Source organism: Alloalcanivorax xenomutans, from assembly GCF_032810065.1.
In the GTDB taxonomy this organism is placed as follows: Bacteria; Pseudomonadota; Gammaproteobacteria; order Pseudomonadales; family Alcanivoracaceae; genus Alloalcanivorax; species Alloalcanivorax xenomutans.
Genome location: NZ_CP136538.1, coordinates 3,705,001 through 3,816,715, shown reverse-complemented (window position 1 = coordinate 3,816,715; position 111,715 = coordinate 3,705,001). Strand labels below are relative to the sequence as shown.

The window sequence follows — 111,715 nt, the reverse complement described above, 5'->3', positions numbered from 1 at the left end:
GGGCAGGCCCTCTGGTAGTCACCACCGAATTTCAAAGTGCCGGCCGAGGCCGGCGCGGGCGCCAGTGGCGGTCACCTTTCGCCGCCAACATCTACCTTTCCGTTCTGTACCGGTTACCGGGTGGTTTCGCTTCCCTGGGCGGACTCAGCCTGGCTGCGGGAGTGGTGGTCAGCCAGGTCCTGGAGCGAGCCTGCCCGGGACTGCCATTGGGTCTGAAGTGGCCCAATGATCTGTTGGTGGAGGGGCGTAAGCTGGGAGGGGTGTTGATCGAGCTGGCCGGTGAAATAGAAACGCAGGTTCAGGTCGTGGTTGGTGTGGGTATTAATGTGGCCATGCTGGATGCGCAGGCCGATAGCATTGATCAGCCCTGGGCCAGTCTGGTGCAGTACGGTGACTTGAAAATGTCCCGTACTGAATTGGCGGAGTCGCTGTCCAGTGCCCTGCTGAATATGCTGGACACCTTTGTTGCTCGGGGGTTTGCCGCCTTCGTGCCAGCCTATCAGGAACTGGACCTGGTACGGGACAAGGCGGTGACGGTGATCACTGCTGGCAAGTCGCAAACGGGGATCGCCCGGGGGGTCGCTGAGGATGGGGCTCTGTGCGTGGAGATCGAGGGCGAGCGCCATTATTTGCATGGCGGCGAAGTTAGTTTGAGACTGCAATGAAATTGTTTATCGATGTGGGGAATACGGCCCTGAAATGGCGCCGCCGCGGCGGCGATAATATCGAGCAGGGCGGTGGAACCCATCGGCGGGATTGGCAAACGGCTCTGCGTGAACCCCTGGCTTCGTCTCAGCCCTTTGAGTCCGTCTGGATAGCCTCGGTGGCGGGAGCGGAAGCGGATGCAAGGATTGGTGCGCTGATCAGCGAAGCCACCGGGTTGGCGGCGGAGTTCTATTATTCCGTTCGGAATGACTTTGGTGTCCACAACTGCTACCCCGAGGCCCGGCGCCTGGGCGTGGACCGCTGGGTTGCCTTGATCGAATGCCATCGGCGCCACGGGGCCGGTATCGTCGTGGATTGTGGCAGCGCCCTGACCATCGATGCCGTGGATGAGAATGGCGCGTTTCTCGGCGGCTATATCGTGCCGGGGTTGGGCATGCTCCGTACCGCCTTATTGCGCGATACCGCGGATGTGCATGTCGGCCCGGGTCAGGCCGGGCTGGGGTTGGGGCAGTCCACTGGTGAATGTGTCCATAACGGTCTGTTGCGTATGTCTGTGGCCTTTGTCACGGATGTAGTGGTTGAACTGCGTGAACGGCTTTCCGATACTTGCCCGGTACTGGTAACGGGCGGGGATGCCCGGGAATTGAGCGCCTCCTTCCCATTCGATTTCGACCTGCAGCCGGATCTGGTGTTGGATGGACTGGAACGGGTGGCTGCTCGACAAAAATAACCTGGGGGGAGCGCGCTGTGCGCTGGGTATTTTATACGCTGTTGGTGGCCAACCTGGTTTATCTGGGCTGGCATCTGACTGCCGATCGATTGGAAAGAACGCCCCTGACTTCGAGTTCGCAGCCCGCCGCAAAGGGGGCGGAGGCCGGTTCCGCGTCTTCTTTGGCGCTGCTCAGCGAGCAGCCTCAGCCCGGCAAGGCTGCCCTGGCGGCACCTTCCTCTTCTCAGACTGCTTCATGTACCGTTGTTGGTCCCTGGTCGGACAGCGATGAGGCTCGCCGGGCCAGAATACAATTGAGGGCGGCCGGTTTGGCTGGGCGAATCGAGCCTGTCCGGGTGGAGAAGGATCGTCTGAACTGGGTTTACCTCCCTCCCTTTGAATCTCGCCAGCGCGCGCTGGAGGCGCTCAACGAATTGCAGGCTCTGGGTGTGGACAGCTTTATCGTCAAAGAGGGCGATTATGCCAACGCTATTTCCCTGGGGTACTTCTCCAGTGCGGAGTCCGCGGAAGGGTTGCGCACAAAAATGCGAAATGCCGGCTATCCGGTCTTTGTGCGTGAGACCGCTCGTGAGGTGACCGAGTATTGGATTTATTTGCCCCCGTCGGAAGATGGCGGACCCGCTTTGGCCGATTTCCTGGTCGGAAATCCGCAGGCGGGCCGCAGCCAGAGCCAGTGTCCTGGTAATGCCCGGTGGGAGGGGTGACCAGGCAGTCATGATGTTCTTGGCCGGAGCGGCGAGAAGCGATTGCAGACCCCTCGGGGTTTCTATAGAATGCGCAGCCTTTGAAGCAAGGCTCGCTTCATGCTGGCGTAGCTCAGTTGGTAGAGCAGCTGATTTGTAATCAGCCGGTCGGGGGTTCGACTCCTCTCGCCAGCTCCAGCTTTTCTGTTGCGCCAGGAGCTTGAAAGCCCCTGAAAACATGTTGACAAGGGGCTGAGCCGTAAAGAGAATGTAGGCCCTTTTCTGGAGGGGTTCCCGAGTGGCCAAAGGGATCAGACTGTAAATCTGACGCGAAAGCTTCGGAGGTTCGAATCCTCCCCCCTCCACCAGATAATGAGAGTGATCAGGCGTGGAAAGGCTTGATGGCTCGTAAAGGTTCCTTCGGCGCTTGGCCGGGGGAGGGTTCGGACCGACAAGAGGTTCGACATGTCCGCTCCGCGGACTGAACAGCACTTGTGCTGGCCCGAAGGGCGGAGTAATTCTCCCCCCTCCACCAGATATTCGCCAGCAAGCTGGCGGGCAGACAGAAGGTTTGCGGGCATAGTTCAGTGGTAGAACCTCAGCCTTCCAAGCTGATGATGCGGGTTCGATTCCCGCTGCCCGCTCCAGGCTGCGGGAATTCGCAGGCCAAGAAAGAGGTCTGCGAAATAAAGGTTACGCTCATGTAGCTCAGTAGGTAGAGCACACCCTTGGTAAGGGTGAGGTCACCGGTTCAAATCCGGTCATGAGCTCCAGAATCCGGGCCCGGGTACCACCTGGGTCCGGCTTTATGTGTCTTGGTGGTGCCAAGATGGTCCGCGGAAGGTGCGGTCCGACAGGGTTTTATCTGGGCAGAGGCGCCGTTCAGACGGAAATGCACAGCCAAGTTGAGAGGTAGAGAGTCGTGGCAAAGGAAAAGTTTGAACGTAATAAACCGCACGTAAACGTGGGCACGATTGGTCACGTTGACCATGGTAAGACGACGCTGACGGCCGCTTTGACGCGGGTGTGCTTCGAGGTGTGGGGCTCCGGTTCGGCGAGCGCCTTCGATCAGATCGATAACGCCCCGGAAGAGCGTGAGCGTGGTATTACGATCGCGACCTCCCACGTGGAGTACGACTCTCCGACCCGTCACTACGCGCACGTTGACTGCCCGGGTCACGCCGACTACGTGAAGAACATGATCACCGGTGCGGCGCAGATGGATGGCGCGATTCTGGTGGTATCCGCCGCTGACGGCCCGATGCCGCAAACCCGGGAGCACATTCTGCTGTCCCGCCAGGTTGGCGTGCCGTACATCGTCGTGTTCCTGAACAAAGCGGACATGGTGGACGATGAAGAGCTGCTGGAACTGGTTGAAATGGAAGTGCGTGAGCTGCTGAGCGACTACGACTTCCCGGGCGACGACACCCCGATCATCAAGGGTTCCGCTCTGAAGGCGCTGGAAGGCGATACCAGCGAGATTGGCATGCCGGCGGTGCAGAAGCTGGTGGAAACGCTGGACGAGTACATTCCGGAGCCGGAGCGTGCGGTTGATCAGCCGTTCCTGATGCCGATCGAGGACGTGTTCTCCATCTCCGGTCGCGGTACCGTGGTCACCGGTCGTGTGGAGCGTGGCATCATCAAGGTGGGTGAAGAGATCGAGATTGTGGGTATCAAGGATACCACCAAGACCACCTGTACTGGTGTTGAGATGTTCCGCAAGCTGCTGGACGAAGGCCGCGCGGGTGAGAACGTGGGCGTGCTGCTGCGCGGCACCAAGCGTGACGAAGTGGAGCGTGGTCAGGTTCTGGCGAAGCCGGGCTCGATCACCCCGCACACCAAGTTCGTTGCCGAGGTGTACGTGCTGAGTAAGGACGAAGGTGGTCGTCACACCCCGTTCTTCAACGGCTACCGTCCGCAGTTCTACTTCCGTACCACCGACGTTACCGGTGCCTGTACGCTGCCGGAAGGCACCGAGATGGTGATGCCGGGTGACAACGTGCAGATGGACGTTGAGCTGATCGCGCCGATCGCCATGGAAGACGGCCTGCGCTTCGCGATTCGTGAAGGTGGTCGTACTGTTGGCGCCGGCGTGGTGGCCAAGATCGTAGAGTAAGACAATTCAAGGCCGGGGCTTCGGCTCCGGCCTGTTTTGTTTCTGATTAGTGAGTTACAGGCCAGTAGTTCAATTGGTAGAGCACCGGTCTCCAAAACCGGCTGTTGGGGGTTCGAGTCCCTCCTGGCCTGCCAATTTTCCCAGAGCTGCCGTCAGGCGGCGGGGTGCATCGGCAGATGAACGAGAAAGTTGAAGGGCAATCTGGGTCCTCCGCTCTAGAGGTCATCAAGTGGCTCGTCGTTGCCGCTCTGGTGGCCGCTGCTGTTTTTGGTAACAGCTATTTCTCAGACGTGTCTCCTCTGTATCGGGCCCTTGGCGTAGTGGCGGTCGCCCTGGTCGCGGCCTTTGTGGCTTTGCAGACCGAGCAGGGCAAGTCCTTCAATCAATTGCGTAAGGACTCCATGGTGGAGCTGCGCAAGGTGGTGTGGCCCACCCGTCAGGAAACGCTGCAGACCACGCTGATCGTTCTGGTCTTCGTGGTGATCGTGGCGCTGCTGTTGTTCGTGCTCGACTGGGCGCTCAACGGCCTGATCTCGACGCTCATCGGCTAAGGGGTACACATGGCTAAGCGCTGGTACGTGGTACACGCCTATTCCGGCTTTGAAAAGCACGTCAAACGGGCCCTGGAAGAGCGCATCAAGTTGCGTTCCATGGAGGAGCTGTTTGGCGAGATTCTCGTGCCTACCGAAGAGGTGGTCGAGATTCGTGGCGGTCAGAAACGTAAGTCCGAGCGGAAATTTTTCCCAGGCTATGTGCTGGTGCAAATGGAGATGTGCGACGACTCCTGGCACCTGGTGAAGGAAACACCGAAGGTCATGGGCTTCATCGGCGAAGACCCGAAGAATCCCGGGCGTGTTTCGCCGATCACTCAGAAAGAAGCGGATGCCATCCTGCGCCGCATGGATGACGCGGTCGAAAAGCCGAAGCCCAAAACGCTGTTCGAACCCGGCGAAGTGGTGCGGGTTATCGATGGACCGTTTGCCGACTTCAATGGCGTGGTCGAGGAAGTCAATTACGAGAAGAGCCGGCTGCATGTGGCCGTGCTTATTTTCGGTCGCTCTACCCCGGTGGAGCTGGAATTCGGTCAGGTTGAAAAAACCTGACGCCCGTCCCGGCGATCTTCGCCGGGTTGTCGACAACCTGAGGGGAGCCTGTTTCATGCGGGCGTTCGCACCCAAGGAGTCTCAATACCATGGCTAAGAAAGTACAAGCCTACATCAAGCTGCAGGTGGCAGCGGGTCAGGCTAACCCTTCACCGCCTGTTGGTCCCGCGCTGGGTCAGCATGGCGTGAACATCATGGAGTTCTGTAAGGCGTTCAACGCCCAGACTCAACAGCTGGATGCCGGCGCGCCGGTTCCGGTGGTGATTACGGTTTATAACGACCGTTCTTTCACCTTCACCATGAAGACCCCGCCGGCCGCGTACCTGCTGAAAAAAGCAGCGGGTATCAAGAGCGGTTCCGGTGAGCCCAACACCAAGAAAGTGGGCAAGGTGAACCGTGCGCAACTGGAAGAGATCGCCAAGGCGAAAGAACCGGATCTGACGGCTGCCGATCTGGATGCCGCCGTGCGCACCATTGCGGGCTCTGCCCGTTCCATGGGCCTGGACGTGGAGGACTAAACAATGGCCAAGCTGTCCAAACGCGCCCGCGCCATCCGCGAAAAAATCGAGCCGGGCAAGGCGTACCCGGTGGAAGAGGCGGTAGCTCTGTTGACCGAGCTGTCCGCGGTGAAATTCAAAGAGTCCATTGATGTGGCGGTGAACCTGGGTGTCGACCCGCGTAAATCCGACCAGAACGTCCGTGGCGCTTCTGTTCTGCCTCACGGTACTGGCAAAACCGTCCGTGTGGCGGTGTTCGCTCAAGGTGCCAAAGCCGAGGAAGCGAAAGAAGCCGGCGCCGACGTGGTGGGCTTTGACGACCTGGCCGAGCAGGTTCAGGGCGGTGAGATCAATTTTGATGTGGTGATCGCTTCCCCCGACGCCATGCGTGTGGTCGGCAAGCTGGGTACCATCCTTGGTCCCCGCGGCCTGATGCCGAACCCGAAAGTGGGTACCGTAACCCCGGACGTGGCTCAGGCGGTGAAAAACGCCAAGGGCGGTCAGGTCCGTTACCGTACCGACAAGGGTGGCATCATCCACTGTACCGTTGGTCAGGTTGGTTTTGATGCCAACGCCATCAAGGAAAACGTGGAAGCGCTGATCGCCGACCTGAAGAAGGCCAAGCCGGCTTCCGCCAAGGGCGCGTACTTCAAGAAAGTAACGCTGTCCAGCACCATGGGCCCGGGCCTGGCGATCGATACCGCCTCTCTGGCTATGTAAGGTATATGGGCCGCGCCGATTGATCGGCGCGTCTCACGTTCTTTGATCCCGGCGGCATGCCGTCGGGGCGTCAAAGACCGCAGGTCCGTCCCGCGAGACGCAGTCTGGCTTTATGAGCTCAGGTCTCGGGGAAGGTTAAGGGGTGACCGCCTGCGTAGGCGCGGTAGTTGCAAATCCTGTGTCAAAGCAGGGGCTGGCTTCCGCGATAACGACCGGGTAACCGGTCATGGCAACCGCCGGATCCTCGGTTATGCAGTCCGGGAATCCGGTTTGTTTGTGAATCCAGGAGGTAAATTGTGCCTTTGAATCTGGAGGACAAACGGGCGATTGTGGCTTCGGTGAACGCTGTTGCTTCCGAAGCGCTGTCTGCTGTGGTTGCCGACTATCGTGGTCTTTCCGTGGCTCAGATGACCGAGCTGCGCAAGAAGGCCCGCGAAACCGGCGTGTATCTGAAAGTAGTTCGGAACACGCTGGCCAAGCGTGCTGTTGAAGGTACCGAATACGAGTGCCTCAACGATTCGCTGGTCGGCCCCACTGTCCTGGCGTTTTCCCAAGAAGATCCGGGCGCTGCCGCTCGGCTCATCAAGGACTTCGCCAAGGATCATGACAAGCTCGAAGTGAAAGCGCTGGCTGTCGGCGGTGTGGCGTATGGCGCTCAGGATATTGATGTCCTGGCCAAGCTGCCTACCCGCGACGAGGCCCTTGCTCAGCTTTTGTCCGTCATGCAGGCCCCGGTGGCCAAGTTTGTCCGTACCCTCAACGAGGTGCCCGGCAAATTTGTTCGCACGATGGCAGCCGTGAAGGACAAGAAACAGCAGGAAGCTGCCTGACATTAAGTCTGGTGGCGTAACTACCCGATCCAATCGTGATCGCCCGTACGGTGATTTAGGAGATTGAAAATGGCCGTTTCCAAAGAAGATATCCTCAGCGCAGTTGCTGAAATGAGCGTTATGGACCTCGTTGAACTGATCGAGGCCATGGAAGAGAAGTTTGGCGTAACCGCAGCTGCCGCAGTAGCAGCCGCTCCGGCAGCTGCCGGTGGCGACGCTGGTGGCGCCGCTGAAGAACAGACCGAGTTCGATGTGGTTCTGACCGGTTTCGGCGACAAGAAAGTCGGCGTGATCAAGGCAGTCCGCGAAGTAACTGGTCTGGGTCTGAAAGAAGCGAAAGACATGGTCGAGGGCGCTCCTGCTCCGGTCAAGGAAGGCGTTTCCAAAGACGAAGCCGAAGAGATCAAGAAAAAGATCGAAGAGGCTGGCGGTACCGTCGAGCTCAAGTAAGCGCGGTAACGCAATGTCTTTCCGCGACAACGAGGAAAGGCACCGGCTGGCAGCTTAAGGGCTGCCAGCCTTTTGTCGTTTCTGTACGAACGGTTTCGTGCAGAGATATCACCCTGGGGTGATAGGTGGTCAACAGCCGAGGAACGCAGATGGCATACTCATTCACTGAGAAAAAGCGGATCCGCAAAGATTTCGGCAAGCTTCCCAAGGTCATGGAGGTCCCGTACCTGCTGGCCATACAGCTCGATTCTTACCGCAAATTCCTACAGCAGGATAAAGGCGCCGAGGCGCGCTTGGATGAAGGCTTGGAAGCTGCCTTCCGGTCCGTTTTCCCGATTTCCAGTTACTCGGGCAACGCGGCCTTGGAGTATGCCGGCTATGAGTTCGGCAAACCGGTCTTTGATGTCAAAGAGTGCATCATTCGTGGCACAACCTACGCCGCGCCACTGCGCGTGCGCATCCGGTTGGTGATCTACGACAAAGAGTCCAATGGTGCGATCAAGGACATCCGTGAGCAGCAGGTCTACATGGGCGAGATCCCGCTGATGACCGAGAACGGTACCTTCGTGATCAATGGTACCGAGCGGGTCATCGTGTCCCAGCTGCACCGCTCTCCGGGTGTGTTCTTTGACCACGACAAGGGTAAAACCCACTCTTCCGGCAAGCTGCTGTATTCCGCCCGGGTGATTCCCTACCGTGGTTCCTGGCTGGACTTCGAATTCGATCCGAAGGATCTGGTCTACGTGCGTATCGATCGCCGCCGCAAGCTGCCGGCAACGATTCTGCTGCGTGCGCTGGGCTACACCTCCGATGAAGTTCTGGAGATGTTCTTCGACACCAACGAGATCCTGAGCGAAGGCGATGTCTATCGCATGCGTCTCGTGCCGGAGCGTCTCCGTGGCGAAACCGCCACCTTCGACATCCTTGCCGGTGACGAAGTGGTGGTGGAACGTGGTCGCCGGGTAACCGCGCGCCACATCCGCCAATTGGAGAAAGCCAATATCGAATACCTGGAGATTCCGGCGGAATACCTCCAGGGTCGTTATCTGGCCAAATCCATCATTGATGAGGACACCGGCGAAATTCTGGTCGAGTGTAATACCGAGCTGACCGCCGATGTCCTGGAAAAACTGAGCAAGGCGGGCGTTACCCGCTTTGAAACTCTGTACACCAATGACCTGGACCATGGTCCGTTCATTGCCGATACCCTGCGCGCCGATCCCACCCGCAGCCCGCTTGAGGCGTTGGTGGAAATCTATCGGATGATGCGCCCGGGTGAGCCGCCGACCAAGGAAGCGGCGGAAAATCTGTTCAAGAACCTGTTCTTCACCGACGAACGGTACGACCTCTCCGGCGTGGGTCGGATGAAGTTCAACCGCCGTCTCGGCCGCGAAGTTGAAACCGGTCCGGGCATCCTCTATGACGGCCGCTACTTCAGTACCCGTACCGATGAGGAAGGCAAGCAGTACCATGAGCAGCTTGGCGACGACGTGTCCGATATCGTCGACGTGCTCAAGACGCTGGTGGATATCCGTAACGGTAATGGTGTGGTGGACGATATCGACCACCTCGGCAACCGCCGTGTGCGTTCCGTGGGCGAAATGGCGGAAAACCAGTTCCGTGTTGGCCTGGTGCGGGTAGAACGGGCGGTGAAAGAGCGCCTGAGCCTGGCGGAGTCCGAAGGACTGATGCCGCAGGACTTGATCAACGCCAAGCCGGTAGCCGCGGCGGTGAAGGAGTTCTTCGGCTCCTCCCAGTTGTCGCAGTTCATGGACCAGAACAACCCGCTCTCCGAGGTCACCCACAAGCGCCGGGTGTCCGCGTTGGGCCCGGGTGGTCTGACCCGTGAGCGTGCCGGCTTCGAGGTGCGCGACGTGCACCCGACCCACTACGGCCGAGTATGCCCGATCGAGACCCCTGAAGGTCCGAACATCGGGCTGATCAACTCCCTGGCGAGCTACGCGCGTACCAACGAGTACGGTTTCCTGGAATCTCCGTACCGTAAAGTGATCGACGGCAAGGTGAGCGACGAGATCGAGTACTTGTCCGCCATCGAGGAAGCCGAGTGCGTGATTGCTCAGGTGGATGCCAAGATGAACGATGACGGCAGCTTCGTGGAAGACTTCGTCACCGTGCGTCACCGCTACGAATTCACCGTCATGGAGCGCGACACCATTACCCATATGGATGTCTCGCCGCGCCAGGTGGTGTCCGTGGCCGCGTCCCTGATTCCGTTCCTGGAGCACGATGACGCCAACCGGGCTCTGATGGGGTCCAACATGCAACGCCAGGCGGTGCCGACGCTGCGTGCCGACAAGCCTCTGGTGGGCACCGGCTTCGAGCGTCACGTGGCCCGTGACTCCGGGGTTTGCGTGGTGGCTCAGCGTGGCGGCGTGGTCGACAAGGTGGATGCTTCGCGCATCATCGTCAAAGTCAACGACGATGAAGTGGCTGAAGGTGAAGCCGGTGTGGACATTTACAACCTGACCAAATACACCCGCTCCAACCAGAATACCTGCATCAACCAGCGTCCGCTGGTGAAAGTGGGTGACAAGGTGGCGGCCCGCGACATCATGGCGGACGGTCCGTCCGTGGACATGGGTGAGCTGGCGCTGGGTCAGAACATGCGCGTCGCCTTCATGCCCTGGAATGGCTACAACTTCGAGGATTCCATCCTCATCTCCGAGCGGGTGGTGAAGGAGGACCGTTTTACCTCCATCCACATCCAGGAGCTGACCTGTATTGCCCGTGACACCAAGCTGGGGGCGGAAGAAATTACCGCGGATATTCCCAACGTGGGTGAAGCGGCGCTGGCGAAGCTGGACGAATCCGGCATCGTCTACATTGGTGCGGAAGTGGAAGCCGGCGACATTCTGGTAGGCAAGGTCACGCCGAAGGGCGAGACCCAGCTCACTCCGGAAGAAAAGCTGCTGCGTGCCATCTTCGGTGAGAAAGCGTCCGACGTGAAGGATACCTCTCTGCGGGTTTCCTCCGGCGTCAAGGGCACGGTCATCGATGTGCAGGTGTTTACTCGTGACGGTGTCGAGAAAGACGAGCGCGCCAAGCAGATCGAGCAAGAGGCCCTGGAAAAATTCCGTAAGGACCTGAAAGACGAGTACCGGATCCTCGAGCAGGACATCCTGGACCGTCTGCGTTCCGTGATGACCGGTAAGAAGGTCAACGGCGGCGCCGGCCTCAAGCGTGGTACTCAACTGACCAGCGAAATCCTTGATGAGCTGGATGCGGAGAAGTGGTTTGAACTGCGCCCGGCGGACGAGGACGTGGCCGAACAGCTCGAACGTGCGCACCAGTATCTGGAGCAGCACAAGAAAGAGCAGGACGAGCGCTACAAGGACAAGCAGGCCAAGATCTCCGGCGGTGACGATCTGTCCCACGGTGTTCTGAAAGTGGTCAAGGTTTACCTGGCAATCAAGCGTCGTATCCAGCCCGGTGACAAGATGGCCGGCCGTCACGGTAACAAAGGTGTGATCTCCGTGATCATGCCCGAGGAAGATATGCCGTATGACGATAACGGCGTTCCGGTGGATGTGGTGTTGAACCCGCTGGGTGTACCGTCGCGGATGAACGTGGGTCAGATCCTTGAAACCCACCTTGGCTGGGCCGCCAAAGGTTTGGGCGAGCGTATCGGCGAGATGCTGGACGAGCAGAAGAAAGTCGCTGAAGTGCGTGACTTCCTCGATCAGATCTACAACCGCACCGGCGCCGGCGGCAGCCGCGAAAGCCTGGACGAGTTCTCCGATGATGAAATCATCGAACTGGCCAGCAATCTGCGCGGCGGTGTGCCGATGGCGACCGCGGTATTCGACGGTGCCAAAGAGTACGAAATCAAGGCGCTGTTGGAGTTGGCCAAGCGGGACCGTTCCGGCCAGATCGAGCTGTGGGATGGCCGTACCGGCGAGAAGTTCGACCGCAAGGTGACCGTCGGCTACATGTACATGTTGAAACTGAACCACTTGGTGGACGACAAGATGCACGCGCGTTCCACCGGTTCCTACAGCCTGGTTACCCAGCAGCCGCTGGGTGGTAAGGCGCAGTTCGGTGGTCAGCGTTTCGGTGAGATGGAAGTGTGGGCGCTGGAAGCCTATGGCGCCGCCTACACTCTGCAGGAAATGCTCACCGTGAAATCCGACGATGTGAATGGGCGCACGCGCATCTACAAGAACATCGTCGACGGAGACCACCGGATGGATCCGGGCATGCCGGAATCCTTCAACGTGCTGTTGAAGGAAATCCGCTCCCTCGGTATCAACATCGAGCTGGAAAACGACTGAGGCCGCGGCGCCGCTCTTCCAAGAATGGAGCGGCGCCACTGCCTGACCCGGATTTAGTAGGAAAGAATCGCGAGCGAAAGCTCCATACGGAGGACTGGCCTTGAAAGACTTGCTGAATTTGCTCAAAAGTCAGGGACAAGTCACGGAGTTTGACAAGATCCGCATCGGTCTCGCACCGCCGGATCTGATCCGCTCCTGGTCTTTTGGCGAAGTGAAAAAGCCGGAGACCATTAACTACCGGACCTTTAAGCCGGAGCGTGATGGCCTGTTCTGCGCGCGCATTTTTGGTCCGATCAAGGACTACGAATGCCTGTGCGGTAAGTACAAGCGTCTCAAGCACCGTGGTGTGATCTGTGAGAAGTGTGGCGTTGAAGTCACGCTCTCCAAGGTTCGCCGTGAGCGCATGGGCCATATCGAACTGGCCAGCCCGGTTGCCCACATCTGGTTCCTGAAGTCGCTGCCGTCCCGCATCGGTCTGATGCTGGACATGACCCTGCGCGACATCGAGCGGGTGCTGTACTTCGAATCCTTTGTCGTGACCGAGCCGGGCATGACCACCCTGGAACGTGGCCAGCTGTTGACCGACGAAGAGTACTTCGATGCGCTGGAACAGTTCGGTGATGAGTTCGAAGCGAAGATGGGCGCGGAGGCGGTGCAACAGCTTCTGCAGGACCTGGACCTGCGCGACGAGATCAACACGCTGCGTGAAGAGATCGACTCCACCAACTCCGATACCAAGCTGAAGAAGCTGTCCAAGCGGCTGAAGCTGATGGAGGCCTTCCAGGCTTCCGGTAATGAGCCGGAGTGGATGATCATGACCGTTCTGCCGGTGCTGCCGCCGGATCTGCGTCCGCTGGTACCGCTGGATGGTGGCCGCTTCGCCACTTCCGATCTGAACGATCTGTATCGCCGGGTGATCAACCGGAATAACCGTCTCAAGCGCCTGCTGGACCTGAATGCCCCGGACATCATCGTGCGTAACGAAAAACGCATGCTGCAGGAGTCCGTGGACGCGTTGCTGGATAATGGCCGCCGCGGCCGTGCCATCACCGGTTCCAACAAGCGCCCGCTGAAGTCCCTGGCGGATATGATCAAGGGTAAGCAAGGGCGTTTCCGTCAGAACCTGCTCGGTAAGCGGGTGGACTACTCCGGTCGTTCCGTGATCGTGGTGGGGCCGACCCTGAAGCTGCACGAGTGCGGTCTGCCGAAGAAGATGGCGCTGGAACTGTTCAAGCCGTTCATCTTCTCCAAACTGGAAGGACGCGGCCTGGCCACCACCATCAAGGCGGCCAAGAAGATGGTCGAGCGCGAGACAGCCGAGGTCTGGGATATTCTGGCCGAGGTGATCCGCGAGCACCCGGTGATGTTGAACCGGGCGCCGACGCTGCACCGTCTTGGCATCCAGGCATTCGAGCCGGTGCTGATCGAAGGTAAGGCAATTCAGTTGCACCCGCTGGTGTGTGCCGCCTTCAACGCCGACTTCGACGGTGACCAGATGGCGGTGCACGTGCCGCTGACCCTGGAAGCGCAGCTCGAAGCCCGGGCGCTGATGATGTCCACCAACAACATTCTGTCTCCGGCCAATGGTGAGCCAATCATCGGCCCGACCCAGGACGTGGTGCTGGGTCTGTACTACATCAGCCGCGAGAAGGTGAACGTCAAAGGCGAAGGCCGGGTGTTCGCCGACACCAAGGAAGTGATGCGCGCCCTGGGCACCAAAGAGGTGGATCTGCACGCCCGCATCAAGGTGCGCCTGGAAGATGTGGTCAAGGATCAGGAAGGCAACATTCACCGGGAATGGCGTATCGCGGATACCACTCCGGGCCGCTGTAAAATCTGGGACATCGTGCCGGAAGGCATCGGCTTCGACATGGTCAATCAGAACATGACCAAGAAGGCGATCTCCAAGCTGCTGAACACCTGTTACCGGATCCTGGGTACCAAGGAAACCTGCATCTTTGCTGACCAGATCATGTATCTGGGCTTCCGTGAGGCGACCCTGTCCGGCTCCTCCATTGGTGTGGAAGACATGGTGATTCCGCAGGCCAAGTACGAGCTGATCGGCAAGGCCGAGGAAGAGGTGCGCGAGATCGAGGAGCAATTCGCTTCCGGTCTGGTAACCCGCGGTGAGCGTTATAACAAGGTTGTGGACATCTGGTCCCGTACCAACGACCAGATCGCCAAGGCGATGATGGAGAACCTGAAGACCGAAGTGGTGAAAAACCGCGAAGGCAAGGACGAAGAGCAAGGCTCCTTCAACTCCATCTTCATGATGGCGGATTCCGGGGCGCGGGGTTCCGCCGCCCAGATTCGTCAGTTGGCGGGCATGCGCGGCCTGATGGCCAAGCCGGACGGCTCCATTATCGAAACGCCGATTACCAGTAACTTCCGTGAAGGTCTGAACGTACTGCAGTACTTCATCTCCACTCACGGTGCCCGGAAAGGTCTGGCGGATACCGCATTGAAGACTGCGAACTCCGGTTACCTGACCCGTCGTCTGGTGGACGTGGCCCAGGATCTGGTGATCACCGAGGAAGACTGCGGCACCGAGCAGGGTCTGATCATGACCCCGCTGATCGAGGGTGGTGATGTGGTCGAGCCCCTGCGTGAGCGGGTGCTGGGCCGGGTCGTGGCTCGCGACGTGATGAATCCGCTGAACCAGGACGAAGTGGCCGTGGAAGCCGGCACCCTGCTGGACGAAGTGTGGGTGGACAAGCTGGAAGCCATGGGTGTGGACGAAGTGAAAGTGCGTTCCTCCATTACCTGTGCCACCCGCTGGGGTGTATGTTCCGCCTGTTACGGCCGTGATCTGGCCCGTGGCCATCGGGTCAACGTGGGCGAGGCGGTTGGCGTGATCGCGGCCCAGTCCATTGGTGAGCCGGGTACCCAGCTGACCATGCGGACTTTCCACATTGGTGGCGCGGCAAGCCGGGCCTCCGCGGTGTCCAGCATCCAGATCAAACACGGCGGCAAGGTGCGTTTCCACAACGCCAAGCACGTGACCCACAAAGATGGTCTGGTGATCGTTTCCCGTTCAGCCGAGCTGGCGGTGGCCGATGACCTGGGTCGTGAGCGCGAGCGCTACAAAGTGCCCTACGGTGCTCTGGTTACGGTAAACGAAGGGGATTCCGTGGACGGTGGCCAGGTCGTGGCGACCTGGGATCCGCACACCCACCCGATCATTGCCGAAGTGGCGGGTAAGGTGCAGTTCGGTGATATGGAAGAAGGTATTGCCGTTAACTACCAGACCGATGAGCTGACCGGGCTGACCAACATCGAGGTCATGCCGAGCCAGGATCGTCCGTCCGCGGGTAAGGACCTGCGTCCGGTGGTCCGGGTGGTGGATGGCAAAGGCAAGGCGGTGAGCCTGCCGAATACCGATGCCCCGGCCAACTACTTCCTGCCCGGTGGCGCCTTGTGCGGCCTGAAGAACGGGGCTGATATCTCGGTGGGTGACGTGATCGCGCGGATCCCGCAAGAGTCTTCCAAGACCCGGGATATCACCGGTGGTCTGCCTCGGGTGGCGGATCTGTTCGAGGCCCGTAATCCGAAGGAAGCGGCTATCCTGGCGGAAAAAACCGGTACCGTGTCCTTTGGCAAGGAAACCAAGGGCAAGGTGCGTTTGGTGATCACCCCGGATGATGGTGGCGACACCTACGAGGAACTGATCCCCAAATGGCGTCAGCTCAACGTGTTCGAAGGCGAGCACGTGGAGAAAGGCGAGGTGGTTTCCGACGGCCCGCTGAACCCGCACGACATTCTGCGTCTCAAGGGTGAGGTGGAGCTGGCCCGCTATATCGTCAACGAAGTGCAGGAGGTTTACCGCCTGCAGGGTGTGAAGATCAACGATAAGCATATCGAAACGATCATCCGCCAAATGTTGCGTAAGGTGGAAATCACCGAAGTGGGTGAGTCGACCTTCATCAAGGGTGAGCAAGTGGAATACGCCCGGGTGATGGAAGAGCTGGATCGCCTCAAGGGTGAGGACAAGATGCGGCCTCAGTTCGAGCGTATGCTGCTGGGTATCACCAAGGCTTCCCTGGCCACCGAATCGTTCATTTCCGCGGCCTCCTTCCAGGAGACCACCCGGGTGTTGACCGAAGCGGCGGTAACCGGGAAAGAAGACGATCTCCGTGGTCTCAAGGAGAACGTGGTCGTGGGTCGTCTGATTCCGGCCGGGACCGGCTATGCCTATCACATGGATCGCCGGCGCCAGCGTGCGGATGCTCGCGGCGACGGTCCGACCATGGACGAGGTGGAAGCGGCCCTGTCCGAGGCGCTCAGCTCCTCTGGCCAGGAGTAAAGGGTCAGGAGTAACGGCCCAGGAATTAAGCGCCATCCAGGCCCTCCGGCATCTTGACTTGGTGCCGGGGGGTCCCTAGAATCGCTCGCCCCTATTCTGTAGGTAGGAATCGGGTGGCGAAAATCTGACAATCAAGTCAGTTCGTCACAGAACTGTAAGCGTGGAGCAGTAGTTTCATGGCAACTGTAAACCAGCTGGTGCGCAACCCGCGCAAAAGCAAGGTAGAGAAAAGCGACTCGGTCGCCCTGCAGGGCTGCCCGCAGCGTCGCGGCGTTTGCACCCGGGTGTACACCACTACCCCGAAAAAGCCGAACTCCGCGCTGCGTAAAGTGTGCCGGGTGCGTCTGACCAACGGTTATGAAGTGTCTTCCTATATCCCGGGAGAAGGCCATAACCTGCAGGAGCACTCCGTGGTGCTGATCCGTGGCGGTCGTGTTAAGGACCTGCCTGGTGTGCGCTATCACACCGTGCGTGGCACCCTGGATACCGCCGGTGTTCAGGATCGCAAGCAGCGCCGTTCCAAATACGGTGCCAAGCGGCCGAAGAAGTAAGTCGTAACCCTATTCATACAGCCGGGCGTTGCTCCCGGTAGGATGAGTAAGGCCGGGCCTGGTCCCGGATAACCTGAAGCATTCCCGCCCCGCGGGTAGTAAGAGGAACACATCCGATGCCAAGAAGACGCGTCGTTGCCAAACGTGAGATCCTGCCGGATCCGAAATTTGGAAGCCAGTTGCTGGCCAAGTTCATGAACCACGTAATGGTGGACGGTAAGAAATCCGTCGCCGAGCGTATCGTCTACGGCGCTCTGGATATCGTGACCGAGCGTAAGAGTGGCGAAGCCCTGGAACTGTTCGAGAAAGCCCTGGATAACATTCGTCCGGTGGTTGAGGTGAAGAGCCGTCGTGTTGGTGGCGCCACCTACCAGGTGCCGGTGGAAGTTCGCCCCAGTCGTCGTACCGCCCTGGCCATGCGTTGGCTGGTGGACTCCGCGCGCAAGCGGGGTGAGAAGAGCATGGCCCAGCGCCTCGCCGGTGAGGTGATGGACGCCGCTGAAGGTAAAGGCGCGGCGATGAAGAAGCGGGAAGACGTACACCGCATGGCGGAGGCGAACAAAGCCTTCTCCCACTTCCGCTTCTAAGGCAGAGCGTAGACAGAGTAAACCGGCCTGCGATCAGGCCGGTTTTTGTATTGGATTCAGAGACTCGAGGTTAGCAGCGTGGCACGTAAGACTCCTCTCAACCGCTATCGCAACATCGGTATCTGCGCCCACGTGGACGCAGGTAAAACCACCACCACCGAGCGGATCCTGTTCTATACGGGTGTCAACCACAAGATGGGTGAGACCCACGACGGTGCGTCGACGACTGACTGGATGGAGCAGGAGCAGGAGCGGGGTATTACCATTACCTCGGCCGCGGTGACTGCTTTCTGGCAGGGCATGGACAAGCAGTACGACCAGCATCGTATCAACATCATCGATACTCCCGGGCACGTGGACTTCACCATTGAGGTGGAGCGTTCTCTGCGTGTTCTGGACGGTGCCGTGGTGGTGTTCTGTGGATCTTCAGGCGTGGAGCCTCAGTCCGAGACGGTGTGGCGTCAGGCCAACAAGTACAGCGTTCCGCGTATTGTGTTCGTTAACAAAATGGACCGCGCGGGCGCCAACTTTGACCGTGTTTGCGATCAGATCCGCAATCGTCTGGGCGCCAAGGTTGTGCCGATCCAGTACAACATCGGTACTGAAGACGAGTTCAAGGGTATCGTCGACCTGATCCGGATGAAGGCGATCTTCTGGAATGAAGATGATCTGGGCATGAGCTACGAAGAGCGTGATGTCCCCGAAGAGGTGCTGTCCCGCTGTGAAGAGCTGCGTGAGCAGATGATGGAGGCGGCTGCCGAAGGCTCGGATGAGCTGATGGAGAAGTACCTCGAGAACGGTGAGCTGGATAACGACGATATCAAAGCCGGGCTGCGTGAGCAGGTTCTGGCCAACGAGATCGTGGTGGCGCTGTGTGGTTCCGCCTTCAAGAACAAGGGCGTTCAGGCCATGCTGGATGCGGTTATCGAGTTCCTGCCTGCTCCGGACGAAGTAAAAGCGATCCAGGGCACCTTGGAAGATGGCGAAACCGTTGAGTCCCGCAAGTCGTCCGATGATGAGCCGTTCGCGGCCCTGGCGTTCAAGATCGCCACTGACCCGTTCGTGGGTTCTCTGACCTTTATCCGTGTTTACTCCGGTGTGGTGAATTCCGGTGACAGCGTGATGAACTCCGTGAAGCTGAAGAAAGAGCGGATTGGTCGCCTGTTGCAGATGCACGCCAACAGCCGGGAGGAAATCAAGGAAGTTCGCGCGGGTGATATTGCCGCTTGCGTGGGGCTGAAGGATGTCACCACCGGTGACACCCTGTGTGATCCGAACAAGGTGATCGTGCTGGAGCGGATGGAGTTCCCCGAGCCGGTGATCTCCGTTGCGGTTGAGCCGAAATCCAAGGCGGACCAGGAGAAAATGGGTATCGCATTGGGTCGTCTGGCCCAGGAAGATCCTTCGTTCCGCGTGAAAACGGATGAAGAGACCGGCCAGACCATCATTTCCGGTATGGGTGAGCTGCACCTGGATATCATCGTCGACCGCATGAAGCGCGAGTTCAAGGTGGAAGCGAACGTGGGCGCGCCGCAGGTGGCCTACCGTGAAACCTTCACCAAGCCCGCCGACGTTGAAGGCAAGTTCGTCAAGCAGTCCGGTGGTCGTGGCCAGTACGGCCACGTCAAGGTTAAGTTCGAGCCGATCGACCGGGACGAGGAGTTCCAGTTCGAGGAACAAATCCATGGTGGTGTGGTGCCGAAGGAGTACTTCGGTGCGATCCAGAAGGGTATCGATGAGCAACTGCAGGCTGGTGTGCTCGCCGGTTATCCGATCCTGGGTGTGAAAGCCATTCTGTATGATGGCTCCTATCACGAAGTGGACTCCAACGAGAACGCCTTCCGCATGGCGGGTGGCCTGGCGGTGCGTAATGCCGCCAAGGAAGCCGGTGCGATCCTGCTGGAGCCGATCATGAAAGTGGAGGTGGTCACTCCGGAGGATTACATGGGTGACGTAATGGGCGACTTGAACCGTCGTCGTGGTACCGTCCAGGGCATGGACGACAGTGTTTCCGGCAAGGTGATCCGCGCCGAGGTGCCGCTGTCCGAGATGTTCGGTTACGCTACCGATGTTCGTTCCATGTCCCAGGGGCGCGCCAGCTACTCCATGGAGTTCCTGAAGTACGCCGAGGCTCCGCGCAACATTGCCGAAGACGTGATCAACGGTAAGAAATCTTAAATTTACGGTGAATTTGTAAAGGTATAGAACCGTGGCAAAGGAAAAGTTTGAACGTAATAAACCGCACGTAAACGTGGGCACGATTGGTCACGTTGACCATGGTAAGACGACGCTGACGGCCGCTTTGACGCGGGTGTGCTTCGAGGTGTGGGGCTCCGGTTCGGCGAGCGCCTTCGATCAGATCGATAACGCCCCGGAAGAGCGTGAGCGTGGTATTACGATCGCGACCTCCCACGTGGAGTACGACTCTCCGACCCGTCACTACGCGCACGTTGACTGCCCGGGTCACGCCGACTACGTGAAGAACATGATCACCGGTGCGGCGCAGATGGATGGCGCGATTCTGGTGGTATCCGCCGCTGACGGCCCGATGCCGCAAACCCGGGAGCACATTCTGCTGTCCCGCCAGGTTGGCGTGCCGTACATCGTCGTGTTCCTGAACAAAGCGGACATGGTGGACGATGAAGAGCTGCTGGAACTGGTTGAAATGGAAGTGCGTGAGCTGCTGAGCGACTACGACTTCCCGGGCGACGACACCCCGATCATCAAGGGTTCCGCTCTGAAGGCGCTGGAAGGCGATACCAGCGAGATTGGCATGCCGGCGGTGCAGAAGCTGGTGGAAACGCTGGACGAGTACATTCCGGAGCCGGAGCGTGCGGTTGATCAGCCGTTCCTGATGCCGATCGAGGACGTGTTCTCCATCTCCGGTCGCGGTACCGTGGTCACCGGTCGTGTGGAGCGTGGCATCATCAAGGTGGGTGAAGAGATCGAGATTGTGGGTATCAAGGATACCACCAAGACCACCTGTACTGGTGTTGAGATGTTCCGCAAGCTGCTGGACGAAGGCCGCGCGGGTGAGAACGTGGGCGTGCTGCTGCGCGGCACCAAGCGTGACGAAGTGGAGCGTGGTCAGGTTCTGGCGAAGCCGGGCTCGATCACCCCGCACACCAAGTTCGTTGCCGAGGTGTACGTGCTGAGTAAGGACGAAGGTGGTCGTCACACCCCGTTCTTCAACGGCTACCGTCCGCAGTTCTACTTCCGTACCACCGACGTTACCGGTGCCTGTACGCTGCCGGAAGGCACCGAGATGGTGATGCCGGGTGACAACGTGCAGATGGACGTTGAGCTGATCGCGCCGATCGCCATGGAAGACGGCCTGCGCTTCGCGATTCGTGAAGGTGGTCGTACTGTTGGCGCCGGCGTGGTGGCCAAGATCGTAGAGTAAGATAATTCAAGGCCGGGGCTTGCCCCGGCCTTCTTTTGTCTATATACTCTGCGCCCTCTTTCCAGTGTTAGTACTGGAAAGGGCGCGATCAACCGGGGCATCGTTCCCGGGCTTGTTTTGACACCCACCTCCTTCGGATGAGAAGGATGGGCGGGCTTTTTGCCATCTAAAGTATGGTTCGAAACAGTCTGGAGTTTGTTAGCTATGGCTAACCAGAGAATCCGAATCCGTCTCAAGGCTTTTGATCATCGCCTGATCGATCAGTCCGCCCAGGAGATCGTGGATACGGCAAAACGCACGGGTGCGCAGGTACAGGGTCCGATCCCTCTGCCCACGCGTAAAGAACGGTTTACGGTGCTGGTCTCTCCGCACGTTAACAAAGATGCGCGGGATCAGTACGAGATCCGTACCCACAAGCGGATGGTGGACATCGTGGAGCCCACGGACAAGACCGTGGACGCACTGATGAAGCTGGATCTGGCCGCTGGTGTGGATGTGCAGATCAGCCTGGGATAACTCAGCCTGAGACAACAACGTGCGGCCTGGCCGCAACAGGTTGTGAAGAGGTAGACAATGGCGATTGGTGTAATCGGTCGAAAATGCGGGATGACCCGGGTGTTCACTGAAGACGGTGTCAGTGTTCCGGTGACCGTGATTGAAGTGTCCCCGAATCGGGTGAGCCAGATTAAGACCGAAGAGACAGATGGCTACGAGGCCGTGCAAGTGACGGTTGGCGAGCGCCGCGCAACCCGAGTGACCAAGCCAATGGCGGGTCACTTCGCCAAGGCGGGCGTGGAAGCTGGCCGCACTGTGGGTGAATTCCGCGCTCCGGCGGGCGATTTGCAGGTTGGCGGCGAGCTGACCCTGGAAGTGTTCGAGGCTGGCCAGATCGTGGACGTAACCGGTACCTCCAAGGGTAAAGGTTTCGCCGGTACGGTTAAGCGTTGGAATTTCCGTACTCAGGACGCCACTCACGGTAACTCTCTGTCCCACCGCGCTCCGGGTTCCATCGGTCAGAACCAAACCCCGGGCCGCGTATTCAAGGGCAAGAAAATGGCGGGCCACATGGGTGCCGAGCGTGTGACGGTTCAGAATCTGGAAGTCGTGCGCGTGGACGTGGAAAAGAATCTGTTGCTGGTTAAGGGTGCGGTCCCCGGCGCGGCCGGTGGTGATGTGATCGTGATCCCGGCAGTGAAGGCGAAGGCCTGAAAGAGGAATAGAGGATGAATCTCAATACCGCCTCTGGAGGTACCGTTACTGTGTCTGAAGTCGCCTTCGGCAAGGACTTCAACGAGCCTCTGGTTCATCAGGTTGTGACTGCTTACCTGGCGGGTACCCGTCAAGGTTCCAAAGCGCAGAAAAGCCGCTCTGATGTCAGTGGTGGTGGTCGTAAGCCCTGGCGGCAGAAAGGCACCGGTCGCGCTCGCGCCGGTACCATTCGTAGCCCGCTGTGGCGTGGCGGCGGCAAAACGTTTGCCGCGGTGCCCCGTGACCACTCACAGAAAGTAAACCGCAAAATGTATCGTGGCGCGCTGCGCTGCATTTTGTCCGAGCTGGTTCGCCAGGAGCGCCTGGTTGTGGTGGACGACTTCTCCGTCGACACCCCGAAAACCAAGCAGGTGGCCGCCAAGCTCAAGGATCTGAACCTGAGCAATGTTCTCATCGTGACTGACGATGTGGATGAGAATCTGTATTTGGCGGCTCGTAACCTGCCGAAGGTCGACATTCGCGATGCTAGCGGTGTGGATCCGGTCAGCCTGATCGCCTTTGACAAGGTGTTGGTGACCGTGCCGGCTCTGAAGAAACTTGAGGAGGCGCTGGCATGAACAAAGAGCGCATTTTAAAAGTGCTGCTTGCACCGCACTTTTCCGAAAAGGCCACTGACGCCACCGAGCGCAGCAATGCCTTTGCTTTCAAAGTGGCAAAAGATGCCACCAAGGCGGAAATCAAGGCCGCCGTGGAAGCGCTGTTCGAGGTTAAGGTGCGCAACGTTCGGACTTTGAACGTGAAAGGCAAGCGCAAGTTCTTCGGTCGTGTCGCCGGTAAGCGTAGCGACTGGAAGAAGGCCTACGTGTCCCTTGAACAAGGCCAGGATATCGACTTCCTGGGCGCTGAGTAAGGTAAGGGAGTGAGTAATCATGGCGATTGTTAAGACCAAGCCGACTTCTCCGGGCCGCCGCTTTGTCGTAAAGGTGGTCAATGAGGAGCTGCACAAAGGTGCTCCCTACGCGCCCTTGCTGGAAGCCAAGGCCAAGAACGGCGGCCGTAACAATAACGGCCGTATCACCACCCGTCATAAAGGTGGTGGTCACAAGCAGAAATACCGCGTAGTGGATTTCCGTCGTAATAAAGACGGTGTCCAGGGTGTGGTGGAGCGTCTGGAATACGATCCGAACCGTTCCGCGCACATCGCGCTGGTGAAGTATCTGGATGGCGAGCGTCGTTACATTCTGGCGCCAAAGGATCTGAAGGCGGGCGATCGTGTTCAGTCCGGCGAAGATGCCCCGATCAAGGTGGGCAATACTCTGCCGCTGCGCAACATTCCGCTGGGTTCCACGATTCATAACGTGGAACTGAAGCCCGGTAAAGGTGGTCAGCTGGCTCGCTCCGCGGGTACTTCTGTCCAGCTGCTGGCGAAGGACGGACAGTATGTGACCCTGCGTTTGCGCTCTGGCGAGATGCGTAAGGTGCACGCTGAATGTCGCGCCACCATCGGGCAGGTATCCAACAGTGAGCACAGCCTGCGCTCGCTGGGTAAGGCCGGCGCAACCCGCTGGCGCGGTGTTCGTCCCACCGTTCGCGGTGTGGCCATGAACCCCGTGGATCACCCCCATGGTGGTGGTGAAGGGCGTACGTCCGGTGGCCGTCATCCGGTAACCCCCTGGGGTGTGCCGACCAAGGGCCACAAAACCCGTACCAACAAGCGCACCTCCAAGATGATTGTGCGCGACCGTCGTAAGTAAGGGATAGAGAGAGGTTCAGGCTGTGCCACGTTCACTGAAAAAAGGTCCGTTTCTGGATCACCACCTGTTGAAGAAGGTGGAAGAAGCGGTGGAAGCCGGCTCCCGTAAGCCGATCAAAACCTGGTCCCGTCGCTCCATGATCATCCCGGAGATGGTGGGTTTGACCATCGCGGTACATAACGGCCGTCAGCATGTTCCGGTATTGGTTTCCGAGCACATGGTGGGCCACAAGCTGGGCGAATTCGCCCTGACCCGTAACTTCCGCGGGCATATCGTGGACAAAAAGGCTAAGCGATAAGGTGACAGCCATGGCGACTGAAGTTGCAGCCCGTCTGCGGGGCGCAAGAATTTCGGCTCAGAAAGCCCGCCTGGTGGCCGACCAGATCCGAGGTCTGGAGGTGGAAAAGGCGTTGAATGTTCTCGCCTTTAGCCCCAAGAAGGCGGCCAAGATTGTTAAGAAGGTGCTGGAGTCCGCGATTGCTAACGCGGAAAACAACGACGGCGCCGATGTGGATGAGCTGAAAGTATCCACCATCTACGTGGATGAAGGCATGTCGATGAAGCGTATTCGTCCTCGCGCGAAAGGGCGGGCGGATCGCATTCTCAAGCGTACCTGCCACATCACTGTAAAAGTCTCGGAAGGTCAGGAGTAACCAGATGGGTCAGAAAGTTCATCCGATCGGTATTCGTCTGGGCATCGTCAAGGAGCACAACTCCCTGTGGTATGCGGGTCCCAAGACCTACGCAGACTGCCTGGTAACCGATCTCGAGGTGCGTGAATATCTGTTCAAGCGCCTCAAGAATGCCTCGGTGAGCCGGATTAAAATCGAGCGTCCGTCCGAAAACGTCCGCATCACTATCTCAACGGCTCGTCCGGGGATCGTGATCGGCAAGAAGGGCGAGGACGTTGAGCGCCTGCGTCGCGACGTAGCAGCCAAGATGGGTGTTCCGGTGCACATCAACATCGAGGAAGTGCGTAAGCCTGACGTGGATGCTCGCCTGGTAGCCGATAATATCGCTGGCCAGATCGAACGTCGTGTTATGTTCCGCCGCGCTATGAAGCGAGCGGTGCAGAACGCGCTCAAGGCCGGTGCCGAAGGTATTCGGGTCCAGCTTTCTGGTCGTCTGGGTGGTGCCGAGATTGCTCGTACGGAATGGTACCGTGAAGGTCGCGTGCCGCTGCATACTCTGCGTGCGGACATCGATTACGCCAACGTGCGTGCTGAGACCACCTACGGAACCATCGGTGTGAAGGTCTGGATCTTCCGTGGCGAAGTGCTCGGTGGCATGGAGCAGGTTCAGGAAGAGCAGAAGCAGTCCAAGGGCGCGAAAAAGCGCGGCCGTGGTTAAAAGGTAACGAACGATGTTGCAGCCGAAGCGTACCAAATTCCGGAAAATTCATAAGGGCCGTAACCGTGGCCTGGCACAGCGCGGCAACAAGGTGTCTTTTGGCACCATCGGCCTGCAGGCCACCGGCCGTGGCCGGATCACCGCGCGTCAGATCGAAGCGGCTCGTCGGGCCATGACCCGTCACATCAAACGGGGCGGTAAGATCTGGATTCGGGTCTTCCCCGATAAGCCGATTACCCAGAAACCGCTGGAAGTGCGGATGGGTAAAGGTAAAGGTAGCGTGGAGTACTGGGTAGCCCAGATTCAGCCGGGCCGCATGCTCTACGAAATGGAAGGTGTTTCCGAAGACGTGGCGCGTGAAGCGTTCCGTCTGGCCGCAGCCAAGCTGCCGGTCAGCACCCGTGTCGTGACTCGGACGGTGATGTAAGCCATGAAAGCGAGCGAACTGAAAGAAAAGAGTGTTGAGCAGTTGCGCGAGCAGCACCTTGAGCTGCTGGAACAACAGTTCAAGCTGCGCATGAAGAAAGCATCCGGTCAGCTTTCCCAAACCCATCAGCTTGGGACGGTCCGCCGTGATATTGCACGTGTGAAGACCATTCTGCGGGAAAAACAGGGTAACTAATCATGGCAGAGGCGAAACAGAAACTGCGCCGGACCGTTACCGGTAAAGTGATTTCCAGTAAAGGTGATAAGACCATCACCGTATTGGTTGAGCGCCGGGTACAGCACCCCATTTATGGCAAGATCATCAAGCGTTCTACCAAACTGATGGCTCACGATGAGCAAAACCAGTGTGGCGAAGGCGACCTGGTCACCATCGAAGAATGCCGTCCGCTGTCCAAGCGTAAAAGCTGGATGCTGGTCAGCGTAGTGGAGCAGGCCGTCAAGGCCTGATGAGAGAATGCTGTGGCTGCCTGCACAGGGCAGGAGTTGGAGAGAGTAAGCGATGATTCAGACCGAAACCATGCTCGAAGTCGCCGATAACAGCGGCGCTCGTCGAGTGCAGTGCATCAAGGTGCTGGGTGGCTCCCACCGCCGCTATGCAGGCATTGGTGACATCATCAAGGTCACAGTAAAGGAAGCGATTCCGCGTGGTCGTGTTAAAAAAGGCGACGTGATGAGCGCTGTCGTGGTACGTACCCGTCGTGGTGTACGTCGCCCCGATGGTTCTGTGATTCGTTTTGACGAAAACGCCGCGGTCCTGTTGAACAACAACAAGGCTCCGATCGGCACCCGGATCTTTGGGCCGGTGACCCGTGAACTGCGTAATGACCAGTTCATGAAGATCATCTCCCTGGCACCGGAAGTTCTTTAAAGGCGGGTTAAGGCAATGCTCAAGATCAAGCGCAATGACGAAGTCATCGTAATCGCGGGCAAGGACAAAGGTAAGCGGGGCCAGGTACAGCGTGTGCTCCCTAACGGCCGCCTTCTTGTCTCCGGTGTGAACATGGTGAAAAAACACGTTCGCGCCAACCCTAACCGCGGTATTCAAGGTGGCATTGTTCAGCAGGAGGCGGGTATTCACGCTTCCAATGTGGCCATCTGGAATGCGAAGACCCAGAAGGCCGATCGTGTCGGCGTCCGTTTCGAGGACGGCAAAAAAGTGCGGTTCTTCAAGTCCAACGGCGAAGCGCTGGACGCGTGAGGTTAGGTGAACCATGAGTGATCTGAAGAAGGTTTACAACGAAGAGATTGTGCCGAAACTCCGCGATGAGTTCGGTTACAAGAACGTCATGGAGGTGCCCCGCATCACCAAGATCACCCTGAACATGGGTGTGGGTGAAGCGGCCGCGGACCGGAAGGCGATCGAAGGTGCGCTGTCGGATATGACCGCCATCGCCGGTCAGAAGCCGCTGGTCACCAAGGCACGCAAGTCCGTGGCGGGCTTCAAGATCCGTGAAGGTTGGCCGATCGGCTGCAAGGTGACCCTGCGTAACCGTCGTATGTACGAGTTCCTGGAACGCCTGGTATCCGTGGCAATCCCGCGTGTCCGTGACTTCCGGGGTCTGAACCCGAAGTCCTTTGACGGCCGTGGCAACTACTCCATGGGTCTGCGGGAGCAAATCGTGTTCCCGGAAATCGATTTCGACAAGGTCGACAAGCTGCGTGGTCTGGATATCACCATCACCACCACGGCCAAGACCGATGACGAAGCACGGGCGCTGCTGCGCGCCTTCAACTTCCCGCTGAAAGGCTAAGAGGATTTGTCATGGCAAAGGTCTCTATGAAAAACCGGGAGGCGAAGCGCGCCAAGTTGGTTCAGCGTTACGCCACCAAGCGTGCCGCGCTGAAAGCGGTTATCCAGGATCCCAACGCGGAACCCGAAGCGAAGTGGGAGGCTCAGCTGGAGCTGCAGAAGCTGCCACGGGACTCTTCTCCGGTTCGCCAGCGTAACCGCTGCCGCCTTACCGGCCGTCCGCATGGTTACTACCGCAAATTCGGCCTGAGCCGCATTAAACTGCGTGAAGCAGCGATGCGTGGTGACGTTCCCGGGCTGGTTAAATCCAGCTGGTAAGCAAAGAGTAGCGGAGCAACTGCAGCATGAGCATGCAAGATACCCTGGCGGATATGTTTACCCGTATTCGCAACGCGCAAATGGCTCGTAAAGTCGAGGTGGAGATTCCCTCCTCAAAGGCCAAGGAAGCCATTGCCAAGGTTCTGAAGGAAGAAGGTTACATCGACGGTTACGCGGTGTCTGGCGACGCCAAACCGACGCTGACCGTTCAACTGCGTTATTTTGAAGGCCAGCCGGTGATCGAGAAGATCGCTCGGGTGAGCCGTCCGGGCCTGCGTGTATACAAAGGCGCCGGTGAGATTCCCAAGGTGAAAGGTGGCCTGGGTGTGATGATCGTGTCCACCAACCAGGGCATCATTTCCGATCGCGCCGCCCGCCAGGCGAATGTCGGCGGCGAGCTGATCTGCGAAGTGTCCTAAGGTTTTGGTGTAGACGGATTAGGTGCAGCGATGTCTAGAGTAGCGAAAAATCCGGTTAACCTGCCCAAAGGCGTCGAGGTAGCTATCGACGGCCAGAAGGTGACCGTGAAAGGGTCCAAGGGCAGCCTGGAACACCAGGTGCACGATTTGGTGGAAGTGGCCGTGGATGACGGCGTGTTCTCCGTCAAGCCCCGTGAGGAGTCTCAGCAGGCCTGGGCCGTGGCCGGTACCACGCGTGCTCTGGTCAATAACATGGTCACCGGTGTCTCCGCGGGCTTCGAACGCCGCCTGCTGTTGAACGGCGTTGGTTACCGTGCTCAGGCCCAGGGCAAGACCCTGAATCTGACGCTGGGCTTTTCTCATCCGGTAGCCTATGAGCTGCCCGAAGGGATCACCATTGAGACCCCGAGTCAGACGGAAATCGTCATCAAGGGTATCGATAAGCAGCTGGTGGGCCAGGTGGCCGCCAATGTTCGGGGCTTCCGCCCGCCCGAGCCCTACAAGGGCAAAGGGGTGCGCTATGCTGATGAGCAAGTGCGCCGTAAGGAAGCCAAGAAGAAATAATCGTTGAGACTGAAGCCATGATGGACAAGAAAGTTGCACGTCTGCGCAGGGCAAAGCGTACTCGCCTGAAGATTCGTGAGCTGGGCGAGCTTCGTCTTTCCGTGCATCGCACTCCGCGCCATATTTACGCGCAAATCATCAGCACTGCTGGTGATCGCGTGCTGGCCTCCGCGAGCACGGTGGAAAAAGACCTGCGTGCTGGCGCGACGGGTAATTCTGAAGCCGCCGCTAAAGTTGGTGAGTTGATCGCTCAACGCGCTAAAGAGGCGGGTATCGAAAGCGTGGCCTTTGACCGTTCTGGTTTCCGTTATCACGGCCGGGTCAAGGCGCTGGCGGATGCCGCACGCGAAAACGGGCTTAAATTCTAAGGGTACTTGGTTATGGCGAAAGTTGATCCCAACGAAGGTCTCCAGGAGAAGCTGGTTCAGGTGAACCGGGTTGCCAAGGTGGTGAAAGGCGGCCGTATTTTCGGCTTCACTGCTTTGACCGTGGTGGGTGACGGTAATGGCAAAGTGGGTTTCGGTCGCGGTAAGGCCCGCGAAGTGCCCGCCGCCATCCAGAAGGCCCTGGAAGCTGCCCGTCGCAACATGATTCAGGTGGAGCTCAATGGCACCACCATTCAGCATCCGATCAAGGCTCGGCACGGCGCCTCCAAGGTGTTCATGCAACCGGCCAGCGACGGTACCGGTGTAATCGCCGGTGGTGCCATGCGCGCCGTGCTGGAAGTGGCCGGTGTACAGAACGTACTGGCCAAGTGCTATGGTTCCACCAACCCGGTGAATGTGGTTCGCGCCACGTTCGAGGGTTTGAAAGCGATGGCCTCCGCGGAATCCGTTGCCGCCAAGCGCGGTAAAACGGTCGAAGAGATCCTGAGCTAAGCGCAGACAGACGGAACGTAACGATGGCTGACAAGATCAAGGTAACGCAGGTAAAAAGCACCAACGGCCGGCTGGAAAAGCACAAGGCCTGTGTGCGTGGTCTCGGTCTGCGCCGTATTGGCCATACCGTTGAAGTTGAAGACACCCCTGCGGTACGCGGCATGATTAACAAAGTCGCGTACATGGTACGGGTAGAGGGAGAATAAGCGATGCGTTTGAATGATCTGCATCCCGCTGAAGGTTCCCGTCCGGCCCAGAAACGGGTTGGCCGCGGTATCGGCTCCGGTCTCGGTAAAACGGGCGGTCGTGGCCACAAAGGTCAGAAATCCCGTTCCGGTGGCACCGTGAAGCCCGGGTTTGAAGGTGGACAGATGCCGCTGCAGCGCCGTGTACCGAAGTTCGGTTTCACGTCCAAGCTGGCAATGGCAACCGCTGAAGTACGCCTGGAAGAGCTGGCGAAAGTGGAAGGCGACGTGATCGACCTGGCCGCTTTGAAAGCCGCTGGCGTGGTTCGTTCTGACAAGAAGCGCGCCAAAATCGTGCTGCGTGGCGGTATTGACCGTGCCGTGACGGTGCGTGGCGTGGCGATCACCAAAGGCGCCCGCGAAGCGGTGGAAAAAGCCGGCGGTAAAGTCGAGGAATAACAGGAACCGGGCTATGGCCAAGAACCGTGCACAAACGCTTAACAGTGGTGCCGTCGCAGCAAGCGGTGGTGCCACTCGGGAGTTGTGGCGTCGTATCGGATTCCTGCTTGGGGCCCTGTTGGTGTTCCGGATCGGGGCGCATATTCCGGTACCGGGTATGAACCCGGACATGTTGGAACAGATGTTCAACCAGAACCGGGATACCATCCTTGGCTTGTTCAACATGTTCTCCGGTGGCTCTCTGGAGCGCATGAGTATTTTTGCACTTGGCATCATGCCGTACATTACCGCGAGCATCGTTATTCAGCTGATGACCGCGGTAGTGCCCAGCCTTGAGCAGCTGCGCAAGGAAGGGGAGCAGGGACGCCGCAAGATTACTCAGTATACCCGTTATCTGACCGTCGCCCTGGCGCTGGTGCAGTCTTTCGGGGTATGCGCGGGCCTGAAGAGCCAGGGGATTACCCTGTTGCCGGAAGGCGCTGACAGCATGCAGGTGGCGAGCTTCTATTTCGTGGCCGTGACCTCGTTGGTGACGGGAACGATTTTCCTGATGTGGCTGGGTGAACAAATCACCGAGCGGGGCATCGGGAACGGCATTTCCATGCTGATTTTCGCCTCCATCGTTGCCGGTTTGCCCGGCGCGGTGGCGCAGACCTTCGAGTCCGCCCGGCAGGGCGAGCTGGGGCTGTTGGCTATGCTGATGGTGTTTCTGGTGGCCGTGGCGGTGATTTTCGGTGTGGTGTTCGTGGAGCGCGGTCAACGCCGTATTACCGTGAACTATGCCCGACGCCAGCAAGGCCGCCGGGTATACGCCGCGCAGCAAAGCCATTTGCCGCTGAAAGTGAACATGGCGGGTGTGATTCCGGCGATTTTCGCCAGTTCCATCCTGCTGTTTCCGGCGTCGCTGACCCAATGGTTCAGTGATTCCAACCCGGATTCCTGGTGGGGGATGACCCTGCGCCGGGTGAGCGATGCGCTGTTGCCGGGTACGCCGCTGTACATTCTGTTGTTTACGTTGGCGATCATGTTCTTCTGCTACTTCTATACGGCGTTGGTATTCAACCCGAAGGACGTGGCGGACAACCTGAAGAAATCCGGGGCTTATATCCCGGGTATTCGCCCCGGTGAGCAATCAGCGCGTTACATCGATACCGTGATGGGCCGTCTGACTCTGATCGGTGCCGTATACATGACGCTGGTTTGTCTGTTGCCGTTGGGCCTGCAGGCGATCTGGAATGTACCCTTCTATCTGGGCGGTACTTCGCTGCTGATCGTGGTAGTCGTAGTGATGGACTTCTGGGGCCAGGTGAATTCCCATTTGATGTCCACTCAGTACGAAAAACTGATGAAGAAAGCCAACCTGAAAGGGTATGGCGGCACCGGTCTGGTGCGTTAACAGGGCCTTAGCGGCCGAGATAGTGAGGCGAGTGCGATGAAAGTTCAGGCTTCTGTAAAGAAGATCTGCCGTAACTGCAAAGTGATCCGCCGCAAGGGCCGGGTCATGGTGATCTGCAGTGCCGAGCCGCGGCACAAGCAGCGTCAGGGTTAATTGGCGAGCTTCTTTCCTAGAGATTGGTTGAAATTCAGTCGGTGTAACGCTAGACTCTCCCGCCTTTCGGCGCCAGAGACTGGCGATACCGCTTTGTGAATCGGAGATATTCGGATGGCCCGTATTGCAGGCGTAAACATCCCGGACAACAAACATACGGTGATTTCCCTCACCTATATTTTCGGGATCGGCCGCACCCGTGCTCGCCAGATTTGCGAGCAGACCGGCATTGCGCCGGAGGTTAAGATTCGTGATCTGTCCGGCGATCAGCTGGACGCGATCCGTGCGGAGGTTGCCAAGGTTTCCACGGAGGGCGACCTGCGTCGGGAAATCAACATGAATATCAAGCGGTTGATGGATCTGGGCTGCTACCGTGGCATCCGTCATCGTCGCGGCTTGCCGCTGCGCGGTCAGCGCACCAAAACCAACGCCCGCACCCGTAAGGGCCCGCGGAAACCGATCCGCAAGTAAGTCCTGAATTTGGATAGGCATCATGGCTAAAGCGAAAAGAGACAGTGGCGCACGTCGGAAGAAGGTAACGCGGACCGTTGCGGATGGCATCGCTCACGTACACGCTTCTTTCAATAACACCATCATTACCATCACTGATCGTCAAGGCAACGCGTTGTCCTGGGCGACCTCTGGTGGCGCGGGTTTCCGTGGCTCTCGCAAGAGCACCCCGTTCGCGGCCCAGGTGGCTGCCGAAAACGCCGGAAACGCCGCCAAGGATTATGGCTTGAAGAATCTGGAAGTGCGGGTGAAAGGCCCGGGTCCGGGTCGCGAGTCTTCCATTCGGGCGCTGAACGCCTGTGGTTACAAGATTACCCATATTCAGGACGTGACGCCGATTCCGCACAATGGTTGCCGTCCGCCGAAGAAGCGCCGCGTGTAACGGGAGTTAGAGCAAGATGGCAAGATACCTCGGTCCCAAGTGCAAGCTTTCCCGTCGTGAAGGCACTGACCTGTTTTTGAAGAGCGGCATCCGTCCGCTGGAATCCAAGTGCAAGGCGGAGCAGCCCCCGGGCCAGGCCGCCGCTGGCCGTCGCCCCAGCCGCCTGTCCGACTACGGCGTGCAGCTGCGCGAGAAGCAGAAAGTGCGTCGTATGTACGGCGTGCTGGAAAAGCAGTTCCGTAGCTACTACAAGAAGGCGGCCCGCTCCCGTGGCGCCACCGGCGAAGTACTGCTGCAACTGCTGGAAGGTCGTTTGGACAACGTGGTTTACCGCATGGGCTTCGGCGCTACCCGCTCTGAAGCGCGTCAGCTGGTATCTCACCGTGCGATCCTGGTTAACGGTCAGTCCGTTAACATTCCGTCCTACCAGATCAGCGCCGGTGACGTGATCACCGTGCGTGAGAAGTCCAAGAACCAGCTGCGTGTGAAAAACGCCATGGAGCTGGCTCAGCAACGTGGCTTCCCGACCTGGTTGGAAGTGGACGAGAAGAAGCTCGAAGGTACTTTCAAGGCGCTGCCGGAGCGCATCGATCTCCCCGCGGAGATCAATGAAAACCTGATCGTCGAGCTGTACTCCAAGTAAGGACTGCCTGAGGGATCTCTATGACCGCCGTGAACGAATTTCTCACGCCCCGCTCGATCGCGGTCAACGCGATCAGCGAGACCCACGCCAAGGTTGTGCTTGAGCCGCTGGAGCGGGGTTTTGGGCATACGCTGGGCACGGCGCTGCGCCGCATCCTGTTGTCCAGCATGCCGGGATGCGCCATCACTGAAGTGGAGATCGATGGCGTACAGCACGAATACTCCACCATTGACGGTATTCAGGAAGATGTGATCAACATCCTTCTGAACCTCAAGGGTGTGGCTTTGAAGATGGAAGACCGGGAAGAAGCGGTCCTGGAACTGGTCAAGAAAGGCCCGGGTGACGTGACCGCAGATGACATCCAGCGTGATCACAGCGTGGAGGTCGTCAACCCGGAGCACCTGATCTGTACCATCACCGGCGACACCGAATTGCGTGTCCGCATGAAGGTGGAAAAAGGTCGCGGTTATGTGCCCGCGGACAACCGTCGCAGCGATGACGACGAGACCCGTGGCATCGGCCGTCTGCAACTGGACGCCAGCTTCAGCCCCGTGCGCCGTGTGGCCTATGTGGTGGAAGCTGCCCGGGTGGAGCAGCGGACCGACCTGGATAAGCTGGTTATCGACCTGGAAACCAACGGGACCATTGATCCCGAGGAAGCCATTCGTCGCGCGGCCACCATCCTGCAGCAACAGATCGCGGTATTTGTCGATCTGGAGCAGGATGCCAAGCCCGAGCCGAAACAGGAACGGGAGGAGGTTGATCCCATCCTGCTGCGCCCGGTGGATGATCTTGAACTGACGGTACGTTCCGCCAACTGTCTGAAAGCCGAGAATATTTACTACATCGGCGATCTGGTACAGCGGACCGAGGTGGAGTTGTTGAAAACGCCGAACCTCGGCAAGAAGTCGCTCACCGAGATCAAGGATGTGCTGGCTTCCAAAGGGTTGGCGCTGGGCATGCGTCTGGAGAACTGGCCGCCGGTCAGCCTCCGTGATGATGACCGACTGAACACCAAATTGCGCTAATTGAGTTGTCGTGGACGCTGTGAAGCGCCCTTGAAGATAGGAATAGAACCATGCGTCATCGCAAGAGCGGCAGAAAACTGAATCGGAACAGCTCACATCGTCAGGCCATGTTCCGTAACATGGCGGTGTCGCTGTTGGAACACGAAGCGATCAAGACCACCTTGCCGAAGGCAAAGGAGTTGCGTCGTGTTGCTGAGCCCCTGATCACCCTGGCCAAGGAAGATTCCGTGGCCAACCGTCGCCTGGCGTTCAGCCGGACCCGGTCCAAGGAAGTGGTGGGTAAGCTGTTCAATGAACTGGGCCCGCGCTACAAAGCGCGTCCGGGCGGCTATGTACGGATCCTGAAAATGGGCTTCCGTGCCGGCGACAACGCCCCGATGGCTTATGTGGAACTGGTGGATCGTCCCGAGCCGGGTGAAGCCGCCGACGCTGAATAAAGGCGTAGCCTTCCGCATCAACGAAAAAGCCGGGTACAGCCCGGCTTTTTTGTATCCGTCATTCCTGGCGGCGACCCTTCACGATCACTTGTGATCGTCCTCTTCTTGCTCTGGAAAGGCGTCCGCCTGTTCCAGCCAATCCGGGCCCATTTGTGCCTGGACATACTCCCGAATGAATTGCCGGACTTTCTGGGATGGCGTTACGTCCTCGCGGGCGCAGAGCTGTTCGAACGCGCGCTTTTTGCGAGGATCAATAAGAAGGGTGAGGCGGGCAGTGCGTTTTTCCATGTTAATTTGATTAACATTGAGTGAATGTTGAATAGGAATATAATGCTCATCTCATTTCTCTTCAATGGGATCGGGCCTTTATGTCGCACCGTCGCTATCTGTTCTCGTTGAAAATAGGTTATGCGCTGCGGGAGTGCGTGGCGGAGGGCTATGGCGCGGGCGCGCTGAGAAAGGACCTGGTCGCTGGGCTCACGGTTGGTGTCATCGCCATTCCCTTATCCATGGCGCTGGCCATTGCCAGCGGGGTACCTCCCCAGCATGGGCTGTACACCGCCATTATCGCCGGCTTTCTGATTGCCTTGACCGGGGGCTCGCGCTTCAGTGTCTCGGGGCCGACCGCCGCCTTCGTGGTGATCCTCTATCCGGTGGCGCAGAGTCACGGCTTGCCTGGATTACTGATGGCATCGGTGTTGGCTGGCGCCATGTTACTCCTGATGGCGCTGTGTCGGCTGGGGCGGTTGATCGAGTACATCCCCCAGGCGGTAACGCTGGGTTTCACCGCGGGAATCGCGGTGGTGATCGCGACCCTCCAGCTCAGTGACTTCCTCGGACTCAATAGCGGACCGGCCCCCGAAGGTTATCTGCAAAAGTGGGCGGCGCTGATTCAGTACCTGCCGGGGCTACATGGCCCCAGTCTGCTGGTGGCGGTGGTAACGCTGGCCACTCTTATCCTCTGGCCGCGTCTCAGAACGCCGCTGCCCGCCCATTTACCCGCGGTCTTGATCGGCTCGCTGCTGGCCTGGGGGCTCAGCCGCTATCAATTGCCGGTGGAGACCCTGGGTTCCCGTTTCACTTTTCTGCTGCCGGATGGCTCCCGGGGGTACGGAATTCCACCGGTATTACCGGCCTTCGATTGGCCCTGGAATCACGGCGCTGGCGGTGGTGACAGCCATCTCTGGTCGTGGGCGTCTCTGCGGGAATTGGTGCCGGCAGCGTTTGCCATTGCCATGCTGGGGGCTATTGAATCGTTGTTGTGCGCGGTGGTTCTGGACGGTATGTCGGGTAAACGCCATAGCGCCAATAGTGAATTATTGGGGCAGGGCATTGGTAATCTGGTGGCGCCGTTTTTTGGCGGTATCACCGCTACCGCGGCAATTGCCCGGTCCGCCGCCAATTTCAAAGCGGGAGCTAGGTCGCCGGTGGCCTCCATGATCCATGCCCTGGTGGTACTGCTGGGCATGGTGGCATTAGGGCCCTGGCTGGCCTATTTGCCGATGCCGGCAATGGCGGCGTTGCTGATGATGGTGGCCTGGAACATGAGCGAGGCGCACAAGGCGGTGCGCCTGCTCCGTCGTGCTCCCCTGGGCGAGGTGCTGGTCTTTCTGACCTGTTTCTCCCTTACGGTATTTCTCGATATGGTGGTGGCCATCACCGTGGGGGTGTTGCTGGCCGCTTTGTTGTTCATGCGTGAAATCGCCGCCATGACGCGGATCTCCGACATCACCCATTCGCCACGGTTGCGCGACTATCCGATTCCGGGACAGTGGGGCGTGCTCAAAATCGTGGGACCGCTGTTCTTCGCCGCCGCCGACAGGGTCTTCGCTGAAGCCGACGAGCTGGCTGCCGGCCGGTCTGGTGTGGTGCTGTATATGGATGGCGTATCGGTGCTCGATGGTGGCGGTGTTTCCGCTCTGCAGGGCTTCGTCGACCGCTGCGCCGCCCGTGGTTGTCGGGTAGTGGTGGCGGATCTGGGCTTCCAGCCTCTCAAGACTCTGGCCCGCGCTGGTATGGCGCCGCAGGCCGAACAGCTGAGGTTCTCTCCGAGCCTTGATGAGGCCCTGAAGACGCTGACCTGAGTGATTGGCGGCTTCCGACTTTACGCAATTTTGCGTTTGTCCCTCTTGTGTTCCCCGGCGGCGGGGAGCATCACTAGTCAGACCCAGGTTCCATGTCTGAATCCGCAGGGAGGTATCATGAGCGATAAGCAACCGTTTCTGACCGATATCAAAACATTGCGTGAACGAGCCCGTAAGCACATCGAACAAGGGGCCGTGACCGAGGGGTACAACGCTGACCGCACTCAGGTGATCGAGCTGTTGAACGCGGCTCTGGCCACGGAAATCGTCTGCACGCTGCGTTACAAGCGGCACTACTATATGGCGGATGGGCTGAACGCCAGTATCGCCGCCGAAGAATTTCTAGAGCATGCCCAGCAGGAACAACAGCACGCCGACTGGCTGGCCGAGCGTATCGTACAGTTGGGAGGCGCGCCGAATTTCTCCCCCGAAGGCTTGCAAAGCCGGTCCCACGCGGAATACGTGGAAGGGGAGACTCTCAAGGATATGGTGCGCGAGGACCTGATCGCCGAGCGGATCGCCATTGACAGCTATCGTGAGATCGCCTCCTATCTGGGCGACAAAGACCCCACTACCCGCCGTATCATGGAAGAGATCCTGGCCCAGGAGGAAGAGCACGCCGACGATATGGCGGCGATTCTGGAAGCGCTGTGATTTCTTTCCACGGGGCGCTGGCCGGAGAGCCGGCGCCGCTTACGCCGACGTCGTAATGGAGATATCTATGACCGAGCCCCGTGTGGTGAAACAACCCGGCCGAATTGTCGCCGGCATTCAGATACGTACCAGCAATGAACTTGAAATGCGGTCGGATGACGCCCGCATTCCCCGCCTGTGGCAAAGCTTTGAAAGCGAAAAACTGAATGAGGTGATTCCGGATAAGGCGGCGGGATCCCCGGTGTATGGCGTTTACACCGAGTACAGTAATGGCGCGGAAGGCGAATACAGCGTGCTGGCCGGTGTCGAAGTCACCGATGAGGCCAAGGTGCCGGAAGACTACGTCACGGCGGTACTCAATGCCGGCGACTATCTGGCTTTTGAAGGGCAGGGGCAACTGGACAAGATCGTCCCGGAAACCTGGGCGCGGGTATGGGCCTATTTCGAGTCGGCGGAGGCGCCGCGGAGAGTCTTCGAAACGGATTATGAGGTTTACGAGAGCACCGACAAGGTCACCCTGTACGTCGGTATCCGTTAGCCGTCATCAGCCTGCCAGAGTTGTCCGAGGGGCCAGAGCCGGGCTGACGCCCGGCTCCGTCATGGTGTTATAAGCCCATGCAGTTGGCGTAGAAGGTGGTGGTTGCGGGCCAGTCGGAGAATACCGCGGTAACCCCTACGTCCCGGGCCAGCACGTCCAGTAGTGTCAGGGTGTCGCCGTCATTGTTTATGGCCTCATTGACGCTCTGGTAATACCAGCCGCCTCCCGAAGCCAATGGGCCGGAGCGCTCCAGTGACCAGGCAATCAACCGCAAGCCGGCGGCGCGGGCGGCGCGGGCGTACTCGCTGGGGACGATCTGGTTGTTGTCATCGGTGGTGACCAGCATCCACAGCGGCGGCGCCAGATAATTCACGCCTTGTCCGGCCAGGGTGGCCATGTCTGGTTCCCAGGTGCCGGGGTTTTGCGGGTCCAGCCCGCTGCCGTCACGATCGTCCAGGTAAACCGCCTGGCGGCCATAGGCCGGCTCAGCGCTGATCCAGTAGAGCACATCGTCCAGATTGAAGGATTGAGGGAACACCTGACGTGGTGAGACCCCGGCTTCCTTGTATTCGTTGATCAATTGCTGAGCATACTGCTCCTGGGTGTAGTCCCCGTCGTAGGGCATGGGGACGCTGGGAGCCTTTAATTCCGGTGTCATCTTCACGCCCAGTTCCCGGAACAGTGCAATGCTTTCCTTGTGGCTCATCAAGGTGCCGTTCTGGCTGTAGAGATCGGTGCGCCAGTCCGGTGTGGCCGCCATGTATTCCTCCACCGTGGTGGCATCGGGATTGCCGGCGTCCATCTTGCCTTCAAGGCTCTTGAATTCTTCCAGGGTCAGATCACTGGTACAGCAGCTTACGTTACTGAAGTCGTACTCGCCGTTGCCCAGCGGCACCGGCGGGCTGCTGCATTTGCCGGCCAGATCGGTGGCCAGGATGTTGGTGGTGGTGTGTAGGTCGCATTGGGAATGGCGGCACACCAGTTCCTTATCCCGGGTGAAAGCGACATCGCATTCCAGAATACCGGCGCCCATGCGAGCCGCGGCCCGATAGGATTCCTCGGTATGTTCCGGGAATTGTAATGGGGCACCCCGGTGGCCGATGGACCAGTCCGTGCGCCGTTGCGGGCGTTTCCGCTCGGCACAGGATTGCAGGCGCTGCTTCAATGGGCCTGGATCCATGTCGTCCACCAGATAGTAGGGGCGCGGCCCCAGTTCCACCGCGCCGGCGACATGGGCAGGGCGGTGGCGGTCGGGGCCGTGATCGGCACCGTGGCCATAACCGTTGCCTTTGCCGTTGTTGGCGCAGGCGGCGGTGGCCAGACCGAGCAGGGACAGGGCAAGCATGGAACGAGTCAGGGTCGAACGCATGGTGGGAACTCCCTTCTTGAGTTATTGGGGGGACTTCCCAACCTAGAAGTGTTCTATGACGATCCGGTTAGCGTCGTCTCCCCGCTCGGACCGGTTGCCTGAAGTGTGGACTGCGTCACGATCCTCCAAGGAGGCAGGGGGCCTTTCGTGGAAGGATGTTCCGTTATGGTGCGCGTTTGGCATGGATGCTGCTTCTTTATTCAGGAAAGAAAAAGGGGGGAGGCATGAGAACGGGGTTGAGCGATCACTGGTTGATGCACCGACAGGTGGTCAGTCTGGTAAATCAATGCCGGCGCCTGATTCGCGAGGAATTCGCGGTAGCGCTGCGATTGTCTGATGCCGACCTGCGCCAACAGCTCAGACACTATGCGCGGGTCAGCCAGGACACGCGGATCCGCGCATTGCTGAACGAAATCGATAGCCTGGCGCCGGAGCTTCAGGCCGAGCCCGAGGCGCCTCGTCAGATGTACCGTGGCCAAGCGGTCCGTTCAGAGGAGAAACCTTCCCTGGCCATGGCGCCCAAGCCGGTGAAGAAAAGCAAACGAATGTACCGCGGGCGCCCAGTGGAGGATTAGGGGAAGGGCTTCCTTTCAATCCGGGGTTTTGCCTTTCTGGAGGGGAGCGTCACCGGTCAGGGGGTTCCAGGACACGCTGTGAATACGTCCCCGTACGCTCGGGTTTGGCCATCCCTGGCCAAACACGGTCCTGGAACGCCCTGACCGGCGACACTCCGCGAGTTCTGAAGCGCTCAACTTCGAATCAAGGTTGGGTGGAAAGAACACGGAACCCTTCGGTTGGCTGTGACCGAGGGTCTTGCGGGTATCCCGGGTGTCCATGACTGTGTGAGGCAGGACGCCGAACGCAAGTCTACAGGGATGTATTCACGGCGGGTCATGGACACCCGGGATACCCGCAAGACCCGCCTACGAAGCACCAAGGCTTCCCATCACAAAGAGTCGATTTCCCGCCAATCCGCGATGAACTTTATTTTTTTCCCAGTAGAGGTTTCAGAAAGCGCCCGGTGTGGCTGGCTTTGACCTTGACCACCTGTTCCGGAGTGCCCTCGGCAATGATCTCGCCGCCGCCATCACCGCCCTCCGGGCCGAGATCGACGATCCAGTCGGCGGTTTTGATCACGTCCAGATTGTGCTCAATCACGACGATGCTGTTGCCGTGGTCGCGCAGCCGGGTGAGTACGTCCAGCAGTAGCTGGATATCCTGGAAGTGCAGCCCGGTGGTGGGTTCGTCGAGAATGTAGAGGGTGTTGCCCGTATCGCGACGGGACAGTTCCCGCGCCAGTTTCACCCGCTGCGCCTCACCGCCGGACAGGGTGGTGGCGGCCTGGCCCAGTTTGATGTAACTCAGACCCACGTCCAGCAGTGTCTGCAGACGCCGTTGCAGGGCCGGCACGGCGTCAAAAAACTCGCGGCCTTCCTCCACGGTCATTTCCAGCACTTCGTAGATGTTCTTGCCCTTGTAGGTGATTTCCAGGGTTTCCCGATTGTAGCGTTTGCCTTCGCACACCTCGCAGGGAACATAGATGTCGGGCAGAAAGTGCATTTCCACCTTGATCACACCATCGCCCTGACAGGCCTCGCAGCGGCCGCCCTTGACGTTGAAGCTGAAGCGGCCGGGCTTGTAGCCCCGCGATCGGGCTTCCTGGGTGCCGGCGAACAACTCCCGCACCGGCGTGAAAATGCCGGTGTAAGTGGCCGGGTTGGAACGTGGAGTGCGGCCGATGGGGCTCTGATCGATATCCACTACCTTGTCGAAGTGGTCCAGACCCTTGATCTCCCGGTACGGAGACGCGCGCAGGGTGGTGGCTTTGTTCAGGCGGGTGGCGGCCACCGGGTACAGGGTGTGGTTGATCAAGGTGGACTTGCCGGAACCCGAGACGCCGGTAATGCAGGTGAACAGGCCCACCGGCAGTTTGAGATGAGCGTCTTTGAGGTTATTGCCGCTGGCGCCGGTGAGTTCCAGCCAGCGATCGTTGGCGGCGACCCGCTTTTTCGGCACGGCAATGGCGCGGCGGCCGGACAGATAATCGCCCGTTAGGGACTTTGGATTGCCGGCCACGTCTTCCGGCTTGCCCTGAGCCACAACCTGCCCACCGTGCACGCCGGCGCCGGGGCCAATGTCGATCACATGGTCCGCCATGCGGATGGCGTCCTCGTCATGCTCCACCACCAGCACGGTGTTGCCGAGATCACGCAGCCGGGTCAGGGTGCTGAGCAGGCGCTCGTTGTCGCGTTGGTGCAGGCCGATGGAGGGTTCGTCGAGCACATACATCACCCCCACCAGGCCGGCGCCGATCTGGCTGGCCAGGCGGATGCGCTGAGCTTCACCACCAGACAAGGTCTCGGCGCTGCGCTCCAGGGTCAGATAGTCCAGGCCGACATTGACCAGGAACTGCAGACGATCGCGGATTTCCTTGAGAATCTTCTCGGCGATTTCGCCCCGGCTGCCGGCCAGTTTCAACTGATCGAAATAGTCGAACGCCTTGCCTACCGCCATGCGTACCACCTGGGGCAGCGTGATCTCGTCGATGAACACATGCCGGGCGGCTTCCCGAAGCCGGGAACCGTGACAGCTCGGACAGGTGGAGGTGGACAGGTAAGTGGCCAGGTCCTCTCGTACCGCCTCCGATTCGGTTTCCCGGTAGCGGCGCTCCATGTTGGGGATGATGCCCTCGAACGGATGGTTGCGGCTGATGATGTCTCCGCGGTCGTTGAGATAGCGGAATTCCACGTTTTCCTTGCCGGTACCGTAGAGGATCTTCTTGCGAACGGCTTTGCTCAGCTTCTTGAACGGCACGTCCATATCGAAGCCAAGGCTGTCCGCCAGAGAGGTGAGCATCTGGAAGTAATAAACGTTGCGGCGATCCCAGCCGCGAATCGCGCCCTCGGCCAGGGACAGTTCATCACTGGTGATGACCTTGTCCTCGTCGAAGAATTGTTTGACGCCAAGACCGTCGCAGCTCGGGCAGGCGCCGGCCGGGTTGTTGAACGAGAACAGACGCGGCTCCAGCTCCGGGATGGAATAGCCGCAGTGTGGGCAGGCGAACTTGGCCGAGAAGGTGATTTCCTCGCCCTTGCCGTCCATGGGGGCGATCACCGCGATGTCATCCGCCAGGTGCAGGGCGGTCTCGAACGATTCGGCCAGCCGGTTCTGCAGATCCGGGCGCACCTTGAAGCGATCCACCACCACTTCGATGGTGTGCTTCTTGTTTTTGTCCAGGGTGGGGGTGTCGTCCATATCGTGGATACGGCCGTTCACCCGCGCCCGCACGAAGCCCTGGGCACGCAACTCATCGAACAGATGGAGATGCTCGCCTTTCTTCTCTCGTACCACCGGTGCCAGCAGCATCAGCCGGGCGCCGTCTTCCATGGCGATCACCTGATCCACCATCTGACTGATGGTCTGGGCCGCCAGCGGCGTATCGTGCTCGGGACAGCGTGGCTCGCCCACCCGGGCGAACAGCAGGCGAAGATAGTCGTAGATCTCGGTAATGGTGCCCACGGTGGAGCGCGGGTTATGGCTGGTGGACTTCTGCTCGATGGAGATCGCCGGACTCAGCCCTTCGATGTGGTCGACATCGGGCTTTTCCATCATCGACAGGAACTGCCGGGCGTAGGTGGACAGTGACTCCACGTAGCGGCGCTGCCCTTCCGCGTAGAGCGTGTCGAACGCCAGCGATGATTTACCGGAACCGGATAAGCCGGTGATCACCACCAGCTTGTCCCGTGGAATGTCCAGATCCACGTTTTTCAGGTTATGGGTACGGGCACCGCGCACCAGAATGGTATCCATGGGTACTGCCACCTACTGTCAAAATGAACAGTGGAGTATAGGGGAAATGTTATGAAGGAGAAAAGAAATCAACGGCCGGACGGCAATGCCATCGGAAGGGCCGACACGCCGATGCGTGTCAGCCGGTGCGGGTTACAGGTTTTCCTGGGCCCAGTTCACGGCCTGCAGGCGGTTGGAGGCGTTGATCTTCTTGAAGATATTGTAGATGTGGGTCTTGATGGTGTGCGGGCTGAGGTTCAGAGCCGTGGCGATTTCAGAGTTCTTGGCGCCGGTGGCCATCACCTTGAGCACTTCCACTTCGCGATCGGTCAGGTTCACCTCGCTGCGTGAGAAGGTCTTGTTGAAAGCGCGGCTCTTCACCAGGTATTGCTGCAGCACCTTGCGCGGGAACCACAGTTCGCCTTCGAAGATCGCCTTGATGCCCTTGGTCAGCAGGCCCTGGGGGCAGTCGTGCAGGAAACCGCCGTTGACCATCGGCAGTCCGGCCAGGCGCGACAGGGAAGCATCGTCGTCCACATTGAAGACGCCGGTGAGCACGTCGCAATCCAGGCGCTGATCCACGGCCAGGAGGTGATTGATGACGTCGTTGACGTCCACCGAGTGGTAATCCACCAGGAACAGGTTCTGCTCCGCTCCTGCGAGATCGTCTTCGGCTACCATGTCGACCGTTTTCACGGCGGTGGCGGGAATGGACTCCTTAGCGAGAAACTCGGTAAGCAGGGCGTTTTGCAGGTGCTGGTTACCAACCACGTACACCTTCTGAGCGGGGATTTTATCCATGGAGTCTTCCGTGATGCGCTGAGGCTATCGGAGTGGCTACGAAAAATACCGTATTGTGCAAAAATCTATCACCCCTGGCGGGGCGGTTCAATTTGCTATTGCCTTAAGTGACAAGGTTTTACAGGTTCGAGCTTGACCAGAGAGCCGCCGAGGCGTTTTGTCCCCGCCCGGTGCCGGGGGAATCTGATACACTTGCCGCCCCCTAACCAGCCGCACCGGTTGCCAATCATCATGACGGACGAGTCCACCGCCGCCCTGCGGCGCACGGAAATCAGTACCAGCAGTTCTCTGGCCGCGATTTTTGCCCTGCGCATGTTCGGGTTGTTCATGATCCTGCCGATCTTTGCCGTATTCGGCGGACAGCTCGAGGGCGCCACACCACTGCTGATTGGTACCGCCATCGGTGCCTACGGGCTGATGCAGGCGTGTCTGCAGATCCCTTTTGGCATGCTCTCCGACCGTTTCGGGCGCCGTCCGATGCTGTTGATCGGCCTGGCCCTGTTCATGGCCGGTGGGGTGGTGGCGGCGCTCAGTGACACCATATATGGCGTCATCCTGGGGCGTGCCTTGCAGGGATCCGGCGCCATTGCCAGTGTCATTATGGCGCTGATTGGCGATGTAGTGAGCGAGCGTAACCGCACCAAGGCCATGGCCTTGATCGGAATGTCGGTGGGCGGTTCCTTCATCCTGGCACTGATTCTGGGGCCGCTGCTGGCTCACTGGCTGGGGCTCAGCGGCCTGTTCTGGCTGACCGTGGCGCTCGGTGCCGTGGCGTTGCTGGTAGCGCTGCGCGTACCGGCGCCCAAGGTCATGCTCGATGAGGCACTGCCGCCATCGCAGCGGTTCCGGCGGGTGCTGGGCAGCGCGGATCTGCGCCGTCTGGATCTGGGCATTCTGGTGTTGCACCTGACCATGACCGCGTCCTTCGTGGTGCTGCCCAAATTATTGCAAACCCGGCTCGGCTTGAGCCTGGATCAGCATAGTCTGCTGTACCTGGTGGTTCTGGTGGCGGGTTTCCTGGCCATGATTCCGTTGATCATCGCCGCGGAGCGCCGTGGCGCGGTGCCGATCAAAAGAGCGGCGGTGGCTCTGCTGATCGTCGCCGAGGTGCTGCTGGCGGTGGCGGGCGAGACCCTGTGGCACTTCGTGCTGGCCTTGTTTGTCTATTTCATGGCCTTCAACCTGCTGGAGGCCCTGCTGCCCTCCATGGTTGGCCGAGCCGCGCCGGCCGGCACCCGTGGCACCGCCATGGGCGTGTACTCCACCAGCCAGTTCCTGGGAGTGTTCATCGGCGGGCAGCTGGGCGGTGCCCTGTTTCAGTGGGTGGGCGCCGAGGCGGTTTTCTATGGGTGCGCCGCCATGGCGCTGTTCTGGCTATGGCGTCTGGCCGGCATGAAGGAACTGCCAAAGCTCGATAACCGGGTCATTCAACTGAGCCCCGCCGACGACCCGCGCCATACGGTGGAGCGGCTGCGTGCCGTGCCCGGCGTGCTGGAGGCGGTAGTGGTCGCCGACAAGCATCTGGCCCTGCTGAAGGTGGATAACCAACTGCTTGACGAGCGCGCGCTCCAGGCCCTCGCCGCCGAAGGGCAAAACTGACAGAATACCCGTTTATCCAGTTATGCCGCCGCAGGGCGGCCCGTCGAATTTGAGGGAGTGCAAGGCCATGGCGAGAGGGGTGAACAAAGTGATATTGATCGGCAACCTGGGTGCCGATCCGGAAACCCGCTTCATGCCCAGTGGCGGGGCGGTGACCAATGTCCGCCTGGCCACCTCGGAAACCTGGAAGGACCGGCAGACCGGTCAAATGCAGGAACGTACCGAATGGCACCGGGTGGTGTTCTTCAACAAGCTCGGCGAGATCGCCGGTGAATACCTGAAGAAGGGCAGCAAGGTCTACATCGAAGGTTCGATCCGTACCCGTAAATGGCAGGGGCAGGATGGCCAGGACCGCTACACCACCGAGATTGTCGCCAACGAAATGCAAATGTTGGACGGCCGTGGTGACGGCGGTGGCGGCTTCGGTGGCGGGGACCGCCAGGGCGGCGGGGCGCCCCGTCAGCAGCAAGGAAGTTACGATCAGGGCGGCGATGACTACAACCAGGGCGGTGGCCAGAGCAGTGGCGGCCAAGGTGGTGGTTTCGGCGGCCCGGCAGACGATTTCGACGACGATATCCCGTTCTGATTGTCCCGCCACCCGCCCAGGGGCCTTTGGTCCCTGGGCGTCCCCCGGCGCTTGCCGACGTTTCCATTTCCTGAAATCCCCGGTTCCGTGAATATTCCATGACAAAACGACGGTCATGGCGGTCACGGCTCGTCTTGTTAATGCGGTTCACCTGTTGGCGGCATGTTGCCCGCCGTCGATGTGGTCGGGCGGCATCAAGCATCAATCCAGACAATTGGCATATTCTCGTTGCCCCCGCTCCCGGGGCAACGATCTTTTTCCGCTGCGCTATGCAGGCCTCCTTCTCTCTTGTTTCGGCACCGCCTGCCACGGTTGGGTCATAAGTATTCGCCCCGGGTTGGGCCGTCATGAGCGTGTCATTGTGATGGCCCACCCTGGCGCCCCTTCTTGTGAAATCGCGCCGTCTTGCCTACCGCGCGGCACTGGCCGTATTTGATCAGGTGCTAGCAGGCTCCGGATTGAGGTACAGTTAGCGTTTCGGCTTCGTTAGTGGCGCGGTCGTACCAGCCGGTCCGTCGGGATTCGGCCAGGCAAGTTCATTGGGGTAGTGGATTCATGACCATGGATGCCATGAAAAATAAACGTCTGTGTCAGCACCATCGTGTGCCTGGCAGGATGTCGGATGTTGGATCGAAATGATGCGTCGTGGTTTCGCCTTGGGGGCGGTGTTTGTTGTCAGCCTGATCCTGTTTCTCATTGTGTTGATGCCCGCGGCGGTGCTGGTGGAACGTATTCCGCAACTGCGCCCGGGCGGGGCTCCGCTGACCCTGGCCGATGCCCGGGGCCGCTGGTGGAGCGGCTCCGCGGCGGTCAGTTGGCGCGATCAACAGGGGCGGGTGCGCTGGGAGGTCAATTGGCACGGATTGACGCCGGGGCTTGATCTGGCCATGGTATCCAACGATTTGGATGTGCAAGGCTGGTTGGGCGCTGCCTGGGGCGACTGGCGCCTGGAGCAGTGGCGCGCCAATGTGCCGGTGGCCATGGTGAGCCGCTATATTCCCCAGGGTCAGGCCGATGGCACGGTGAGGATGACACTGATTGCCCTGGAACTCGCCGATGATGCCGTGGTCGATGCCAAAGGTACCCTTGATTACAGTGGGGGCACGGTTGGCTGGGGACGTGGTGAGTCCGCGCCGGTACCGCCACTTCAGGGACGTCTGAGTATGGTGGAGACCGGTCCGTCGCTGGTGGTGACGGACCCCGAACAGAAGCAAGTGTTCGCCGCGCGGGTGGCGGAACAAAAACTGAACGTACAAGTATTCAGGGCGTGGCCCCAATTGCTCGGGGTCAGCCAGGGGGGGGATCCCTCCGATGTGGTGTTCCAGATGAGTCAGCCGTTCCCGCCGGGACGCTGAAATATAGCGCTGGAAAAAAAACCGCATTTTTTATATTACGGTAATGTGTCCGCTGTAGAGTCGGTCGATGTCGGCACCCGTGAACGTGTGTTGATGGGCCCGGCCCGGGTGAACAAGGACATCCAGCCAGCCCAGGAGCACCGGTTCCAGTATGGAAACGGCGCGTATCGGTGGCGGTTGGTATAACGATAACGGGAAGTGACGCTTTTATGATTCAGTGGGCCCAAAGGGGAAACACACAGCAATGGCTGCCTCCGCTCCGTTTGGCGGTGATGTTGCTGTTGCTGGTGGGGCTCGCCTACTTGATCGCGCAGACCGTCTGGCTGCTGAGTTATGGTCCCAATGACCCGGTGCCGGAATCGGGGCTGCGTACCGTTTCCGCCTCCGGGCAGGGCGGGGAGCGCCGTGGTATCTCCCCGTCGGAAATGGAGTCCTGGAACCTGTTCGGGGTGTACCAGGCGCAAGAGGAAGCCAGCGACAAGCCTGTCGATGCTCCGGATACCCGTCTTAAACTGCAACTGCTCGGTGTCTTCCGCAGTCTGGACCGCACCCAGTCTTCCGCCATCGTTGCTGAAAGCGGCGGCGACGCGGAGCTGTACCGTATCGGTGATGCCCTGCCGGGCAATGCCACCGTCGAGGAAATTTACGCCGACCGTATCATCCTTAAACGCGTGGGGCAGTTGGAAACCCTGCGTTTGAGCGAGCTGGCCGCGCTCGGCGGGGTTTCGGTATCGTCGCGGCCTCCGCCTCCCCCTCCGCCAAGGCGGCCCCAGGAGCCGGCGCCGCCCGCTGAGGCAGACCTTGGCCAGCAGCGCACCACCCTGATTCGCCAGCTCGGTCTCAAGGCCGTCACCAGTGGTGAGAGCCAGGGGTACTCGCTGGGCTCTTCCGCGCCAAAACAACTGATCGAGCAGGTCGGCCTGAATCAGGGCGACGTGATTTTGTCGGTGAACGGGTATCCCCTGGGCACCGAGGAAAATGACCTGGCGGCGTTGCAGTCGTTCCAGGAGTCCCAGAGCGCCACCATCGTGGTACAGCGTGGCGATCAGGAATTCACCGTGAGTTATCCACCGTAGCGAGACCTTTATGGAGCCCCTGAAACAGCACCGCGGAGTTTCTGCCAAGAGGCTCCTGGCACCGGCCCTAGGCAGCATCCTGGCTGTCCTTGTTGTGTCCGTGAGCCCGTCGGCCCACGCGCAGCGCGCCGGCCAGGACCAGGTGGTGCAGAATGCCGATGGCAAGACATGGACCGTCAATATTCGCAATGCGGATATACAGGCGTTTATCAGCCAGGTGGCGGAGATGACCGGCAAGAATTTCGTGGTCGACCCGCGGGTCCGGGCCCGGGATGTGACGGTGATATCCAATCAGCCGCTGACGTCCGCCGAGGTCTATGAGCTGTTCCTGTCGGTGTTGCAGGTGCACGGTTACGCTGCGGTGCCTTCCGGCGATGTGGTCAAGATCGTCACTAACACCACCGCCAAGCAAAGCAACTTGCCGATGACCGAGGCCAACGAAGCCGGCGGTGAGGAACTGGTGACCCAGGTGATCGCGGTACAGAACTCTCCGGTGGAGGAGTTGGTGCCGGTACTGCGTCCCCTGGTGCCCCAGTACGGCCACCTGGCGGCGGTGGGCTCCGCCAACGCCCTGATTATCAGTGACCACGCGGACAACATTCAGCGCATGCGCGCCATCATTCACCACCTCGACAATACTGAAAGCGAGGAGGTGGAAATTGTGCAACTGCGGCATGCTTTCGCCGGCAACATGGTGTCGTTACTCGATCAATTGGTCAGCAGCACGCAGGCGGCCGGAGGCAATCGCCGCGCGCCGAGGGCGGAGTCCGCCACGGTGGTGGCCGATGAGCGCACCAACCGCCTGATCCTGAAAGGCGATCGGGCCACCCGGGCGCGTTTGCTGCCATTGATCTCACGGTTGGATACGCCGTCTTCCGCTTCCAGCCGGGTTCAGGTGATTCGCTTGAGCCACGGTGATGCCGAGGATATGGCCGAACTGCTGATGAACTTCGCCCAGGGGGCGGCAGCGGTGCGCAAGGGCGGGGAAGGTTCCGGCGCCGCGGGCGGTGCCAGCGGCGCCGCCGTGGCCGGCACCGGCGACAATAAAGTGTCGATCCAGGCAGATGCGTCACTCAACGCTCTGGTGATTCGCGCCGAACCGGAAATGATGAACGAACTGCAATCGGTGATCAGTCAGCTGGACGTGCGCCGCACCCAGATCCTGATTGAGGCGGCGATTGTCGAGGTCACCGGTGATAAGGCCGACAGTCTGGGCTTTCAATATCTGGCCGGTAGCAGCAGCGGTGGCTATGGCGGTGTCAATTTCTCCGGTCAGGGGCTCAGTGTGCAAGGGCTGATTCAGGCCATGCTTACCGACGATCCCACCAACCTGACGCTGGGCGACGGTATCGCCGCCGGTTTCGGCGAAACCGATGCGGATGGCAACCTGCGTTGGGGCGCACTGGTTCAGGCCCTGGCCAGCACCACCAATACCAACCTGTTGTCCACGCCCAGTATCCTGACACTGGATAATCAGGAAGCCTCCATCATCGTGGGCGAGAACGTGCCGTTCATTACCGGGCAGTCCACTTCCTCCAGTTCCACCACCGCCAACCCGTTCACCACCATCCAGCGGGAAGACGTGGGGCTGACCCTGAAAGTAACCCCGCATCTGGCGGGTATGGATACCATCCGGCTGGAGCTGGATCAGGAAACTTCCGCGGTGAAGGATGATTCCTCCGCCTCCGATATCATCACCACCAAGCGCCAGTTGACCACCACGGTGCTGGCGGATGATGGCCAGACCATTGCCCTGGGCGGTTTGATCAGCGATGACGTGCAGAAGACGGTGCGCAAGGTGCCGTTACTGGGGGATATTCCGCTCCTGGGTGTGCTGTTCCGCTCCACCAGCGAGACCCATGTGAAACGCAATCTGATGGTCTTTATCAAACCGACCATCCTGGAAAGCAATGAACGTCTGGTGGATATGACGCGCGACAAGTACATGGGGATCACCGCCATGCAGTTCAGCGTCGATGAGAATGGAGAGTTGGTGCAGGAAGTGAAGAACCCGCTGCCCACCCGGGTTGACCGGCTGTTCAATGGCCGTACCAGCACTTCCGACGACTATCGCCGGGCCTATGAGCGTGAGCAACAGCGCAGCGCCGATGAGAGTGTGGTGCCGCCGGCCTCCGGACCGGTGATCAACGCTGAACAGGGCTCGGCGGCGCAGAAGAACCAGTCCGGCGACGAACAGTAAGACTCCTTCGGAAGCGGTTGGCCCGCCAGCCGCTTCCTCTGCTTCCTTTCTGGGCTTCTCGGTGATTCAGGCGAGAGAGGCGCGGGCTACTCCGATGAGGTGGCGTCCAGCGCCCTCAGGTTGTTGAGGACCCGCCGGGTTCGTTCCAGCTTCTTGTTGAGTTCCACGTTGTCGGGTGCCAGGGGCTTGAGCTCCTGCCAGATAGCGTATGCGGCCTGGTATTCACCACGGGCGTAGAGGGCATCTCCGGTGGCCATATCCTTGGTGTAGCGTTCACGGCAAAGTGTCTCCACCTCGTCGCGCAAAGCGGTGAGGTGGTTGTTGGGGGCGGATCGCAAGTATTCCCGTATCGCCAGCAGATCCTTCAGGGAGCCGCTCTCGCGGTAGGCCGCCATCAATGACTCGGAGCGTTCCCGCTGGCGCTGAGTTTGTTGCTGCTCGGCCCTTTGGCGGGCCCGGGCCAGTACCTGTTGCGCCTGACCCAGAGCCTCGGGCGCGGGTTGATCCGGTTGCAGCTGGTGCGCCAGATGCAAGGCCCGTTGCGCCCGTGACCAGTCGCCTTGCTCGGCGTAGGTGTTCCCCACCTCGGTGAGCCGCTCGGACAAATCGGCTTTCAAGGCCTGGCGGAGCTCAAGGGTTTGTCCCGCCTCCGGCAGGGTGTAGCCGGTGAGCGTGCTGTCCAGAGTGGCGCTGTCCAACAGCGCACGGGCCTGGGCCTGCCACCATTCGGAAAGACGTTGCCGCAGGCGCTGGGCTTCCTGCTGGTGCAGCGATTCACGCAAGGCCACCAATGGGCCGGGATGGATCAGATGCCCGCCGGTGGACTCCAGCAGCCCCTGGGCGTCACGCCATTGCTCCTGCCCGGCCAGACGCTGTGCTTCCGCCAGGGTTTGCTCACGGTATTCGCGGCTTGCCTTGATGATGTCTTCGCGCTGTTGGCTCAGTTCCGGCTGATCCGGGTCTTGCAGCAGGCGCGTATCCAGCATGGTCAGCGCTTCCCGGTAACGGTGCTCATGGAGCGCCTGTTGCAACGACTCCCGGGTAACCTCCGGTGGCGGCGGCGTGGTCTGGCAAGCGCTCAAGGCGGTCAGTCCCGCCAGCAGAAGAAGAGCGGGGCGGCGAGTTGAATCAGGACGATGCACGGTGTCCGTCCGTGTTGAGGCGGGTCAGGAACTGGGCGATCCGTTGCTCCATCAGAGTCTCGGACAAGGCGTGCACGCCATCGACCCGGTAAGTGCTGACCGGCTCCTGCCGGCCGCGAACGCGCATGGAGCCGTATTCCAGCGCCCGCACCCGGGGAGCGATGTTGGCGTCCTTGAACACGGCGGCGGCGGCGATGATTTCGCCGGCGGCGGCCATGTTGGAAAGCCGTGACGCCAGATTCACGGTATCGCCGACCACCGTATATTGCATGCGGTCACGGGAGCCCAGGTTCCCGGCCAGCATGGCGCCGGAATTGATGCCGATACGGAATTCCACGGTGGTCAGGCCACGGGCCTGCCGATGTTCGTTGAGGCGCTGGATCAGGCGCTGGATCATCACCGCGCAGCAGAGGCCATGGAACAAGTGCTCGGGATCCTCTTCCGGCACCCCGAACACGATCATGGCGCAGTCACCCATGTACTTGTCGATGGTGCCGCGATAGGAATCCGCCGCCCAGGCGACGGCATCGAAGTAAACGTTGAGCATATGGGCCACCGCCTCCGGCGCCAGGCTTTCCGACAACCGGGTGAAGCCGACGATATCGGCGAACACCACCGTGGCGTTGACGTCGCGACCGCCGAGGGTGACCTGATCCAGGTCGGCCATCATGCTTTTCGCCACCGAAGGACTGACGAAACGCTGCAGTACCCTTTCCACCTGATCTTTCTCCAGCATGCTATGGGCCATGCTGTTGTAGGCTTCGATCAGCAGACCGATCTCGTCATTGCGGCGTTCACGAATACGGAACTGCAAATCGCCACGCCGCATGGCGCTGGTGGCGGCCAGCAGATCACGGATTGGCTGGGACAGCCGGCGGCTGATCACGAAAGAGGCGATTATGGCGATCAGCCCCATGATCACGGTGGCGGTGATCATGGCCGTCCGGACCTCTTTCTGGGCCAGAGCGATAGGTTGATCGGAGAGAGTGATCGCCACCGCGCCGACCTGGATATCGTTGACCATTACCGGGGAAATATAGGTGCTCATGGGCGAACCGGCCATGGTCCAACGGCTGACGCCCGCTTCGCTCAAGGGGCCGCGCCGGGCCGGCTGCACTCCCGCTTCATCGATCAGGCCGCCGTCCCGGTCAAACAGGGTAGCGCCGTAAATATTGTCACTGCGGACCAGATTATTGATGTGCACCTTGAGCAGGAAGCGGTCCTCGGCCAGTAAGGGCTCGCGGGCGGTATGCGCCAATTGGGAGGCGATGGCACCACCGAAACTGTCCGCCTGCTGACGCATGCGCTCAAGCTGGTTGTTCAGCAGCAGAGTGCCGAGAACGGCCATGCCCAAAAGAATCATGGCGGAGATCGACAGGCCCATCTTCCAGGCCACCGGGAAGTAGGCGGGCAGGTAAGGGCGCAACAGCCGGCGGAACCGGTGCTTTTTTTGTTGCGGTTGCTGTCTTGAAGGATCGTCCACGCTGCTGTTCCTAGAGCCGGTTTTGCGAGTGCCCGTCTTTGCCGAAGCTGGAGCGGCGGTGCCGCCGTGCCCTTGCCGGGGATGGCTGGTGGCCGGGCCCGGTGCCATCGACACCGGATTGGTATTCTCTACCGATATTCTACCTGAATAGCCGCTCCGCGGAGGAATGGATCAAGGTGTGGCCCGCCCGCAGCTTGCCAGGGTGTGGCTCCGGTGTCACATTGCCAGAATGACGCAGGTTAGGGAACCATGGAATGGGCCTCGTTTCCACCCAACCAGCATGACGGGTTTCGGTGCCGGATGCGTCGTGCGTCCGATAACCGGGTAGTTCCGGATTATTGTCCCGGCAAAAGCGGGTTCCAGGAAATCAAGATGGGATTTATACAAGAGCGGCGGGTGCCCGCCAACGGTCTGGATATGTTCATTGCCGAAGCCGGCGTCAAAGGCGCCCCTTTGGTGTTGTGTTTGCACGGCTTCCCGGAGTGCTGGGCGTCGTGGCGCTATCAATTACCGGTACTGGCCCAGTCCGGATACCACGCCGTGGCGCCGGATTTGCGCGGGTACGGCGAAACCCGTGGAGCGGCGACGGTGGAGGACTGCCGCCTGTCCCGGCTGGCCGGGGATGTGGTGGCCCTGATTGATGCCCTTGGTGCCGAACGGGCGGTGCTGGTGGGGCATGATTGGGGATGCGCGCTGGCCTGGGAAGTGGCCAGGACCTACCCGGAGCGGGTGACAGCGGTAGTTGGGCTGTCGGTCCCCTACGGTGGCCCCTCGCCACGCGCGCCCACCGAGGCGATGCGGGAGCTGTTCGGGGATCATTTCTTTTATATGCTTTATTTTCAGCAAGCCGAAGCGCCGGAACGGGAGCTTGGTGAGGATGTTCGCTATAGCCTGCGGGCTCTGTTCCACAATCTTTCCGCCGAAGGCATGGCCAACTTCCAGGTGGCGCCGGATGACAGCGGCGTGCTGGATTCCATGCGCGTGCCAGCACGGCCCTCGCGCTGGATGCGTGAGGAAGACCTGGATTACTACGTGGCCCGTTTCGAGAAGACCGGGTTTACCGGGGCGCTCAACTGGTATCGAGCCATGGATATCTCCTGGGAGGAAAGCCGCGCTGACGACAACTGGACGATTCAGGCGCCGGTGCTGTTTCTCGGTGGCATGCAAGACCCGGTATTGATGTTCAGTCAGAAGGCTCTGGCACGCATGCCGGACTATGTGCCGAATCTGAATACCGTGGTGCTGGACCAGTGCGGGCACTGGATCCAGATGGAGCAGGCGGCGGAAGTGAATCGGGAGATGCTGGCGTTTCTGGCTGAGGCGGCCCCGCCCGGAGAGGATCACCCCGAACCCTGATCTGTATCAAGGGCAGCCCGGCGTGGATCGGCGACTATTCTTTCCGGGGCGCAAGCCCCGCTGCGTATGCTTCCGGTATATCCGGTTTTTCAAGGCCCCACGGCGGGGCCTTTTTTATGCCCGCCGTCCATGGCGGCCACCTCCATCGTGCAGAACGCACCCGCTACCAGTGAATCCCCTTAAACAATCGGGAGAAGGCCGCCTGCTCGCGGCTGATTCGTTTGGGCGTGCGCTCACGCCGCCCCATCGCGGCGGCGGAGTCGGAGAACAGCTTGTAGCCGGTGTTCATGATCGTTTCCGTGGCCCGGGGGGTAATGAAATGCATCACCTGACCGAGGACGCCAAGACTGGTGGCGATCCGCTTGGGCTGGCGCACGATGGCGTCGCAGATCATGTCCGCCGCCTGGCTGGGGCTGATGGTGGGTACGTGATTGTACAGCTTGGTAGGTGCGATCATCGGCGTGCGCACCAGCGGCATGTTGATGGTGGTGAAACGGATGCCCTGGTGAGCCAGCTCGCTGGCGGCACAGCGGGTGAACGAATCCAGCGCCGCCTTGGATGCCACATAGGCGGAGAAGCGCGGTGCGTTGGTCAGAACGCCGATGCTGGAAATATTGATGACGTGTCCGCTGCCCTGTTCCAGCATGCTCGGTAACAGGCGCATGATCAGCCGCAATGAGCCGAAGTAGTTCAATTGCATGGTGCGTTCGAAATCGTGGAAACGATAGACCGAGTTGACCACCGAGCGGCGGATGGAATGGCCAGCGTTGTTCACCAGGATGTCGACGCGGCCGTAATCCGCCAGAACCTCCTTCACCAGATCATCCACGGATTCCATCTTCGAGACGTCGCAACGGTAGGCCCGGGCGATGCCTCCCACCTGCTTGATCTCGTGCAGGGTCTCTTCCAGTTTCTCCGGAGTGCGGGCCACCACCAGCACGGTGGCTCCAGCGCGGGCCAGCTTCAGGGCCGAGGCCTTGCCGATCCCGGAAGTGGCTCCGGTGATCAGCACGACCTTGTCCTCCACCTTGTCAGGCAAGGACGGTAGCGGCTGCAATTCGTCCTTGCGCTGGTCCCGCTCCGGGTCCAGGTGATTTTCCCAGAAATCCCACAATTGCTGGATGTAGCTTTCCAGATCCGGCACTTCAATGCCGCTGCCTTCCAGAGCGGCCCTGGCCCGTTGGTTGTCGTACTGAGTCGGGAATGCCAGGAACTGAACAATGGTGGGCGGGATGTCCAGACTTTCCAGCAGCTGGTTGATCAGTGCTTTCGGGGTCAGCGCGTTGACGCCTTTTTTGACGAAACCAGGGACCGCATTGAAGACGCGGTTATCCAGGCGCACCGGCATACGTGGCGCCTGGGCGGCGCCGGCGATGATATCCATCACCTCGCTGAAGTTATAGCTGCGCTCGGCGGTCAGGTGAAAACACTGGCCGTTCCCCTCCGGCAGATGGGCGATGTGATCCAGGGCACTGGCGACGAAGTCCACCGGCACGATATTGAAATGGCCGCTTTCCACGCCCACCAGCGGGAACCAGTTGGGCAGATAATCCTTGAGCTTCTGGATCAGTTTGAAGAAGTAGTACGGGCCGTCGATTTTGTCCATTTCCCCAGTCTGGGAATGGCCCACTACCAGAGACGGCCGGTAAATGCGCCAGGGGATCCGGCTCTCCTGGCGTACCAGGGCTTCCGATTCGTGCTTGGTCAGCAGGTAGGGATTGTCCAGGCCGGAGGCCTCTTCGAACATGTCCTCGGTGAAGGTGCCGGGATAGAGTCCGCCGGCGGCCACCGAGGAAACATGATGGAAACAGCCGGCCTGCAGCTGTTCCGCCAGTTTCAGGGTTTGGCGGGTGCCTTCGATATTGGTGTAACGCTGGGTGTTCTCGTCGGCATTGAGATCGTAGATCGCCGCGAGATGGAAGAAGTGGTCGATCTGGCCGGCCAGGTCATCCAGGTCCCGCTTGCTCAGACCCAGGCTTTTTCTCGTCAGATCGCCGGTAATCGGTACTAGGCGCTGCTCTTCGACGCCCAGCCGCCTCCGCAGAGCCTCCAGCTTGTATTCGGAGCCTGGGCGAACCAGGGCGAAGACCCGGCTGTCTTCCCGTTTCAGAAGCCGGGCAACCAGAAAGCGGCCGATGAAACCGGTGGCCCCGGTGACGAAATAGTTCATGGCGGTCAATCCCTCGTTAGCACGCACGGTGTGTTGTAGAGCCTGTTTATGATCTTGCCGGGCACCTGATCGATGATGCGCCCCTTGTCCGGGCGATGCCAGCATGGGCCGGCCTCGCCATTACAACTAACAAGTGTTAGTTATTTTGTGATCGTTATGTCCGGATGTCAACAGCCTTCCACGGTTGTTGCAAGAAGCCTGCCTTTTATGGCTATATAGGGATAAGCAATAACTAACAGTTGTTTGTTGAAAATGACGGAAACCCTGCGACAAAAGCAGAAAAAGGAAACCCGCGAACGGATTCTGGGCGCGGCCCGGCAGCTGATGGCCGGAGGGCGGGGCCTGGACAGCCTGGGATTGCGCGAGGTAGCCCGTGAAGCCGGCCTCGCCGCCACGTCTCTGTACAACCATTTTCCCGATATGGAAGCGTTGGGGCTGGCCTTGATTGACGAAGCCTGCTTTCGGTTGCGTGTCGCCATGTCGGAAGGGCGTCGCAGCATGATCGAGATCGGGCCGCGCCAGGCGATCCAGGAACTGGTGGGCCGCTTTGGCCGCTTCATTCTGTCCAATGAAGGCGAGTTTCGTCTGTTGCTGCAGCAGAGGCTGGGGCGCAGCCGGCGCTACCGGGCGCGTATTCACGGTGAGCTGCAACTGCTGGTGGATGAGCTGGCCGAGGACATTCGTTCCGTGGTGGCGGCCCAGGGGCGCCCGGCGGTGCCCGCCGAGCGTGAAGCGGAAGCGGCGGTATCGCTCATGTTCGGGCTTGGCGTGGCCATGCTCGATGTCTCCCCGGCGCGGCGTGAGGAGTTGGCGGCCAATGCGGTGGAGCAACTGGCGATCCTGGCTCTGGGAGGGCGCCGCTGGGCTCAGGGCGAGCGCCTCTAGGCGTCTTCCGGCGGCTTCGTTACGGCAGCGAAATCGGCCGTCGGAGGCGCCATCAGCGGGCTGCCGCGATTTGTGCTACAATGCCGTCCTTTCCCAATCTATCCCCTGGAGCACAATGGTAATCGTCAAAGGGCTCATTCCGGTGCGGGATGATCTGCGGGATGACGCCTTGGCCCTGATTCAGACTCTGGCCCGCGAAGCGCGCCTCGAGGAGGGCTGCGTTTCATACGAAGTCTACGTACAGGCTGACTCCCCCCGGGTCATCATGTTATGGCAGCAGTGGCGCGATCTGGACGCCCTTGAACGCCATTTCGATTCCGATCATTTGGATGATTTTCTCGATCGTATCCCCGACATGATCGACGGTGAAGTGCATTCATTGCGTTTCGACGTCACTGGAGAGGACGAAGAGGAAATCGACGACGTCCCGCCACGCCTCGACATGGTATTGGGAGACGATACCGTCCTGCATTGACGCCGTATGTCGGTTTCGGCCATGGCGGCGTCCATTCCTTCCTGAGACCCTGTCGGTGAATCCCCTACACTGGGGGAACCGGACGTGGATAACCGAGAACAAACGCTCATGAAGACCCGTATCGATTCCGTGGATGACGTGATCGCCAGTTTTGCCCGCCAGGGCTACATATGCGATCAACGCACCGCGCTGGCGGTCTACCTGGCCGCTCAACTGCAAAAGCCGATTCTGGTGGAAGGCCCGCCGGGGGTGGGCAAAACCGAGCTGGCTAAATCCGCTGCCGCCTTTCTGGAAGCGCCACTGATCCGCCTGCAATGTTACGAGGGGCTGGATGAGAGCCGCGCCCTGTACGAGTGGAAATACGGCAAGCAGTTGCTCTATACGCAATTGCTGCGCGACAAGCTCAGTTCCCTGCTGTCCGATACGGAGAACCTGGAACAGGGCATGGCGCGTCTCGGCGACCTGGGTGACGCTTTCTACAGCGATACTTTTCTGGAGCCTCGTCCTCTGTTGCGGGCGCTGCGCGCGGAGGAGCCGGTGGTGCTGTTGATCGACGAGATCGACAAAGCGGATCAGGAATTCGAGGCTTTCCTGCTGGAACTGCTCTCTGATTTTCAGATTTCCATCCCGGAACTGGGTACGGTACGTGCCCGCCATCGTCCGCTGGTGTTTCTCACCAGTAACGACCAGCGTGAGCTGTCCGACGCTCTCAAGCGTCGCTGTCTGCATCTCTATATCCCCTATCCGGAACCGGATCTGGAACGGCGAATTGTCGCCGAGCGGGTGCCGGAGCTTGGTGATCGGTTGCGCGAGCAACTGGTGAGTTTCATTCAGCATCTGCGTGAGCAGGACATGAAGAAACTGCCCGCCATCTCCGAAACCCTGGACTGGGCCCGGGCTCTGGTGCTGTTGCATGCCGACAGTCTCGAGCCGGAGCTGGTTGAGCAGACGCTGACCCTGATCCTCAAGAACGAACAGGACGTGACGTTGGCGCGTGGCCTGTTACCGCATTGGTTCAGCAAGCAGCGCGCGGGCTGAGGTCGAGTCATGGCTGATCGTCGTTTGCATGAGTTCGTGCGTGCCTTGCGTGGGGCACAGATTCGTATTTCTCCGGTGGAAGCGGAAGAAGCGCTGCGGGCCGCGGCTCTGATCGGCTACCACCCGCGCGAACAGTTCCGGGAAACGCTGGCGCAGACCTTGGTCAAGGCCCAGGTGGACCGGGCCCGCTTCGATCAGTGCTTCGATGATTTTTTTCACTTCGAGTCCATTGCGGCGGATGGCGATGAAGACGCCGAGGTGGGGGCTTTGCCCGACACCACCGATATGGACACCGGAGATCTGTCGGAAACCACCGCCAATCTGCTTGCCCAGTCGCCGGAGCAACTGACTCAGAGTCTCGCCGAGGCCGCCGCCCAGCAGGACTTCACCGCCATGCAGGTCATTACCCAACAGGGACTGTTCGCCCGGCAGTTGGTGATGAACATGGGGATGGGGGCGGTGGACGACGATATTCTGCGTTTGGCGGCATCGCCGCGCCGCCGGGATCAGAACCGGGCGGAGCAGTTGCGGGATTGGCGCCAGCAGGTGCGGGAGCGGGCCAGCCAGTATGTACGGCGGCAGTTCGAGTTGCACGGCCGGGCCCATGGCCGTGCGCTCAGGGAACACACCATGCGGGCGGCGCCGTTCCGTGAACTCCGTGAGTACCACCAGATTCAGGATCTGGTGCGACGCATGGCGCGCCGCCTTGCCGCTTTGCATCAACGCCGGCAAAAACGCGCCAAACGCGGCGCCATGGACGCCCGCCGTACCTTGGTCTCCAGCCTGCGCTATAACGCCGTGCCGGTGCAGTTGCACTGGCGTGAACGGCGCAAGCTGAAGAGTAAAGTGTATGTAATTTGCGATGTCTCCGGGTCGGTGCGTGAGGCGGCCCGGTTTTTGTTGCAGTTCCTCTATGCCATGAACGATGTTCTGCCCCAGGTGCGCAGCTTTGCTTTTGCCGCCCGCTTCGATGAGGTCACCGATGACTTCCGTCAGTACCATCCCGAGGTGGCGGTGGGGCGTATTCTCGACCGGGTTTCCGGCAGCGGCACCGATTATGGCTACATGTTCGAGTCCTTCCAGGAGGCCTGTGGCCGGGAGATCGACCGGCGCAGCACAGTGATCATTCTGGGGGATGCACGCAACAATGACTTGCCCGCGGGTGAGGAGCATCTGGCGGAAATCTCGCGCCGTGCCCGCCAGGTCTTCTGGTTGAACCCGGAGCATCCGTCACGCTGGAACAGCGGTGACGCCATCATGGCCAAATACGAACCCTACTGTCGGGCCGCCCGCCGCTGCTCCAGCCTGAACGATCTCAGCCGTTTCGTGGATTATCTTTTGCGGGCGCTGAACAACGCACAGTAGTTGAAGTGAAATTTTAAAATGCGAACTGCTTCGCTCGCTTTTAACGCCATTTAACCCCTCTCCCGAACTCCCCCGGATAGCATAAGTCACACCGTTGTAACCCGAGTGGTTCGACTCGCAAGTAAGGAGTGATTTATGTTGACCCGGAAATTCGCGACAGCAGTGGCCGTTACTTTCTCGCTCACCGCAGGTGGGGCCTACGCGGCCGGTCCCTTTATCGGCGGCAACTACACTCAAATGCAATACGATAATGAGGAGTACGACAGCGATACGCTGAAAATTGACTCCGCCGTTTTCCGTGCTGGGTATGAATTCAACGATTATCTGGGAATGGAAATCCGCGGTGGCATGGGATTCGATGAGGACTCCCGGGGTATCGTCGATTTTGAAATGGACAATATGTATGGCGCTTATGTGAAATTATCAGCGCCTCTGGCGGAATCGGTACATCCTTACATCATCGGCGGCTATACCAAAATGAAAGGGACGGTGAAGGCCGAGGGGACCCTGGCGGGCGTCAATTATCAGGTGGATGACAGTCGCCGTTTCGAGGATCAATCCTATGGCGCGGGCATTGATGTGAATCTTACCGATACTCTGGGAATGAATCTGGAATACATGCGTTACTTCGACAAGGACGAAGAGGAAATTTCCGGCGTTAGCGTCGGTTTGCGGTCGGCGTTCTAACGTATCGGAGCGCGGTGGGGTAAGGAGCCTGTTTAAGGCATTACCCCACTTTCGACATCGCCATGCTGGATTGAAGGCGTGGCAAGAACGCTGAATGAACTCCCAGGGCTTTCATGGTCCAGTAGTGCCCGCTCACCACTCTCTCCACCAGTAATGTCCGGGACGAAGGCTGAAATGTCAGCAGCGCCGACAGTGGCGTCTTGCGTACCGTTTCCACGATATCCAGATGAACCCGGGCGTCTGCGAAATTGACCGGCTCGGGAGAAAATCCACTCAGTATCAAAGGCACCCAGCGATCGTAGAATCCCGGTGGCGGATGGCTGTCGGGCCGCCGCGCGCCCAGTTCAATCAAGCCGGCATCGAGGTGTTCCCAGTCGCCCTTGGTGGCGGCGTTGATGACCTTGCCGAACAACTCGATATCCTCTTCGCTCAGTTGCTTCACCGCGCCGAAATCGTACATCACAATACTGCCGTCCCGGCGGAAAGCGAAATTGCCGGGATGGGGATCGCAGTGCACCGTTCCTAGTTGGAAAATCTCCGCCGCCAGGGCGTCAAACAAGCGCTCACCCAACAGATTGCGTAGCGGCTGGTCGAAGCCATTCTCGTCGTTGACCTGGTGTAGAGGGACGCCGTCTTCGCGGCTCAGGGTGAGCACCGCCTCACCGGACAGAGAAGCGTGGACCCGGGGGATCACCAGCCAGGGCTGGTCACGGTGAAACTCGCGCAGGTGATTCAGATTGCGCGCTTCCTGATGGTAATCCAGCTCTTCGTTGAGTCGCGATCGGATCTCCTGAAATACCGAGTCCAATGCGGCTTCATTCACCTTGAGCAGGCTGCCGAGTCTGAGGATGCGTTTCAGATGGCGCATATCCGAATCGATCGAGCTGCGCACCGCTGGATACTGCACCTTGACCACCACCGATTCTCCATCCCGGGTAACCGCGTCATGGACCTGGCCGATGGATGCGGCCGCGAACGGTGTTTCGGAAAACTCCCTGAAATGGTCGCCGAGTTTACCGCCCAGATGGGTTTCCAATTGCCGTCGGATAACGTGGAACGGCATTGGCGCGGAAGCGTTCTGCAGTACCGCCAGTTGTTCACTGATTTCCTTGGGCAGAATGTCCTGCATCTGCGAGGCGATTTGCCCCACTTTCATCACCGCGCCTTTCATCTCTCCCAGCGTGGCCGCGACCTCCCGGCCAATATGGCGCATCAGGGCCTCGCGGTTGGTCTCTCGCAGAGCGTCATCCTGAAACCAGCTCTTGACCTGATGGGTGGCCACGCGAGTGGCGATGGAGGTGGTCATGCCCGTCAGTTTAAGCAGGCGTCCGCCGCCGGCAAGCGGATTGCGGATTCGTTTGGCCACGGTGCCCTCCATGGGATCACTACGGTGTTGGAGTTCCTATGGTGCTCTAATCCGGCGAGGAAGGCGATGGAGGGTGACCAGGACCTGTTCACACAACAGGCGCGACGCAAGTAGAGTGAACAGCCCTAGCCGCCGCCCAGTGATGAGGTGTCCAAGTTTTGAACAGGTGATTTGTTTCCGCTGAGCTGCCCGGTGGTGGATCAAGGGGGCACTATAAGGCGGCCCGCTTGGCCCAGCCACCCCCAAACCATGCTGTGGTCGCTAGTATTATGGCGAATGAGGCCGCGCCTGCCGCCAACCCCACCGCGTCGATCAGGTAACCGGTTGCTACGGGTAACAGCGCTGCGGGTATATAGCCGCCGATATTGAGCATTGCATTGGCCTGCGCGCGATAGCTGTCCGGTACATGCAATCCAATCAGGGTCAGGCCGCCAAGTTGGCCGAGTCCTTGCCCCACCCCGGCGAGCAATGCGGAGGCGACGAGCGCGGGAACCAGCGAGGTATAAATCGCCAGTGCGAGACTCGCCATTGACAGCACCGTGGCGGTGGCGCTGATGATGAAGAGACGTGTTACTGGCCATTGCCGTGCCAGAAATTGCACTCCAACAGCGGAAAAGAACATCGCGCAAGCCATACCCCCAGCCAGCAAGGGGCTGCGCACGTCGAGCAGTCTGGACAGTAGCGACGGCCCCAATGCCAGCACAAACGAAGTGGCGGTAATACCTGGGCCGAAGGTGGCAATGCCAGACAGAACGTGCAGCCGGTTGGAGATCGGCACCTGGGGCAGGCGTAGACGGAGGGGGCTGTTTACCTTCGTGCTGCGTGCCGGCAATCCCCACGCCACAATCAGGGCACTGAGCAGGACGAGTGCCTCGATGATGAAAATTGGAACCACTGGCTGCGTCAATGTCTGAGCCAAGCCACCTGCCAGCAGTGGCCCCAGCCCGGCGCCCAGGACCATTGCGATGGATGCCAGCAACGCCGCCCGGCGTTTATGCTCCATGCCGCCGGCATCGACCACTGCCGCCATGCCAGCCGAAACGATCACGCCTACGGCGATACCGCTCAGCAGACGGCCCGCGGCAAGCATACCAACCGACGTCGCATTGGCGAACAGGACACAGGCAACCAACGCGGAGACCAGTCCAGGCACGAGTATAGGCTTGCGGCCATAACGGTCGGACAACTGGCCGGCAACCAGCAAAGTGCCCAGCAGTCCGGCGATGTAGAGCGCGAAGATGACGGTCAACATACCGGAGGAAAAAACCCGTTGCTCCTGCCAGTGCACATAGAGTGGTGTCGGTGAGTTGGACAGCATGAAAACTGCGGTGACCATCCAGGCGGCTGCCCACATGCTAACAGTAGAAGGCGCGGCGGTGGCCTTTACTTGGGCACCTCGAGATAGTGAGAAAAGTGACATGACGGCTTCCATATGCTGTACGAGATTTTTCGAACTATAGCATGGTTCGAAAAATCTCGTACAGCAGTGTTATGATGAGACCATGATGAAGACAGAATCTAGCGATACCCAATCCGCCGCGCCGGCGGACACGCCCGCCGATCTGCCGCCACCGTTGGATGAGCCGGCCGCCGAGGACTTGCGGTTGGAAACCATCCTGAAAGCTTTGGCTGATCCCTTGCGTCTGACCATCGTGCACAAGTTGATACGTGAGTCCGACGCCTACGACCATCCTTGCGGCTGGTTTGGTTTTGATCGACCCAAGTCATCATTGACCCATCACTTCAAAGCACTGCGCGAAGCGGGAGTAATCCGTCAGCGACAATACGGCCTTGAGCGACGTAGCCGTCTTCGCCGCGAGGATCTGGACGCCGGCTTTCCAGGTTTGTTGACCTTGGTGGAGAACTGGCAGCCACCGGCCGGGTACGCGATGAACCAAAAAAAAGGGGCCGATAACGGCCCCAGGTAAGGAGAGAAGTGACAGAAAACTGGAATCAGGCGCGCTCTTTCTCGCCGGCGCTGATCAGCTCATCCAGCAGCTTCTGACCTTGTTCGCGCACGGTGGAAACGGCGCCCACACCGGCCAATACGAACTCGTTGCTGCTTTCCGCTTTCTCACCGCGCTGCTCCTTGCCGGCGGCAACCAGGTTTTCGTAAAGCTCCTGGCGTTTTCGCGGTGCCTCGTCGATCAGTTGACGGGCGCTCAGGAGCAAGCCACGGCTGGCCAGAGCCAGTTTTGATTTGCCGTCGGCCTCGTCGCCGTAGGCTTGAGCACCGGTGGACAGATAGTGTCCGTAGAGCTCCTCGGATTTCTCATTGGCCTTGCTGTAGGCACCCAGGCCGGCCAGATAGAGAGTGTTGGCCAGGCTTTTGGCACGGTTGACCAGGTTGGCCCGTTCTTCACGCAGTTCTTTCAACTCGCCCATGGATCGCCTCTCGTCAGCGGGTCTTTTGGGGGGCGACAAACGCCTTGGCGTTGTCGGAGAAAAAGGTTTGGCGAGAACGATTCGCCAAAGTATGGGGTTAGATTACGGGGTAGCGCGGCATGGCAAGGTTTTGATTGTCAGACAATAGAACAGCGCTTGTTGCCCGGCCTTGTGATGCATATCAACCTGCCCCCGCCAAGTCGCCCGTGGCAGAGATTCCAGACCGTCCGTACACTGCCTGAAGAATAAAATGGCGAGATGGATTCCATGAGTGAAGCGTTTATTGCCAAGGTGCCGGAGCGCATCTGGGCGGGGGGAAGGCCGGCTCGGGCCCGGCAATGGGAAGCGGAATTCAACGTGGCCTCCTGGGTGCGGGTGACCGGAGCCCGGGGCCGGGTGGAACTGCGCGTGTGTTGCCTGGACGAAAGGGGTGAGCAGGCGGTGGTGGTCGACTGCGCCGAGGTCCAGGGAGAAGGCAGTGCGTTGTTGTCCGGGGTGGTCAAGCTCCGGCTCAGTGACAGCGTGGAGCAGATCCAGGTGACCCTGGGCCTATCCGATCCGTCCATGCGCTATGTGGTGGAAGAGCTGTACATGCAGCGCCGGGGCATGGCATTGGATCCCCAGGACAAGCTGATTTCCAACTACTAAGCCGTGCCGCCCGCGGTACGACGGGGTTTGGTGCTGGCCGGTCGCGGCTGGGGCCGGGGCGTCTTGCGGTCTTGTTCCAGCAATGACTCCGGCCAGCAGTGGAAGTCCAGACCGGTGACCCGGTTCAGGTTTTCCAGGGCGGTTTCGGGGTCGCGCTCTTCGAGGCGTATGACCTTGCTCATGATGTCTCACCTGATCGTTGTCTCCATTGGATAGCGAGAACCGTGCCAGCCTCTTCTCCCTGATTATTTCTTTTTAAATCAGGGGGATATGTTTTTTGTCCCCGAAGCCCGATGATCCGGCGCCGCGCCCTGCGGCAGGATGTGACGGTTTTTGCCAGCCACCACGGCGCTGGTGGATAGCGGCCTGGCGATCAGGAATCCAGAAAAAAATCCGGTAACAGCTGATCATCGCTCAGCGACGGGTCTACCTTGTAACGGTCCAGGTCCACGCCTTCCGCCGCCAGGACCTCGTCATCAATAAAGAAGTTGCCGCTGCACTGGTTCGCCGGCTGGATCAGGATGGCATGGGCGGCGTCGGCCATGATGCCCGGCTGGCGTGAGGCCTGCACCGACTGCTCGCCGCCAAGGAGATTACGGACCGCGGAGGTGTTGATGGCGGTACGTGGCCACAGCGCGTTGACGCCCACCCGGTTGCGGTACTCATCCGCCAGGCCCAGCACGCACATGCTCATGCCGTACTTGGCCATGGTGTAGGCCAGGTGGCGACCGAACCAGGCCGGGTTCAGATTCAGCGGCGGTGACAACATCAGAATGTGAGGGTTCTCCGCCTGGCGCAGCAGTGGCAGGCACAGCCGGCTGGCGAGGAAGGTGCCGCGGGCGTTGACCTGATGCATCAGGTCATAAGACTTCATGCTGGTGCTTTCGGTGGAAGTGAGCGAAATGGCACTGGCGTTGTTGATCAGAATGTCCAGGCCGCCAAAGGTCTCCTCCGCCTGCTGTACCGCGTCCGCCACATCTTCCTCATGGCGAATGTCCCCCACGCACACCAGGGTCTTGCCGCCGGCCTCCTGCATTTCCTCGGCGGCGGTATAAAGCGTGCCGGGCAGCTTGGGGTGGGGCTCGGCGGTTTTCGAAAACAGCACGATGTTGGCACCGTCGCGGGCTGCGCGCAGGCCTATGGCCTTGCCAATGCCACGGCTGGCGCCGGTGATGAACAGGGTTTTGCCGCTCAGTGTCGACATGATGTTCTCCTTTATGCGTGCCAGGGGAGGTTTACAGAGTACGCCTGCTGCTGGAGAGGTGGAAAGAGGGGGCGGCACGGTTGACCGCAGGTGCCCGTCCGGCGGGCTTCAGGGGCAATGCCGGCCGGGGAGAGGGCTGGGTATGGTGTGCAGGTCTGTCATTTCAGGCCAATGCAAGAGATCAAGACGGGAACGGCAAGATGACAATTCTAAAAATGAATCCCGAGGAATACGCGGTGTCCGCGGAGTACCTGATTCCCTTCATGGAAGTGATGAAGAAACGCGGGTTCAGCGAAGAGCAATTGCTGGATGGAACCGGTGTTCGCCAGGGATGCTGGCGTGAGGCGAAATCACGGGTGTCGGCGACGCTGTTGCGGCGGGTGGCCCGGCGTGCCGTGATGCTCACCAACGAGCCCTGGCTCGGCTGGGAACTGGGAGCGGCGACGCCGCTGTCTTCCCACGGTTTTCTCGGCTACGCGGCGATGAGCAGCGAAACCCTGGGGGACGCCATTGAATTGGCGGTGAAATTCTTCCGTATCCGCAGCACCCTGATTCAACTGGAGTCCTTCGTCGAAGGCGACTGGGCGGTGCTGCAGGTCAATGAAATGCTGTCTCTCGGTGATCTGGCGCCGTTGCTGACGGAGAGCCTGTTCTCCAGCTTCCATTTCATGGGGATGCAAATGCTGCCGGAAGTGGAGCTGTTCGGTGAGCTGCGCTTTTCCTATCCGGAGCCGGATTACTTTCAGCGGCTGCGGCCGCTGATTCCGGTGCCGGTGTATTTCGATTGTGCCTACAGCCAAATGCGCTTTCCCGCGGAGCGTTTGCAATACCGGTTGCGCTTCGCGGATCCGCGCCTGTCGCGTCTGGCGGAAGTGCAGTGCGAGCAGGAACTGGCCCATATAAAGGCACCGCCGCCGTTATTGGGGCAGGTGCGCAGAATTATTCTGGCGCGCTCGGGCCGGTTTCCCGGCGTCGAGGAAGTGGCCAGTGAGTTGCACATGTCCTCCCGCACGCTCAAGCGCAAGCTGCAGCAATTGGGGACCAGCTACCAGAAGCTGCTGGATGATCTGCGCAAGGGGTTGGCGGTGGAATACCTGTCACAAAGCCGCCGTTCGGTGGACGATATCGCCGCCGCGCTGGGCTATTCCGATGCTTCCAATTTCGCCCGTGCGTTCCGCCGCTGGACCGGCAAGAGCCCGTCCGACTATCGCGGCTAGGGTGTCGGGGCCGTGGGGTGTGGCCGGTAAACGGCCGCGCTCAATGAAGGATCAATGAGCTGATGGCCCCGCCGAGAGCGCCCAGTAGCAGTGTCAGGGTCGCCAGGAAACCAAGCAGGAAACCAGTGCCACGATCCCGGGGCTGTTCCAGATAATGATTAAAGTAGAGCTGGCGGCCGATCAGGAACAGGCTACCCACCACCGCCGCCGCGCGCGGCTCCAGGTACCAGCCACATAACCATAACGCGGGCAGGAACAGCACCAGTTGTTCCACCGTGTTGGCATGGATCCGGTGACTGCGCTCAAACAGCTCGTGTCCGGCCACGGCCGGCGCACGGATCTGATATTTGACCCGGGCCCGCCCCACCAGAAAACTGAACAGGGCGCATTGCAGCAAGGCAAGCACCGTGACGATGGCCACCCATTCCATAACCGTCCCCCCAGACAGAAAAACATGTGTCGCCGCCCGTGGCGGCACAGCCTTGATAGGCTCTAATAATTTTGGCGTATCATGCTAGCCTGGATGGCGTGGTATAGCGAGCCGTGCCCATACCAAGTGGAGAGGTTATGACAGCGGTGATATTGCACGAACGTCTGGCGGCGGATACCGGCGCCGTGGCGGAGGATGAGTTTTGCTGGATTCGCTGGCTGCGTGACGGCCGCTTCCCTTGGCTGGTGGTGGTTCCGCGCCGGCTCGATATCCGGGAGTGGCACCAACTGGCGGAGGAGGAACAGCACCGTCTGCTGAGCGTGGTCAATGGTTTGGCGGCGGAACTGGAGCGGGTCACCGGTGCCGACAAGATCAATATCGGGGCGTTGGGGAATCTGGTGCCCCAACTGCACGTGCATGTGATCGCTCGCTTCCGTGATGACCCTTGCTGGCCGGGGCCCGTATGGGGGCAGGGCACTCCGCGACCATTGAAACATCCACCGGGCTGGCTGTCCGGATTGGTGTTGCCGGAGGGGGCATGGACGCGCTGATCCCGGTGCCGGTGCAGTGTCCCCATTGCTGGCAGTATTTCGATGCCCTGGTCGATGTGTCCCAGGGGGATCAGGAATACGTGGAGGACTGTCACGTTTGCTGCCAACCCCTGGTGCTGACAGTCTTCCTGCCGAACCCGGAGACGCCCGAGGTTTCGGTGCGGCCGGAGAATGAGTGATCCGTTTTATGGTTCATCACGGATTGGCGGGAAGGGCTTCTCTTCAATCAGGGATTTTGCCTTTCTAGCGGAGGAGCGTTGCTGGTCAGGGCATTCCAGGACACGCTACAAGTACATCCCTGTAAGCTCGGGTTTGGCCATCCCTGGCCAAACACGGTCCTGGAATGCCCTGACCAGCAACACTTCGCGAGTGCTGCAATACTCAGCTGCAAATTGACGACAGTGAGAAGAAAAAGGAACCCTTCGGTTGGCTATGACTGAGGGTCTTGTGCGCTCCCCCGGGTTCCATGACTGTGTGAGGCAGGACGCCGAACGCAAGCCCCCGGGGATGGGTTCACGGCGGGTCATGGAACCCGGGGGAGCGCACAAGGCCCGGGCTACGAAGCTCCAGAGAAGAGCTCTCCTTGCCAGAACAACACCCTTTCGAAAAGAACCTTTATCTGTGTGCCGGTCAGCTAGCGGTCAATATGCCCCAGAGAACGATCCGGGCAGGCGATATCGCGCACCCGGCGTTTCAGTTCGGTGATCTCCGGAAAGCCGCCATCCTCGGCCCGATCCCAGATCAGCGTGCCATCCACGCTAATCCGAAACACCCCGCCGGTGCCTGGACGCAGAGTGACTTCCTCCAGTTCTTCCGAAAAGGTGGCGAGCAGTTCCTGGGCGTACCAGGCGGAGCGCAGCAGCCAGTTGCATTGGCGGCAATAGTGAATGCTCACTTGGCCAGCCATGAAACCGTTTACTCGCTATCGCCGGGGAAGTCGGCGCCAGCCAGAAAGGCCAGCATTTCCGGATCCTGCAGCAGGCGCTCAATGGCTTTGGCCAGGATGTCGTTGATCATCTGCCGGTTTTGCGCCAGGGACGGCGTGAACGGCGTCTTGTGCTCGACGCTGCTCTTGTAAGTGCCGGTATGGGTGGTCGGGCCACGGCGGGCTTCCGCCTGCAGTACCAGGTTCAGGTCGACCCGATTCACCACTGAGCCCGGCTCCGGAATATAGTCCAGCTGCTCCAGGCGGACTTCCAGAGTGGTGGCGTCTCCGCCGGGATTGAAGGCGTTGAAGCCCAGACTCTGCAGGCCATTGCGGACGGTGTCGGCGATCACCGCCTTGATGTCGTTGCTGGGGATCAACAAGGCGGTCTCGTCGTAAACGCCGCCGCGGCTGCCGAACTCATTCTTGCCACGGGAATCGACGCCAAGAACCTGTATTGAACGGTTATGGCCGACGTTGGAGGCTTTGACCTGCACTTGCGGGTCGACCTCAATGCGCTGCGGGCTCAGGGCACAGCCGCTTACAACCAGGGCGGCAATCAGAACGGTCAGTAGGGAACGCATGAGTCTTTCCTCATCTGTCTCGGTTCAGGGCTCTATGAACAGGCTCTAATGGGTCCGTTTCAGGGATTCCAATGCCAGGGTTTGCAGAGCCTCTTTATAACGGGACTTGGGCACCGTCTCCAGTGCCGCCAGGGCGAGCCGGGTCTGTTGCTCGGCCACCGCCACGGTGTGACTGAGACCGCCGGAGTCACGAACGATGTGGATGATGTCCTGCAGACGGTCCAGGCCGCCGGTGCGGATGGCGTCCTTGATCAGTTTGGCCTGCTCCGGAGAGCCGTTGCGAATGGTGTGGATCAGCGGCAGGGTGGGTTTGCCTTCGGCCAGATCGTCGCCCACGTTCTTGCCCAGTTCTTCCACATCACCCTGATAGTCGAGTACGTCATCCACCAACTGAAAAGCAATACCCAGGTGGCGGCCGAAGGTGGCGAAGGCCTCCGCCTGATCCCGCCCTTCGGTGGCGCCCAGCACGGCTCCGGTTTCCGCCGCGGACTCGAACATTTTTGCGGTTTTGTGGTGGATCACCCGCATGTAGCTGTCTTCACTGGTGTCCGGGTCGCGGCAGTTGATGAGCTGCAGGACCTCGCCCTCGGAGATGGTATTGGTGCTGAGGGACAGGATTTCCAGTAGCCGCTGATCTTCCAGCGCCACCATGAGCTGGAATGAGCGTGAGATCAGGAAGTCGCCCACCAGCACGCTGGCGGCGTTGCCCCATACCGCGTTGACGGTGGGGCGGCCGCGGCGCAGGCCGGATTCGTCCACCACGTCGTCATGGAGCAGGGTGGCGGTATGCAATAATTCGATGACCGCGGCAACATTGACATGCTTGTCGCCGGAATAACCGGCGGCACGGGCACAGAGCAGACACACCAAGGGGCGCAGGCGCTTGCCGCCGGATTGGATGATGTACTCGCCGACCTCGCGGATCAGAGGCACATCCGTATCCAGATGGTGTTGGATGAAGCGGTTGACCGCCTCGAAATCGTCGGCGACGTTGGAACTGATGGCCTTAAAATCCATGGGGCAGCAATCCAGCAGAATGAGCGCGAACAGCGGGCAATGCTAGCAGGGGGCGGCGGGCAGTCAAGAAAAGCCGGATGCGGGCCGCCGATGGCCGCCGTTCGGCGCCGCCGGGCTTGAGTCGCGGCCTGCTTTGGCGTACACTTCGCGGCCCTTTTTAGTCATCGTCCAACGGGCCCCCAAAGTGACGTCTGTCTTGTATGGACAAGATAGGCAAGTCCGCCCGCGAGGATCATCTGGAGTAAGACGGATGTACGCAGTCATCAAAACCGGTGGCAAACAGTACCGTGTGGAGGAAGGTGATATCCTCCGCGTGGAGAAAATTGAAGTAGGCACCGGTGATACCATCGATTTCGACCAGGTTCTGCTGGTTGCCGATGGCGACGACATCAAAGTAGGTCAGCCGCTGGTGGAAGGTGCCAAGGTCAGCGCCGAAGTGGTCGAGCAGGGCCGCCACAAGAAGATCCATGTGGTCAAGTTCCGCCGCCGCAAGCATCACCGCAAGCAACAAGGCCATCGTCAGTGGTACACGGCGGTGAAAATTACCGGGATCCAGGGCTGATTCTGGTCAAGGCAGGAGGATTGAGACATGGCACATAAAAAAGCCGGTGGTAGTACTCGTAACGGTCGCGATTCCGAAAGTAAACGCCTTGGCGTGAAGCGCTATGGTGGCCAGCTGGTTCAAGCGGGCGAGATCATCGTTCGTCAGCGTGGCACCCGCTTCCACGCTGGTGTGAATACCGGTATCGGTAAAGACCATACCATCTTCGCCAAGGCCGAAGGTCGCGTTAAGTTTCAGGTGAAAGGCCCGAACAACCGCAAATATGTGGTGATCGAACCGGTCGCCTGATCCCCGCGGATCGGCCTGAAAAACCCCGCGAGGTTCACTCCCGCGGGGTTTTTTGTGGCCGCCGTCCGTGGCGGTCATCCTTCGGGCCATTGCTAGCGCAATGTCACAAATCGTTCCCGACGATTTTTTGTGTCCTGCCGGCGGTGAACTCACCCGGCGCCTCGCGCTAAACTATCCCTTACGATTTCCAAGAGTCCTTCACCATGCAATTCGTCGACGAAGCCACCATTGATGTCCATGCGGGCAAGGGCGGTGATGGCTGTCTGAGTTTCCGTCGTGAAAAATATGTGGAATTCGGCGGCCCCGACGGCGGCGATGGCGGGGCCGGCGGACATGTGTTCGTGCGGGCCGACAGCAATCTCAACACTCTGGTGGATTACCGCTACGAACGCATTTTCAAGGCGCGTAATGGCGAGCCCGGCAAGGGGCGCCAGATGACCGGTAAATCCGCCGATCACGTGGTTCTCACCGTGCCGGTGGGGACCACCATCATTGATGTGGATACCGACGAGGTGCTGGCGGACCTGACCGGAGATGGTGATCAGGCGATGGTGGTGCGGGGCGGCCGTGGCGGCCTTGGCAACGTGCACTTCAAAAGCAGCACCAACCAGGCGCCGCGCAAGACCACCAAAGGCACCCCGGGGGAGTCCCGGCGTCTGCGGCTGGAGCTGAAGGTGCTGGCGGATGTGGGGCTGTTGGGCATGCCGAATGCCGGCAAGAGCACCCTGATTCGCTCCATTTCCGCGGCCAAGCCCAAGGTGGCGGATTATCCGTTCACCACCCTGGTGCCCAATCTGGGGGTGGTGAAGGTGGATCGCTATCGCAGCTTCGTGGTGGCGGACATTCCCGGTCTGATCGAGGGTGCGGCGGAGGGGGCGGGTCTTGGTATCCGTTTCCTCAAGCATCTGGCGCGTACCCGGTTGTTGTTGCATGTGGTGGATATTGCCCCGATGGATGGTGATCCGGCCGATCATGTCGATGCCATCGCCGATGAGCTGGACCGCTTCTCTCCGGCGCTGGCCGAGCAGGAGCGCTGGCTGGTATTCAACAAGATCGATCTGATGGCCGACGATGAGGCTCGTGAGCGGGCTGATGCCATCGTCGAAGAGCTGGGCTGGGAAGGGCCGGTGCATTTGATTTCCGCCGCCGCCGGAGTTGGCTGCGAGGAATTGGTGTACGCGCTGATGAATGCCCTGGAGGATCGCCGGCGGCTTGAGGAAGAGGATCCGGAATACGCGGCCGGGCAGCGGGAACTGCGCTCTCGCCTGGAGCAGGAAGCGCGCGAGCGGGTTCAGGAGATCAAGCAGGAAAACCGGCGCCGCCGCGACGACAATAATGATGATGACGACGATGACGATGATCACGATGTGGAGATCGTCTACGAACAATAGATCGTAAACAGGCTCTTAAGGACGACGGTGCACCATGGCGCGACGCGCACGTTGGGTAGTGAAAATCGGCAGTGCCCTGCTGACCAATGATGGCAAGGGTTTGGATCGGCGGCTGATGCAGCAGTGGGTGGATCACCTGGTCCGGCTCATGGATCAGGAGGTTGACCTGGTGGTGGTGTCCTCCGGTGCCGTCGCCGAAGGAATGACCCGGCTGGGCTGGCAGCGCCGGCCCGAGTCCATTCATGAGTTGCAGGCCGCCGCCGCGGTGGGGCAAATGGGGCTGGTGCGGGCCTGGGAAGCCTGTTTCCGCCGGCATGACCGGCACACCGCCCAGGTGCTGCTGACCCACGATGATTTATCCGACCGCAAGCGTTATCTCAATGCCCGTGCCACCCTGTTGACCCTGCTGGGGCTGTCGGTGGTGCCGGTGGTGAATGAGAACGATACCGTGGTCACTGACGAGTTCCGCTTTGGTGACAATGACACCCTGGCGGCGCTGGTGGCCAATCTGGTGGAGGCGGAGCGCCTGGTGATCCTCACCGACCAGGAAGGGCTCTATGACGCCGACCCCAGGCAAAAGCCGGATGCCAAGCTGATTCGGGAGGCCCGCGCTTCGGATCCGGCCATTGTGGGTATGGCGGGCGGTGGCGGTTCCGGGTTGGGACGGGGCGGCATGGCCACCAAGGTGCGGGCGGCGCGGCTGGCGGCCCGCTCCGGCACTATCACCACCATCGCTTCCGGACGGAGCCCCGATGTGATCGGGGAGCTGGGAGCCGGGCGGGCGCCCGGTACCACGCTAATGCCGGACACCTCACCGCTGAATGCCCGCAAACAGTGGCTGGCCGGGCATTTGCGCATGCGTGGCCGGTTGGTACTCGACGACGGTGCCGTGCGCCGCCTGCGGCAGGCCGGTTCCAGCTTGTTGCCGGTGGGCGTGGTGGATGTGTTCGGGCAGTTCTCCCGGGGCGAGATGGTGGTCTGCGAAAGCGAGCAAGGGGAGAGGGTGGCCTGTGGGCTGGTCAACTACGACGCCGCCGATGCGCGCCGGATTTGCCGCAAGAAAAGCTCGGAGATCGCCGGGGTGCTCGGCTATATGAACGAGGAAGAGCTGGTGCACCGGGATAACATGGTGGTGTTCGGATAGTGTGGATATGAGGGGTTGCCAGCAGAGTTTGGCGGCCATGAAAAATAGCCCGAAGGGTGGCCGCCAGGGACGGCGGGCATAAAAAAACCGGCCGAAGCCGGTTTTTTTATGGAACGCTAGATTCAGGCGGCGGACATGGCCTTGATCTTGGCGTTCAGGCGGCTCTTGTGGCGAGCTGCCTTGTTGGCGTGAAACTTACCCTTGCGGGTGGCCTTGTCCAGCACGGAGGTCGCCGTTTTGTAAGCTTCCTGAGCGGCGCCTTGGTCGCCAGACGCAATGGCCGCGTTCACCTTTTTCAGGTAGGTGCGCACCATGGAACGCATCGCTGCGTTATGCTGACGACGCTTTTCCGCCTGACGCGCACGCTTGCGTGCTTGCGGTGAGTTAGCCAAGGTCCTGCTCCTATAAAATCGGTAGTCTGTATTCAGTTCAGTATTCGGTACTGCCCGTGGCTGCAAGCGGCCATGGGTTTTAAAGACGCGCAACTATGCCTATCCGAAACGCGCTTGTCAATGGGAACTGGCGCCCCGGCGGTGCATTCGCTACGCTTGCCCGGCTTTGAGAGGCCGGGATGTCCTGACCGCTTCCCTGGACATCTTCCCGCGGCGGGAGCTACGAAGAGGCTGTGGGAAGCTGCCTTGGCGGCGAATCGGCGTGTGAGCGTGCCAGCGAATGGGGAGACCATGAATGGAGCAACGGGCGGATCAAGGCAAAACCGGCGCGCCTGAACCGGGCAAAAGGGGCGGTTTGCTGGCGTCCACCGTGGTGGTCAGCGCCATGACCATGCTCTCCCGGGTGCTTGGGCTGGTTCGGGACGTGGTGCTGGCCCGTCTGCTGGGCTCCTCCGCCGGCACCGACGCGTTCTTCGTGGCCTTCCGGATTCCCAATTTCCTGCGCCGGCTGTTCGCCGAGGGGGCCTTCAATCAGGCTTTCGTGCCGGTACTCAGCGAGTATAAGGAGCGGGGCAGCGCCGCCGCCACCAAGGCCCTGATTGATCGGGTGGCCGGCACTCTCGGTGGCACCCTGGCGGTAGTGACGCTGATCGGGGTGGTGGGCGCGCCATTGCTGATCTGGCTGTTTGCCCCCGGTTTTGGTGACGACCCGCACAAACGGGCGTTGGCGGTGGAAATGCTGCGGCTGACCTTCCCGTATTTGTTCTTTATCGCGCTTACCGCTTTTGCCGGGGCCTTGCTGAACACCTGGAGCCGTTTCGCGGTGCCGGCCTTTACTCCGGTATTGTTGAACCTGTGTCTGATTGGCAGCGCCTTGTTTCTGGCGCCTCATTTCGCCGAAGGGCGGATGGCGGTGGCGCTGGCCTGGGGTGTGCTGGCCGCCGGTGTCGTACAGTTGCTGTTCCAGTTGCCGTTCCTGGCGCGTCTACATCTGCTGCCGGTGCCCCGTATGGCCTGGCGTGACCCCGGAGTGCGGCGCATTCTGGCACTGATGGCGCCAGCCCTGTTCGGGGTGTCGGTCAGCCAGATCAACCTGTTGCTGGACACGGTGCTGGCGTCGTTGCTGCAAACCGGTTCGGTGACCTGGCTGTATTACTCCGACCGCCTGGTGGAACTGCCGTTGGGGGTGCTGGCCATTGCCATCGGCACGGTAATCCTGCCCAGCCTGTCCGCCAAGCACGCCTCCGCCTCCACCGAGGCTTTCTCGCGAACCCTGGACTGGGCGTTGCGCCTGGTGCTGCTGGTGGGGATTCCGGCGGCTCTGGCGTTGGCGGTATTGGCCGAGCCGCTGTTGTCGACCTTGTTCCGGCACGGTGAATTCGGCGTTCGGGACGTGGAGATGGCGGCGCAGTCGCTGCGCGCCTACAGCCTGGGGCTGGCGGCCTTCATGTTGATCAAAATCCTGGCGCCGGGCTACTTCGCCCGGCAGGATACCCGCACCCCGGTCAAGATCGGCATCATCGCCATGATCGCCAACATGGTCTTTAATCTGGCGCTGGTCTGGCATCTGCAGCATGCCGGGCTGGCCCTGGCCACGGCGCTGTCCGCCTGGCTGAACGCCGGTCTGCTGTATCTCGGACTGCGCCGTTCCGGCGTATACCGTCCCGGTGGTGGTTGGGGTTGGCACTGGGGGCGGATGCTGGTGGCGGGGCTTGCCATGGCGGCGGCCACCTGGCTGCTGGCGGAGCGTGCTGGTGTCTGGCTGGTCGGCGGGGTGAGTGAAAGAGTGGGCTGGCTCGCCCTGGTAGTGGTGGCCGGGCTGGCGGTTTATGGTCTGGTGCTGCTGGTTCTTGGCCTCAGGCCTCGCCACTTGCGCCGATGATTCCTATAATCTGCCCTCTTTTACCTCTGGGGCATGGCCAATGGGCCGCCGACGGAGGCGGGCAGTGAGGACCGAATGCGACTGATTCGTGGCGTGCACAATTTAAGGCCGGCGCACCGTGGCTGTGTGGCCACTATCGGCAATTTCGATGGTGTGCACCGTGGGCATCAGCGCATCCTGGACAAGGTGGTGGCCGAAGCCCGTGCCCGAGGTGCTCTGGCCACGGTGATGTTGTTCGAGCCGCAGCCGCAGGAGTTCTTCCTCGGTGACCAGGCGCCGGCCCGTTTGATGAACCTGCGCGACAAGCTGGTCACCCTGGCCCGTTATGGTGTCGATCAGGTGCTGTGCGTGCGTTTCAATGACGCCTTCCGTAACCTGGAGGCCGAACAATTCGTCCGTGACATTCTGGTCGATGGTCTCGCCGTCGAATATCTGGTGGTTGGAGACGACTTCCGCTTCGGCCGCGGCCGGGTTGGGGATTTCGCCTATCTGGAACAGGCCGGCGAGCGGTTCGGATTTGAGGTCTGCGATACCGCCACCTGCCAGATGACCGGTGAGCGAGTATCCAGTACCCGGGTGCGCTCGGCGCTGGCGGCTGGTGACTTCGCCTTGGTGGAGCAACTGCTGGGCCGCCCCTACGACATCAGCGGCCGGGTCCGTCACGGCGACAAGATCGGCCGGACCTTGCAACTGCCGACGGTGAATCTGGCGCTCAAGCGGCAGGTTCCGCCGGTGCAGGGCATCTACGCGGTGACGGTGGACGGGGCGGGCCTCGAAGACCAGCCCGGAGCGGCCAATGTGGGCACCCGGCCCACGGTCAATGGCGTGGAAAACCGCCTGGAGGTCCATCTGCTGGATTTCCAGGGGGACCTGTATGGCGCCCACCTGACGGTGCACTTTCACCATTTTGTGCGCCCGGAGGAGAAATTCGCCAACCTGGATGAACTGAAAGCCGCGATTCAGCGGGATGTGCAACAAGTCGAAACCTATTTCCAAGGGACATCATGACCGACTACAAGGCGACACTGAATCTTCCCCACACCGACTTCCCGATGAAGGCGGGTCTGGCCCAGCGCGAACCTCAGCGGCTGGAGCAGTGGGGTCGAATTAACCTGTATCGCAAGATGCGGGCCGCCGCCGAGGGCCGGCCCAAGTTCGTGCTGCATGATGGTCCTCCCTACGCCAATGGCGTGATTCACATTGGCCACTCCATCAACAAAGTGCTCAAGGACATCATTGTCAAAGCCCGCGGCTTCGAGGGCTTTGACGCGCCCTATGTGCCCGGCTGGGACTGTCATGGGCTGCCCATCGAGCACAAGGTGGAGCAAAAGGTGGGCAAGGCGGGTCACAAAGTGGACGCGCGCACCTTCCGCGAGGAGTGCCGGGCCTACGCCGCCGAGCAACTTGAACTGCAGAAAGCGGATTTTATCCGCCTGGGCGTGTTCGGCGATTGGGAACATCCCTATCTGACCATGAACTACGACACCGAGGCGAACATCATTCGCGCACTCGGCAAGATCGTCGACAAGGGCTTGCTTACCAAGGGCTTCAAGCCGGTGCACTGGTGTCTGGACTGCGCTTCCGCCCTGGCGGAAGCGGAAGTGGAATACCAGGACAAGAAGTCTCCGGCCATCGACGTTGCCTTCGCCGTGGTGGACCCGGCGGACTTCGCCGCCCGCTCCGGCGTGCCGGCGGAGCAGCCGGCTCTGGTGATCTGGACCACCACGCCCTGGACGCTGCCCGCCAACCAGGCGGTGGCGGTGCATCCGGAACTGGAGTACGTGCTGCTGGACGGCACCCAGAATGGCAAGCGCCGTCAACTGGTGGTGGCCGAGGCCCTGGCCGACGCGGTGATCGAACGCTTTGATCTGCAAGAGGTGACCCGCTCCGCGGTGTTCCAGGGGCAGGTGCTGGAAAACCTGGTGCTGGCGCATCCGTTCCTGGAGCGCCAGGTGCCGGTGGTGCTCGGCGAACACGTCACCACCGACGCCGGTACCGGCTGTGTGCATACCGCGCCGGGACACGGTGAGGACGATTTCCTGGTGGGTCAGCGTTATGGCCTGGAAGTGGATTCCCCGGTGCAGGACAACGGCGTATTCCGCGCCGATCTGCCGGTGGTCGGCGGCTTGCATGTGAACAAGGCCAACGGCCCGGTTATCGAGGCCCTGGAAGCCGCCGACGCATTAATGGCGTTGCGGACCATAACCCACAGCTACCCGCATTGCTGGCGTCACAAGACGCCGATCATCTTCCGCAGCACCGCCCAATGGTTCATCGCCATGGAAAAAGGGGATCTGCTGGAGCAGGCCCGTGCCGAGGTGGATCAGGTGCAATGGATCCCGGACTGGGGCAAGGCCCGTATCGAGGGCATGTTGCGTGACCGCCCGGACTGGTGCATCTCCCGGCAACGTACCTGGGGCGTGCCCATTGCCTTGTTCGTTGACCGTAATACCTCGGAGCCGCATCCGGAAACGCCGCGTCTGATCGAGGAGGTGGCGAAACGGGTGGAGCAGAACGGTATCGAGGCGTGGTTCGAGCTGGACCCGGCGGAACTGCTCGGCGAGGACGCTGAACGTTATACCAAGGTCACCGACGTGCTTGACGTCTGGTTCGACTCCGGTACCACGCATTTCTCCGTGCTGGAGCAGCGCCCGGAACTGACGGTGCCGGCGGATCTGTATCTGGAAGGCTCGGACCAGCATCGCGGCTGGTTCCAATCCTCGCTGCTCACCAGCGTCGCCATGCGTGGCAAGGCTCCTTACAAGGGAGTGCTGACTCACGGCTTCACCGTGGATGAGCAGGGCCGGAAGATGTCCAAGTCCCTGGGCAACGTGATCGCGCCGCAGGAAGTATGGAATGATCTTGGTGCCGATATCCTGCGTCTGTGGATCGCCTCCACCGACTACCGCGGTGAGATGACGGTCTCCAAAACCATCTTCAAGCAGGTGGCGGACAGCTATCGCCGTATTCGCAATACCGCCCGTTTCCTGCTGTCCAACCTGAACGGCTTCGATCCGGCCCGACACCAGGTGGCGCCACAGGACATGCTGGCGCTGGACCGTTGGGCGGTGGCCCGCACCGCGCAGTTGCAAGAGGAGCTGCGCGAGCTGTATGAAAGCTATCAGTTCCATCTGGTCTATCAGCGCCTGCACCATTTTTGTGCGCTGGAGTTGGGCGGCTTTTATCTGGATATCATCAAGGATCGCCAGTACACCACCCGGGAAGACTCGGTGGCGCGCCGCTCCTGCCAGAGCGCGCTTTATCTGATCGCCCAGGCGCTGGTGCGCTGGATGGCGCCGATCCTCAGCTTCACCGCCGAGGAAATCTTCGAGCACCTGCCCGGTGAAGATCGTCCCGAATCCGTGTTCCTTACCACCTGGTTCGACGGCCTGTTCCCGCTGGCCGGTGACGAGGCCATGGGCATGGCGTTCTGGGAGCAGGTCCAGGCGGTCAAGCAGGCGGTGAACAAAGCCATCGAGGAAGCGCGCAACCGCAAGGAGCTGCGCGCCAATCTGGCCGCCGAAGCCACATTATTCGTGACTCCGGAACTGCAGGCATTGCTGGAGCAACTGGGCGAAGAGTTGCGCTTCGTCACCATCACTTCCACCGCCACTCTCAAGCCGCTGTCGGAAGCGCCGGAGGGGCTCGAGGCCAGTGCCGTGGAAGGGCTCAAGGTGCAGGTGGTGGCGTCCACCCACGGCAAATGCGCCCGCTGCTGGCATCACCGCGAGGATGTGGGCAGCCATGCCGAACACCCGGAACTGTGTGGCCGTTGCATCAGCAATGTGGATGGCCCCGGCGAGGAGCGCTCTTATGCATGACGTCGGCGGCGGGCGCGATGCGGACAACGTGAGTATGACGAAGAGCGGGGCCAGGTGGCTGCCGGGCCAACTCGGCTGGCTCTGGCTGACCGCGTTGGCCATTGCCCTGGACCAGATCACCAAGCATATGGTGGTGGCTCGCTTCGACTTGTTCGAGCGGTTGGAAGTGCTGCCGTTCTTTAACCTCACTCTGGCCTATAACACCGGTGCCGCGTTCAGTTTCCTGGCCGAGGCGGGGGGGTGGCAGCGTTGGTTCTTCACGCTGGTGGCGCTGGGGGCGTCCGCGCTGATTCTGGTGTGGCTGGCGCGGCTTCGCGATGAGCGTTTGCAAGGCGCGGGGCTGGCACTGATTCTGGCCGGCGCCCTGGGGAACCTGTATGACCGGATCGTGCTGGGCCATGTGGTGGATTTCCTCGATTTCCATTGGGCTGGCTGGCACTTTCCTGCGTTCAATCTGGCCGATACCGCCATCACCATCGGTGCCGGCCTGATCATTCTCGACATGATCCTGGGAGGGCGTGGCCGCCATGAACGATGAGTTGCGCGTCGGGCCGCAAACCCGCGTCACCCTGCATTTCGCCGTGCGCTTGATGGACGGCACGGAGATGGACAGCACTTTCGGTGGTGAGCCGGCTACCTTTGTCTGGGGTGATGGCTCCTTGTTGCCTGGTTTCGAGCGTGCCATTCTCGGCCTCAAAGCCGGAGACCGGCGCAGTGTCTTCATCGATGCCCAGTCGGGGTTTGGCGAGTACAACGAGCAGAATGTGCAGCATTTCCGCCGTGACACTTTTGCCGCTCCCGATGGCATGGAAGTAGGCACGGTGATGAACTTCGCCGATGCCGCCGGAGCCGAACTGCCCGGCGTGGTCTCCGCCCTGGATGAGCAATGGGTGACGGTGGATTTCAATCACCCCCTGGCCGGTCGCGAACTGACCTTTGAAGTGGAGATCGTGCGTGTCGAACACGATGCCCCGGAGCAAACGGTGAAATTGAATTAATAGTTAATAGTGATTGGTTAACAGCGAAAAAAGGCCGATATTTTCTGTAGGAGCTTGCCTGCAAGCGAATGGGGCCGCTCAGGTTTGGCAATATTCGCTTGCAGGCAAGCTCCCACGGCGGCTAAAGACCACCCACGCTGTTCACTGTTCACTGTTCACTATAAACTGATCTCTATGGATATCCGTCTCGCCAATCCCCGTGGTTTCTGTGCCGGCGTCGATCGCGCCATCGCCATCGTCAACCGTGCCCTGGACGTGTTCGGGCCGCCGGTTTATGTGCGTCATGAGGTGGTGCACAACCGCTTCGTGGTGGATGGATTGCGCGACCGTGGCGCGGTTTTCGTCGAGGAACTGCACGAGGTGCCCGACGACGCCATCGTTATTTTCAGTGCCCACGGTGTCTCCCGGGTGGTGCAGGAAGAGGCCGAGCAGCGCGCTCTGAAGGTGTTCGACGCCACCTGTCCACTGGTCACCAAAGTGCATATGGAAGTGATCCGTTATGCCCGTGAAGGGCGGGAAGCGGTGCTGATCGGCCACGCCGGCCACCCCGAGGTGGAAGGCACCATGGGACAGTACGACACCTCCAAGGGAGGGCGTATGTACCTGGTGGAAAGCGAAGACGACGTGGCCACGCTGGAAGTCACCAACCCGGACTATCTGGCGTTCGTCACCCAGACCACGCTCAGCGTGGACGACACCGCCCGTATCATCGATGCCTTGCGGGCGCGTTTCCCCAACATCCTCGGTCCCAAGCGCGAGGATATCTGTTACGCCACCACCAATCGCCAGGACGCGGTGCGTCAACTGGCGTTGGAGTGTGACCTGGTCCTGGTGGTGGGCTCAGTGAACAGTTCCAATTCCAATCGCCTCAAGGAACTGGCGGAACGCTGCGGTACCGAGGCCTATCTGCTGGATGATCCGGCCATGATCGATGCCGCCTGGCTGCAGGGCAAGAAAGCCGTTGGCGTCACCGCGGGCGCCAGCGCCCCTGAGGAACTGGTGCATCAGGTGGTCAGCCGGCTGCGCGAACTGGGCGGCGAAAGCGCGGAGGAAATCCCTGGCCGCGAGGAGAACATCAGCTTCTCCATGCCCAAGGCATTACGCGCCTGATTCCTTTTTAACCTCGGCGATCCTGCTTTGAAAAGGCGCTTGCCGGAGGTGTGCCTGAAGAAAGGGTTGCGCCTTTTTTGTGTGAATTTCATCACATATGAACCCCTGATTTTCTCAAGTCTCTGAGCCGTTCGGTACAGGCAGACGACCGCTTGTCCGAGCGTGCTTGTCGCCCGTTTTACAATCGCTAGAGTGTCGGCACCGAGTTCGCTTATTTGGGGGAAGACGTGATCGGCACTCGTGGGGAAAACGGCGGTTTCACCATCATCGAATTGATGCTGGGGATCGTGGTGGCGGGCATTCTGCTGGCTATCGCCGTGCCGTCATTTCAGAACGTCATCGCCAGCAACGCGCTGCGCTCCACCACTTCGGATCTGATCACCGCGCTTAATACCGCCCGTTCCCAGGCGGTGAGTTCCCGTCGTGACGTGAAGCTTAAGCCTCTGGGATCCCCGGCGGACTGGAGCAACGGCTGGGAGTTGGATTACGGCTCCGGCGCGGTGGAGCAGAACCAGACCTTTTCCGCTGGAGCAGGCGTCAGCGTCATGGAAAACAATGGTTTGACCGAATTGCTGTTCGATCGCTCCGGCCGGGTGGACAACGATGCCGTGTTTGAAGTGTGTGACGACCGTACCGGCGAGACTGGCCGGAAAATCTCCCTGGGCCGCTTCGGCGATCTTCAAAACAAACCGCTGACCTGCAGCTAGGGGGCACCATGCGCACTTCCCGAAAACGACAAGGCGGCGTCGGCATGGTGGAGATTCTGGTGGCGCTGCTGGTACTGGCCATCGGTGTGCTCGGTTATGCCGGCTTACAGCTCAACGCCCTGAAGAGCACCGAGGACGCCAATATTCGTTCCCAGGCCACGGCACTGGCCCGGGACGCTCTGGAACGCATCATCGCCAATCCGCAAGCCCGCTCCACCTATCTTCAGGAAAACAGCTGGAATACAGGCGCCGGCGCCCTGGGCGAGGCTCCGCCTTCCAACCCGGACTGCATGGCCAGCAGTTGTGACAGCGATCAGATGTCTGTCTGGGACCGCAATACCTTGCGCTGGCAGGCCGGTAATCTGCTGCCTGCCGGCAAAATCCGTGTGCAGCCTTGCGACAGCGGTTCCACGCTGACCAGTTGCGTGGTGGTGGCCTGGGGGGATCAGGCGCTGGATGGCTGTATTGATGGCGGCGACATCAACACCGATGACAGCGCCAAATGCGTGGTAATGGAGGTGACACGATGAGGCGGTTCGGCGCACATCGGCAGACCGGCTTCAGCCTGGTGGAACTCATGGTGGCCATGGTGCTGGGACTGATCATTACCGGCGCTGCGATTTCTCTGTTCTCCACTAACCAGCGGACGTTCTCGTTGCAACAGAACATGGCCCGTATACAGGAGCAGGGTGACCTGGCCATGCGTTTTATCAATCAGGACGTGCGCCTGGCGGGAAATATGAGCGACGACGTCGCCGCCACCTTTATGCCGGGCATCATTCTGGATGCCAGTAGTGCGGTGACCGGCGGTTCCGCCATTCCTCCCGGCGATGATGGGGGTAGCGACAGCGACCGCCTCACTCTTGCCTACCATGGCGAAAAGGACTGTCAGGGGAATGGTGGGACTGGCATGAAGGAGATCGTCAACACCTACTGGGTGGGAGGTGATGACGGTGACGAGCTCTACTGCCGTGGCAACCAGAGTGGTGGTTCCGGCGGCGTGGTGTTGTTGCGGGGGATAAAGAGCTTCCAAGTGCTCTATGGCGTGGATCAAAGTACCGACGGTATTCCCTTTGCTTCTCAGTATTTGCGGGCCGACGAAGTACTGGCCAGCGCCGATGTGGATCAAAGCCGAATCGTGGCGGTGAAGATCGGTTTGCTGATGGAAGCCGATCTGCCAGTGCTTGGCGGCGAGGATCAGGATCAGACCTTTTACATACTGGATCGGCAAGTGGATGTCAGTGCGGGCAGAACGCTGCGTCGCCAGTTCTTTTCCACCGTCGCTATCCGGAACTATCCCTGGGATGTGATCTGATGATGTCGATAACACACTACAATTCGCAGCGTGGCGCCGCTCTTCTGGTCGCTCTGATGATTCTGGTGATCGTCTCGATCCTGGGCATCACCGCCATGAAAACCAGCATGTTCAGCAGCAAAATCGCCACCGGAACCCAAGTGGACGCAATGGCGTTTGAAGGGGCGGAATCGGCGGTGAACGAAGCCTTTACCAGTTTGTATGGCATGAGCAGCGCGCAATTACAGCCGTTCTTGACCGGCTCGGTGGGGCAGCGCTGTTTGGTGGGTGGAGCGGCGACCGCGGCCGTGCGGGCCTGCACCAGTACGGACCGTATGGATTCAAGAAGACTGGTGCGCGCCGGGTCCCGGATTCGTCAGGAGGGCATGAGGGCGGTTTCCGGAGGACAGTTGAGTATGTCCGGCAATAATACGCTGGTGGTCGATTTCACCTTTGAAATTCTGGGGGAGGCGGAGATCGATGACTTTTCAGTAAACAATCATCACATGCTGGAAGCGCTGAAACGCGGGATGGTGTCGTCGTCCGACTTTAATGTGGACACGGAAAACTAAGCACGAGCGGGGGGGAGTCATGCTCGAGAATATTGTCAAGTCAGGCTTGTTACTGGTTGCCTTGTTGTTGGCACCGACGCCGCTTTACGCGGACGACACGGAAATCTATTTCTCCCGCGCCGGTGTCGGCAACGACGAGAACGAACAGATTGCCAACGTATTGTTCCTGATCGACACCTCCGGGAGTATGGAACAGGGCAGTCCGACCAAAATGTCGCAATTGAAAGAGGCTTTTACCCAGGTTATTGATGGGCTGGGTGAAGGGGTTCGAGTGGGCGTTGGCAAGTTCAATGGTGGTTATGACCGCAATGGCTACGGCGGCTATGTGTTCTATCCGGTCAGCGATATGGACAGCACTGCTCGCAGCGAGGTCAAGTCCCTGGTCAATGGTCTCTCTGGTACATCGAATACCCCCACTATGGAAGCCTACTCAGAGATGGCCCGCTACATGATGGGGCTCAGTCCCACCACATATGCTGTATATGGAGAGGCTTCCCAGGACAAACCTCAGGTGGCAGTTAACATGCATTACCAGTGTGTGCGCTACTTCTCCAACGGCAGTTGCCGCGACTGGGACTGGGTTAGCGATGATAGCTATCAGTCACCGATGAATATAAATAACCAGTGCGAAAGCAACCACATCATTGTCATGACCGACGGCGATCCGACTCAGGATACCGACTACGATTCGGTGAGGAATATCGCGGGAGGGTATTGCAACGGTTCGTACAGTTGTCAGGAACAACTGGCCGGGTGGCTGGCGAGCAAAAGCAATAGTCAGGAGCGCGCGGTAAAGACCTGGCAGGTGGCCTTTGGTGTCAGCGAGACTTCATCCCAGGTAAGAAACATGACGTCAGTGGCTGTTGCCGGTGGCACGGAAAGGGTGCGTCTTGCCAACGATGCAGAAGAACTGGCCGCCGAATTCAATGACATTCTTAACCTCATCGCGGAAGACTCCCAGACCATTACATCGCCGGGGGTGGCGGTAAACCAGAACAACCGGCTGGAACACCTGAACCAGCTTTACTATGCCGTTTTCAAGCCCTCTAAAAGTTCGGTCTGGCCCGGCAATTTGAAACGTTATCGCAAGGACGGCAGTGAAGTCGTGGATAAGAATGGTGCCTCCGCGGTGGATGCCAGCACCGGCTATTTCCGCGATTCGGCCTGGAGTTATTGGACGCCCACGGAAGCTGATGGCCCGGATGTCACCAAAGGTGGTGCTCGTGGCAGAAACGATCAATATCAGGACCGCAAGATCTATGTGGGCAATAACAGTGATAACGGTGGCGGTGAATGGCTTACCGAAAATCGTGTGGAAAACATTCTTCAGCCCGCCCAGATGGGGATTCCGGATAACGATCCGGTAGCGGAATTCGACACCAAGTTGAAAGTCTACGAGGCGTTGAAGCGCCTCTGGGCCGACCCGATGCATAGTGTGCCGTTGCTGGTGAACTATGAGCTGGGAGCCGACGCCAATGACGTGGACGGCCAGAAAAACTATCTCTTCGTATCCACCAATGGCGGCATGTTGCACGCCATCGATACCGCTGATGGTCGTGAAAAATTCACTTTCATGCCGGATCGAATGCTTAGAAAAGCATACGACTTTGTCCGCTCTCCTGATTTGCGGGAAGACAATATTCGTGACCCCTATGGCATGGATGGTTCCTGGGTGGCTTATCGTACCGCCAAGGAAGATGGCGATGCCGACAAGGTGTGGATCTTCGGGGGCATGCGCAGGGGCGGAAACGCCTACTATGGTCTGGATGTGTCGTCCATGGACAGTCCGGAGCTGATGTGGCGGATCCAGGGCAAGGACGAGAGCGGAGCCAATGCCAGCAGCGGGTTCGATCGGCTGGGGCAGACCTGGTCCACGCCGACCATCACCCGGGTACGTATCGACGGTGAGGTGAAAACGGTGCTGGTATTCGGCGGTGGCTACGACGCCGAACATCATGATACCGCCGGTCAGCGGGCGGCGAAGGACAGTGTTGGTAATGTCATTTATATGGTCGACGCGGAAACCGGGGACTTGATCTGGTCCGCCGGCGCCGACACCAATGCCGGCGTCGCCCATACAACGGTGGACAGCATGAAATGGTCGGTGCCGGGAGGCATCGCCGTGGTGGACCTGAAGAATGGCCGGTTGGATGGCCTGGCGGATCACCTCTACTTCGCCGACCTTGGCGGGCAGGTGTTTCGCGTCAATCTTGACAATAACAACGACGGTGCCGGTTCCCTGGTGAAGGGCGTGGTGCGGTTGGCCAATTTTGGTGACAGCGAGCACCGCAGGTTCTATGAGGCACCGGCCATTGGTTATGTGCGTGATGGCTTGCAAGAGACACTGTACGTGGCGGTGGGATCCGGCTATCGGGCCCATCCTCTGGACGAGGACACCGACGAAGGCTTCTTCATGTTCGCGGACAGTACCTTCAAAAATACCAATCAGCCCGATGTGATTACCATGAGTGAGCTGCGCAATGCCCGTAGCAGCGATCCGTCCGCGTCCTCTAAGGGATGGTACGTGACCTTCCTGAATTCGGGTGAAAAGGTAATGTCCTCTCCGAGCATTTATCAGAACTCGGTGATGTTCACCACCTACGTACCCACCAATGCGGACCAGGACGATGATCCCTGTGTGGTGCGTTACGGTGAGGCTTATGCCTATCGGGCCAACATGATCACCGGGGAGCCGGAGTCCTTCACCAACGATGGAGAGGCTTCCTGGGACGGCACCAAACTGATTACCTCCGCGATCCCGCCGGGCGTGGTGCCGGTAATTACCGACGGGGGCGGCGGTGATGGTGACGGGGGCGGCGGCGATGATGATGAGGATAGCGGCGGGGTGTCCTTCAACGTGGGCTTGGAGTTTATTGGCGATGACGGCATGAACTACAACCTGTTCCGCAAGCGCCGCTGGTACCCCATGGAAAAGAACGACGCCAACGAATACTTCCCGCCTGAGCAAGGGGGAACGACACCATGAACCGAATGACTCGGAATCCCATGGCCGGCTTCACGCTGATCGAACTGATGATCGTGGTGGTGGTGGTGGCGATCCTCGCCGCCATCGCCTACCCGAGCTACACCGAGCAGGTGCGCAGTACACGCCGGGCCGAATACCAGGGCAAGCTGATGGACCTGGCGGCATCGCTGGAAACCTATCGGGCCCGCCATTTTTCCTATGAGGGCGCGACGGCTGGCGGCTTGGTGGGGGATGCTTATTACAACGTTCAGGTGGCTACCAGCAATGATCATCAGAGCTATCTGATCACCGCCACGCCCCGCTCCGGGGCGGGGATGGCGGGGGACGGTAATCTCAAACTCAACAGCGAAGGGCAGACCTGTTGGGTGAAAGGCGGGGACTGCACTCCCAGTGCCACGTCCAGTTGGGAGCGGTAAGGGGAAAGCAGCGGGGTTGAGATCGTATTCTAAAGGCAATCGCCTCCGCTGATCGGTTCAATGCGAGCAGTGCCCATCACCGACATGACGATACGTCGCCCCTGCCCCTGGTTGCAGATGAGGAAACTGCCGTTCTGGTAATACAGGTTGCCGCGCCGTTCATAACGTAACGCGGTGCCGCGGAAGCGGCGCCAGGTAAGGGTGGTGCCTTCGGGCAGATCCAGGCGATGGAATACGTCGTCATCGGTGATGGTGGCGATGCCATCCCCGCTCCGCGCCAAAAGCAGTGAAGAGGTTGTCTGGAAGCGGTCACAGTGACTGCTGCCGTCACATAAAAAGATCGGTCCCCGTGTCAGCGCTTCGGCTCGGGCATAGTGGATCAGACCCAGAACCTGGTTGCTGGCCGATACCACCCGGTGCCGGGGTAACCCCTCTTTTTGCCAGTGAACGCCGGCGCTCAGCAGCAGTATCATGAGTGTCAGCGTGATCAGTAGTTCCACCAGTGTGAATCCGCGCACGTCCTTGTCCCTCCCATGGCCATCCTGGCCTTTGATGTGTGGCAACAAGAGGCCAGTTTACCGTCCCGGCAAGGTGGTCTTTGTGCTACTGTTGCTCTTCTTTCTGTAGTCCATCTTCCCTGATTGCTATGGCTGATTTGCTCGTCGTCGGCGGCGGTATCGTCGGATTGTTAAGCGCTTTGGAATTCACCGACCGGGGCTTCCGGGTCACCGTCATTGACGCGCCGGCCCGCTTTCCGCCGGCTTCCTGGGCCGGCGGCGGGATCCTGTCGCCGTTGTACGCCTGGCGTTATCCCGACGCCATGAATCTGCTGACGGTGGACGCGCCGGAGCGTTATCGCAATCTGATCGCACGGCTACGCGGACAGGCCGGGCTGGTGGACGAGGACCTCAACGAAAGCGGTCTGTGGGTAGCGGTGGAAGCGGAGCAGGAACGTGCCGACGCCATGGCCTGGGCGCGCCGCTGGCGGCTTCCCTGCTCGGCGGAGCGCTTGTCCCAGCGGATGCCGGAAGCCACTGACCGGGATGGAGTATGGTTTCCATCCCTGGGTAATTTGCGTAACCCCCGTATCCTCAAGGCGTTACGTGCCTGGCTGTCGGCCCGTGGCGTGGGATTCGAAGCAATACCGGCGGTATCGGTGCTGCCGCGTGCCGGAGGCGGCGCCGCGGTGGCGCTGGCTGATGGGCGGAAATGCCAAGCCAGCCGGGTGTTGATCAGCGCCGGCATGTGGAGTCCGCGATTGCTGAGTCCGCTCGGATTGGACCTGCCGCTGTTTCCTTCCAAGGGAGAGATGCTGCTCTATCAGTTGGCGCCGGGGCGGGTGCCGACCGTATTGTTGACCGAGCAGGGGTATCTGATTCCCCGTGCCGACGGCGCCGTGCTGGCGGGTTCAACACTGAAGGACGGTGATGACAGCCAGTATCCCACGGTGTCGGGGCGCTGGGCGCTGGAAAAAATGGCGGCCTCGCTGCTGCCGGCTCTGGCCGGAGAACGGCCGGTAAGTCACTGGGCGGGCGTGCGCCCCGGCTGTGCCCGGGACTGGCCATATCTGGGGGAGGTGCCCGGCGTGCCCGGCGTCTACGCCGCACTGGGGCACTACCGCAACGGTCTGGTATCAGCGCCGGCCAGCGCCGCGCTGCTGGCGGCGCTGATGAGTGGCGAGCAGCCCCATCTGGATCCGGCGCTTTACGCGCTGCCTTCCTCTTCTTCCTGATCCAGGGCCAGTTTCTTCAAGCGGTAACGCAATGAGCGAAACGTCATACCCAGCTTCTTGGCGGCGGCGGTGCGATTCCAGTGGGTGGCATCCAGCGCTTTGAGAATTTCCTGCCGCTCGATGTCCTGTAGATAATCCTCCAATGGCAAAGCCGGATCCCGGCTGCCGCCCTGGCTGGGTGCTTCGCTGCTGGCCTGGCTGGGTAGCCGCAGATGCGCCGGTTCGATAACGTTGCCATCACACAGGGTCATGGCCCGCTCCAGTACGTTTTCCAGCTCTCGCACGTTGCCGGGAAACGGATAGTCGCGCAGCGCCGCCAGAGTACCGTTACTGAGCGTGGGCGGCGTGGTATCCCAGGCGATGCCAAGCCGGGAGAGGATATGCTCAACCAGCGCCGGAACGTCCTCCAGGCGCTCGCGCAGCGGCGGCACGTGTGCCTCGATGACATTCAGCCGGTAGTAGAGGTCCTGACGAAAGCGGCCCGCCTGCATTTCCTCGCTGAGATCCTTGTGGGTGGCGCAAAGAATGCGCAGGTTGACGCTGAACTCCCGTGACTCGCCCACCGGCCGCACGGTTTTCTCCTGAATCGCACGCAGCAGCTTGACCTGCATATGCAGAGGCAGATCCGCTACCTCATCAAGAAACAGGGTGCCTCCGTCCGCTTCCCGGAACAGGCCTTTGCGGTCTTCCACGGCGCCGGTGAAACTGCCTTTGCGGTGACCGAAAAATTCACTTTCCATCAGTTCGGAAGGGATGGCGCCGCAGTTCACCGCAACGAAAGGGTGGTCACCGCGCGGCCCCAGCGTGTGAATCAGACGCGCCACTTTTTCCTTGCCGCTGCCGGATTCGCCGCTGATGTAGATTGGCGCCTGGCTGCGTGCCAGTTTGCGGATTTGCCGTCGCAAATGCTGCATGGCCGGCGACTGGCCAATCAGACCATCGTCCTCGCCGCCGTTGGCGGCGCCATGGCGGCTGATGCCGAGGCCGTCCTGAATCAACTGCCGCAGCCGGTCCAGCGAGACGGGTTTGGCGATGAAATCGTAGGCCCCCAGTTTCATCGCTTCGGTGGCGGTCTCCATGTTGCCGAATGCGGTGAGTACCGCGATGGGCATGTCTGGCGCCTTCTCCGCCGCGTAGCGGATCAGCTGTAAACCGGAGCCATCGCCCAGGTTCATATCGGTCAGGCAAAGATGAAAGGTGTCGCGATCCAGCAGCCGCTGGGCGGCGGCCAGGGAGTCCGCGGCCGTTGCTTCCAATTTCATCCGCCCGAGGGTGATGACCAGAAGTTCTCTCAGGTCCGCTTCGTCGTCCACAACCAAAACACGCGGAATTATGTCATTCATCGCTATTGGAACTGTCTATCCGGATGTGCGCAGGTAATCATGAAACAAGCGCCCCGATCAGCCGGTTCATGGCTGAGGCTGGCTTGATTGGCCTGGCACAGTTGCTGGCACACGAACAGACCGAGACCGTTTCCTTTGGCGTGCGTGGTGAAGAACGGCTCGAACAAATGCCGTGCCTGTTCCTCGCCGATACCCGGGCCGTCATCGCTGACCGCGATCCAGGGCAATCGGGTTTTTGAGTGCACTCCGTGGGTCACGCGTACCCGGACCTGTTCCCCCCCATGTCGAAAAGCATTGCCGATCAGGTTATCGAGTATCTGAATCAGCTGGCCGCGATCAAAACGCAGCTCGGTATCGGTGGCCAAGTCCATTTGCAGGCGCGTCTTGCGGCTTTCATGGCAAGTCGCGGCAATCTCCGCGAGAACGTCCTTGAGGACCAGTCTCTGTGCCTGGCCCCGTGGTCGCCGTGACAAGTCCAACACATCGGAGATGATGCCGTCCACCCGTTGTACGTGGGTACGCACCATATCGAGAAGACGGCGGTCGCTGTCGTTGCCAGCATCCTCGCGCAGCAACTCGGTGGCGTGATTGATCGCGCTCAACGGATTGCGAATCTCATGGGCCAGGGTGGCGGACAGGCGTCCCAGGGAAGCCAGGTTCAGCTGTTGCGCCTCCTGGGCGATGCGCGCGGTGTCCTCGAGAAACACCAGGGTCAACTGCTCGTGGCTGGTATCCAGAGGCGCGAAGCGCGCGGACAGCTCCGGCGACTGCTTCGAGGCGCGCAGGGGCGGCGGCAGAATGTGGGGCGCCTGGCGCCAGGCCTGGTGACGTTGCCGCAACGGCTCCGGTAGCGGCTGGCCGCTCATGGTCATGGCGAACGCATTATCCGCCGAAGGGTTGGACTGCAGAATGCGCCCGTGGCGATCGAATACCAGAATCCCGGTACGCATACGCCGGACGATTTGCTCATTCAGGGCCTCCAGCCGATCCAATGCCACCTGTTGATCAGCGGCGATGGTCTCACTGCGCTCCAGCCGCGAGGCGATCTGCTGGATGATCACCGAGACCATGAAGAAGGCAATGCCGAGCAGGCCGGACTCGGTCAGCGAAAACGGATCCCGCTCGCCGGATTGAGTGGCGAAATAGAATTGCTCGTACATGACCGTCAGGGTCGCCAGGGCGGCGATCAGAAAACCCATGCGGCCGCGCAGCAGAATATTACCCGCCGCCACGGTGATCAGCAGCAGCACCGCCAGCCCTCCTTCGAGGCCGCCGTTGGCGTGCACCACCAGCCCCAGAGCGATAACGTCGACGATCAAGGCGAAGGGCTGCGCCCAATTGGGGCGTGGCAGGCGCTCGCTGTATTCAAGCACCGTGGAGATCACAATCAGGGCCAGATAGGCCATCATGGTAAATTCGAACAGCAACGGCAGATGCTGGCCCAGGGAAGGCTGCTGGTGAGTGTAATGGAGAATCAACAACACCGAAGCGATGGCAATGCGGTAGACATTGTAAATGCGTACCGGGGTCCAGCGCTGTCCGGGCGGGGGCCAGGGAAGGCCGGCCTGATCGTGAGGCGTGGTCATGATGGGCGCGGTTTCCAGGTCAGTCGTCGCTTTCCTGGTGTTCCAGGTATTCGCGGCGGTGTTCGCGGGAGCAGAAATCCAGCGATTGGTGGCGGAAGGCTTCGGTTTCCGGTACATGCACCCCGCACAGATGGCATTTGACCATGCGTTCACTGTCGATGGTGCGGGAAGAGCGACGCGGATCGCGTCCCCGGGCGGCATGATTGGCGGAGACCCCTTTGACCACCCGCCAGATCACGTAAATCAGCGCGGCCAGTATCACCAGCTTGATCAGCCCCATTCCTGCCTCCCCATAAATCACTCACCGGCTCGTTGTCCCGGTGAACTTTTGCCTGACTCTGGCCCGAACCCCCGTGCTTTCGGGCATGTGTTGGAACTTGTTTCGCGTTTCCATACCCTTGAGTGTCGCCGAACACGTGACCAGGCGCTGAAAGCCGCTACCCTGGATACCCGGAGAGGGCCGGATACAGTAAGGAAAAGAACTCCGGTGCGGTGGCGTGGAAACTTTAAACAGGCCTTGAGCAGGCTCTTATGTAACCCGGCCGGCTACAGAGTACAATCAGCGCAGCCGAGAGGAAAGAGATCGGCCCAAGGTGGCGGGCAGGGTGGCCGCCGGGGCCCGGACATGATGAAGGCATACTTCCTATGCGAATAGTGATGGCCCAGCGCAATCCGCTGGTGGGCGATATCGAAGGTAATGCGCGGGCGGTGATCGATGCCGCCCGTGAGGCCCGCACCCTGTTGGGGGCGGAACTGGTGGTCTTTCCGGAACTGATGCTGACCGGTTACCCGCCGGAGGATTTGTTACTGAGGCCCAGCCTCAACCGGCGTATCGACGACGCCCTGGCCTCTATCGGCGCCGCCGTGGAAGTGCCCGTGATCGTCGGCTATCCGGCGGTACGCAACGGTGTGCGCCGCAACGCCGCCGGCGTGCTTTATCCCGGTGACGAGGGGCCGCGCCACGAATACTTCAAGCAATGCTTGCCCAATTACCGCGTGTTTGACGAGAAGCGCTACTTTCAGCCCGGTAACAGCGCCATGGTGTTCGAGTTTCAGGGCCTGCAGCTGGGCATCACCATATGCGAGGACATCTGGTACGCGGCACCGGCCGCCGCCGCGGCGGAAGCCGGTGCCGATGCCATCATCAATCTGAATGCCTCGCCGTTCCGCGCCAGCAAACCGGAGGAACGCTTCGAGCAGGTGGCCTCCCGTGCCCGGGAAACCGGACTGCCGGTGCTCTATTGCAACATGGTGGGCGGGCAGGATGAGCTGGTCTTCGACGGCGCGTCCTTTGCCGTGGACGGAGCCGGCCATCTGTGTCTGCAGGGCGCCAGTTTCGAGGAAGGCCTGGTGCCGGTGGACCTGAGCGGTGAAGGCGCCGTGCTGGCGGTCAGGGGCGAAGTACTGCCGGTGCCGGTGGGTGAGGAGAGCATGTATCGGGCGCTGGTGCTGGCGGTGCGCGATTACGTCAACAAGAACGGATTCAAAGGGGCTCTGCTGGGGCTGTCCGGCGGCATCGATTCCGCTCTGACGCTGGCGGTGGCGGTGGATGCCCTGGGCCCGGAGCGGGTGGAAGCGGTGATGATGCCGTTCCGCTATACCTCCGCCATGAGCATCGAGGATGCCGAGAAGCAGGCCCGGGCGTTGCGGGTGAAATACCGGGTACTGCCGATCGAGCCTGCCTTCAATGGCTTCATGGACATCCTGGCGGAGCCGTTCGCCGGGCTCGATACCGACACTACCGAGGAAAATCTCCAGGCCCGCTGTCGCGGCGTGCTGCTGATGGCGCTCTCCAACAAGGGTGGCTCGGTCGTGCTCACCACCGGTAACAAGAGCGAAATGGCGGTGGGCTATGCCACGCTCTATGGCGATATGGCCGGTGGCTTCTCGGTGCTCAAGGACGTCTTCAAGACCTGGGTGTTCCGCGTCGCCCGCTGGCGTAACCAGAAGGCCGGCACCGAGATCATTCCGCAGCGGGTGATCGACCGGCCGCCGTCCGCGGAATTGGCCCCGGATCAGGTGGATTCGGATTCGCTGCCCGACTATGACGAGCTGGATGCCATTCTGGAGCGCTATGTGGAACAGGATATGAGCGCCGAAGCGGTGATCCGCGCCGGTTTCGACCGGGATGTGGTGTATCGGGTGGTGCGCCTGACCGACCGCAATGAATACAAGCGCCGCCAGTCGGCGGTGGGGCCGAGAGTCAGCCGCAGGGCGTTTGGCAAGGACCGGCGCTATCCGATTACCAATGGCTGGCGGCCGGGGGACTGAGAAGGGTATCAAAGCCGCCGCGGGGTTCTCCTGCAGCGGCCTCGTGGTCCGCTTACAGCAAATCGAAGGTCAGCAGGCTGAGGATGCCGTTGTCCTTGTCCGGCCACCAGGACAGGGTGACCCGGTCGTCGTCCATATAGTCGGAATCCGGCCAGTTCTGCGCCAGTACCCGGCGGCTCTTGTCGGCCAGTTCCGGCTGATTGATGCGCTCGTAGCCCTTGGCCATGATCGCCAGCGCTTCCGGTACCGAAGGCGTGCCCTGATAGTGACGCACCACGTATTGAGCCCGGTTGATGGCGGCGATATAGGCGCCGCGCCGGGCATAATAGCGGGCGGCATGCAGTTCCTGAGCGGCGAACTGGTTGCGGATGAACACCATGCGTGAACGCGCGTCGGGGGCATAGTCACTGTCCGGGAAGCGGTTCACCAGACGCTCGAAGTCCTCGAAGGCATTACGGGCCGCGCTCAGGTCACGGGATGACTTGTCGGTGCTCATGATGTTATCGAACAGGCCGCGCTCCAGGTAATAGTTGGAAAGCCCGTGCATATAGAGGGCGTAGTCCAGGCTCGGGTGAGCCGGGTAGGAGCGGATGAAGCGCTGGGCGGCGACCACCGCGGCCGGGTAATCCTGGGACATGAACTGGGCGTAGATCAGGTCCAGCTGCGCCTGTTCGGCATAGGTGCCATAAGGGAAGCGGGCTTCCAGTTCCTTCAGGCTGTCGATGGCGGTCAGGTAATTTTTCGCTTCCAGCGACTCCCGCGCCTGCTTATATTGCTCGACCTCGGTGCGCTCCGGGCTCTCGACGGGCTTGCTGGAACAGGCGCTCACCATCACGGCGATAATCAGTGGCCAAAACAGACGTGGCATTTTTTCCTCGGTTCGACGCGCTACAATGGAGCGCTATTTAATCACAGGTTGCGATATGGGACATCTCGGCGGGGAGAAAATTCAACGCACCGAGCAGGTGAGCGTGGATCACGCCGGCGCCCGCTTGGATCAGGTGGCGGCGGAGCTGTTCGAGGGATTCTCGCGCTCGCGGCTGCAAACCTGGATCAAGCAAGGCGCTCTGACCGTCAACGGCCGCAAGGCGCGCCCCAAGGACAAACTGGTGGGCGGCGAGAGCCTGACCCTGGAGGCGGAGCTGGCGCCGGAGCTGGAGGATCAGCCCGAGGCAATCAGTTTGCCGGTGGTGTACGAGGATGAGGATCTGATCGTCATCAACAAGCCGGCGGGACTGGTGGTGCATCCGGCGGCGGGGCATGCCGACGGAACCTTGCTCAATGGGCTGCTCCATTTGGATGAACGTCTCTCAAGTCTGCCCCGGGCCGGCATTGTCCACCGCCTGGATCGGGATACCACCGGTCTGATGGTGGTGGCCCGCTCCCTGGAGGCGCATAGCGGGCTGGTGGCGCAACTGCAGGACAAGAGTCTGCATCGTGAGTACGAAGCCATCGCTGTCGGGGTGATGACCGGCGGCGGCACCGTGGATGCGCCCATAGGCCGTCATCCGGTGGACCGTAAACGCCAGGCGGTGGTGGCTCAGGGGGGCAAGCCGGCGGTGACGCACTTCCGTGTGATGGACCGCTACCGGGCCCACACCCGGATCCAGGTCCGTTTGGAAACCGGACGGACTCATCAGATTCGCGTTCACATGGCTCACCGCCACTATCCGTTGGTGGGGGATCCGTTGTACGGTGGTCGCCTGAAGTTTCCCGCTGGCGCCACCGAGGCCTTACGCGAGGCGTTGCGCCGGTTCCCCCGGCAGGCCCTGCACGCCCGCCGCCTCGGCCTGGTGCACCCGGTCAGCGGCGAGTATCTGGAATTCGAAACGCCGCTGCCGGAAGACCTGCAGACTCTGATTCGGGTCCTCGAGGAGGACCGGGAGGCGCAATGACGCTGCCGGATGTCAGTCAGTGGCTCTGGCCGGAATGGCACCCGCACCCGCGGGTGCGGTCGGTGGTCACCACCCGCCTGGGGCGTCATTCGCCCCCTCCTTGGGCCGGATTCAATCTCGGCGCCAACTGCGGTGACGAGCCCGCCCGGGTGGAAACCGCCCGCCGCCATGTACACCGGCTGCTGCAAGTGGATCATCCTCCAGCCTGGCTGCAACAGATCCACAGTGACCGGGTCATTCGCGCCGGCGAACGGGACAACCGCGCCGACGGGGTCTGGACCAACGAGAGCGGCTGGCCTTGTGTGGTGCTCACCGCGGATTGCCTGCCGGTATTACTGGCGCGCCAGGACGGCAGCGCGGTGGCCGCGGTGCACGCTGGCTGGCGCGGGCTGCATGCCGGGATTGTACAAAGAGCGGTGTCGATCCTGGCGCCGGAAGGGGAGGCGCTCTCCGCCTGGATGGGGCCGGCGATTTCCGGGCGCGTCTATCAGGTGGGGGAGGAGGTGCGCCGCGCCTTCATGGAATCCTCGGAACTGTTCGAGCCCGCTTTCACGCGTGACGCCACCCCCGGCCATTGGCGTTTCTCGCTGACCCACGCCGCCACCCTGGTGTTGCATCAGGCCGGTGTGGAAGACGTGTCCGGAGGGGAGCATTGCACCGCCGGCGATCTCACCCACTTCTATTCCTACCGCAAGGAAGGCCAGACCGGCCGTTTCGCTTCTCTGGTTTGGCTTGAGCCCTGATCGGGGCCGGGCCCGCCATCTCCGTTTTTCTTAATCTGGATCAATATCGGCGGTTTTTCCGGGATGGGCTGCTTGAATTCCAGGGCGCCGCCCGCATTTATAGATCAGATTTTGAACAGTCGGTAATAGCCAGTGCCGTTGAAACCAAAAGGGTGGAGGGCTGGTTCTTACGCGCAACCAGGAGAAGTCATTCATGCGAATGGACAAACTGACCGCTCGTCTGCAGGAAGCCTTGGGCGAAGCCCAATCGCTGGCGGTGGGGCAGAGCCACAATGCCATCGAGCCGGTGCATCTGATGCTGGCTCTGCTACAACAACGCGGCGGCGTCGCCACGCCGTTGCTGGAAAAGGCCGGCGCCAATCCGGCCGATGTGATCACCGCTCTGAAGATGGCGATGGACAAGCTGCCCACCGTAGGCCAGTTCACCGGAGATGTTCAGCTTTCCCAGAATCTGGGGCGCTTGTTGAACCTGGCGGACCGGGAAGCTCAACAACGCGGTGATCAGTATATTTCCACCGAAGCGGTGTTGCTGGCGGCCTGTGACGACAACGGTGATGTCGGCAAACTGATGAAGAACGCCGGTGTGCGCAAGGTGGTGCTGGCGGAGAAAATCCAGGAAGTTCGTGGTGGTGAATCGGTGGACGACCCCAACGCCGAAGATCGTATGGAGTCCCTCAAGAAGTACACCACGGACCTCACCGCCCGCGCCGAGAGCGGCAAGCTGGATCCGGTGATCGGCCGGGATGATGAAATCCGCCGCACTATTCAGGTGCTACAGCGCCGGACCAAGAACAACCCGGTGCTGATCGGTGAGCCGGGGGTCGGTAAAACCGCCATCGTCGAGGGGCTGGCGCAACGTATCGTCAACGGTGAAGTGCCGGAAGGGCTCAAGGAAAAGCGGGTTCTGTCCCTGGATATGGCGGCGCTGATCGCCGGCGCCAAATACCGTGGCGAGTTCGAGGAACGCCTGAAAGCCGTGCTCAACGAACTGTCCAAGCAGGAAGGGCGGGTGATCCTGTTCATCGATGAGCTGCACACCATGGTCGGCGCCGGCAAGGCCGATGGCGCCATGGATGCGGGCAACATGCTCAAGCCGGCGTTGGCGCGCGGTGAGCTGCATTGCGTCGGTGCCACCACGCTGAACGAGTATCGTCAGTACATTGAAAAAGACGCCGCTCTGGAACGTCGTTTCCAGAAAGTACTGGTGGACGAGCCGTCGGTGGAAGACACCATCGCCATCCTGCGTGGCCTGAAGGAACGCTATGAGGTTCACCATGGTGTCGACATCACTGACGGCGCCATCATCGCCGCCGCCAAACTGAGCCATCGTTACATCACCGACCGCCAGTTGCCGGACAAGGCCATCGATCTGATCGATGAAGCGGCCAGCCGTATCCGTATGGAAATCGATTCCATGCCGGAGGAAATGGACCGCCTCGATCGGCGCCTGATCCAACTGAAGATGGAGCGGGAAGCGCTGCGCAAGGAAGAGGACGAGGCAAGCAGGAAACGGCTGGAAAAACTGGAGGCGGACATCGCGGCCCTGGAGAAGGAATACGCCGATCTCGAAGAGATCTGGAACGCGGAGAAAGCCGCGTTGCAGGGCGCTCAACAGTACAAGGCGGAACTGGAACAGGCCCGTGTGGATATGGAACAGGCACGCCGCGCCGGCGACCTGAACCGCATGTCCGAGTTGCAGTACGGGGTGATCCCGGAGCTGGAGAAGAAGGTTCAGCAGGCCCAGGAGCGCGAGGAAGCCGCTCAGGTGGAAACCCAGTTGCTACGCAACAAGGTTACCGATGAGGAAGTGGCGGAAGTGGTTTCCAAATGGACCGGGATTCCGGTGTCCAAGATGCTGGAGGGCGAGCGCGAGAAGCTGTTGCGCATGGAAGAGGCGCTGCATCATCGCGTGGTTGGCCAGGAAGAGGCGGTGGAAGCGGTCTCCAACGCGGTGCGGCGTTCCCGCGCCGGGCTGTCGGATCCGAACCGTCCGAATGGCAGCTTCCTGTTCCTCGGCCCCACCGGGGTGGGTAAGACGGAGCTGTGCAAGGCGCTGGCCGGTTTCCTGTTCGATACCGAGGAAGCCATGGTGCGCATCGACATGTCCGAGTTCATGGAGAAGCATTCCGTGGCCAGGCTGATCGGCGCGCCTCCGGGCTATGTCGGTTATGAGGAAGGCGGTTATCTCACCGAGGCGGTGCGCCGTAAACCGTATTCCGTGGTGTTGCTGGATGAAGTGGAAAAAGCGCACCCGGATGTCTTCAACGTGCTGCTGCAAGTGCTGGAAGACGGCCGCCTTACCGATGGCCAGGGCCGCACCGTGGACTTCCGTAACACGGTGGTGGTGATGACCTCGAACCTGGGGTCGGACCTGATCCAGCGCATGGCCGGCGAAGGCGATTATGAGGCGATGAAAGCTGCGGTAATGGAAGTGGTCGGCCAGCATTTCCGTCCGGAGTTCATCAACCGGGTGGACGAAACGGTGGTATTCCACCCGCTGGGGCAGGCGCAGTTGAAAGGCATCGCGGGCATCCAGCTCGACTATCTGCGCAAGCGGCTGGCGGAACGGGAGATGTCCCTGACACTGTCCGACGCGGCCTTGGACAAACTGGTGGAAGCGGGCTTCGACCCGGTCTATGGCGCCCGCCCATTGAAGCGGGCGATCCAGAACCAGTTGGAGAATCCGTTGGCCCAGGCGCTGCTCAAAGGCGAGTTTGTTCAGGGTGATGCCATCAACGTGGACGTGGCGGACGGCAAGTTCACCTTCACCAAGGGGTGATTGTCCGCGCTGTTCCGGCAAGTACCACAACGCCGGCCTTCGGGCCGGCGTTGTGCGTTCAGGAAGAACGTCGGAACGGGAAGGTGAACTGTTGCACCACGCCTTCCGGTACCTGGGTGCTGGCGCGGGTGCCGTACCGTGCTGCCAGTTTGTCGGGCATGTGCAGCGTGCCGAACAGTTTGTCGTAGAGCGGCAGGAAGGCGGCGTAATTTTTGTCCACCGCCTCGTCCTCCGAGGAGTGGTGCCAGTGGTGGAATTCCGGGGTGGCGATGACCCAGCGCAGCAGCGGAAAACGGAAACGCACATTGGCGTGGATGAAAATCGCATGGAAGGAAATGAACACCAGATAGGCATACACCGCCGATGGCGAAAAGCCGAGGATGAAGATCGGCAAATAACCGACGAAGCGGTTAGCGACGATTTCCACCAGATGCAGTCGTGAAGAGGCAAGCCAGTCCATTTGCTGGGTCGAATGGTGCACGGCGTGAAACTTCCACAACCAGGGCACTTCATGGAATGCCCGGTGAATCCAGTAGCTGCCCAGATCCACCACGATCAGAATCTCGATGAATTGCAGCCACAGCGGCTGGCTGGCGATGGCCTGTTGGAAGCCGATATCGACCTTGTCGTGCAGGAACACCTGAATCGGGATCACGGTGAAGAAGCTAATTAACTGCAGGCCGACATGGCTGAACAGGAAGTACTTCATGTCCGTGATCCAGCCCCGGCGCAGCACTCTTTGCTCGGGGTCCTTCGGATAGATCCGTTCCATCGGGATGAACACCAGGGCCAACACCAACAGGGTGAGGATGAAATAGTCCAGCCCGGCATAGAGGCTGCGGCCATCCACCGGTGGCACATCGATCCTGCCGGAGCCGAGCAGGGCGGCCATGCAGGCCATGATCATGCCGGCCAGGCCGTAGCGTGGATCCTGATGGCGCCAGACACTGATAAAGCCGGCACAGAAGGCGATGGCGATACCGGCGAACAGCACCATGCGCAGCACGTCGGCGCTATAGAAAGCACGAAATTCCGGTGTGGTGAGCAGATTCGGGAACAGAAAACAGAAACCGCCGAGCAGGGAAAGCAGGCCGAGACCGACGGCGACGGTAGCGCTGATCTTGCCTTGGCCTGGGGTCAGATCCACGTCCTCGAAGCGTTCTCTCAAATAATCCGTCATGTTGGGCTGTCCTTGGGTAATCACCGGGCTGGCGGCGTGATAGGGATCATAGCATCCGGAACGCCGGAGCCCTTGTTCGATATAGGGAGTCCGATATAGGGCGTCCAGTAACAGGAATTGGGAGCATTTTAAGCCTGAAAGCCGGCAAAGGAACCAGCTTCCTGTGGTAACAAACCGCGTCAGGCCCCCCGGCTATCGCAGAATGATACCGCGGCGCGGGTCTGTTCCAGAATCTCGGCCCGTTTTTCCTGGTCCAGAACCTCCATTTCGCCAGTCTCCGGGTTCTCGCGTCGCACCAGGGGCTTTTCCGTCAGGGCCGCCAGATTACGCCGGTGCTGGTCGCAGGCGGCCCGGGTTTCCTCGCTTACGGCGCCGTCAGCTCCGGTGGAGGCGTTTTCCTCGTCGGGACGGGCGCGCCGGGCGCGGTCCTGTTCCAGCCTTTCCAGGGCGTCGGCCTGGTCGGAGCTGGCGGAGCGGCGGGTGCGTACTGATTGGGCTTCCTGGCCCTCCGGGGGCTGCGCGTCATAGTGGGTGACACCCTGGTCGTCCACCCATTTGTAGTAGGTGGCGGCCGGAAGATACGGGCTGGCGATCAGCAAGGCGGCGGCAATGAGTAATGGTTTCATAGTGATCCGGCCCGGAAACGTGATCCGGGATTCCCTCCGAAAAAAGTATTAGCCACCCAAGCATGCCAATGAAGCCGCCGGCCAGGCAAGGTACTGTGGCCATTAGGGCTTTGAAATCGCCCGCATTTCTGACAATATTAAGACCTTTCCGGAGATCGGGACCCGCAACCACTTACCGGTGGCTGTGTGGCCGGGATTCGGGGCGTCGTTACCGCGGCGTCCGGTGTCAGCAGTATGACTGCATTCTCGTCCCGCTGTGGGAACCTCCGGAGGTTTCTCACCCCGTCGCGGGCGCGATTCCTCCAGGTCCCTCTGCCTGTGTCTGTCGCCGGCCAACCGCCGCGACCGACCCCAGGGTGCTTAAATAGGGCGCCCTATTCCACAGGTAAACGTTGTCCTCCGCTCTCGGCGGAGTGATCGCTATTGTTCTGAACTTAGAGGTAGCAACCGTGGAAATGTTATCCGGCGCGGATATGGTTGTCCGTGCACTGCAAGAAGAGGGTGTGGAGTACATCTTCGGGTATCCCGGAGGTTCCGTTCTGCACATCTACGACGCGTTATTCAAGCAGGACAAAGTCAGTCATATTCTGGTGCGTCATGAGCAGGCCGCGACCCACGCCGCCGACGGCTACGCTCGCGCCACCGGCAAGCCCGGCGTGGTGATGGTGACCTCCGGCCCCGGCGCCACCAACGCCATCACCGGTCTGGCGACCGCCTTCATGGATTCGATCCCGATGATCGTGTTGTCCGGCCAGGTGCGCTCCGACTGGATTGGCGACGACGCCTTCCAGGAGACCGATATGATCGGCGTCTCCCGTCCGGTGGTGAAGCACAGCTTCATGGTGCGCGATCCCAAGGACATTCCGGAGATCTTCAAAAAGGCGTTCTATATCGCCACCACCGGCCGTCCCGGCCCGGTATTGATCGATATTCCCAAGGATCACACCGCGCCCAACAAGACCTTCCCGTACGAATATCCGAAGAAGGTCAAGCTGCGTTCCTACGCGCCGGTGACCCGTGGTCATTCCGGCCAGATCCGCAAGGCGGTGGAAGAGCTGCTCAAGGCCAAACGTCCGGTTATCTATTCCGGTGGCGGCGTGGTCCAGGGCGAGGCCAGCGATGCGCTGACCAAACTGGCCCGTAAGCTCAACTTCCCGGTGACCAACACCTTGATGGGGCTGGGCGCTTACCCGGGTACCGATCGCCAGTTCCTGGGCATGCTGGGTATGCATGGGACCTACGAAGCCAATATGGCCATGCATAGCGCCGATGTGATCCTGGCCGCCGGTGCGCGGCTGGATGACCGGGTCACCAACAACACCAAGAAGTTCTGCCCCGGAGCCAAGCTGATCCACATCGATATCGATCCGGCCAGCATCTCCAAGAATGTGGCGGCGCATATTCCCATCGTCGGGCCGGTACAGCAGGTGCTGGATGAAATGCTGGCCATGCTCGACGAGCAGGACAGTGAGCCGGACCACAAGGCGCTGGAACGCTGGTGGCAGGAAATCGACGGCTGGCGGGAATTCCACGGTCTGCGCTACGAGACCAACGAAAGCGGCCCGATGAAACCGCAGCAGGTGGTTCAGGCTCTGTACAAAGCCACCGAAGGCAAGGCCTATGTAACCTCCGACGTGGGGCAGCACCAGATGTTCGCGGCCCAGTTCTACAAGTTCGACCGCCCGCGCCAATGGATCAACTCCGGCGGTCTGGGCACCATGGGCTTCGGGCTGCCGGCGGCCATGGGGGTGCAGTTCGCTTTCCCGGACGCGGTGGTTGCCTGTGTCACCGGTGAAGGCTCGATCCAGATGAACATCCAGGAGCTGTCCACCTGCCTGCAGTACGGCCTGCCGGTGAAGATCATCAACATCAACAACCAGGCTCTCGGCATGGTGCGCCAGTGGCAGGACATGCAGTACGGCGGCCGCCACAGCCAGTCCTACATGGAGTCCCTGCCGGACTTCGTCAAACTGGCCGAGGCTTACGGCCATGTGGGCATCAAGGTGGAGAAATTCGAGGATCTGGAAGGCGCCATGAACGAAGCGTTCTCGCTCAAGGACCGGCTGGTCTTCATGGACATCTACGTGGACCCCACCGAGCACGTGTACCCGATGCACATCGCCGATGGCGCCATGCGTGATATGTGGCTGAGCAAGACGGAGCGGACCTGATGAGACGTATCATTTCGATTCTGATGGAAAACGAACCCGGCGCCCTGTCCCGGGTGGTGGCTCTGTTCTCCCAGCGCGGCTACAACATTGAGACGCTCACCGTGGCCCCCACGGAAGACCCGACCCTGTCGCGCCTGACCATGACCACCACCGGTGACGAGTACAAGATCGAGCAGATCACCAAACACCTCAACAAACTGATCGAGGTGGTCAAGCTGGTGGATCTCACTGAAGGGGCCCACATCGAGCGTGAGATCATGCTCATGAAGATCAAGGCCACCGGTGCCCAGCGCGCGGAAGTGAAGCGTACCGTGGACATCTTCCGTGGCCAGATCGTGGACGTCACCGCCACCGTTTACACCGTCCAGCTCACCGGTACCACCGATAAGCTGGAGGCGTTCATCAACGCCATCGGGGAAACCCAGGTGCTGGAAGTGGTACGCTCCGGCGTGTCCGGCATCGCCCGCGGGGAGAAAGTCCTGAGCCTCTGACGGTTCGCGCTTTCCACCTCAAACCACAGACCCCGCCTGGTGCGGGGTCTGTTATTTTGCACGGTGTAAGGGAACGGTGTATCAAGATGCGGCAGCATGGAACGCTGTATCATAAACAGCTCAAAAGAATTCATCTGAACCGAACCGGGGAAAGGTAGCCGCGATGATCACCATGGAATTCTTACTGACCACTCTGGTTGTGGTGCTGATGCCCGGTGCTGGTGTGCTGTGCACGGTGGCGGCGGCGCTGGCCCAGGGGCGCGCGGCCGGCTTTTACGCCGCGCTGGGTTGCACGTTGGGTATTATTCCTCATTTGCTGGCGACAGTGCTGGGGTTGGCGGCGATCATGCACACCAGTGCGGTGGTGTTTCAACTGGTGAAGTTCGCCGGGGTGGCCTATCTGCTCTATCTGGCCTGGATGACCTGGAAAAACGGGCTACAGCTCCAGGTGTCCGGAGACGCCGCCGGAATTCGTCCTCTGGCGGTTATCGGCCGTGCCTTTCTGGTCAATGGTCTTAACCCGAAACTCAGTCTGTTCTTCCTGGCGTTCCTGCCTCAGTTTATTCCACCGGGCAGCCCGTCTCCCTTTGCGCAGCTGTTATTGTTAAGCAGTGTTTTGATGGCGATGACGTTCGCCGTGTTTGTCTGCTATGGGCAACTGGCCCATGGTTTCCGGCGGGTGATCATGGCGTCGCCGCGAGTGCAGAACGGTTTGCGCAGAGGGTTCGCCGCCGCCTTTGCCGGTTTGGGCGTGCAGCTGGCGATCAGTGGACGTTGAAGCGGGTGGTTGCCGATAGGTAGAGTGCCAGGGCGATACCGCGGAGGTGCGAGAGGGCATGGTGAAAGGATTTCGCCTCAAAAGGGGGCTATGGGCTTTGTTTGTCGTTGTGGCGGCCGGTTTACTGCTCCCGGAACATGCTCGCATTCCAGTGCAAGGCGCCACGGCCAGTGATTGGCACCCGAAATCCTTCTGGTTTGAACCCTGGGGCGCTTCCGGCGTGCATAAAGGCATCGATATCTTTGCCGTCCGGGGGACGCCGGTGGTTTCCGCCGTTCCTGGTATCCGATTGTATCAGGGGGAACTCAGCCTGGGCGGGAAAGTGGTGATCGTACTGGGGCCGAAATGGCGCCTTCACTACTACGCGCATCTGAATGAGCCGGCCACTCCGGTGCCACTATGGGTGGCGAATGGGCGCCAGATAGGCGGGGTCGGAGATTCCGGCAATGCCAGGGGGAAGCCTCCTCATTTGCATTATTCGGTACTGTCCTTGATTCCGCTGCCGTGGCGGATAACAACGGAGACGCAGGGCTGGAAGAAGATGTTCTTTCTCGACCCTGTCGATGTGTTTACCTCACGGGGACACTGAGAACCATCCATTCTTCAATATGACCCTGCTGGCGCCGCCGGCACCTCCTCTCTCCCCCGTTTATGACGCTCCATGAAAACCATTCATTGGTCATGTCGGGCCAGCCCCGCCTAGGCTAGGGTCGATTTGTTCAGCCCATGACAACAACAAGGAGCTGCCATGACTGCAAGCCAGGCCCCGAGCCAGGTCAGGGACGCGGCGGCGTTCGCGTCGGAGCCGGTGTATCAGGCACTGGAAGAAACCGCGGCCCGCTTTCCGCAACGTCCCGCTCTGTATTTTGAAGGCGTACGGCTTTCCTATGCCGATTTTCATCGTTTGGTGAACCGGGCAGCCCGGGGGTTTCAGGACCTGGGAGTGAAGCCTGGCGTTCATGTCGGTCTGTTTCTCGGCAACACACCTCACTACGCCATCGCTTTTCTTGGTGTGCTGAGAGCCGGTGGCACCGTCGTCAACTATTCCCCTCTGGATGCGGAACGCACTCTGGCGCACAAGATTGAAGACAGCCACAGCGACATCATGGTGACGCTGGATGTGCCGGAACTGTTGCCACGGATCCGGGGGTTTCTGGAGACCTCCCGTCTGCGGACTCTGGTGGTAGGCACGCCCACGGACTTCGCCGGCGCTGGCGCTACCAGTGACGCAATGGAGGCGGTAATTCTCAGCTTCGCTGATCTGCTCAATAATGAGGGGGACTTTCAGCCCTACCCGGTGGCGGACCCGGAAAACACGCTGGCGGTGCTGCAATACACCGGTGGCACCACCGGCGTGCCGAAAGGGGCGGAGCTGACCCACGGCAATCTCACCTGTGGCTGCCAGCAACTGATGGCGGCTTTGGCCGGTGATTTGCAAACCGGTCAGGAACGGGTGCTGGCGGTGCTGCCGCCGTTCCATATTTACTCGATGACGGTGAACCTGCTGTTCGGTATCCGGCTGGCGGCCGAACTCTATTTGCACAGCCGTTTTGATCCCGATGCGGTGCTGAAAGCGGTGCATGAACACCGCCTGTCGGTATTGCCGGCGGTACCCACCATGTTCATCGCGCTGATCCATCACCCTCAGGTGGGGGAGTACGATCTTACTTCTCTGCGGCTGTGTAATTCCGGTGGCGCCCCTTTACCGGTGGAAGTGCAGCAGCGCTTTCAGGAGCTGACCGGGTGCCGTCTCGGTGAAGGCTGGGGCATGACGGAGACCACCGCGGTGGGTACCTACACGCCGCTCACCGGAGAACGCCCACCGCAAGGTTCCTGTGGCTGTCTGGTGCCCGGTGTGTCGATGAAGATCGCACCCATGGACGCGGAAGGCTCGCTGGCCGCCGGTGAGCGTGGTGAGATTTGTGTTGCCGGGCCCAATGTCATGCCGCGCTACTGGAACAACCCTGATGCCACCGCGGCCTCGTTCACCGAGGACGGTTACTTCCGCACCGGCGATGTGGGTTACATGGACCAGCGCGGCTATGTGTACATCGTCGATCGTACCAAGGACATGATCCTGTGCAGCGGCTACAACGTTTATCCGAGAGTGATCGAGGAAGCCATCTACGAGCACCCGGACGTGGAGGAAGTGTCGGTGATCGGCGTAAAAGACAGTTACCGCGGGCAGTCTCCGATGGCTTTCGTTCGTTTGCGCCAATCCGCCGCCTCTTTGACATTGGAAAGTCTGCAGGACTTTCTCGCTGATCGTCTTGGCAAGCACGAGATGGTGCGTGCATTGGCGTTGCGCGACGAATTACCGAAGACACCGGTGGGCAAGCTGTCCAAGAAAGAACTCTATGACGAGACGGCGTCTTTCTCATTGTGAAGATGTCACGTGATCCTGAATCAGGAGAATAATGATGAAGCTACGAAGATGCCTGGCGTTGCTGGCGTTTGCCGCTGTTTTCATGTCGGGGCCGGGGTACGCCAAGTCCCTGCGTTTCGCTTCCGGTTACCCGCCCAACTCGGTGGCGGAACAGGCCGCTCAGAAGTATACGCAAGTATTGAAGGATGAGACGGATGGCGCGCTTTCCGCCCGGGTCTTTTCGCTGACGCTGCTTAATCTGCTGGAAAGCTCCGCCGGTGTGCGTGACGGTATGGCGGACGCGGCCGTGGTATTGTTCCCATACTTCCCGGGGGAGTATCCGCGTATCAACATGCTGGCGGAGATCTCCATGTTGCTCAACGCCGGTGGTGAAGATCCTGCCCACGCGGGGCTGATTTTCACTGGTGCTTTCTCCGAGTTTCTGTTCCAGTCCTGCCCGGGGTGTCAGAAAGAGCTGGCTGCGCAAAATCAGGTCTTTCTCGGATCCGGCTCCACTCCGACGCTGCCGCTGCTGTGTACCACGCCGATCCGGGAAGCAAAGGATCTGACGGGCAAGCGGGTGCGCACCTCCGGTGCCCAGTGGGCCCGTTGGGTGGAGGAAATGGGCGCCACGCCGATCACCATGTCGGTGAACGAGATCTACGAAGGGCTGAATCAAGGGGTGGTGGATTGCACCGTGCAGACCACCACGGAGCTGTCGATCTTCAAACTGGATGAGGTGGTGACGGACATCACTCTGGGCGTTCCTGGTGGCGTGTTCGGTGGTTCCGGTGTGAACAATATGAACCGTGATACCTGGCGGGGGTTGAGTGAGGCCGAGCGTCGCGCGGTATTGAAAGCCTCGGCGGTGTTTTCAGCGGAGGCCTCCTGGGGCTATGACGCGCTGGGTGCGGAGAATCTGGCCGCCGCGAAAGAAAATGGCATCAATGTGCATCAGGCTGGTGACGCTTTCCGGGCCGCTACCCAGGCCTTCATCGATAAGGATGTGGAAACCATCGCGGAAAACTACCGCAAGCGCTACGGCGTGGAGAACGCCGCTGAGCTGATCGATGCCTTCCGGCCTTTGTTGCAGCGCTGGCAAGATCTGGTGGGCGGCGTTGAGAGTCCGGAGCAGTTGGCACAGCTGTATTGGCGCGAGGTGTTCTCGAAAGTCGATCCGGCCCGTTACGGAATGTGATCGGAAGCGGGGGAGCCGTCAGCCTGGATTCTGCTGATTCCAGAAGGCATCGATCAACGGCTCCCCCAGTCTCTTCTCCAGAGCAAACAATCCTACCTCGTAGGCTTCCAGCCGTGGCTGCACATCGAGAATGCGGATGCGGCTGGCAAGCGGGCTGTTATCGAGCACGATCTGCGGCACCACGCCGACGCCAAACCCCAGACTGACCATGCTGACGATGGCCTCATTGCCACTGACCTGGGCGTAGATCTGCGGGCGCAGGCCCAGATCCCGAAACCAGCGGTCGGTACGCTCCCGGGCCAGCCCCTCCTCGGAGAGAATCATGGGGACGTCCCGCCAGGCGTTGCCGGCGGCCTTGCCGGACAGCCGTTCGGCCAGCTGCGGTTGACTGGCGGGGGCGATGAACAGCAGGGCCGAGCGGGTTACCGGGTGAAAGGCGATGCCATTGGGCATTTGCACCGGACGGGCGCCGACGGCGATGTCCTCGGTGCCGGACAGAACCCGTTCCTCCGCCTGGGCCGGATCGCCGGTGTGTAACTTGATCTCGATGCGAGGGAAGTTGGCGCGGAAGCTGCTGAGCATGTCGTGGAGAAAGCTGTAGCTGGCGGTGACCGAACAATACAGGCTCAGTTCGCCGCGGAGCACCCGCTGGTCATCCTGCAGTGCCAGGCGTACCGTATTCCAGTCGCTCACCGCCTGGCGCGCGTAGTCGCGGAAGCGCTCCCCTTCGCGGGTGAGGCTGACCCGGCGATTGTCCCGATACAGCAAAGTGGTGCCGACCTCCTGCTCCAACTGCCGGATGCTGCGGCTCAGCGCGGAGGGGCTGATGTGGCATAAACGGCTGGTGCGGCCGAAGTGCAGGGTCTCGGCCAGGGTCAGGAAATGTTCCAGAGCGCGGATATCCATCGCGGGGTCCACAGGCAGGGTTTATTGCGAATTTCGGCATGCAGCATTGCAAATATATCATTTTACGCAATGCCCTTGATAGCCTATCGTGACCAGCCAGTGCTGGCCTGCCGGGCCGCTTCGCATTCACTCCACAACAGGATTACGACCATGCAAGTCTATTACGACAAAGACTGTGACCTCTCTCTGGTCCAGGGCAAGAAAGTGGCCATCGTTGGTTACGGCTCCCAGGGCCATGCCCATGCCAACAACCTGAAGGACTCCGGTGTGGACGTAACCGTGGCGCTGCGTCCGGG

Annotated in this window: 117 protein-coding genes and 5 tRNA genes (2 of these 122 running past the window's edge); 97 read left to right on the top strand and 25 right to left on the bottom strand. The window is 60.3% G+C overall.

Annotated features, from left to right (window positions below):
- From birA to rplQ, 49 genes are all read left to right on the top strand, one after another.
- On the top strand, positions 1 to 665 hold the 3' portion of the coding sequence (gene birA / locus RYH70_RS17660) for a bifunctional biotin--[acetyl-CoA-carboxylase] ligase/biotin operon repressor BirA (protein WP_022997245.1). 304 nt of this gene lie to the left of the window's left edge; 665 of the gene's 969 nt are visible here — the last part of the coding sequence; its start codon lies off the left edge, out of view; it ends in the stop codon at positions 663 to 665.
- Positions 662 to 1,396, top strand: a complete 735-nt coding sequence (locus tag RYH70_RS17655; protein ID WP_317009461.1) for a type III pantothenate kinase — start codon at positions 662 to 664, stop codon at positions 1,394 to 1,396. Before birA ends, RYH70_RS17655 begins: the two co-directional genes overlap by 4 nt.
- A 17-nt stretch (positions 1,397 to 1,413) precedes the next feature.
- Positions 1,414 to 2,100: an SPOR domain-containing protein gene (locus RYH70_RS17650; protein WP_317009460.1), complete on the top strand. Its 687-nt coding sequence runs from the start codon at positions 1,414 to 1,416 to the stop codon at positions 2,098 to 2,100.
- A gap of 101 nt (positions 2,101 to 2,201) precedes the next feature.
- Positions 2,202 to 2,277, top strand: a tRNA-Thr gene (locus tag RYH70_RS17645).
- Positions 2,278 to 2,363: 86 nt separating this feature from the next.
- Positions 2,364 to 2,447, top strand: a tRNA-Tyr gene (locus tag RYH70_RS17640).
- A 205-nt stretch (positions 2,448 to 2,652) separates the two neighbouring features.
- A tRNA-Gly gene (locus tag RYH70_RS17635) sits at positions 2,653 to 2,726 on the top strand.
- 50 nt (positions 2,727 to 2,776) lie between these two features.
- A tRNA-Thr gene (locus tag RYH70_RS17630) sits at positions 2,777 to 2,852 on the top strand.
- A 149-nt stretch (positions 2,853 to 3,001) separates the two neighbouring features.
- On the top strand, positions 3,002 to 4,195 hold the full coding sequence (gene tuf, locus RYH70_RS17625) for an elongation factor Tu (protein WP_026949537.1): 1,194 nt from the start codon (positions 3,002 to 3,004) through the stop codon (positions 4,193 to 4,195).
- A 58-nt stretch (positions 4,196 to 4,253) separates the two neighbouring features.
- A tRNA-Trp gene (locus RYH70_RS17620) sits at positions 4,254 to 4,329 on the top strand.
- 42 nt (positions 4,330 to 4,371) lie between these two features.
- Complete coding sequence (gene secE / locus RYH70_RS17615) at positions 4,372 to 4,746, top strand: preprotein translocase subunit SecE (RefSeq protein ID WP_026949857.1); 375 nt, start codon at positions 4,372 to 4,374, stop codon at positions 4,744 to 4,746.
- A gap of 9 nt (positions 4,747 to 4,755) precedes the next feature.
- Positions 4,756 to 5,298, top strand: a complete 543-nt coding sequence (nusG, locus tag RYH70_RS17610) for a transcription termination/antitermination protein NusG (RefSeq protein ID WP_022996210.1) — start codon at positions 4,756 to 4,758, stop codon at positions 5,296 to 5,298.
- A gap of 89 nt (positions 5,299 to 5,387) precedes the next feature.
- A complete protein-coding gene (gene rplK, locus RYH70_RS17605; protein WP_014996123.1) occupies positions 5,388 to 5,816 on the top strand; it encodes a 50S ribosomal protein L11 in 429 nt (142 codons plus the stop codon).
- A 3-nt stretch (positions 5,817 to 5,819) separates the two neighbouring features.
- Positions 5,820 to 6,515, top strand: a complete 696-nt coding sequence (gene rplA, locus RYH70_RS17600; RefSeq protein ID WP_022996211.1) for a 50S ribosomal protein L1 — start codon at positions 5,820 to 5,822, stop codon at positions 6,513 to 6,515.
- A gap of 296 nt (positions 6,516 to 6,811) precedes the next feature.
- Complete coding sequence (rplJ, locus tag RYH70_RS17595; protein WP_014996121.1) at positions 6,812 to 7,345, top strand: 50S ribosomal protein L10; 534 nt, start codon at positions 6,812 to 6,814, stop codon at positions 7,343 to 7,345.
- 69 nt (positions 7,346 to 7,414) lie between these two features.
- A complete protein-coding gene (gene rplL / locus RYH70_RS17590; RefSeq protein WP_022996212.1) occupies positions 7,415 to 7,795 on the top strand; it encodes a 50S ribosomal protein L7/L12 in 381 nt (126 codons plus the stop codon).
- Between the two features lie 149 nt (positions 7,796 to 7,944).
- Positions 7,945 to 12,087, top strand: a complete 4,143-nt coding sequence (rpoB, locus tag RYH70_RS17585; RefSeq protein WP_022996213.1) for a DNA-directed RNA polymerase subunit beta — start codon at positions 7,945 to 7,947, stop codon at positions 12,085 to 12,087.
- Between the two features lie 100 nt (positions 12,088 to 12,187).
- Positions 12,188 to 16,390, top strand: coding sequence for a DNA-directed RNA polymerase subunit beta' (gene rpoC, locus RYH70_RS17580; protein ID WP_022996214.1), 4,203 nt, complete (start codon positions 12,188 to 12,190; stop codon positions 16,388 to 16,390).
- Positions 16,391 to 16,566: 176 nt separating this feature from the next.
- A complete protein-coding gene (rpsL, locus tag RYH70_RS17575) occupies positions 16,567 to 16,941 on the top strand; it encodes a 30S ribosomal protein S12 (RefSeq protein ID WP_014996117.1) in 375 nt (124 codons plus the stop codon).
- 116 nt (positions 16,942 to 17,057) lie between these two features.
- Complete coding sequence (gene rpsG, locus RYH70_RS17570) at positions 17,058 to 17,528, top strand: 30S ribosomal protein S7 (RefSeq protein WP_014996116.1); 471 nt, start codon at positions 17,058 to 17,060, stop codon at positions 17,526 to 17,528.
- Between the two features lie 78 nt (positions 17,529 to 17,606).
- Positions 17,607 to 19,706 (top strand): elongation factor G, encoded by a 2,100-nt coding sequence (gene fusA / locus RYH70_RS17565; RefSeq protein ID WP_063141496.1) that lies wholly within the window; start codon positions 17,607 to 17,609, stop codon positions 19,704 to 19,706.
- A 31-nt stretch (positions 19,707 to 19,737) separates the two neighbouring features.
- Positions 19,738 to 20,931, top strand: a complete 1,194-nt coding sequence (gene tuf / locus RYH70_RS17560; RefSeq protein WP_026949537.1) for an elongation factor Tu — start codon at positions 19,738 to 19,740, stop codon at positions 20,929 to 20,931.
- Between the two features lie 204 nt (positions 20,932 to 21,135).
- Positions 21,136 to 21,447 carry a 30S ribosomal protein S10 gene (rpsJ, locus tag RYH70_RS17555; RefSeq protein ID WP_022995848.1) on the top strand — a complete coding sequence of 104 codons (312 nt, stop codon included), beginning with the start codon at positions 21,136 to 21,138 and terminating at the stop codon, positions 21,445 to 21,447.
- Positions 21,448 to 21,504: 57 nt separating this feature from the next.
- Entirely contained in the window at positions 21,505 to 22,140 is a 636-nt protein-coding gene (gene rplC / locus RYH70_RS17550; protein WP_026949538.1) for a 50S ribosomal protein L3, read from the top strand.
- 14 nt (positions 22,141 to 22,154) lie between these two features.
- On the top strand, positions 22,155 to 22,757 hold the full coding sequence (gene rplD, locus RYH70_RS17545) for a 50S ribosomal protein L4 (protein WP_014996111.1): 603 nt from the start codon (positions 22,155 to 22,157) through the stop codon (positions 22,755 to 22,757).
- Positions 22,754 to 23,050, top strand: a complete 297-nt coding sequence (rplW, locus tag RYH70_RS17540) for a 50S ribosomal protein L23 (protein ID WP_022995846.1) — start codon at positions 22,754 to 22,756, stop codon at positions 23,048 to 23,050. Before rplD ends, rplW begins: the two co-directional genes overlap by 4 nt.
- 19 nt (positions 23,051 to 23,069) lie before the next feature.
- Positions 23,070 to 23,894: a 50S ribosomal protein L2 gene (gene rplB / locus RYH70_RS17535; RefSeq protein WP_022995845.1), complete on the top strand. Its 825-nt coding sequence runs from the start codon at positions 23,070 to 23,072 to the stop codon at positions 23,892 to 23,894.
- Positions 23,895 to 23,916: 22 nt separating this feature from the next.
- Entirely contained in the window at positions 23,917 to 24,192 is a 276-nt protein-coding gene (gene rpsS, locus RYH70_RS17530; protein ID WP_014996108.1) for a 30S ribosomal protein S19, read from the top strand.
- 10 nt (positions 24,193 to 24,202) lie between these two features.
- Complete coding sequence (gene rplV, locus RYH70_RS17525; protein WP_022995844.1) at positions 24,203 to 24,547, top strand: 50S ribosomal protein L22; 345 nt, start codon at positions 24,203 to 24,205, stop codon at positions 24,545 to 24,547.
- A 4-nt stretch (positions 24,548 to 24,551) separates the two neighbouring features.
- Entirely contained in the window at positions 24,552 to 25,244 is a 693-nt protein-coding gene (gene rpsC, locus RYH70_RS17520; protein ID WP_022995843.1) for a 30S ribosomal protein S3, read from the top strand.
- Between the two features lie 13 nt (positions 25,245 to 25,257).
- Positions 25,258 to 25,671, top strand: coding sequence for a 50S ribosomal protein L16 (gene rplP / locus RYH70_RS17515; RefSeq protein WP_014996105.1), 414 nt, complete (start codon positions 25,258 to 25,260; stop codon positions 25,669 to 25,671).
- A gap of 3 nt (positions 25,672 to 25,674) precedes the next feature.
- Entirely contained in the window at positions 25,675 to 25,866 is a 192-nt protein-coding gene (gene rpmC / locus RYH70_RS17510; protein WP_014996104.1) for a 50S ribosomal protein L29, read from the top strand.
- A 2-nt stretch (positions 25,867 to 25,868) separates the two neighbouring features.
- Positions 25,869 to 26,138, top strand: a complete 270-nt coding sequence (gene rpsQ, locus RYH70_RS17505) for a 30S ribosomal protein S17 (protein ID WP_022995842.1) — start codon at positions 25,869 to 25,871, stop codon at positions 26,136 to 26,138.
- 52 nt (positions 26,139 to 26,190) lie between these two features.
- Positions 26,191 to 26,559 carry a 50S ribosomal protein L14 gene (gene rplN / locus RYH70_RS17500; protein WP_014996102.1) on the top strand — a complete coding sequence of 123 codons (369 nt, stop codon included), beginning with the start codon at positions 26,191 to 26,193 and terminating at the stop codon, positions 26,557 to 26,559.
- Positions 26,560 to 26,574: 15 nt separating this feature from the next.
- On the top strand, positions 26,575 to 26,889 hold the full coding sequence (gene rplX, locus RYH70_RS17495; RefSeq protein ID WP_022995841.1) for a 50S ribosomal protein L24: 315 nt from the start codon (positions 26,575 to 26,577) through the stop codon (positions 26,887 to 26,889).
- A 13-nt stretch (positions 26,890 to 26,902) separates the two neighbouring features.
- A complete protein-coding gene (rplE, locus tag RYH70_RS17490) occupies positions 26,903 to 27,442 on the top strand; it encodes a 50S ribosomal protein L5 (RefSeq protein WP_022995840.1) in 540 nt (179 codons plus the stop codon).
- Positions 27,443 to 27,453: 11 nt separating this feature from the next.
- Positions 27,454 to 27,759 (top strand): 30S ribosomal protein S14, encoded by a 306-nt coding sequence (rpsN, locus tag RYH70_RS17485; RefSeq protein ID WP_026949539.1) that lies wholly within the window; start codon positions 27,454 to 27,456, stop codon positions 27,757 to 27,759.
- Between the two features lie 26 nt (positions 27,760 to 27,785).
- A complete protein-coding gene (gene rpsH, locus RYH70_RS17480; RefSeq protein ID WP_022995838.1) occupies positions 27,786 to 28,178 on the top strand; it encodes a 30S ribosomal protein S8 in 393 nt (130 codons plus the stop codon).
- A 30-nt stretch (positions 28,179 to 28,208) separates the two neighbouring features.
- Complete coding sequence (gene rplF / locus RYH70_RS17475) at positions 28,209 to 28,742, top strand: 50S ribosomal protein L6 (protein WP_022995837.1); 534 nt, start codon at positions 28,209 to 28,211, stop codon at positions 28,740 to 28,742.
- A 17-nt stretch (positions 28,743 to 28,759) separates the two neighbouring features.
- Entirely contained in the window at positions 28,760 to 29,110 is a 351-nt protein-coding gene (gene rplR, locus RYH70_RS17470; RefSeq protein ID WP_014996096.1) for a 50S ribosomal protein L18, read from the top strand.
- Positions 29,111 to 29,122: 12 nt separating this feature from the next.
- A complete protein-coding gene (rpsE, locus tag RYH70_RS17465) occupies positions 29,123 to 29,620 on the top strand; it encodes a 30S ribosomal protein S5 (RefSeq protein WP_014996095.1) in 498 nt (165 codons plus the stop codon).
- Positions 29,621 to 29,643: 23 nt separating this feature from the next.
- On the top strand, positions 29,644 to 29,826 hold the full coding sequence (gene rpmD, locus RYH70_RS17460; RefSeq protein ID WP_014996094.1) for a 50S ribosomal protein L30: 183 nt from the start codon (positions 29,644 to 29,646) through the stop codon (positions 29,824 to 29,826).
- A 3-nt stretch (positions 29,827 to 29,829) separates the two neighbouring features.
- A complete protein-coding gene (gene rplO, locus RYH70_RS17455) occupies positions 29,830 to 30,264 on the top strand; it encodes a 50S ribosomal protein L15 (RefSeq protein WP_022995836.1) in 435 nt (144 codons plus the stop codon).
- 13 nt (positions 30,265 to 30,277) lie between these two features.
- Positions 30,278 to 31,660, top strand: coding sequence for a preprotein translocase subunit SecY (gene secY, locus RYH70_RS17450; RefSeq protein WP_014996092.1), 1,383 nt, complete (start codon positions 30,278 to 30,280; stop codon positions 31,658 to 31,660).
- 36 nt (positions 31,661 to 31,696) lie between these two features.
- Positions 31,697 to 31,813 carry a 50S ribosomal protein L36 gene (gene rpmJ, locus RYH70_RS17445; RefSeq protein ID WP_008928865.1) on the top strand — a complete coding sequence of 39 codons (117 nt, stop codon included), beginning with the start codon at positions 31,697 to 31,699 and terminating at the stop codon, positions 31,811 to 31,813.
- Positions 31,814 to 31,927: 114 nt separating this feature from the next.
- A complete protein-coding gene (gene rpsM, locus RYH70_RS17440) occupies positions 31,928 to 32,284 on the top strand; it encodes a 30S ribosomal protein S13 (RefSeq protein WP_022995835.1) in 357 nt (118 codons plus the stop codon).
- A 22-nt stretch (positions 32,285 to 32,306) separates the two neighbouring features.
- A complete protein-coding gene (rpsK, locus tag RYH70_RS17435; RefSeq protein WP_014996090.1) occupies positions 32,307 to 32,705 on the top strand; it encodes a 30S ribosomal protein S11 in 399 nt (132 codons plus the stop codon).
- Positions 32,706 to 32,721: 16 nt separating this feature from the next.
- Positions 32,722 to 33,348, top strand: coding sequence for a 30S ribosomal protein S4 (rpsD, locus tag RYH70_RS17430; protein ID WP_022995834.1), 627 nt, complete (start codon positions 32,722 to 32,724; stop codon positions 33,346 to 33,348).
- A gap of 20 nt (positions 33,349 to 33,368) precedes the next feature.
- The gene (locus tag RYH70_RS17425; RefSeq protein WP_022995833.1) at positions 33,369 to 34,376 is read left to right on the top strand and encodes a DNA-directed RNA polymerase subunit alpha; all 1,008 of its coding nucleotides are present in this window, start codon (positions 33,369 to 33,371) and stop codon (positions 34,374 to 34,376) included.
- A gap of 50 nt (positions 34,377 to 34,426) precedes the next feature.
- Positions 34,427 to 34,813: a 50S ribosomal protein L17 gene (rplQ, locus tag RYH70_RS17420; RefSeq protein WP_014996087.1), complete on the top strand. Its 387-nt coding sequence runs from the start codon at positions 34,427 to 34,429 to the stop codon at positions 34,811 to 34,813.
- Between the two features lie 84 nt (positions 34,814 to 34,897).
- On the opposite strand, the gene RYH70_RS17415 is transcribed toward rplQ, so the two are convergent.
- On the bottom strand, positions 34,898 to 35,101 hold the full coding sequence (locus RYH70_RS17415) for a CopG family transcriptional regulator (RefSeq protein WP_080531537.1): 204 nt from the start codon (positions 35,099 to 35,101) through the stop codon (positions 34,898 to 34,900).
- Between the two features lie 80 nt (positions 35,102 to 35,181).
- Between RYH70_RS17415 and dauA the strand changes: the two genes are divergently transcribed.
- From dauA to RYH70_RS17400, 3 genes are all read left to right on the top strand, one after another.
- A complete protein-coding gene (gene dauA / locus RYH70_RS17410) occupies positions 35,182 to 36,897 on the top strand; it encodes a C4-dicarboxylic acid transporter DauA (protein WP_080531536.1) in 1,716 nt (571 codons plus the stop codon).
- Between the two features lie 117 nt (positions 36,898 to 37,014).
- Positions 37,015 to 37,551, top strand: coding sequence for a ferritin-like domain-containing protein (locus tag RYH70_RS17405; protein ID WP_022995830.1), 537 nt, complete (start codon positions 37,015 to 37,017; stop codon positions 37,549 to 37,551).
- Positions 37,552 to 37,618: 67 nt separating this feature from the next.
- Positions 37,619 to 38,089, top strand: a complete 471-nt coding sequence (locus RYH70_RS17400) for a GyrI-like domain-containing protein (protein WP_022995829.1) — start codon at positions 37,619 to 37,621, stop codon at positions 38,087 to 38,089.
- Positions 38,090 to 38,156: 67 nt separating this feature from the next.
- Here RYH70_RS17400 and RYH70_RS17395 read toward each other — a convergent pair whose 3' ends face one another.
- Positions 38,157 to 39,458 (bottom strand): glycerophosphodiester phosphodiesterase family protein, encoded by a 1,302-nt coding sequence (locus tag RYH70_RS17395; protein WP_022995828.1) that lies wholly within the window; start codon positions 39,456 to 39,458, stop codon positions 38,157 to 38,159.
- Between the two features lie 224 nt (positions 39,459 to 39,682).
- On the opposite strand from RYH70_RS17395, the gene RYH70_RS17390 reads away from it, so the two are divergent.
- Entirely contained in the window at positions 39,683 to 40,033 is a 351-nt protein-coding gene (locus RYH70_RS17390; RefSeq protein ID WP_026949542.1) for a hypothetical protein, read from the top strand.
- A gap of 409 nt (positions 40,034 to 40,442) precedes the next feature.
- Here the strand turns inward: RYH70_RS17390 and uvrA are convergent, their stop codons facing one another.
- Both uvrA and RYH70_RS17380 read right to left on the bottom strand, forming a co-directional pair.
- Positions 40,443 to 43,268 (bottom strand): excinuclease ABC subunit UvrA, encoded by a 2,826-nt coding sequence (uvrA, locus tag RYH70_RS17385; protein WP_317009459.1) that lies wholly within the window; start codon positions 43,266 to 43,268, stop codon positions 40,443 to 40,445.
- 132 nt (positions 43,269 to 43,400) lie between these two features.
- Entirely contained in the window at positions 43,401 to 44,048 is a 648-nt protein-coding gene (locus tag RYH70_RS17380) for a LuxR C-terminal-related transcriptional regulator (RefSeq protein ID WP_014996079.1), read from the bottom strand.
- 231 nt (positions 44,049 to 44,279) lie between these two features.
- Here RYH70_RS17380 and RYH70_RS17375 point away from each other — a divergent pair, with 231 nt between their 5' ends.
- The 5 genes from RYH70_RS17375 to gspD all read left to right on the top strand — a co-directional run bounded on the left by RYH70_RS17375 (position 44,280) and on the right by gspD (position 50,864).
- Positions 44,280 to 45,647: an MFS transporter gene (locus RYH70_RS17375; protein ID WP_022995825.1), complete on the top strand. Its 1,368-nt coding sequence runs from the start codon at positions 44,280 to 44,282 to the stop codon at positions 45,645 to 45,647.
- A gap of 67 nt (positions 45,648 to 45,714) precedes the next feature.
- On the top strand, positions 45,715 to 46,233 hold the full coding sequence (ssb, locus tag RYH70_RS17370; RefSeq protein WP_022995824.1) for a single-stranded DNA-binding protein: 519 nt from the start codon (positions 45,715 to 45,717) through the stop codon (positions 46,231 to 46,233).
- A 635-nt stretch (positions 46,234 to 46,868) separates the two neighbouring features.
- Positions 46,869 to 47,588, top strand: coding sequence for a type II secretion system protein N (gspN, locus tag RYH70_RS17365; protein WP_080531531.1), 720 nt, complete (start codon positions 46,869 to 46,871; stop codon positions 47,586 to 47,588).
- 209 nt (positions 47,589 to 47,797) lie between these two features.
- Complete coding sequence (locus RYH70_RS17360) at positions 47,798 to 48,664, top strand: type II secretion system protein N (protein ID WP_022995822.1); 867 nt, start codon at positions 47,798 to 47,800, stop codon at positions 48,662 to 48,664.
- 100 nt (positions 48,665 to 48,764) lie between these two features.
- Entirely contained in the window at positions 48,765 to 50,864 is a 2,100-nt protein-coding gene (gene gspD, locus RYH70_RS17355; protein ID WP_231504733.1) for a type II secretion system secretin GspD, read from the top strand.
- Between the two features lie 86 nt (positions 50,865 to 50,950).
- Here the strand turns inward: gspD and RYH70_RS17350 are convergent, their stop codons facing one another.
- Both RYH70_RS17350 and RYH70_RS17345 read right to left on the bottom strand, forming a co-directional pair.
- The gene (locus RYH70_RS17350; RefSeq protein ID WP_317009458.1) at positions 50,951 to 52,006 is read right to left on the bottom strand and encodes a hypothetical protein; all 1,056 of its coding nucleotides are present in this window, start codon (positions 52,004 to 52,006) and stop codon (positions 50,951 to 50,953) included.
- Complete coding sequence (locus RYH70_RS17345) at positions 51,993 to 53,489, bottom strand: adenylate/guanylate cyclase domain-containing protein (protein WP_022995819.1); 1,497 nt, start codon at positions 53,487 to 53,489, stop codon at positions 51,993 to 51,995. Before RYH70_RS17345 ends, RYH70_RS17350 begins: the two co-directional genes overlap by 14 nt.
- Before the next feature lie 372 nt (positions 53,490 to 53,861).
- On the opposite strand from RYH70_RS17345, the gene RYH70_RS17340 reads away from it, so the two are divergent.
- Positions 53,862 to 54,845, top strand: coding sequence for an alpha/beta fold hydrolase (locus tag RYH70_RS17340; protein WP_097058771.1), 984 nt, complete (start codon positions 53,862 to 53,864; stop codon positions 54,843 to 54,845).
- A gap of 163 nt (positions 54,846 to 55,008) precedes the next feature.
- On the opposite strand, the gene RYH70_RS17335 is transcribed toward RYH70_RS17340, so the two are convergent.
- Positions 55,009 to 57,015 (bottom strand): SDR family oxidoreductase, encoded by a 2,007-nt coding sequence (locus tag RYH70_RS17335; RefSeq protein WP_022995768.1) that lies wholly within the window; start codon positions 57,013 to 57,015, stop codon positions 55,009 to 55,011.
- 252 nt (positions 57,016 to 57,267) lie between these two features.
- On the opposite strand from RYH70_RS17335, the gene RYH70_RS17330 reads away from it, so the two are divergent.
- From RYH70_RS17330 to RYH70_RS17310, 5 genes are all read left to right on the top strand, one after another.
- The gene (locus RYH70_RS17330) at positions 57,268 to 57,900 is read left to right on the top strand and encodes a TetR family transcriptional regulator (protein WP_026949544.1); all 633 of its coding nucleotides are present in this window, start codon (positions 57,268 to 57,270) and stop codon (positions 57,898 to 57,900) included.
- 115 nt (positions 57,901 to 58,015) lie between these two features.
- Positions 58,016 to 58,375, top strand: a complete 360-nt coding sequence (locus RYH70_RS17325) for a putative quinol monooxygenase (protein WP_022995766.1) — start codon at positions 58,016 to 58,018, stop codon at positions 58,373 to 58,375.
- A gap of 108 nt (positions 58,376 to 58,483) precedes the next feature.
- Positions 58,484 to 59,413: an AAA family ATPase gene (locus RYH70_RS17320; protein ID WP_014996063.1), complete on the top strand. Its 930-nt coding sequence runs from the start codon at positions 58,484 to 58,486 to the stop codon at positions 59,411 to 59,413.
- A gap of 9 nt (positions 59,414 to 59,422) precedes the next feature.
- Positions 59,423 to 60,778, top strand: coding sequence for a VWA domain-containing protein (locus RYH70_RS17315; protein ID WP_022995765.1), 1,356 nt, complete (start codon positions 59,423 to 59,425; stop codon positions 60,776 to 60,778).
- Between the two features lie 135 nt (positions 60,779 to 60,913).
- Entirely contained in the window at positions 60,914 to 61,465 is a 552-nt protein-coding gene (locus RYH70_RS17310; protein WP_022995764.1) for a porin family protein, read from the top strand.
- Positions 61,466 to 61,505: 40 nt separating this feature from the next.
- On the opposite strand, the gene RYH70_RS17305 is transcribed toward RYH70_RS17310, so the two are convergent.
- Both RYH70_RS17305 and RYH70_RS17300 read right to left on the bottom strand, forming a co-directional pair.
- Entirely contained in the window at positions 61,506 to 62,831 is a 1,326-nt protein-coding gene (locus RYH70_RS17305) for an ABC1 kinase family protein (protein ID WP_031228485.1), read from the bottom strand.
- Positions 62,832 to 63,042: 211 nt separating this feature from the next.
- Positions 63,043 to 64,251 carry an MFS transporter gene (locus RYH70_RS17300; RefSeq protein ID WP_317009457.1) on the bottom strand — a complete coding sequence of 403 codons (1,209 nt, stop codon included), beginning with the start codon at positions 64,249 to 64,251 and terminating at the stop codon, positions 63,043 to 63,045.
- Positions 64,252 to 64,333: 82 nt separating this feature from the next.
- Here RYH70_RS17300 and RYH70_RS17295 point away from each other — a divergent pair, with 82 nt between their 5' ends.
- Complete coding sequence (locus RYH70_RS17295; protein WP_317009456.1) at positions 64,334 to 64,759, top strand: ArsR/SmtB family transcription factor; 426 nt, start codon at positions 64,334 to 64,336, stop codon at positions 64,757 to 64,759.
- Between the two features lie 25 nt (positions 64,760 to 64,784).
- Here the strand turns inward: RYH70_RS17295 and RYH70_RS17290 are convergent, their stop codons facing one another.
- On the bottom strand, positions 64,785 to 65,216 hold the full coding sequence (locus RYH70_RS17290) for a hypothetical protein (RefSeq protein WP_022996686.1): 432 nt from the start codon (positions 65,214 to 65,216) through the stop codon (positions 64,785 to 64,787).
- Between the two features lie 267 nt (positions 65,217 to 65,483).
- On the opposite strand from RYH70_RS17290, the gene RYH70_RS17285 reads away from it, so the two are divergent.
- The gene (locus tag RYH70_RS17285) at positions 65,484 to 65,864 is read left to right on the top strand and encodes a hypothetical protein (protein ID WP_031228805.1); all 381 of its coding nucleotides are present in this window, start codon (positions 65,484 to 65,486) and stop codon (positions 65,862 to 65,864) included.
- Here RYH70_RS17285 and RYH70_RS17280 read toward each other — a convergent pair.
- Both RYH70_RS17280 and RYH70_RS17275 read right to left on the bottom strand, forming a co-directional pair.
- On the bottom strand, positions 65,861 to 66,046 hold the full coding sequence (locus tag RYH70_RS17280; protein WP_014996057.1) for a hypothetical protein: 186 nt from the start codon (positions 66,044 to 66,046) through the stop codon (positions 65,861 to 65,863). The genes RYH70_RS17285 and RYH70_RS17280 overlap by 4 nt on opposite strands.
- 191 nt (positions 66,047 to 66,237) lie before the next feature.
- Positions 66,238 to 67,068, bottom strand: coding sequence for an SDR family oxidoreductase (locus RYH70_RS17275; RefSeq protein ID WP_097058770.1), 831 nt, complete (start codon positions 67,066 to 67,068; stop codon positions 66,238 to 66,240).
- Positions 67,069 to 67,268: 200 nt separating this feature from the next.
- Between RYH70_RS17275 and RYH70_RS17270 the strand changes: the two genes are divergently transcribed.
- Positions 67,269 to 68,285, top strand: coding sequence for an AraC family transcriptional regulator (locus tag RYH70_RS17270; protein ID WP_026949547.1), 1,017 nt, complete (start codon positions 67,269 to 67,271; stop codon positions 68,283 to 68,285).
- Positions 68,286 to 68,325: 40 nt separating this feature from the next.
- Here RYH70_RS17270 and RYH70_RS17265 read toward each other — a convergent pair whose 3' ends face one another.
- Positions 68,326 to 68,715 carry an MAPEG family protein gene (locus RYH70_RS17265; protein ID WP_022996682.1) on the bottom strand — a complete coding sequence of 130 codons (390 nt, stop codon included), beginning with the start codon at positions 68,713 to 68,715 and terminating at the stop codon, positions 68,326 to 68,328.
- A 137-nt stretch (positions 68,716 to 68,852) separates the two neighbouring features.
- Between RYH70_RS17265 and RYH70_RS17260 the strand changes: the two genes are divergently transcribed.
- Entirely contained in the window at positions 68,853 to 69,266 is a 414-nt protein-coding gene (locus tag RYH70_RS17260) for an HIT family protein (protein ID WP_055099452.1), read from the top strand.
- Positions 69,254 to 69,445: a CPXCG motif-containing cysteine-rich protein gene (locus tag RYH70_RS17255; protein ID WP_014996052.1), complete on the top strand. Its 192-nt coding sequence runs from the start codon at positions 69,254 to 69,256 to the stop codon at positions 69,443 to 69,445. The genes RYH70_RS17260 and RYH70_RS17255 overlap by 13 nt, the downstream gene beginning before the upstream one ends.
- A 455-nt stretch (positions 69,446 to 69,900) precedes the next feature.
- On the opposite strand, the gene RYH70_RS17250 is transcribed toward RYH70_RS17255, so the two are convergent.
- The 3 genes from RYH70_RS17250 to RYH70_RS17240 are packed head-to-tail and all read right to left on the bottom strand — an operon-like array spanning position 69,901 to position 71,792.
- Positions 69,901 to 70,173 (bottom strand): SelT/SelW/SelH family protein, encoded by a 273-nt coding sequence (locus RYH70_RS17250; RefSeq protein ID WP_022996680.1) that lies wholly within the window; start codon positions 70,171 to 70,173, stop codon positions 69,901 to 69,903.
- 8 nt (positions 70,174 to 70,181) lie between these two features.
- Complete coding sequence (locus RYH70_RS17245) at positions 70,182 to 70,775, bottom strand: YajG family lipoprotein (protein WP_055099451.1); 594 nt, start codon at positions 70,773 to 70,775, stop codon at positions 70,182 to 70,184.
- 45 nt (positions 70,776 to 70,820) lie between these two features.
- Positions 70,821 to 71,792 (bottom strand): polyprenyl synthetase family protein, encoded by a 972-nt coding sequence (locus tag RYH70_RS17240; RefSeq protein ID WP_233917709.1) that lies wholly within the window; start codon positions 71,790 to 71,792, stop codon positions 70,821 to 70,823.
- Positions 71,793 to 72,042: 250 nt separating this feature from the next.
- Between RYH70_RS17240 and rplU the strand changes: the two genes are divergently transcribed.
- From rplU to proB, 4 genes are all read left to right on the top strand, one after another.
- Positions 72,043 to 72,354 carry a 50S ribosomal protein L21 gene (rplU, locus tag RYH70_RS17235; protein ID WP_014996048.1) on the top strand — a complete coding sequence of 104 codons (312 nt, stop codon included), beginning with the start codon at positions 72,043 to 72,045 and terminating at the stop codon, positions 72,352 to 72,354.
- Between the two features lie 27 nt (positions 72,355 to 72,381).
- A complete protein-coding gene (gene rpmA, locus RYH70_RS17230) occupies positions 72,382 to 72,642 on the top strand; it encodes a 50S ribosomal protein L27 (protein ID WP_014996047.1) in 261 nt (86 codons plus the stop codon).
- Between the two features lie 203 nt (positions 72,643 to 72,845).
- Entirely contained in the window at positions 72,846 to 74,033 is a 1,188-nt protein-coding gene (gene cgtA, locus RYH70_RS17225; protein WP_022996677.1) for an Obg family GTPase CgtA, read from the top strand.
- 34 nt (positions 74,034 to 74,067) lie between these two features.
- On the top strand, positions 74,068 to 75,177 hold the full coding sequence (proB, locus tag RYH70_RS17220; protein ID WP_022996676.1) for a glutamate 5-kinase: 1,110 nt from the start codon (positions 74,068 to 74,070) through the stop codon (positions 75,175 to 75,177).
- A gap of 122 nt (positions 75,178 to 75,299) precedes the next feature.
- Here the strand turns inward: proB and rpsT are convergent, their stop codons facing one another.
- Positions 75,300 to 75,569, bottom strand: a complete 270-nt coding sequence (gene rpsT / locus RYH70_RS17215; protein ID WP_026949548.1) for a 30S ribosomal protein S20 — start codon at positions 75,567 to 75,569, stop codon at positions 75,300 to 75,302.
- Positions 75,570 to 75,864: 295 nt separating this feature from the next.
- Between rpsT and murJ the strand changes: the two genes are divergently transcribed.
- The 12 genes from murJ to RYH70_RS17155 all read left to right on the top strand — a co-directional run bounded on the left by murJ (position 75,865) and on the right by RYH70_RS17155 (position 89,355).
- Complete coding sequence (gene murJ / locus RYH70_RS17210) at positions 75,865 to 77,451, top strand: murein biosynthesis integral membrane protein MurJ (protein ID WP_022996675.1); 1,587 nt, start codon at positions 75,865 to 75,867, stop codon at positions 77,449 to 77,451.
- A gap of 75 nt (positions 77,452 to 77,526) precedes the next feature.
- Positions 77,527 to 78,459, top strand: a complete 933-nt coding sequence (ribF, locus tag RYH70_RS17205) for a bifunctional riboflavin kinase/FAD synthetase (RefSeq protein WP_055099450.1) — start codon at positions 77,527 to 77,529, stop codon at positions 78,457 to 78,459.
- Positions 78,456 to 81,272 (top strand): isoleucine--tRNA ligase, encoded by a 2,817-nt coding sequence (gene ileS / locus RYH70_RS17200; protein WP_022996673.1) that lies wholly within the window; start codon positions 78,456 to 78,458, stop codon positions 81,270 to 81,272. The genes ribF and ileS overlap by 4 nt, the downstream gene beginning before the upstream one ends.
- Positions 81,265 to 81,810 (top strand): signal peptidase II, encoded by a 546-nt coding sequence (lspA, locus tag RYH70_RS17195; protein WP_022996672.1) that lies wholly within the window; start codon positions 81,265 to 81,267, stop codon positions 81,808 to 81,810. The genes ileS and lspA overlap by 8 nt, the downstream gene beginning before the upstream one ends.
- A complete protein-coding gene (fkpB, locus tag RYH70_RS17190) occupies positions 81,800 to 82,270 on the top strand; it encodes an FKBP-type peptidyl-prolyl cis-trans isomerase (protein WP_317009455.1) in 471 nt (156 codons plus the stop codon). Before lspA ends, fkpB begins: the two co-directional genes overlap by 11 nt.
- 174 nt (positions 82,271 to 82,444) lie before the next feature.
- The gene (gene ispH, locus RYH70_RS17185; protein WP_022996670.1) at positions 82,445 to 83,380 is read left to right on the top strand and encodes a 4-hydroxy-3-methylbut-2-enyl diphosphate reductase; all 936 of its coding nucleotides are present in this window, start codon (positions 82,445 to 82,447) and stop codon (positions 83,378 to 83,380) included.
- Between the two features lie 227 nt (positions 83,381 to 83,607).
- Positions 83,608 to 84,087 carry a GspH/FimT family pseudopilin gene (locus tag RYH70_RS17180; protein ID WP_080531527.1) on the top strand — a complete coding sequence of 160 codons (480 nt, stop codon included), beginning with the start codon at positions 83,608 to 83,610 and terminating at the stop codon, positions 84,085 to 84,087.
- An 8-nt stretch (positions 84,088 to 84,095) separates the two neighbouring features.
- On the top strand, positions 84,096 to 84,617 hold the full coding sequence (gene pilV, locus RYH70_RS17175; RefSeq protein WP_026949550.1) for a type IV pilus modification protein PilV: 522 nt from the start codon (positions 84,096 to 84,098) through the stop codon (positions 84,615 to 84,617).
- The gene (locus RYH70_RS17170) at positions 84,614 to 85,402 is read left to right on the top strand and encodes a PilW family protein (protein ID WP_063139864.1); all 789 of its coding nucleotides are present in this window, start codon (positions 84,614 to 84,616) and stop codon (positions 85,400 to 85,402) included. Before pilV ends, RYH70_RS17170 begins: the two co-directional genes overlap by 4 nt.
- Positions 85,402 to 85,953 (top strand): pilus assembly PilX family protein, encoded by a 552-nt coding sequence (locus RYH70_RS17165; RefSeq protein ID WP_317009454.1) that lies wholly within the window; start codon positions 85,402 to 85,404, stop codon positions 85,951 to 85,953. The genes RYH70_RS17170 and RYH70_RS17165 overlap by 1 nt, the downstream gene beginning before the upstream one ends.
- A 19-nt stretch (positions 85,954 to 85,972) precedes the next feature.
- Entirely contained in the window at positions 85,973 to 88,939 is a 2,967-nt protein-coding gene (locus tag RYH70_RS17160; RefSeq protein ID WP_317009453.1) for a PilC/PilY family type IV pilus protein, read from the top strand.
- Positions 88,936 to 89,355 carry a type IV pilin protein gene (locus RYH70_RS17155; protein WP_055099445.1) on the top strand — a complete coding sequence of 140 codons (420 nt, stop codon included), beginning with the start codon at positions 88,936 to 88,938 and terminating at the stop codon, positions 89,353 to 89,355. Before RYH70_RS17160 ends, RYH70_RS17155 begins: the two co-directional genes overlap by 4 nt.
- A gap of 29 nt (positions 89,356 to 89,384) precedes the next feature.
- On the opposite strand, the gene RYH70_RS17150 is transcribed toward RYH70_RS17155, so the two are convergent.
- Complete coding sequence (locus tag RYH70_RS17150; protein WP_022996663.1) at positions 89,385 to 89,873, bottom strand: GspH/FimT family protein; 489 nt, start codon at positions 89,871 to 89,873, stop codon at positions 89,385 to 89,387.
- A 128-nt stretch (positions 89,874 to 90,001) separates the two neighbouring features.
- Here RYH70_RS17150 and RYH70_RS17145 point away from each other — a divergent pair, with 128 nt between their 5' ends.
- Positions 90,002 to 91,087: an NAD(P)/FAD-dependent oxidoreductase gene (locus RYH70_RS17145; protein ID WP_233917703.1), complete on the top strand. Its 1,086-nt coding sequence runs from the start codon at positions 90,002 to 90,004 to the stop codon at positions 91,085 to 91,087.
- On the opposite strand, the gene RYH70_RS17140 is transcribed toward RYH70_RS17145, so the two are convergent.
- From RYH70_RS17140 to RYH70_RS17130, 3 genes are read right to left on the bottom strand one after another with little or no spacing between them, the layout of a single operon-like run.
- Positions 91,060 to 92,430: a sigma-54-dependent transcriptional regulator gene (locus tag RYH70_RS17140; RefSeq protein WP_055099444.1), complete on the bottom strand. Its 1,371-nt coding sequence runs from the start codon at positions 92,428 to 92,430 to the stop codon at positions 91,060 to 91,062. The genes RYH70_RS17145 and RYH70_RS17140 overlap by 28 nt on opposite strands.
- Before the next feature lie 2 nt (positions 92,431 to 92,432).
- Positions 92,433 to 94,016: an ATP-binding protein gene (locus RYH70_RS17135; protein WP_022996660.1), complete on the bottom strand. Its 1,584-nt coding sequence runs from the start codon at positions 94,014 to 94,016 to the stop codon at positions 92,433 to 92,435.
- 19 nt (positions 94,017 to 94,035) lie between these two features.
- Positions 94,036 to 94,296 (bottom strand): PP0621 family protein, encoded by a 261-nt coding sequence (locus RYH70_RS17130; protein ID WP_022996659.1) that lies wholly within the window; start codon positions 94,294 to 94,296, stop codon positions 94,036 to 94,038.
- Between the two features lie 365 nt (positions 94,297 to 94,661).
- Between RYH70_RS17130 and RYH70_RS17125 the strand changes: the two genes are divergently transcribed.
- Complete coding sequence (locus RYH70_RS17125; RefSeq protein WP_026949554.1) at positions 94,662 to 96,287, top strand: NAD+ synthase; 1,626 nt, start codon at positions 94,662 to 94,664, stop codon at positions 96,285 to 96,287.
- A gap of 52 nt (positions 96,288 to 96,339) precedes the next feature.
- On the opposite strand, the gene RYH70_RS17120 is transcribed toward RYH70_RS17125, so the two are convergent.
- Entirely contained in the window at positions 96,340 to 97,155 is an 816-nt protein-coding gene (locus RYH70_RS17120) for an outer membrane protein assembly factor BamD (protein WP_022996657.1), read from the bottom strand.
- A 55-nt stretch (positions 97,156 to 97,210) separates the two neighbouring features.
- Here RYH70_RS17120 and rluD point away from each other — a divergent pair, with 55 nt between their 5' ends.
- The 3 genes from rluD to clpB all read left to right on the top strand — a co-directional run bounded on the left by rluD (position 97,211) and on the right by clpB (position 101,704).
- Complete coding sequence (gene rluD / locus RYH70_RS17115; RefSeq protein ID WP_022996656.1) at positions 97,211 to 98,182, top strand: 23S rRNA pseudouridine(1911/1915/1917) synthase RluD; 972 nt, start codon at positions 97,211 to 97,213, stop codon at positions 98,180 to 98,182.
- The gene (gene pgeF / locus RYH70_RS17110) at positions 98,179 to 98,925 is read left to right on the top strand and encodes a peptidoglycan editing factor PgeF (protein WP_022996655.1); all 747 of its coding nucleotides are present in this window, start codon (positions 98,179 to 98,181) and stop codon (positions 98,923 to 98,925) included. Before rluD ends, pgeF begins: the two co-directional genes overlap by 4 nt.
- Positions 98,926 to 99,118: 193 nt before the next feature.
- Complete coding sequence (gene clpB / locus RYH70_RS17105) at positions 99,119 to 101,704, top strand: ATP-dependent chaperone ClpB (RefSeq protein WP_317009452.1); 2,586 nt, start codon at positions 99,119 to 99,121, stop codon at positions 101,702 to 101,704.
- A gap of 58 nt (positions 101,705 to 101,762) precedes the next feature.
- Here clpB and RYH70_RS17100 read toward each other — a convergent pair whose 3' ends face one another.
- Both RYH70_RS17100 and RYH70_RS17095 read right to left on the bottom strand, forming a co-directional pair.
- Positions 101,763 to 102,884, bottom strand: coding sequence for a sterol desaturase family protein (locus RYH70_RS17100; RefSeq protein WP_022996653.1), 1,122 nt, complete (start codon positions 102,882 to 102,884; stop codon positions 101,763 to 101,765).
- 179 nt (positions 102,885 to 103,063) lie between these two features.
- The gene (locus RYH70_RS17095; RefSeq protein ID WP_063139871.1) at positions 103,064 to 103,510 is read right to left on the bottom strand and encodes a DUF4124 domain-containing protein; all 447 of its coding nucleotides are present in this window, start codon (positions 103,508 to 103,510) and stop codon (positions 103,064 to 103,066) included.
- 449 nt (positions 103,511 to 103,959) lie between these two features.
- On the opposite strand from RYH70_RS17095, the gene RYH70_RS17090 reads away from it, so the two are divergent.
- The 6 genes from RYH70_RS17090 (at position 103,960) to RYH70_RS17065 (ending at position 110,513) form a co-directional block, all read left to right on the top strand.
- On the top strand, positions 103,960 to 105,681 hold the full coding sequence (locus RYH70_RS17090) for an acetolactate synthase 3 large subunit (RefSeq protein WP_022996651.1): 1,722 nt from the start codon (positions 103,960 to 103,962) through the stop codon (positions 105,679 to 105,681).
- Positions 105,681 to 106,172, top strand: coding sequence for an acetolactate synthase small subunit (ilvN, locus tag RYH70_RS17085; RefSeq protein ID WP_014996018.1), 492 nt, complete (start codon positions 105,681 to 105,683; stop codon positions 106,170 to 106,172). Before RYH70_RS17090 ends, ilvN begins: the two co-directional genes overlap by 1 nt.
- 172 nt (positions 106,173 to 106,344) lie before the next feature.
- Complete coding sequence (locus RYH70_RS17080) at positions 106,345 to 106,950, top strand: LysE family translocator (protein WP_309599190.1); 606 nt, start codon at positions 106,345 to 106,347, stop codon at positions 106,948 to 106,950.
- 58 nt (positions 106,951 to 107,008) lie between these two features.
- On the top strand, positions 107,009 to 107,539 hold the full coding sequence (locus RYH70_RS17075) for a M23 family metallopeptidase (protein WP_317009451.1): 531 nt from the start codon (positions 107,009 to 107,011) through the stop codon (positions 107,537 to 107,539).
- A gap of 159 nt (positions 107,540 to 107,698) precedes the next feature.
- On the top strand, positions 107,699 to 109,336 hold the full coding sequence (locus tag RYH70_RS17070; protein ID WP_317009450.1) for a long-chain-fatty-acid--CoA ligase: 1,638 nt from the start codon (positions 107,699 to 107,701) through the stop codon (positions 109,334 to 109,336).
- Positions 109,337 to 109,367: 31 nt separating this feature from the next.
- Positions 109,368 to 110,513, top strand: coding sequence for a C4-dicarboxylate TRAP transporter substrate-binding protein (locus RYH70_RS17065; RefSeq protein ID WP_080531520.1), 1,146 nt, complete (start codon positions 109,368 to 109,370; stop codon positions 110,511 to 110,513).
- Positions 110,514 to 110,531: 18 nt separating this feature from the next.
- Here the strand turns inward: RYH70_RS17065 and ilvY are convergent, their stop codons facing one another.
- A complete protein-coding gene (ilvY, locus tag RYH70_RS17060) occupies positions 110,532 to 111,419 on the bottom strand; it encodes an HTH-type transcriptional activator IlvY (RefSeq protein ID WP_022996644.1) in 888 nt (295 codons plus the stop codon).
- On the opposite strand from ilvY, the gene ilvC reads away from it, so the two are divergent.
- Positions 111,396 to 111,715: the 5' end (the start) of a ketol-acid reductoisomerase gene (gene ilvC, locus RYH70_RS17055; protein WP_317009449.1), read on the top strand. 871 nt of this gene lie beyond the right edge of the window; only the first 320 of its 1,191 coding nucleotides appear in the window; it begins with the start codon at positions 111,396 to 111,398; its stop codon lies off the right edge, out of view. The genes ilvY and ilvC overlap by 24 nt on opposite strands.

Coding starts and splice junctions, on each gene's coding strand:
- RYH70_RS17310 (WP_022995764.1), top strand. CDS start 60,914: ATGTTGACCCGGAAATTCGCGACAGCAGTGGCCGTTACTTTCTCGCTC.
- RYH70_RS17095 (WP_063139871.1), bottom strand. CDS start 103,510: ATGAAACCATTACTCATTGCCGCCGCCTTGCTGATCGCCAGCCCGTAT.
- rpsQ (WP_022995842.1), top strand. CDS start 25,869: ATGGCAGAGGCGAAACAGAAACTGCGCCGGACCGTTACCGGTAAAGTG.
- RYH70_RS17070 (WP_317009450.1), top strand. CDS start 107,699: ATGACTGCAAGCCAGGCCCCGAGCCAGGTCAGGGACGCGGCGGCGTTC.
- RYH70_RS17320 (WP_014996063.1), top strand. CDS start 58,484: ATGAAGACCCGTATCGATTCCGTGGATGACGTGATCGCCAGTTTTGCC.
- rpsN (WP_026949539.1), top strand. CDS start 27,454: ATGGCAAAGGTCTCTATGAAAAACCGGGAGGCGAAGCGCGCCAAGTTG.
- dauA (WP_080531536.1), top strand. CDS start 35,182: ATGTCGCACCGTCGCTATCTGTTCTCGTTGAAAATAGGTTATGCGCTG.
- RYH70_RS17170 (WP_063139864.1), top strand. CDS start 84,614: ATGAGGCGGTTCGGCGCACATCGGCAGACCGGCTTCAGCCTGGTGGAA.
- nusG (WP_022996210.1), top strand. CDS start 4,756: ATGGCTAAGCGCTGGTACGTGGTACACGCCTATTCCGGCTTTGAAAAG.
- uvrA (WP_317009459.1), bottom strand. CDS start 43,268: ATGGATACCATTCTGGTGCGCGGTGCCCGTACCCATAACCTGAAAAAC.
- RYH70_RS17395 (WP_022995828.1), bottom strand. CDS start 39,458: ATGCGTTCGACCCTGACTCGTTCCATGCTTGCCCTGTCCCTGCTCGGT.
- rplF (WP_022995837.1), top strand. CDS start 28,209: ATGTCTAGAGTAGCGAAAAATCCGGTTAACCTGCCCAAAGGCGTCGAG.
- RYH70_RS17065 (WP_080531520.1), top strand. CDS start 109,368: ATGATGAAGCTACGAAGATGCCTGGCGTTGCTGGCGTTTGCCGCTGTT.
- RYH70_RS17255 (WP_014996052.1), top strand. CDS start 69,254: ATGGACGCGCTGATCCCGGTGCCGGTGCAGTGTCCCCATTGCTGGCAG.
- cgtA (WP_022996677.1), top strand. CDS start 72,846: ATGCAATTCGTCGACGAAGCCACCATTGATGTCCATGCGGGCAAGGGC.
- RYH70_RS17405 (WP_022995830.1), top strand. CDS start 37,015: ATGAGCGATAAGCAACCGTTTCTGACCGATATCAAAACATTGCGTGAA.
- rpmD (WP_014996094.1), top strand. CDS start 29,644: ATGGCTGACAAGATCAAGGTAACGCAGGTAAAAAGCACCAACGGCCGG.
- rpmA (WP_014996047.1), top strand. CDS start 72,382: ATGGCACATAAAAAAGCCGGTGGTAGTACTCGTAACGGTCGCGATTCC.
- RYH70_RS17300 (WP_317009457.1), bottom strand. CDS start 64,251: ATGTCACTTTTCTCACTATCTCGAGGTGCCCAAGTAAAGGCCACCGCC.
- RYH70_RS17245 (WP_055099451.1), bottom strand. CDS start 70,775: ATGCGTTCCCTACTGACCGTTCTGATTGCCGCCCTGGTTGTAAGCGGC.
- ribF (WP_055099450.1), top strand. CDS start 77,527: ATGCGACTGATTCGTGGCGTGCACAATTTAAGGCCGGCGCACCGTGGC.
- RYH70_RS17360 (WP_022995822.1), top strand. CDS start 47,798: ATGATTCAGTGGGCCCAAAGGGGAAACACACAGCAATGGCTGCCTCCG.
- RYH70_RS17155 (WP_055099445.1), top strand. CDS start 88,936: ATGAACCGAATGACTCGGAATCCCATGGCCGGCTTCACGCTGATCGAA.
- ilvY (WP_022996644.1), bottom strand. CDS start 111,419: ATGGATATCCGCGCTCTGGAACATTTCCTGACCCTGGCCGAGACCCTG.
- RYH70_RS17130 (WP_022996659.1), bottom strand. CDS start 94,296: ATGGGGCTGATCAAGCTGGTGATACTGGCCGCGCTGATTTACGTGATC.
- RYH70_RS17340 (WP_097058771.1), top strand. CDS start 53,862: ATGGGATTTATACAAGAGCGGCGGGTGCCCGCCAACGGTCTGGATATG.
- RYH70_RS17240 (WP_233917709.1), bottom strand. CDS start 71,792: ATGGATTTTAAGGCCATCAGTTCCAACGTCGCCGACGATTTCGAGGCG.
- rplO (WP_022995836.1), top strand. CDS start 29,830: ATGCGTTTGAATGATCTGCATCCCGCTGAAGGTTCCCGTCCGGCCCAG.
- proB (WP_022996676.1), top strand. CDS start 74,068: ATGGCGCGACGCGCACGTTGGGTAGTGAAAATCGGCAGTGCCCTGCTG.
- RYH70_RS17335 (WP_022995768.1), bottom strand. CDS start 57,015: ATGAACTATTTCGTCACCGGGGCCACCGGTTTCATCGGCCGCTTTCTG.
- RYH70_RS17140 (WP_055099444.1), bottom strand. CDS start 92,430: ATGAATGACATAATTCCGCGTGTTTTGGTTGTGGACGACGAAGCGGAC.
- rpoB (WP_022996213.1), top strand. CDS start 7,945: ATGGCATACTCATTCACTGAGAAAAAGCGGATCCGCAAAGATTTCGGC.
- fkpB (WP_317009455.1), top strand. CDS start 81,800: ATGAACGATGAGTTGCGCGTCGGGCCGCAAACCCGCGTCACCCTGCAT.
- rplA (WP_022996211.1), top strand. CDS start 5,820: ATGGCCAAGCTGTCCAAACGCGCCCGCGCCATCCGCGAAAAAATCGAG.
- RYH70_RS17375 (WP_022995825.1), top strand. CDS start 44,280: ATGACGGACGAGTCCACCGCCGCCCTGCGGCGCACGGAAATCAGTACC.
- RYH70_RS17390 (WP_026949542.1), top strand. CDS start 39,683: ATGAGAACGGGGTTGAGCGATCACTGGTTGATGCACCGACAGGTGGTC.
- RYH70_RS17165 (WP_317009454.1), top strand. CDS start 85,402: ATGATGTCGATAACACACTACAATTCGCAGCGTGGCGCCGCTCTTCTG.
- RYH70_RS17290 (WP_022996686.1), bottom strand. CDS start 65,216: ATGGGCGAGTTGAAAGAACTGCGTGAAGAACGGGCCAACCTGGTCAAC.
- rpmC (WP_014996104.1), top strand. CDS start 25,675: ATGAAAGCGAGCGAACTGAAAGAAAAGAGTGTTGAGCAGTTGCGCGAG.
- rpsL (WP_014996117.1), top strand. CDS start 16,567: ATGGCAACTGTAAACCAGCTGGTGCGCAACCCGCGCAAAAGCAAGGTA.
- RYH70_RS17425 (WP_022995833.1), top strand. CDS start 33,369: ATGACCGCCGTGAACGAATTTCTCACGCCCCGCTCGATCGCGGTCAAC.
- rpsG (WP_014996116.1), top strand. CDS start 17,058: ATGCCAAGAAGACGCGTCGTTGCCAAACGTGAGATCCTGCCGGATCCG.
- secY (WP_014996092.1), top strand. CDS start 30,278: ATGGCCAAGAACCGTGCACAAACGCTTAACAGTGGTGCCGTCGCAGCA.
- RYH70_RS17260 (WP_055099452.1), top strand. CDS start 68,853: ATGACAGCGGTGATATTGCACGAACGTCTGGCGGCGGATACCGGCGCC.
- rplV (WP_022995844.1), top strand. CDS start 24,203: ATGGCGACTGAAGTTGCAGCCCGTCTGCGGGGCGCAAGAATTTCGGCT.
- RYH70_RS17270 (WP_026949547.1), top strand. CDS start 67,269: ATGACAATTCTAAAAATGAATCCCGAGGAATACGCGGTGTCCGCGGAG.
- RYH70_RS17250 (WP_022996680.1), bottom strand. CDS start 70,173: ATGGCTGGCCAAGTGAGCATTCACTATTGCCGCCAATGCAACTGGCTG.
- rplR (WP_014996096.1), top strand. CDS start 28,760: ATGATGGACAAGAAAGTTGCACGTCTGCGCAGGGCAAAGCGTACTCGC.
- ssb (WP_022995824.1), top strand. CDS start 45,715: ATGGCGAGAGGGGTGAACAAAGTGATATTGATCGGCAACCTGGGTGCC.
- rplP (WP_014996105.1), top strand. CDS start 25,258: ATGTTGCAGCCGAAGCGTACCAAATTCCGGAAAATTCATAAGGGCCGT.
- rplL (WP_022996212.1), top strand. CDS start 7,415: ATGGCCGTTTCCAAAGAAGATATCCTCAGCGCAGTTGCTGAAATGAGC.
- rplC (WP_026949538.1), top strand. CDS start 21,505: ATGGCGATTGGTGTAATCGGTCGAAAATGCGGGATGACCCGGGTGTTC.
- RYH70_RS17125 (WP_026949554.1), top strand. CDS start 94,662: ATGCGAATAGTGATGGCCCAGCGCAATCCGCTGGTGGGCGATATCGAA.
- rplU (WP_014996048.1), top strand. CDS start 72,043: ATGTACGCAGTCATCAAAACCGGTGGCAAACAGTACCGTGTGGAGGAA.
- RYH70_RS17330 (WP_026949544.1), top strand. CDS start 57,268: ATGACGGAAACCCTGCGACAAAAGCAGAAAAAGGAAACCCGCGAACGG.
- RYH70_RS17100 (WP_022996653.1), bottom strand. CDS start 102,884: ATGACGGATTATTTGAGAGAACGCTTCGAGGACGTGGATCTGACCCCA.
- pgeF (WP_022996655.1), top strand. CDS start 98,179: ATGACGCTGCCGGATGTCAGTCAGTGGCTCTGGCCGGAATGGCACCCG.
- RYH70_RS17145 (WP_233917703.1), top strand. CDS start 90,002: ATGGCTGATTTGCTCGTCGTCGGCGGCGGTATCGTCGGATTGTTAAGC.
- RYH70_RS17120 (WP_022996657.1), bottom strand. CDS start 97,155: ATGCCACGTCTGTTTTGGCCACTGATTATCGCCGTGATGGTGAGCGCC.
- rplD (WP_014996111.1), top strand. CDS start 22,155: ATGAATCTCAATACCGCCTCTGGAGGTACCGTTACTGTGTCTGAAGTC.
- RYH70_RS17075 (WP_317009451.1), top strand. CDS start 107,009: ATGGTGAAAGGATTTCGCCTCAAAAGGGGGCTATGGGCTTTGTTTGTC.
- pilV (WP_026949550.1), top strand. CDS start 84,096: ATGCGCACTTCCCGAAAACGACAAGGCGGCGTCGGCATGGTGGAGATT.
- RYH70_RS17080 (WP_309599190.1), top strand. CDS start 106,345: ATGGAATTCTTACTGACCACTCTGGTTGTGGTGCTGATGCCCGGTGCT.
- RYH70_RS17315 (WP_022995765.1), top strand. CDS start 59,423: ATGGCTGATCGTCGTTTGCATGAGTTCGTGCGTGCCTTGCGTGGGGCA.
- rplN (WP_014996102.1), top strand. CDS start 26,191: ATGATTCAGACCGAAACCATGCTCGAAGTCGCCGATAACAGCGGCGCT.
- rplB (WP_022995845.1), top strand. CDS start 23,070: ATGGCGATTGTTAAGACCAAGCCGACTTCTCCGGGCCGCCGCTTTGTC.
- RYH70_RS17160 (WP_317009453.1), top strand. CDS start 85,973: ATGCTCGAGAATATTGTCAAGTCAGGCTTGTTACTGGTTGCCTTGTTG.
- lspA (WP_022996672.1), top strand. CDS start 81,265: ATGCATGACGTCGGCGGCGGGCGCGATGCGGACAACGTGAGTATGACG.
- clpB (WP_317009452.1), top strand. CDS start 99,119: ATGCGAATGGACAAACTGACCGCTCGTCTGCAGGAAGCCTTGGGCGAA.
- RYH70_RS17400 (WP_022995829.1), top strand. CDS start 37,619: ATGACCGAGCCCCGTGTGGTGAAACAACCCGGCCGAATTGTCGCCGGC.
- rpmJ (WP_008928865.1), top strand. CDS start 31,697: ATGAAAGTTCAGGCTTCTGTAAAGAAGATCTGCCGTAACTGCAAAGTG.
- rplQ (WP_014996087.1), top strand. CDS start 34,427: ATGCGTCATCGCAAGAGCGGCAGAAAACTGAATCGGAACAGCTCACAT.
- rplK (WP_014996123.1), top strand. CDS start 5,388: ATGGCTAAGAAAGTACAAGCCTACATCAAGCTGCAGGTGGCAGCGGGT.
- RYH70_RS17280 (WP_014996057.1), bottom strand. CDS start 66,046: ATGAGCAAGGTCATACGCCTCGAAGAGCGCGACCCCGAAACCGCCCTG.
- ilvN (WP_014996018.1), top strand. CDS start 105,681: ATGAGACGTATCATTTCGATTCTGATGGAAAACGAACCCGGCGCCCTG.
- gspN (WP_080531531.1), top strand. CDS start 46,869: ATGATGCGTCGTGGTTTCGCCTTGGGGGCGGTGTTTGTTGTCAGCCTG.
- RYH70_RS17325 (WP_022995766.1), top strand. CDS start 58,016: ATGGTAATCGTCAAAGGGCTCATTCCGGTGCGGGATGATCTGCGGGAT.
- rpsC (WP_022995843.1), top strand. CDS start 24,552: ATGGGTCAGAAAGTTCATCCGATCGGTATTCGTCTGGGCATCGTCAAG.
- rluD (WP_022996656.1), top strand. CDS start 97,211: ATGGGACATCTCGGCGGGGAGAAAATTCAACGCACCGAGCAGGTGAGC.
- ispH (WP_022996670.1), top strand. CDS start 82,445: ATGGATATCCGTCTCGCCAATCCCCGTGGTTTCTGTGCCGGCGTCGAT.
- RYH70_RS17265 (WP_022996682.1), bottom strand. CDS start 68,715: ATGGAATGGGTGGCCATCGTCACGGTGCTTGCCTTGCTGCAATGCGCC.
- rplE (WP_022995840.1), top strand. CDS start 26,903: ATGAGTGATCTGAAGAAGGTTTACAACGAAGAGATTGTGCCGAAACTC.
- rpsJ (WP_022995848.1), top strand. CDS start 21,136: ATGGCTAACCAGAGAATCCGAATCCGTCTCAAGGCTTTTGATCATCGC.
- secE (WP_026949857.1), top strand. CDS start 4,372: ATGAACGAGAAAGTTGAAGGGCAATCTGGGTCCTCCGCTCTAGAGGTC.
- rpsD (WP_022995834.1), top strand. CDS start 32,722: ATGGCAAGATACCTCGGTCCCAAGTGCAAGCTTTCCCGTCGTGAAGGC.
- rplX (WP_022995841.1), top strand. CDS start 26,575: ATGCTCAAGATCAAGCGCAATGACGAAGTCATCGTAATCGCGGGCAAG.
- RYH70_RS17415 (WP_080531537.1), bottom strand. CDS start 35,101: ATGGAAAAACGCACTGCCCGCCTCACCCTTCTTATTGATCCTCGCAAA.
- RYH70_RS17380 (WP_014996079.1), bottom strand. CDS start 44,048: ATGGATAAAATCCCCGCTCAGAAGGTGTACGTGGTTGGTAACCAGCAC.
- RYH70_RS17135 (WP_022996660.1), bottom strand. CDS start 94,016: ATGACCACGCCTCACGATCAGGCCGGCCTTCCCTGGCCCCCGCCCGGA.
- ileS (WP_022996673.1), top strand. CDS start 78,456: ATGACCGACTACAAGGCGACACTGAATCTTCCCCACACCGACTTCCCG.
- rpsK (WP_014996090.1), top strand. CDS start 32,307: ATGGCTAAAGCGAAAAGAGACAGTGGCGCACGTCGGAAGAAGGTAACG.
- rpsE (WP_014996095.1), top strand. CDS start 29,123: ATGGCGAAAGTTGATCCCAACGAAGGTCTCCAGGAGAAGCTGGTTCAG.
- rplW (WP_022995846.1), top strand. CDS start 22,754: ATGAACAAAGAGCGCATTTTAAAAGTGCTGCTTGCACCGCACTTTTCC.
- RYH70_RS17655 (WP_317009461.1), top strand. CDS start 662: ATGAAATTGTTTATCGATGTGGGGAATACGGCCCTGAAATGGCGCCGC.
- rpsM (WP_022995835.1), top strand. CDS start 31,928: ATGGCCCGTATTGCAGGCGTAAACATCCCGGACAACAAACATACGGTG.
- RYH70_RS17295 (WP_317009456.1), top strand. CDS start 64,334: ATGATGAAGACAGAATCTAGCGATACCCAATCCGCCGCGCCGGCGGAC.
- rpsH (WP_022995838.1), top strand. CDS start 27,786: ATGAGCATGCAAGATACCCTGGCGGATATGTTTACCCGTATTCGCAAC.
- RYH70_RS17285 (WP_031228805.1), top strand. CDS start 65,484: ATGAGTGAAGCGTTTATTGCCAAGGTGCCGGAGCGCATCTGGGCGGGG.
- RYH70_RS17275 (WP_097058770.1), bottom strand. CDS start 67,068: ATGTCGACACTGAGCGGCAAAACCCTGTTCATCACCGGCGCCAGCCGT.
- murJ (WP_022996675.1), top strand. CDS start 75,865: ATGGAGCAACGGGCGGATCAAGGCAAAACCGGCGCGCCTGAACCGGGC.